Origin of the sequence: Priestia sp. YIM B13491 (genome assembly GCF_042787605.1) — a bacterium.
Taxonomy (GTDB): Bacteria; Bacillota; Bacilli; order Bacillales; family Bacillaceae_H; genus Priestia; species Priestia megaterium_E.
In genome coordinates this window covers 458,211-573,553 of sequence record NZ_JBHZOR010000004.1, presented here as the reverse complement: position 1 = coordinate 573,553, position 115,343 = coordinate 458,211, and the positions used below count along the sequence as shown (strand labels likewise).

Here is a 115,343-nt window from a genome sequence, read left to right as displayed (position 1 = left end):
CTGCTATACGTTCATCCGTAACAGAAAACGCACCATTTAGTTCACTCATTTTGAAACCGCTGCTAAATGATTTAATGAGATTAAGACTGCATTTAGATTCATTTAACCCTACTGAGCTTCTTCCCGTTAACTCAATTGATTCCAACTTGCCTTTATTTCCAAAGAAGTAGATCAGAGGTGAGCTTATTCTTTTAGCCCAATCCCCTTCTGTGTGAGAAGCGTCAGGGTCTTGATAATAAACTAATTCTTTTCCATATTCGTATCCCGCAGCTATTAATTTTTTCGCCACTTGCTTTACATGGTCTACCATGATTAGTAGACCTTCTTGTTCTCCAACGTCCATCCATACTTTATATATTTCTTTCTTATCTGTGTAAGACTCAACTAAAGGAAATACGCTTAAAGACTTTGGATCTACATAACAAAAATAAGGTGAAAGGATTCCTAACATTCCAAATACATCCGGCCTTCTAAATCCCATATGATAAGTAACGGCCCCTCCTCTTGAAGATCCCATTAGGGCAGTATGACGCGCTTCTTTTTTAGTTCGAAAAATAGAATCGATATATGGCTTTACTTCTTCAACCACAAATTGTTCATAAAATTCTCCTTTTGGTGTCTTTGTAGCTAATGGCTGAGGGATATTCAGTTCAGATATGTCTAATGTGTGATAGCTGTACTCTTCTGCTCTTTCTTCATGCATATTTGATATTCCAACGATAATAATTTCTTCGATATGCCCCTCCTTGATTAAGCGCTCTGCTTCAAGATGGATTTCCCATGACTGCCCGTTGATAGCAGCTTTGTGGAAAATATTTTGTCCATCATGCATATATAGCACAGGATAATACTTTTCTTTCTCTTTTTTGTAGCTCGGAGGCAAATAAATATATAAATTTCGCTTATTATTTAAATAAGTCGAATAAAAATCATTTACCGTAATGATGTTAGGTCCTGTCATTTATTCTCTACTCCTTTTTTTGATAACGAATAGTTTCATTAATTAATTTAATTAATTAATATAGACGTATATGGAGAATTAATTTCTCCACACGTTTCATTTCTTATTATAAAGGCCATACCATAACGCTAGCCCTCCTGCCCCAATCACTTCAATGTTTTCTCCTAACTTAGAAGATTCCACTTCTATCGCATCAGTTCGGGCTAGGAAAGAACACTGATTTACTTCCTTATTGATAATATTCTTTACTGGTAAAATGGGATTTGATAAGGTACCGCAAAGAACGACTTTTTTCAAATGAAGCATATTGATAAAAGAAGATAATACAACAGCGATTTGTTCAGATGCCTTTTCAATCACTTCCAGCGTAGCTTCATCACGATCAACAGCTTTCCGGAGAACCTCATCAGCTGTTGAAACTTGTAGTTCTTCTAAAATAGCCTGTTCTGAGGCGTATTGATTCAAGCAACCTTTATTTCCGCACCAGCACGGTTTCCCTTGATGTATATAGGTCATATGGCCAAATTCTCCGCCCCCTGTTAAACCGCTGCGATACAGTTCATTTTTCAGAACCATTCCAGCTCCTATTCGATGACCTAAATAAATACACATAAAATCTGATAGTTGTTTGCCATTACCAAACATTTTTTCTGCCAGTGTCATTGCGCTTACATTGTTATCTAAATAGATAGGTAAAGATATTTCTCTTTGTAAGTAGGATACTAGTTCAACATCAGGCCAGCCCAAACGCTGATTTCCTAAAAGTTTTCCATTTTCAATATCCACAACACCTAAAGCTCCTATGCCCACTCCTTCTATAACCATCTCTGAATGATCATGCAAATACGATTTAATTCGTTCTGCCGTAAATGCTAAGAACTCCTCTTCATTAAACTTAGAAGGAACAGGTATTGTTTGTAAGTCAGTAATTCTTCCTTTTAAGTTAACAAGCCCCATTTTCAAACGCTCCATACTTGTATGGATCCCAAGAACCCAATAAGAATCTCCGTTCAAATCTAGAGCTACCGACTTTCGTCCGGCTCTAGGACTCTTTGTTTGAAGATCTCCTTTTTCTACAATTAACCCGCGTTCAATTAACTCTGCTGTTAAATATGTAATCGTTGCAGGAGTTAAATGGGTAATTTCAGCAATTTGCTGCCTAGAAATTGGACCATTTTGCAACAGTAGTTTTAGAACTAAAGATTGATTTAATTTCTTCGTTCTTGTCGTATTTTGCCCTTTTAATACCATGTAAACTCTCCTATTGTCGTTCTATTTCCTTCATTATAACATTTAATTAAAAGGTACATATCAACGTTGCTTACCCTTTTGTTCCCCCAGCTGTAAGTCCGGTCACAAAATATTTTTGCAAAGCTAAAAATAAAAAGCTAATGGGGATAGCAATTAAAACTGAGCCTGCTGCAAATTCGGTAAATGAATTTCCGAATTGACCGCTGATCATGCGGTACAATCCTACAGCTAATGTGTACTTTTCCTCAGAACGTAATAAGATAGTAGCTAAAATAAAATCGGTAAATGGAGTAATAAAGCTAAAAAGCGCTACTACTGCCAATATAGGCTTTGCTAAAGGAAGCACTATTTGATAAAAAATACGAAAATTCCCTGCTCCATCCATTCTTGCAGATTCGTCTAATTCTTTTGGAATCGTATCAAAATACCCTTTTGCAAGCCACGTATTCATTGGTAAAAGTCCGCCGACATAAATCAAAATTAGCGCTAGATGTGTATCTAACAGCCCGCTTAAATAGGCTAATACATAGATAGCAATTAAGGCTGAAAATTGTGGAACCATTTGTAAGATTAAAAATAGCATTAAGCTGTTTTTTCTTCCCGCAAATTGAAAGCGTGAAAATGAATAAGCCATTAAACCCACCATGATAACCGACAATACCATCGTTACTGTACTAATTTTTAACGTATTCCAATACCAGCGCAGGTAATAGCTATCATTAAAACTGAACAGTTCTTTATAATGAGACAGAGTTGCGTTTTTCGGAAACATGGATGAATTAGATAAACTGTTACCCGGATTCAAGGATGAACCGATAATCCAAAGTACTGGAAAAATTACAATAGCACTGGCAAGGGCCAGTACGATATAAGAAAAAGTTAATCGAAGAAATCTCTGTGTCTTTATATTCATATCACATCATGTCCTCTTCTTTAAAAGATTTTGTACGCCTAAATTGCCATAACGCTATAGCTATAACAATCATGGAAAGTACCAACGTAATGGCTGCAGCTTTCCCGTATTGCGCTGAGGTCATGGTCAAATTATAAATCCATGAAATTAAAATATCTGTACTCCCCGCATTTTGACCGGATACAGCCGGACCTCCTCCATTAAATAGATAAATTACATTAAAATTATTAAAATTACTTGTAAATTGTGTAATCATAATAGGCGCTGTTGTGAAAAGGACGATTGGAAGTGTAATGTGCCGAAACTTATTCCAAAGCGTAGCTCCATCAATCGTTGCAGCTTCATAAAGTTCTTCTGGAATTGATTGCAAAACGCCAGTAATCATTGTAAAAACAAAGGGAAATCCAATCCACCATTGAATGAAAATTAAAGCTACTTTAGCCCAGAACGGATCGCTCATCCACGGAATTGATGCTATACCAAAGAATGCTAATATATCATTATTAATAGCTCCAAATGTTTCATTAAACATTCCGCTGAAAATGAGGATGGTGATAAAAGCTGGTACAGCCCAGGGCAAAATTAAGATCGTACGAAAAAGGCGTTTAAACTTAAGTTCTTTCTGATGAATTACGATGGCTAAAAACATTCCGATTGCAATTTGGCCAATTGTTGCTATGAAAGTCCAAACAACTGTCCACGAGAATACCGAAATAAAGGTTTCTCTCCAAATATCCAGCTTGAAAATATCAATAAAATTACTGATTCCGTTCCAATCAACCAAACGAGCCGGAGGAGAATGATAAAGATTATAGTTCGTAAAAGCTAATAGCACCATAAAAATAATTGGAAATACTACTACTAAAATAAGGAGTAAAAAACCAGGTGATAACATTAAATAAGGGAAGCCGTTTTGAATTAAATTTTGGTACTGTTCCTTCACTGAATGAACAGTTATCCCCTCGTCTCGTTTTTTACCGTTTTGATAGGCATCATATAAGTTATAAGCGTATATTCCTGCTCCAAAAGCTAGTACGATTATTGCTAAGATCCCTTCTACTAAAAGAAAAATAGAATGATCCCGAAAGGGTTTTGTTCCAAGAGTCACAAGCCCCCATAATCCGATATTTAATAAATCTTTAAAGGCTATAATAAACGAGGCTGCTAAAATAAATAGAAAAAGGCCTTTTAATAGCTGCTTATTGTAAATTTGACCTAAACCGGGAATACAGGATAAATACATAGCAATTCGACGATGCTTCTTTGGATGAATTTGACCTGAATAAGATGTAGAATATTCCACTTGTTTCTTTGTATCATTCATGCTGTCCTCTCCCTTCTATTAACTACCATGGTTTGCTTGAATTTGATCATGTATTGTTTCTGATGCTTCATTCAACGCTGTTTTTGGATTTTCCCTTCCGTTAGCAATTAACTGCAGCGCTGTTACCATCGGACCCCATACTTCATTCATCTCAGGAATATTTGGCATTACTTTTCCTGTACTTGCTTGTGTAACTATAGCTTTAGATTTTTCATTTTCTTGAATTAAAGGATCATTTAAAAGTGAGACAACAGGTGGAATCTCTTGTGTTTTTTGATAGCGAATCTTTGCATTTTCATAGTTCGTCAAATATTCGACTAGCTTAGTAGACCATTTACTGTATTTTGTAAAGCTATTGACTTCCCATCCTTTTACTCCAATAAAAGTTTGCATGGGTTTTCCATTTGGCAGTGTTGGTAACGTTGAGACACCTAGATCAATTCCTGCTTGTTTGTAACTGTCAAAAGCCCATGGCCCGCTCATCACAGAGGCAATCCTTCCTTCACTAAATAAGCCTTCTAACGTCGAACCACCGTTTTCGCCGATAATTCCTTTTGGAAACAACCCTTCCTGATACCACTTCTTTATGTATGAAGCTCCTTTTACCGCACCGCTGTTGTTTAATTCAACCTTAGAAGCATCTACGTGCCCATTTTTTGATTTAAATATTTCTCCTCCCATTCCTGCTATTACGGCATTTGCAAAATAGAAGTTATCCCAGGGTGCTAGGAAAGCATATTGTTTATGACCTTTAAACTGCTTTGAAATCTTATAGAGCTCTTCCATCGTCTTTGGAGGTTCTTTCATGAGCTTTTTATTATAAAGAAAAACAGGCGTTTCAATTGCTTTTGGAAGTCCATAAAGCTTTCCATCATAAGTCTGAGACTCAATCGCTTGTTTCGTAAATTGATTAATAGTTTTCTTGTCTACTTTAATTGGCTTAATTAGACCTTCTAATGCTAACTGTCCAATCTGATCGTGCGGTAAGCTCAGTACATCTGGGCCTGTTCCAGCAGGTCCATCTAACCTGATCTTTTCTTTAATTTCTGCGGATAACTCTAGCTCCTTATATTCTACTTGAATACCATATTTCTTTTCGAAATTTTTTATAGCAGGTACTAAAGCTTGTGCTTTTCCTTTCTCCTCCCAAACAATTAGTTTTTTTGGCTTTCTCTCTACTTCAGTTTTTTCTTTAGCATCTAATTTTTCTTCTATACCACATGCTGTTAATAAAGCAATTGTAGAAGCTAATAGAATGCTTTTTTTAAAAAACTTCATTTTTTTCTCCCCTTTCATTTATTCTTTGTCAATTAATTAAATTATTTAATCAATTAACTTATAATTCATCATTATAAATTCAAAAATGAAAATTGCAAGCACTTACAACACAATAAATATTTAAAAATAAGCATTGACAACAAAAAATAAAAAAACTAATATTATTTTATTAATTATTTTAATCAATTAAAAAAAGGGGATTTATTTGTGAACTACACTTCTATTTTACACCGTCCTAAAGACAATTTTGCATATGCATACGATGAAGACACCTTACATATTCGCTTGCGATCTAAAAAAGAAGATTTAAACGAGGTTACCCTTATTTATGGAGATCCTTATTTATGGAAAGACGATAGTTGGCTTTATAAGAGAGAACTTATGCTTTTGGCAGGATCTGACGATTTATTTGATTACTGGCACATTTCAATAAAACCAGATAATCACCGAATACGCTATGGATTTATATGTAAAGACAGCATTGAAGCAGTTGTTTATACTGAAAGAGGTTTTTTTGACGAAATACCAAATCATTGTCACTACTACTTTTGTTTTCCCTTCTTAAATAAAATTGATGTGTTCACTACTCCTTCTTGGGTAAAAGATACCGTCTGGTACCAAATATTCCCTGAGAGGTTTAGTAATGGAGATGCTTCTATTAACCCAGATAATGTAGAGAAATGGGGAGAAGCACCCACAGCTTCAAATTTTTTTGGAGGAGATTTACAGGGTGTAGTGAATCGTCTAGATTATTTAGTAGACCTAGGTATTACAGGTATTTATTTTACACCGCTATTTGAAGCAGCTACTAATCATAAATACGATACTACAGACTATTTAAAAATTGACTCTCACTTCGGTGACAAACGTGTATTCAAGAAACTGGTAGAAGAATGTCACAAAAAAGGGATTAAAGTTATGCTTGATGCAGTCTTTAATCATAGCGGTTATGGTTTTAAGCCATTTCAAGATGTTTTAGAAAAGGAAGAACATTCAACTTATAAAGATTGGTTTCATATAAAAAAATTCCCTTTGCAAGAAGAAAATAAAGTGAACTACCGTACTTTCGGTTTTGAACCAATTATGCCTAAATTAAATACAGAAAACAAAGAAGTGCAAAATTACCTTCTGCATGTCGCAAAATATTGGATTGAAGAATTTAATATTGACGGATGGCGTTTAGACGTTGCAAATGAAGTAGATCATCATTTCTGGAGAGAATTTAGAAAAACTGTTAAATCGATTAAACCAGACGTCTACATCTTGGGAGAAATTTGGCATGATTCTATGCCTTGGCTTCAAGGAGATCAATTTGATGCAGTCATGAACTATCGTTTTACCAATGCTGCCTTGGATTTCTTTGCAAAACAAATATCTACAGTTGAAAAATTTCAAAATGAATTAACTAAAGTTATGCAATCTTATCCTCAACATGTAAATGAAGTCGCATTCAACCTTCTTGGAAGCCATGATACACCGAGAGTTTTAACAATGTGCCAAGGTGAAACCCAAAGGCTCAAACTGCTGTATGTATTTCAATTTTCGTTTACAGGCACGCCGTGTATCTACTACGGAGATGAAATTGGTTTAACCGGAGGAGACGATCCTGGATGCCGTAAATGCATGGAATGGGATAGTACAAAGCAAGATCTTGATTTATTCTTTTTTGTAAAGAAGCTACTTTCACTGCGTAAAAAATATGCATCTTTTAGAAGCTATGGAGAGTTTGCTTTTAAGAATTTAGCTAAGGATGTATTATCTTACACAAAAACTGCGGAATCTGAAGAACTGATGTTCATTATTAACCGTTCAAATGTTAAAAAAGAAATTCAACTTCCAGATAACTTTAACCACGCTCTAGACATATGGACAAATCAATACGTATCTAAACATCTATCTCTCAAAGGTCATGACTTTGCTATTTTACTGAAGAACTTTAAATAGAAATTAAAAGAATTAGTGAGAAGCTTTCTGAGTTCTTAGCAAGCTAAAAAAGAACAGACGAGAGTCTGCTCTTTTTTGTTTGAACTTTATAGTGATGCTTTTAAAATAGCTAAAATATCATCTTTATTTAGTTTCTTAAAGTTACCGAAACCTCCGTGCTCCATTTCACGAGCAGCAATTCCAGCAATTTCGTCTAGTCGCTCTTCTCCGATATCGTAATCAGCTAAGCGAGAAGGTGCACCAAGACTCGACCAAAAAGCGCTCAGCTTATCGATTCCTTCTAATGCAATGTCTTTGTCGCTTTTACCTGCAGTATCAATATCAAACATGCTTGTCATTACACGCTTCATACGCGTTACATCTTGATCTACAACGTATCGCATCCAATTTGGGAATAAGATTGCTAAACCACCCGCATGAGGGATATCATATACCGCTGATACTGCGTGTTCAATTGTATGTGAAGCCCAATCGCCAAAGTAGCCCATTTGAAGTGTTCCATTTAATGCGATTGTTCCGGAATATAAAATCGTTTCGCGGTGCTCGTAGCTTTGCAGATCTTCTAGTAATTTCGGTGCTGTTTCAATTACTGTTTGTAATACAGAATAGCACATACGATCTTGTAAAGGCGTGTTTTTCACGTTATGGAAATATTGTTCGAACACATGGCTCATCATGTCTACCATGCCGTAGATAGTTTGATCTCTAGGAACAGACATCGTGTTTACAGGATCTAATATCGAAAATATAGGATGCGTAACGGCACTTCCCCAAACGTATTTTTCATTTGTTTCCCAATTCGTAATAACAGAATCAGGATTCATTTCAGAACCTGTTGCTGCCAATGTTAATACTGTTCCAAACGGCAGTGCTTTTGTAGCCGTTACTTTTTTGTTAATAATATCCCAAACGTCTCCTTCATACTCAGCTCCGGCAGCGATTGCTTTTGTGCAGTCAATCACGCTTCCACCGCCGACTGCTAACATGAAGTCAATGTTTTCATTTCGGCAAATTTCAATTCCTTTTCGTACCGTAGATAGTCGAGGATTTGGCTCTACGCCCGCTAACTCATGTATATTTACGTTTAACTCTTTTAACAGCGTAAGAACTTGATCGTATAAACCGTTTTTCTTAATGCTTCCTCCGCCGTAAACAAGCAAAATATTTTTTCCGTATTTCGGGAGCTCTTCTGATAATGCTTGAAGCTGATCTTTTCCGAAGATTAATTTTGTGGGATTATGATAAATGAAATTTTCCATACTATCTGTATACCTCCTAGTTGAATATAAAGTGAGTTGTCGCATTACGCGAACAAGAATGTAAGTATAAATGTAAAACAAAAATTTTTCAAGAGTTAAGTTCTCAAATCGCGTACTTTATTTTATTGAGTAATTAAAATGAAGAAAATGGCTTCTTAGATATAAAAAAGAGAGCAAGTAAATGCTCTCTTTAAAGTTCTTTATAAGCCATTTTTCTATACGTAACAAATCCTTCTTTTTCGTAAAAGCTCTCGGCAATCGTATTGTCACTCCAGTAATCTAACTCAATTGTAGTGATCTCTTTTTCACGAGCAATGCTATAAATTTCTTTCATCAAACTCGAACCAAACCCTTTGTTTTTGTAGGGTTCTGCGATGTTTATTTGATGAACATAAATTGACTTGTAAGTCTTTTTAAACACTGTCTCTGAATACTGCTTTATTTCCAGCCAAGCGAATCCCACATGCTGACCTTCGTTTTCTCCTAAAAGAAAGATAAATCTATCGTCTTTCATCAGGTTCTTAAAAAATTCATGTATCTTCTGAAAATCATATGTTTGAAAGCGCTCGGGGTATAATTCTACATGCAGTTGATGAACAGACTGATTAAGGTTGGCAATTATATCAGCATCGAAAGTACGGCTAATCTTCAATTTTTTCTCTCCTATATATCTCGTATTTAGTAATGGTCGTTATGAATTTATTTCGTTTAATATAGCCGGTGCGTTTGAGGTAAATAACAGATAGTTTTTATTGGTCGTTTTTATAAAGACACGGTCAGTTGTTCCGTACGGAGGGCCAATTCGAATGGCGCTTGCTTCTTTACCTCCGTACGTGTCATCTTCCGTTACTTCAAGAATGTCTTCTAACGGAATCGTAAAGTGTGAAAGCTGCCATTTTATAATGAGATTATCATTTATTTTTCGGACACTGATAGTTGGTGTAAACATTTTACACATCCCCTTCCCTTAACTTTCTCCCTGTGCAAAGTGTTCTTTTATCCTTAAAATTGCTTCTTTCGGACAGTCTTGAAAATACCCTCCATGGTAACAAATAACATGCTCAATGTCGTAGTGTAAGAATTTTTCCAGTGAGTGAACTGCTTGGTCCATATTTAAGGTCGTTTGTTTAACAGGTCCCATTAGTTGTTCATTTGCAAATACTAAAGCATCTCCAGCAACCAGTGTTTTTGATTTTCTTAAATAAAAACTAACATGCCCAGGCGTATGTCCGGGAGTGAAAATAACTTCAATACCTCCGCAGTATGGAAGCAGTTGCTCTTCTTTGAATACTGTATCTACCTCAACTTTTGGAGGATTTTTATATAAATATTTTATTTCGTCAGGTATAGCTGCTAGTTCTTCGTTACTCATTCTACTCGCATTCGTTTTAATAAACGGAAGTTTCCCTTCAATATACGGCTTATCAAATTCATGAGCATGTACGATGATATTTTCATTTGATTTTTTTCGTATATCAGTCGCACATCCTATATGATCTAGATCTTGGTGTGTTAGAAGAATTGCTTTTAGCTGTTCAATAGATATATTCAATTCACCCAAGGCCTCTTTCAGTTGATCGGTTTGCCCAGGCATTCCTGTATCAATTAGAACAGCTTCATCGTTATTCCAAACTAACGTAGGATTTAATATTATATCTTGGTCAAAAGCTCTGGCGGTCAACTGTAGCATTTCAACACCTGCAGAAATTCTCATTGCACTCCCCTTTTCTTATTAAAGTAAAAAGATTTTCAACCTCCACAATCGCTTAGCATGCAGTGGTATTCTTGAATTTTATCAATAAACAAAATAAAAACCATACTGGAAAAAAATCACTTTTTATGCTATAATATCTATAAAATAAAGCTTACTATGATAGATCTTTATAAATAAAAAGGTGAACCTTGTTGTCCGAGGTTCCCCTTTTTTTGCTTATTGTTAGCCGTATAGCTTTTTTATTTCTTATCTTCTCTTTGGATACACTCATGCAAAGGTACAACCTTGGTTTTCTTTGCTATTTTATATGCCCACCACGTCGCTAAAAAGAGAGGCAGGCCGATGTATGAGACCGTTAAGCCGTACCAATCAATTTTGTCAGAAAGTACCGCTTGATAGTTTTGTCCTAAAATAACGACGAGACACATTCCAAATGCAAGAACCGGGCCTAAAGGAAACCATTTTGCTTTATAAGCCAGTTCATTTATATCCCGTCCTGAAGCAACATATGCTTTTCGGAAACGATAGTGGCTGACGGCAATACCAATCCACGCAATAAATCCGCTCATGCCTGAAGCGTTTAAAAGCCACATATACATTTGATCGCCAAAAATTGATGTTAAAAAGGCAAGACCGCCAATGATAGTGGTTAAAACAAGCGCGTTTACTGGAATTCCTCGACGATTAATTTTTCGAAGCGCTTTAGGCGCTTGCCCTTCATTGGCCATGGACCATAACATTCGCGTAGAAGCATATAAGCCAGAAGTTCCGGCTGATAAAACCGACGTAAGAATAACAGCATTCATCACTGAAGCAGCTGCAGCAATTCCTGCTTTTTCAAAAACAAGCGTAAATGGACTAACAGCAATGTTATCCACATCTCCTCCTAGAAGAGATGGACTTGTGTAAGGAATGATAAGCCCAATTACAGCAATGGCTGCAATATAAAATAGAAGAATGCGCCAAAAGACTTGGCGAATGGCTTTTGGGATATTTTTTTGAGGGTTTTCACTTTCCCCCGCCGCAATGCCGACTAGCTCTGTACCTTGAAAAGAAAATCCCGCGATAAAGAAAATGCTTAGTACGGACAGAAATCCGCCGTTGACCGGCGCTTCTTCTAATGTAAAGTTTTTAAAACCGATATATTCACCGCCGAAAATGCCAAATATGGTCAGAAGGCCCACTCCGATAAACACAATGATGGTTACTACTTTTACGAGAGCAAACCAATATTCAGATTCTCCATAGCTTTTTACAGATAGGAAATTAAGTAAAAAAATTAAGCCTAAAAACAAAGCGCTCCAGATAATACTTGGCACATCAGGGAACCAAAACTTCATGATAATAGCAGAAGCAGCTATTTCTACAGCGAGCGTAACAGCCCAGTTAAACCAGTAGTTCCAGCCGAGCGCAAAGCCGAGAGCTGGGTCTACATAATGACTGGCGTACGTTGAAAAAGAACCTGATACCGGCATAAACGTGGCCATTTCTCCAAGACTAGTCATGAGAAAGTAAACCATAATTCCAATAGCCCCGTAAGCAATCAGCGCTCCTCCAGGTCCAGCAGTTTGGATGGATGATCCAGTAGCTAGAAATAAGCCCGTTCCGATTGACCCTCCAATGGCAATCATGGTCATATGACGCGCTTTTAAATGGCGTTTTATATGCTTATCGTCCTGCTTCTTTTCTTCTTCATTACGATTTATATCGACCGCTTCCATACTTATCCCACCTTTATAAATGAACTATGCGCACATGTTTAATGTAAAGCGTATAAGAATATCCATCTCCCACAAAAAGCAGGAGATGGACTCTTCATTGCTTACTTTGAAAAATCAAAGTAGTTTCGTTTTAATAGACGAGGCAGGCTCATAAGCTGTTCGTACGTTACACTTTTTTCTAAGGCAGAGGTGTTAATTAAAAACAGTTGATCTTCAATGTGCCCAACCGTTTCATCTGTTTGATACGTAATCCCGCATTCTGAACATGTAATGGAAGGCGTCTCTTTAATTTCTATAGCTTTTGTGCCGTCAGGAAGCTCCCAATAAACCGTTGCATCCGTCTCTTTCGCTTCATATGATTCGCACCATTGGCATTTCAACATTATTCCTCCTTCGCTCCCGCCGTTTCGTATTTTTTCATTTGCGTTTCAAATTTTTTCTCTTTTAATTGATCGCGCTTTTCACGCTTGTCTTTTAAAGAGCTATGCTCTGGATTTTGGTCATACGTTTTCCGGCGGTCAAGACGGTTTAGACCTTCCGGCGTTAAGTTGAACTTTGTATCATCAATAATCGAAAGAACACCGTTGCTTTCAAATTTTTCAAACACTTCAGGATATACTTTTTTATAAAATTCTTCTGCGCTGCCACTTTGGTAATTTTGCGGCTCCGGATAAGACGTAATAACACCTTCAAAGTTTCGAAGCACAACTTTATTGGAGCTTTGAGAAATAATGTAGTTTGGCTGCAGCGGAATTTTACCGCCTCCTCCAGGAGCATCCACGATAAACGTAGGAACTGCATAGCCGGACGTATGGCCGCGAAGTCCTTCCATAATTTCTAGTCCTTTACTGATTGGCGCACGGAAATGGCCGATTCCTTCTGATAAATCACATTGATAAATGTAGTAAGGTCTCACGCGAATTTTTACTAAATCATGCATAAGCTGCTTCATGATTGGCACGCTGTCGTTAATTCCGGCTAAAATAACCGCTTGGTTTCCAACTGGAACTCCTGCGTTGGAAAGCATTTCACAAGCACGCTTTGATTCTTCTGTAATTTCAATTGATGTGTTGAAGTGCGTATTCAGCCAAACCGGATGATATTTCTTTAAGATGTTGCAAAGATTTTCTGTAATGCGCTGCGGGAACACCACAGGTGCTCTTGTACCGATACGAATAATTTCTACGTGCGGAATATCGCGCAAATTTTTCAAAATATATTCTAAAATATTATCATTGATTAATAGGCCGTCTCCTCCGGAAATTAATACATCACGGATTTGAGGGTTGGCAGCAATGTAATTAATAGCTGTATCCAGCTGTTTTTTTGGAACGCCCATGCCAATTTGTCCTGAAAAACGTCTTCTTGTACAGTAGCGGCAGTACATAGAGCACTGATTTGTAACTAAAAACAGCACGCGGTCTGGATAGCGGTGAGTTAAGCCAGGAACCGGTGAATCTTCATCTTCATGAAGCGGATCTTCTAAATCATACCTTGTCTTATGCAGTTCTTCTGAAATAGGAACGGACTGCATTCTGATTGGACATTTCGGATCGTTCTCATCCATTAACCATGCGTAATAAGGAGTGATGTTTAACGGAATCGTTTTGGTTGCAATTTTAACGCCTTCTTCTTCTTGAGGTGTTAAATTGATCACTTTCTTCAAATCTTCCAATGTTTTAATCGTGTTTGTCAGCTGCCATACCCAGTCGTTCCACTGCTCGTCCGTTACATCTTTCCAAAGCTCAATTTCTTTCCAATGTCTGCTTGCTTTATATAATGTATTTTTCATTTTATATTCCCTCCAAAGTTCATTTTTTGAATAGATGTTCTATTAAGAAATTGACCGCACCATATAATAGCGATCTTCTCCTTCGCCAAACTCTCCTGCTCGCGTTTCTTTAATCGTAAAGCCCATTTTTTTATACAGCTTCACAGCACCTTCATTTTTTACATTCACAGTCAAACAAACGCTTTCAAAACTATCTTTTTGTAGAATCGAAAATATTTCTTCTAAGAACAGCTGTCCAATTCCGCTTCCTTGTTTATCAGAGCGGACGTAGAACCCAAAGATATAAGCTTTTGTGACATCTTTGTAATCTCGAAGCAGCTCGCAAATGGCAATTGGCCTTGCGTCATTTTCCTGGAAATATTGAATGAGCTTTCCGTAGCGCGCTAAAGGTACAAGCGTCTGTTCATCCACGGCTCCCATGCCCGGAAACGCATCTTTTTCAAGTTCGATCATCATCTTTTGCTGTTCAGGAGTTAACGATTCCGGCACTTCGATATGATACTGCTCTTTTAATGCATCCATTTTTCTTTCCTCCTTTTTTCACTTTCATACTTGACATCTTGCAGCGGCCATATTGGTTTTGGAATGTGCTGATACTTAAAGGTCGTTAAGCGATTTGACGCTACGCCTGGCGCATCCACATAGATGATAGATCCTACAAGCGGTTCAAAAGCGGCTCTGAAATGATTTTTAGCTTTTAAACCAATGATTTTTTTCGTCGCTGGCTCAATGCCAATATGGCGAAAAAGTTCAGGATCATTGGCTGATACCGGCCTTCCAATCAGCAAAATGTCTAATTCTCCTACTTGAATGTGAGCTGCACCTTTTACATTTACTTTTAAATGCTGATTAAACGGTCCCGAATTGTAAAACTCACCTTCCGACAAAGCAACGACCTTCGCCTCAACTTCAACGGGCTTTCCGAACTCAGGAGAAACTTTTCCTCCTAAGGAAAGAGAGACGTAGTTCCCAACTCCTGCTTGCACGCATTGTTTAATAGATTCAGGGTCATAAAGACCTCCAAACAGTGTCCCCGGCATATTTAGCTTCAGCATGTATTCCAAAAGCTCTGTTGTGTCGCCGCTTCCGCAGCTTAAAGGATTGTCCGCTATATCAGCAAGCACAATTGGCTGTTCGCTTGATAGTTTTAACGCTGTTTGCAGACCTTCTTCAACGGTAGGCAAATCCACGATAAACTCTTCTTTTATACTCCAAAACTGAGAAGCTAGTTTCTTTGCTGTTTTTTCTGCTGTTTCAGGATTCAAAGCTGTTACGAGCACGCTTGCTCCGGCAATTGGAATATCAGAATACGGAAAGCCTCCAAAAATGGAAACATTGTATACGTCTGCTTCTTGCTCAGCTTGCTTAGCAAGGTCAATCATTTTTTTCATAGGGCCTTCTGCTGTTCGCATATTAATTGAGGGCAAAAGCATAGGCAATTTCTTTAAAGACGCATAATAGACAGCGCTTTCTTTTACTTGTGTTAAAAGCGCTCGCGCAGCGTTCACTCCTTGTTCGTACATATCAACATGAGGATATGTTTTAAAACCAAAGTGAAGCGGCGTGTACGTAAGCATATCTTCACTGACATTTGCATGCATATCGAGCGTAGTAGCAATAGGAACGTTATTTCCTATACAGCTTCTTATTTGACCTAACAAATGAGCTTCAGGATCGAAAAGATGCTCTACTACCATTGCGCCGTGCAAAGCAATTAATAAGCCATCTAGCGGGCCGGCGTGAGTAAGCGCATGCAGCATTTGCTTTTCAATTGTGTAATAAGCCGCCGAAGATACAACCCCAGACGGAACTGCAGCTGCACAAACAAGGGGAACGATCTCTACTTGCTTCTCTTGCTTTAACACATCCAAAAATCCCCCTACTTCTGTTTTGGTTCCTGAGTATGCTTTATATATTTCCGTTCCAACAAAATATCCTTCTTGTACAAACTGTTCTATTTCTGTTTTTAATGGACTAAAGCTGTGAGATTCATGATAAAAAAAGGCAATGCCAATGCGATATGAAGACATGTGCTCCTCCTTTTCGCTAAGGTGCGAGATTAATAGTTGGTGTAGACAGACTTCCATTCTGTCATCACATCAAATGCATGATGAGAAACTTCTCTGTGGCCGTTGCCAGACATTTTCATTCCTCCGAATGCTACCCCCATTTCAGCATTAGATGTTCCGTTATTGATATAGACTAATCCGCTAACAGCGTCTTTTGCCGCTCGGCTGGCATAGTGCAAGCTGCTTGTATAAATAGAAGTGGAAAGTCCATACATCGTTCCATTATTGACGCTCATTGCTTCTTCATAGCCATTTACTTCAATAAAAGCAAGCACGGGGCCAAAAATCTCTTCTTGAGCAATTGTGTGATTCGAATGGACGTTATCGATGATTGTAGGCATGTAATAACAAGTCCCTAATTCTGATAAAGCACGACCTCCAAGCGCAATATTTCCGCCTTCTTCCACCGCTTTTTGTACGTAATTTTCTACTAAACGGCACTGCTGTTCATTAACAAGCGGGCCTATTACAACTCCTTCATCAAGACCATTTCCAATTTTCATTTCTTTTGTAACAGCTATTACTTTTTTCAAAAGCTCTTCTTTTACTGAACGCTCCACAATCACTCTGCTAGCTGCGGTACAGCGCTGCCCCGTTGTCGTAAATGCTGATTTAACAATTCCTTCTGCTGCTTTATCCAAATCGGCATCCTTTAATACAATAACAGCATTTTTTCCTCCTAGCTCTAAAGAAATACGCTTTAAGGTTTTGCTGCTCATTTCTGCTAACTGCTGACCAACTTCCGTAGAACCTGTAAATGAGATGATTTTCACTTCAGAGTGCGTAGCAAGCTTTTGTCCAACGATTCTGCCCGATCCTGTAAGCAAGTTAATTGTTCCTTTTGGAAGCCCCGCAGCGTGCAATACTTCCATAAAAATCTTCGCTGAGAGCGCCACTTCTGAAGCCGGCTTCCAGACAACGGTATTGCCAGCGATTAAAGCGGCAAACATTTTATAAGAAGCGAGAGAAACAGGAAAGTTCCAAGGTGTAATACATGCCACAACTCCAAGCGGTTCGCGAATCATTTTTATATCTCGGTCAGGAAAGCCAGCGGGCACTATTTCGCCAAACAAACGTCTTCCTTCTCCCGCCATATACTGAGCTGTTGCAATGACGACACCAACTTCGCCTATGGATTCTGATAGCGGTTTTCCCATCTCTTTTGTCATCACTTGAGCTAGCTCTTCTTTTCGGTCTTCAAAAATCTCAGCTGCTTTTGTTAAAAATGCTGCACGTTCAGGAATAGATGTATTTTTCCAATGGCTGTAGGCTGTACTAGCCGCTCTTACCGCATCATCGACTTGACTAGCCGTAGCGGCTGCGCACGTTCCGACGAGCTCTTGTGTTGCAGGGTTTATACTTTCAAAATAGGTTTGCTCCTCTTCACTTACCCACTCGCCGTTAATATATAAATTTCCTTGTAACAGTTCAGTTTTAGTCTGACTCATATTGTTACCCTCCTTTTCATTTAAAAAGCTAGTTAATTGAAACTGCTTCTGTAATGGCTTCTTCTAGTAAAGACAGCCCTTGATCCAGCACGTCTTTATCAATATTTAGCGGCAGCATTAAACGAATGGTTTGCCCTTTGACTCCACAGTTCATAATTAGCAGTCTTTTTTCCAGCGCTTTTGATTTAATAACAGGGACATAAGCAGCTGCTGTTTCAACATGAAATTCAATACCAATCATCATACCAATTCCTCTAACTTCTTTAATGGCAGGTAAATGTCCGATAGAATGCTGAAGACGTTTCACGATATCCGCGCCTACTTTTTCGCTGCGCTCTACAAGCTTTTCTTCTTCAATGATTGAAATATTAGCTAAAGCAGCTGCGCACGATACTGGATTTCCTCCAAAAGTAGAACCATGTCCAGCTGTTGGCCATTTCTCATGCAGTTCTCGGCTTGCTACAATGGCTCCTAAAGGCATGCCGCCGGAAAGAGCTTTTGCTAAAACTAAAATATCTGGTGTGACTCCAGCATGTTCTGCGGCAAACATTTTTCCAGTGCGCCCAAATCCCGTTTGCACTTCATCAAAAATAAGCAGAATGCCGTAATCATTCGCTATGTCTCTCAGTGCGCGTAAAAAGCTAGAAGGAGCAGGGTAATAGCCTCCTTCGCCCATAACTGGCTCAATTACAATCGCTGCTACGCGTGAAGGATCGACTCGTAGTTCAAACAGCTTTTGCAGTTGATTTAAGCAATATGCTTCTGCATCTTCCTCGTCAACGTTAGGAAGCTGACTTGGATACGGATAAGGAACGTGATACACTTCTCCTAAAATCGGCTCGTAGTAGCTGCGGTATTTTGAGCTTGAAGCCGTAATAGCTGTAGCTCCTAGTGTACGACCGTGAAAAGAACCTTCAAAAGCAATGATTGCTGGCCTGCCAGTTGCCGCTTTTGCTAATTTGAGCGCACCATCAATGGCTTCTGCGCCTGAGTTTGAGAAAAACACCGTGTCTAAGTTTCCAGGCGTAATTTGCGCAAGTTTTTCCGCCAAATTTACTGCTGTTTCGTAATAGCCGTAGTTTAAGCCTAGATGAAGCAGCTGATCTGCTTGTTTTTTTATCGCTTCTACCATCTTTTCATGCGTATGACCCACTGCATTGACAGCTACTCCTGATACAAAATCAATATATTCCTTGCCATCAGCTGTCCAAAATTTTGCACCGTGCGCTTTTTCAATAACAAGCTCTGTTACTCTTGTCATCACCGGTGATAAATGTTTTTTTCCTTTGGTTTGAAGCTCTTCTGTTTTACTTTGCACTTTCATATGACTCATCCTTTCTTATGTGCTGATGAAAAATAGAAAACGCATGATCTAGCAATCTCACTATTTCATCAACTTCTGATTTCGTTATATTTAAAGGAGGACTGATAATGATATGCTCTCCTTTATGTCCATCTATAGATCCGGATCCTGGATAAAAGACGCCTCCAAGCTCCATACAAATTTCATTGAGCTTTTCGCTGGCTGCTTCACGTGGCTCGAAAAATATCTGTTGATTGGCATCTTTCATTAGTTCTAATCCAATTAAAAGTCCGCGGCCGCGAATATCTGAAATATAAGGATACTTGCGCTGCAGAGCTACTAAACATTCCATTAAATACGCGCCTTGAGTTTCAACGTTTTGAAGGATATTCATTTCTTCGTACATATCCAAAGCAGCAAGGCCTGCCGCTATTGAAACAGGATGTCCACTGTACGTATAGCCATGAAGAAATTTTCCCCTGCTATTTTCTAACAGACCTTGAATCAGGCGGTCATGGACAATCATTCCTCCTAAAGGAGCGTACCCAGCTGAAACTCCTTTACCAAACGTTAGGATATCGGGTTCGATTCCGAATTGTTCCACTGCAAAATCAGTTCCCGTTCTCCCGAAGCCTGTCATCACTTCATCAACAATCAAAAGAATGTCATAGCGGCTGCAGAGCTCACGTACTTTTTTGAAATAGTCAAGCGGAGGTACAACAGCTCCTTGCTGACTTCCTACAATGGGCTCTGCGATAAAAGCTGAAATATTTTCTGGACCAAGCTCTAAAATAGTTCGTTCAATATCGGTGATGCAGCTCCAGTTTTGATTTGCCACGCAGTCTTCTTGATTGCGATTATACGGACAGCGATGACAATACGGAGAATAGACGTGCGCAAAATGTAAAAGGTTGGGTGTATAAGGATATCGTCTTTTTACATCTCCTCCAGCTGATAGTGCCCCTATCGTATTTCCGTGATAGGACTGCCACCTTCCGATTACGATGTGTTTTTGCATCTTTCCGGCATCTCTGTGATATTGCCTTGCTAATTTTAATGCACTTTCATTAGCTTCTGATCCTCCTGATGTAAAATAGACTTTGTTTAAATGAAGTGGCGCCATTTTACCAATTTTTTTCGAAAGTTTATGCAAAACATTCGTTTCAAAACGCAATGTATGAACAAACGCCGCTTTTTTTGCTTGCTCCGCCATCGCCTCGGCTATTTGCGCAATGCCGTGCCCTAAATTTGCCGCCACGGCCCCGGAGCAGCCGTCTAAATACTTTTTGCCTTGTTCATCTATTAAGTAGCTTCCTTCACCGTGTGTAATCATTGGGTACTTTTTTGTTAAATCTCTATGAAACACATAGTCTCTTTTTATTTCGTCCATCTTTCCACCACCATCGCCATTCCTAATCCTCCTGCAACGCAAATAGTAGCCAGACCGTATCGTCTTTTTTGCTTTTGGAGCTCATGACACAGAGTTGTTATAATTCTTGCCCCGGAGCACCCTAAAGGGTGTCCAAGCGCAATCGCTCCTCCGTTTACATTCACTTTTTCTGATGTGATGTCCCATTCTCTTAAGCAAGCAATACTTTGAGCGGCAAATGCTTCGTTTAATTCAATCAAGTCCATATCACCTAAGCTTAAACCGACTTTATTTAAAGCAACTTGCGAAGCAGAAACGGGGCCAATTCCCATTTCCTTTGGAGAGACGCCCGCTGCGGCAAACGACACAATCTTTGCCATAGGCGTTAATCCAAGGTGCTCAGCTTTTTCTTCCGACATCAGCAGCAGCATCGAAGCGCCATCGTTTCTGCCGGATGAATTGCCGGCTGTAACCGTTCCATTCTTTTGAAAAACAGGCTTAAGCGCACCAAGCTTTTCTTTGCTAGTAAGACGAGGAAATTCATCTGTTGCAAAATGCCTCATACCTTTTTTTCCTTCTTTTACAGCTACCGGGATAATTTCTTCTTCAAACAAATCAAGTTCTATAGCCCGCCTAGCTTTTTCCTGACTATAAAAAGCAAACTCATCTTGTTCCGTGCGGCTAATACTATATTTTTCAGCGAGCCACTCGGCCGTCTGTCCCATCGTAAACGTTCCGTATAACGTTTCAGGCTGTGATTTTGGCTGACTTTCTGTATTAGAGTCATAGAGTGTTAAATCACCAACGTGAAAACCAAAACGAGTGCCTACCGTATAGTGCGGTGCTTGAGACATGCTTTCTACTCCTCCGGCTAATACCACTTCGGCTTGACCTGATAAAATGGACATAGCTCCATTCATTACAGCCTGCATGCCTGAACCGCACTGGCGGTGCACGGTATAAGCTGGAATACGTTCAGAGAATTGAGCTTTCAGCCCGGCTACTCTCGCTATATTAGGAGCATGAGCGCTTTGTTTCGTCTGTCCGACAATGATTTCATCAACAATCTCTGACGTATATCCCGCTGAAGACAAATTGTTTTTCATCACAAGAGAGACTAGTTCTTCTGGAAGCGTATCTGCAAGCGAACCGCCAAACTTTCCAATAGGCGTTCGAAATGCATTTACAATCACTGCCATTATGCTGTCACCTCATTGTTTTTATTAAATAATTTAGAAACGCGAAAAGAAGCCTGCGTTTTTTGTTGCACTGTCTCTAAAGAAACACCCGGAGCTGTTTCAAGAAGTTCAAGACCATGGTCTGTTACCGAAAAGACAGCTAATTCTGTAATAATCATATCGACTCGTCGCTCTGAAGTAAGCGGATAAGTTAACTCCTCAACCAGCTTTGACTCTCCTTGGCTGTTCGTATGAAGAGTCGTAACAATCACTTTTTTTGAGCCTTCTAATAAATCCATTGCTCCTCCTACGCCAAGAACACTTTTCCCCGGAACAGCCCAGTTCGCAATTCGGCCTACTTCATCTACTTGAAGCACTCCAAGAATCGATACATTCACATGGCCTCCGCGTATCATGGCAAAAGAATCAGCGCTGTTAAAAAATGAGGCACCTTCTAAAACCGTGACGGGCAGCTTTCCAGCATTCACAAGTTCTGGATCTATATAATCTTCTTCAGGAGTAGGGCCAACGCCAAGAATCCCGTTTTCTGAATGCAAAAACACGTGAACATCGGGTGAAATATAATTAGCAACTAAAGTAGGAATGCCGATTCCTAAGTTCACTGTATCTCCGTGACAAAGCTCTTTTGCAGCACGCGCAGCAATATATTGTTTGACGTTCATCTTAATTTTCTCCTTTCACTACGATATAAGTAACGTATAAATGAGGAGTTACAATTTCTTCAGGAGAAATCTGTCCAACTTCAACAACTTCTTCTACTTCTGCAATCACGATATCAGCAGCCGTTGCCATCATTGGATTAAAGTTTCTTGCTGATTTGCTGTAAATAAGATTTCCGAGTCGATCTGCTTTTTTAGCTTTTATTAGAGCTACATCTGCGTGCAGCGATTCTTGCAAAACATATTTCTTTCCTTTTAATACTCGTTCTTCTTTTCCTTCCGCCAGCTGAGTCCCTACGCTCACAGGCGTGTAAAACCCTCCGATGCCCGCACCTCCTGCCCTAATAGCCTCGGACATTGTTCCTTGCGGGATGAGCTCCACTTGGAGTTCTTGTTGTTGATAAGCATGTACAACTTCAGGGTTGGAAGTAAAATAAGAACCTATGGCTTTTTTTACTTGTTTTTTTTGAACCAATACACCTAATCCTTTTCCAGGTTCACCGAGATTATTACTAATAATCTCTAAATCTTTAAGGTTTGATTTGGCAATCGCTTCAATCAGACTAAGCGGGCTTCCAACGAGACCAAATCCACCTACCATAATGCGTGCGCCATCCGTTATTTTTTCTATTGCTTCTTCGCGCGTGATGATTTTGTTCATTTTGTTTCCTCCTTTTCTTTTTATATTTCACAGCGCTCTACGCGAAAAAAACCAAGCAGGACACAATGACTCCCCAAAGAAACAGGGATGTCCCCACTCTTTGTAAAGTGTGTGTGTCTGCTTGGTTTTAATAAGACCATGAAAAGAGGTTGTCTTCTCACTTTATTCTAACCAAACGCTATGTAATTTTTTGATTCACATTATCCCAGTAACGTTGGATTGCAGCCTGAAGCGCTACGATAATCGCCTGTTGAGATGGAGCAAAATAATAATTTTGAATACGTTCAATAAGAGGTTCAATTCCATCTGCAAGGCAGTAACCAATAAGCAGCTTCCGGAAAAAATTTTGCGTTAGCTCCGTAATAAACGTAAACTCAGCATTTACAATTTTATGCTCTGTCAGATCCACTTCTAGTACAATTCCCGCATGCTTATACATTTCATACATGGAAGTTCCCTGTGGAGCTTTTGCATATCCTGTCACAATGACTGTATTCAGTATTTGCATGCCCCTTAATCTCCTTTTAAAAACTATTTAATTACTCCGCACTTTTACACTAATAATTCTGAAAGGTCAAATGAGATTAACTCATATGCTTTTAGTTATGTAAGTGCTTTCATTTTTAAAAAGATATGTTCTTACACAACTAATATTTCGCCTTTTCTAGACAAAATCCTTCTTTTCTTTTAAAAAAACTTTCTATTTTTTTATTTATTCGGCTTTATTGAAATTTATTCGAGTCTCCATCAAACTTTTCATCTGCTATACGGATGGACTCTGTTGGACAGCCTTCAAACGCATCTATTAAATCGTCTTCCAGCTCTTGGGGCACTTCAGCCGTGCCTTGATTATCATCAAGTATAACGAACGCAATTCCTTCATCATCATAATCATAAATATCAGGTGCCGCAGCTCCGCATGCACCGCACGCAATACACGTTTCTTTATCGACTATCGTATATTTCCCCATGATCATTCTCCTAACTAAGTTTAAAAGTTATTACTCATTACCAGCCGCGTTCTTGCATACGATTTTCTGGTAATAATGATGAAATTTCAATCCCTTTCATTGCACTTCCTAACCCTTTTGATAAGCTTGCAATCAGTTCATAGTCTTGATAATGAGTAGTTGCTTCCACGATTGCTCGCGCAAATTTTTCAGGGTTGTCTGATTTGAAGATTCCTGATCCAACGAACACACCGTCTGCTCCAAGCTGCATCATTAACGCTGCGTCTGCTGGTGTTGCTACGCCCCCTGCTGCAAAGTTTACAACCGGTAAGCGGCTTTCACGTTTAATTTGCAGTAATAACTCATAAGGCGCACCTAATAGTTTTGCTTCTGTCATTAACTCGTCTTCATCCATGCCTACAACTTTACGTACTTGAGCGTTGACTTGGCGCATATGACGCACTGCTTCGACGATGTTTCCTGTTCCTGGTTCGCCTTTTGTACGAAGCATCGAAGCACCTTCACCAATTCGTCTTGCTGCTTCCCCTAAATCACGGCATCCGCATACAAATGGAACCGTAAATGTACTTTTGTTAAGGTGATATTCCTCATCAGCTGGAGTGAGTACTTCACTTTCGTCAATATAGTCTACACCCATTGCTTCTAGCACGCGGGCTTCAACAATATGGCCAATACGAGCTTTCGCCATAACTGGAATGGATACAGCGTTCATCACTTCTTCAACAATTGTTGGGTCTGCCATACGAGACACGCCGCCTGCTGCACGAATATCAGCTGGAACACGCTCTAACGCCATAACAGCAACAGCGCCTGCTGCCTCTGCAATTTTTGCCTGTTCTGCATTGATCACATCCATGATAACGCCGCCTTTTTGCATTTCCGCCATTCCCCGCTTCACGCGGTCTGTTCCATTTCTCACCATATTCAATTCCTCCTTTATATGTTCAAATACTTATTATGCAACTTCCATGCCAGCGTTAAAATATAGAAGAAATTAGTAAAAAATATTGATTTTTGTGCCAAATTATTAATCATCTTCTAAATTTTTGGCATGCAAGAGCCAATTTTTTAAACCAAAACAGCTCCCATCCCTATTAGAGACGGAAGCTGTTTTGTTAAGGAACTAACACTAATTTTCCGGTCGTTTTTCTTCCTTGAAGCAGACGATGTACATCTGCCGCTTCATCAAGTGAAAATGTGCCGCCCAGCATTAATTTTAACTGACCGGAATTTACGTAGTTTAATAGCTCATGCAGGCTTTGCTGATAAAGTGTTGGTTTTGCCATCATTTGAGGTAAGAAAAAGCCTAGAACCGATTGATTTTTTTCCATCAGGCGGGCAGGGTTAAATTTTACAGGTTTTCCGCTAGCCATTCCGTAAAAAACGAGGCGCCCAAATGGTGCAAGACATTGAAGAGATTCATAGAATATATGCCCTCCTACCATTTCTAAAATAATATCGGCTCCTTTTCCTTCCGTCACTTCTAAAATTTGTTTTTCCCAGCCTGTTTCTGTATAGTTAATTGCTTCGTCAGCTCCCAGATTTTTTGCAAGCTCAAGCTTTTCTTTGGAGCTCGCTGTAGCAATAACTTTTCCAGCTCCAAAAATTTTGGCAAGCTGAACAGCTAAGGTTCCAACACCGCCTGCTGCCGCATGAACGATGACGGTTTCTCCTTTTTCAAGGCGACCCATTGTCTTTAAGATATGATAAGCCGTGAGTCCTTGAAGAGGCAAAGCAACCGCTTGTGTTAAATCCACATTATCCGGCAACGGAATAAGGCCTCTTGAATCTGCCAGCGTGTACTCAGCGTATCCTGTTGCTCGATTAGATCCCAGCAGCGTCACGACTTTTGTACCTACTTTTATCCCTTTTACATCCTCGCCTACCTCAACCACTTCGCCCGCTACTTCAGAGCCAGGGATAAAAGGCAGCGGTGTTTCGACTACGTATGCTCCTTCACGGCGCGCAGCGTCGGCGTAATTAACGCCGATTGCCGCAACTTTAATGAGCACATCTTTCTTTTTTGGTACAGGGCGTGCAATATCGATAACTTGAAGAACATCAGGTCCTCCGTACTGCGTAAATTGAATGGCTTTCATCTTATATCCCCCTCTTATTTCCCTTGAAATAGTGGCTTTCTTTTTTCTTTAAACGCAGATATTCCTTCTTGATGATCTCTTGTTTCTACCATAAGAACTTGCGTTAGCCTTTCTTGTTCAAGGACTTGTTCTAACGTTAAATGAAAAGAATCATTGACAATTTTTTTCATTTTTCCATACGCTTTCGTTGGTCCTTGTGATAAGCGACTTGCAAAGGATGTGACCTCATCTTTCAGCTGATTTAACGGAACTATACGGTTTAAAAAACCAGCTTTGTAAGCCGTATCGGCATTCATAGGCTCTCCTAAAAATAACAGTTCCTTAGCTTTGTGGGGACCAACGACCTTTGTAAGAAAGTAAAGGCCTCCTCCGTCTGAAATCAATCCAACTTGAGAAAAGCTTAATACGAACCGACTTTCTTCTGACGCAATGATAAAGTCAGAAGCGAGAGCTAAATTAAAAGCCGCTCCTGCTGCAAATCCATGAACTGCTGAAATAATTGGCTTCTCTAGATTTTGCATCGCTAAAATACATTCATTTAAACGGCCGATATGTTCATAAACATCAGATCCGGATGCTTGGCCCATCGTTTTTACATCGCCTCCGGCAGAAAATGAGCGCCCTGCGCCATTTAATATAACCACTTTAATAGACTCATCGCTTTGCGCCTGTTTTATTTCAGATGTTAACTTTCCAATCATTTCCTCACTGAATGCATTTAAACGATCCGGACGATTTAAAGTTAAAGATAAAATAGTCCCCTGCTTTTCTACCACTAAATCACTCATATTTCGGATTCCCTCCTTTTTATTTTGCATTAAACGATAAGCCACCCACCATCTACTAATAAATCACTTCCCGTCATATACGATGCCTCTTCAGACGCTGCAAAAGCAATAACGTTTGCAATTTCATCTGGTTTACCTACACGTTTTAAAGCCGTATTTTTTTCGATTGCCTTAGTGAAGCGCTCATTTTCAAGTCCAGGCTGTGTTAAAGGTGTTTCTACGAATCCAGGAGACACAGAGTTTACTCTGACTCCTTGAGGTGCTAATTCAAATGCCATTGCTTTTGTAAAGTTAATTAAAGCAGCTTTAGCAGCGCTGTAGTGAGGGATTTGTGCACCTGCTTTATGTCCTGAAAGAGAAGCGATGTTAACAATAGATCGATTTCCTCCTATTTCTTCAGTTAAAAAAGGAATCAAATGTTTTGTTACAAGAAACACGCTTGTTAAATTGACGTCCTGCACGTGTTTCCACTGTTCAAGAGTTGTTTCTTTGATGGTTGAATTAACTGATCCGCCTGCGTTATTAATTAATAAATGAATTTGTCCGTACTTTTCTTTTATAAACTCAGCCAGCTCTTTGACGTCTTCTTCTTTCGTTACATCAGCTGGGAAAATATCCGTGCATTTTCGTTCACACCGTGTGTCAATAGCGGATGCAGCCTGTACTAGTTTTTCTTTCGTTCGCCCGACAAGAATGACGCGAGCGCCTTCTTTCGCCATTCTCTGAGCGGTCGCTTCTCCAATGCCGCTTCCAGCTCCTGTAATAACAGCTATTTGCCCTTCAAAACGCATAATATCCCTCCTTATACAACATATCGCCCGCTGTCGATAAATTCACGGGCGATATCTCGATTGCGCGTGAACTCTCCTTCACTTTGCAAATCATTCATCCATTTCCCAAGAATTGTACGGTATTGTCGGTGTTTTTCACCCGTTAACATCCCGTTTATTAATTGTCGAGCCTGCTTTTCAATTTCAAATAGCGTTTCACTGACAACGGTTGCTGTCAGCTTGCTTTTTAATGTTTCTTGTTCTTCTCCATTTTTGTTCACGGCTTTTTCCGCGCGCAGCACAGATGACTCTATCGCAAATAGTCCAACAGCAATTTCTGCGAGCTTCATCAGCGTTTCTTGTTCTTGTGCTAAGTTGGCGTTAAACGTTTGGAATGCTGTTCCTAACAAAGCAAGAAATAAATGTCTTGTGGTAATAACCGCCTGCTTTTCTCTTGCTAGAAGTTCATTTGAAGATATTTCCCACTGACCGCTCATCAATTCACTAACAGCATGTTCTACTTGTTTGCTCAGCTCTATTTCTCCTTTGGCTGCTTTTTTTAGAAGCTGAGTTGGAAGCAAAAGGCGGTTGATTTCATTTGTGCCTTCAAAAATACGATTGATGCGTGAGTCACGATATACTTGTTCTATTTTATATTCCTGAATAAACCCTGCGCCTCCATGAAGCTGCAGCGATTCATCGGCAATTAAATCAAGGGTTTCCGATCCATACACTTTACAAACTGAACATTCCATTGCAAATTCAGCCAGCTGTTTAGCTACTAACTTATGATTTTCACTTTCATATAAGCCGCCAAGCGCCTCTTCTAGTAAACCAGCTGTACGGTACTGAATAGATTCAGATGCAAAAATACGAGCTGCCATTTTTGCTATTTTTTCTTTTGAAGCATTAAATTCTGCAATAGCTGTTTTAAACTGCTTGCGTTCTTTTGTATAAGCTAAAGCAAGTTCAAACGCATATTTCGCTGCGCCCATACATGCAGAACCTAAGTTAAAACGTCCAAGGTTTAAGACGTTCAACGCAATCAAGTGACCTTTTCCTACTTGTCCAAGTACGTTTTCTACGGGTACTAAACAATCTTCATAAATAACTGGACGAGTAGACGAACCTTTGATTCCCATTTTCTTTTCTTCTGGCCCGAGAGACAGTCCTTCAAAACCTTTTTCTACAATAAAAGCGGTAAAATGTTCACCGTCTACTTTTGCATACGTGATGAACGTATCTGAAAAGGCAGCATTGGTAATGTACTGCTTCGTTCCATTTAATACATAATGCGTTTTTTCAGGATTTAATACGGCTTTTGTTTGGGCTGCAAGAGCATCAGAACCTGCTTCTGGCTCTGTCAAACAGTAGGCCCCAATATATTCGCCGCTTGCCAATTTAGGCAAGTATTTTTCTTTTTGCTCCTTGGTGCCAAAATACGTAATAGGAAGTGTCGCAATGCATGTATGATTAGAATGAGCGACTCCATATCCGCTTGTGCGGCCAATGATTTCACCGACAAGTCCTTTGCTTACTTTATCAAGACCTAGTCCTCCATATGCTTCTGGAATACTGTGAGCAAGAAGTCCAAGCTCGCCTGCTTTATGCATTAATTCTACTACTTTATTAAAATCCTGCTGCTCAATGTCATTATGGTAAGGGTCTACTTCTTTTTCAATAAACTGCTTTGCCGTCTGAGCAATCATATGATGCTCAGACGTTAAGTCTTCGGGTGTATAAACGTGATGCGCAGATGTTTTTTTTAGTAAAAATGATCCGCCTTTTGCTTCAGTTTTCATTTCAGACATATCGTGTCCTCCCCGTTTACTAGCTTTTTTTTCACTGCCTTAGGAACTACGGAATAGACGTTTTTTTGGCTGACAAAGCCAATTTCGTTTAGAAAGCCATACTGAGTGAGCATTTCTCCTACGGCTGAGCGCTTCAATATTTCAACAGGTGAATGCTCATAAGCCTCATACAAAAGCAGTGCGGCTTTTGCAGCATCCGTTAAATGAAATGTTTTTAGTTGCAGCAGACAGCTTATAAAGTACCCCGCTCCATACAAATATTCTAGACAGAAGCGATCGGATGAACCTGAACAAACTAATAAAACAGTTTCATCTTGACCTTGCTGACAAACAGCACTGGCAACCGCTTCTCCGTTTAAAAGCGAAGCTGTATATACATGGTTTGCTTTTTCAGCGTTATGAATGGCTACGGTTCCATTAGTCGTGGACAAAATAACCGTTTTATTTTGAACATGCTTCTTTAACGTGCTGGGATTCGGATCAAAAAAGCCTTCAATCGTTTTCCCTCTATATTCGCCTACAAGCGCAATATCATCAGGCTTGTACGTTTTTGCTTTTTCACGCGCTTCTTCTTCGTTTTTTACCGGAATAACTTCTCTTGCTCCTTGCTGTAAAGCAGCCGCAATTGTTGATGTAGCTAATAAGACGTCAAATATAACAACCGTTTTTCCTTCTAGCTTTTTGGCAAGAAGCTCTTCCTTTTTAAGTATTACGTGAACTTTTCCTTTCATATATGTCCTCGTTCTGTGTGCAGAGCATGAATAATTAGTGTTTTTACATAATCTCCAAATTGTGAAAACCGTTTATCATTTGTTTGGCCTTTTTTATAACGGTAATAAATTTGCTGACAAATGACAGCAAGCTTGAAGTACGCAAATTTCAGGTAAAAGTCAATGTGTGAAACATCCCGTCCGCTTTTTTTAGCGTATGCTTCTACAAAATCTCGCCGGGAATAAAAGCTTTTTTGCACAGTAACAGGTGGATTTCCGAGTCCTCTTTTCAAAAGTTCAGGATCGCTGTCTTCCATCCAGTAGCTCAGCGCCACTCCCAAATCAGCAAGCGGGTCTCCAACGGTTGTCATTTCCCAGTCAAATAATCCTACAATTTTATTTCCATCCGGCGAAAATAACGTATTGTTAAGCTTATAATCATAGTGAATAATGGTCGAATGCTGTGTAGTGGGGATGTGTGTGGTCAACCATTTTTTTAGGGCTTCTACTTCCGGTATGTCACTTGTTTTTGATTTTTCATAACGATGAATCCAGCCGTGTACCTGACGTTCTAAAAATCCTTCGGGCTTGCTGATTTTTTCAAGAAGCGTGCCTTTATAAGGAACATCATGAAGCTGAGCAAGGACATCCACCATTTGTTCTGAAATACAACGGCAAAGTGCGCTAGTTCCTTTCACTTCCTCTGGAAACGCTGTGTCGATGAGAACACCGTGCTTTCTCTCCATTAAAAAAAAGGATTTCCCGACCACCGTCTCATCTTCACAAAACACATACGGCCGAGGAGCGAGAGGGAAAGACTTCGATAAAACAGATAAAATCTTGTATTCTCTTTGCATGTCATGCGCTTTTGGCGCAACTGGGCCAAAGGGAGGGCGTCTCAACACCGCCTCCCACTCTCCGACTGAAAGAGCGTAGGTTAAATTGGACGCACCTGATCCAAATTGCTTGATTAAAAGAGGCTCTTTAGGTAAATCTGGAATCGAAACACGGAGAAACTGATGCAGTTTTTCCGTGTTTAATTCCTCTCCTTTTCGTACAGGAATGATTTGTGACATTCTTTTACCACCTGCTTTTTTATAGTTAAACAGCTACTTTATAATTCATCAAAAACTGCTTAATGTCCGCTGGAATAGACACGCTTTTTTGTGCATCAAAATCAAAGTACACAATGACAGCTTCTCCTTTAGCAATCAGCGATCCCGTCTTGCTGTCGGTAATTTCATGACCAATTGTAAAGCTTTTATTGCCGACATTAGATACAAAGGTTTTAATCATTAGCACTTGATTAAAATAACCTTGCGCAACAAAATCACATTTAGTAGACGCTAAAATATACTCCCACTTTTTTGTATGCATGGATGCTCCCATTTCTTCAAAAAAAGCAATACGGGCCTCTTCTAAATAAATGAAATAGCTCGTATTGTTAATGTGACCGAGTGCGTCTGTTTCGCAAAAGCGCACTTTGACCTGTGTTTCATACATGATCTTCTCCTCCTTTACTTATGTGAAAAAACAGCGGGACGCTTTTCAATAAATGCTGATACTCCTTCTTTAATATCTTCTGTTTGAAAGACTTCTTCAAACAGCTCTGCCTCAAGTTCAAGACCTTCAGATAATGTACGATTTATTCCTTCGTTTACCGCTGTCTTAATTCGAGAAAGTGACGGAAGAGAGTGACGGTTAAATTTCTTAGCCAGCTCTTTTGCTTTTTCGAGCCCTTTTCCTTTAGGCGTTATATGATTGGCAAAGCCTGCATGAAGTGCTTCTTCTGCAGAAACAGGACTGCCGGCAAACATCCACTCTTTAGCTTTAGAAACGCCGATTACGCGTGGAAGACGCTGAGTTCCGCCACCTCCAGGAAACAATCCGAGCTTCACTTCCGGAAGACCGATTTGAGCATGTTCTTCGGCAATGCGTATATCAGCGGTTAGTGAAAGTTCGCATCCTCCTCCAAACGTTAAACCGTTTAACACGACAATTGTTGGTTTTTCAATGTTTTCAAGTTTTTGCAAAACACGATGGGTTTTCATAAACTCTTCTTTAATGCCGCTTTGCCCCATTAACTGAGGAAACTCTTTAATATCAGCTCCAGCCATAAAAGCCCGGTCGCCCGCTCCTGTTAAAATGATTGTAATGACATCAGGGTCTTTACTAAGCTCTTCATACGTTTCTTCAAGCTGCTGCACAACAGCCTGGCTCATTACATTTAAAGGCGGGTTATCAATGGTTACAATTGCCGTTTTCTCCTCTTTTTCAACACGTACAAATTTTTTCATCATTACTTCACTCCTTGTGTGTGGTATGTGTAAAAACCTCTTCCTGTTTTACGTCCAAGCTCGCCTTTTTGAACTTTTTCTTCAATGCACGCAGCTGGCTTGTCCTCTGGATCCCCCGTTTCGCTATAGCGCTGCTGCATCACAAAATATCCGACGTCAATTCCCGAGAGATCCATCAATTCAAAAGGACCGATCGGGTGATTGAGCGCTTTTTTGCAAATCGTATCAATGTCTTCAAAATCTGCGTATCCATTTTCATAAAGGAAAACGGCTTCTTTTTGCAACGCTCCTAAAATTCGATTAGCAATAAAACCTGAGATTTCTTTTTTCAGAAGGACTGCTGTGCGATTAATTTGCTTGCAAACGTCCATTGTCGTTTGAGCTGTTTTTTCACTTGTCTTTTCACTCATCACAACTTCTACGCAGTCCATTACAAGGGGAGGGAAAAAGAAATGCATGTTAACGATTTGCTCTGGACGGTTTGTTGCACTTGCAATAAGCGAGTTAACAATTGTTGAACTATTCGACGCTAAAATGGCGTGACTTGGTGCGTACTCATCTATTTCTTTAAAGACACTTTGTTTTACATCTAACTTTTCTACCACAGCTTCAATTATAAAATCAGCATTTGAAACCGCTTCCTTTAATGTGTTTGTAAAAGACAATCTTCGGAATGCGGCTTCCTTAGCCTCAGAAGAGATTTTTCCTTTCTGAACCCACTTGCCTATAATTGCTTCCAGCTTGTCTTTTGCATTAATGAGTGATTGTTCATTCATATCTTGAATAATTGTTTCATATCCTCCGAGTGCACAAAGCATACCGATTTGATGTCCCATTTGTCCTGCTCCAATAACAGCAATACGCTGTATATCTTTACTATTCATGTTATAGCCTCCTTTTAATATAAAAGGAGAGAAAGGGCTTGTACTTTCCCGCCTTTTACGAGCACTGTCTAGCCTAGCAGCTACTATGACTCAATACCTTTCATCAGCATCTTATAAAAAATAGCCGCAACTTCTCGATCTGTCTTTTCACCATCTGGCTGAAACCAAAAATAGCTCCAATTCGTCATTCCTAATATGCCTAGCGTCACGATATCTGAAGGCAAATCTGAACGGAACTGCCCTGCTTCCATGCCTTTTTCAATAATTTCCTGTACGTTTTCTTTAAAACGATCGCGTTTTGGAATGATTTGTTCTAAGTGTTCTTCACTCAAATGACGCATCTCTCGAAAAAACACTTTAGCTCGAAGACCTTCTTTCTCAATATCATGAACAAGTTTAAAAATAATGCTGTGAAGTTTTTCTGGATAAGATGTTGTCTTATCTGCAAGAATCGTTTCTTGGTTTTCTATTAATCTTTCAATATATTGAAGGTGAATATCCATTAAAAGCTCTTGTTTGCTTTTAAAATAATAATAAAACGTTCCCTTTGTGACGTTTAATTCATTTACAATATCTTGAATAGACGTTTCTTTGAAACCTTTTTGAGCAAAAAGCTGAATGCTTCGTTCCATCATCAAATCTTTCATCGTCAAACCCTCTCTGTCTTTTCTCATTTTCACAAATTATACCATGGCTTAGAGGGAGCTTTTGAAAAAGTTTGTTTATGTTCAGCTTATTTACATCGTTTCTTTCACCACTTCTTCTCGTAGTGCCCGTCGTAAAATTTTTCCTACATTAGTCTTAGGAAGCTCAGCGCGAAACTCAAAGATTCGCGGAATTTTGTAAGCGGCAAGGTGCTGTCGACAATAAGAAGTAAGCTCTTCTTCGGAAAGAGATTTCCCATCTTTCACTACCAAAATCGCTTTAATGGTTTCTCCTCTGTAAGGGTGCGGCACACCAATTACAACGGCTTCTTTAATGTGGCTGTGTTCATATAAAACTTCTTCAATATCTCGAGGGTACACATTAAAACCACTCGCAATAATCATATCTTTTTTACGATCAACAATGGATAAATACCCGTCTTCATCTATCTGTCCAATATCTCCTGTGTACAGCCAGCCGTTTCTAAGCGCGTGAGCCGTCTCTTCAGGTTGATTCCAATAGCCCTTCATAACTTGAGGGCCTTTAATTACTATTTCTCCAAGCTTTCCTCTTGGCAGTTCTTTTGTTCCTGTAGCCACATCAACAATTTTATAAGCAGTTTGCGGAACGCCAAGTCCGACTGTACCTGGCTTTCTCTCACAAAACGGCAGGTTGCAATGCGTCACAGGAGATGCTTCTGATAGCCCGTACCCTTCTAACACTTTAGCGCCCGTTTTTCGTTCGAACTCTTTCATCAGCTCAACAGGCATCGGCGCACTGCCGCTGTTGCAGATACGAATACTTTCGATGTTGTATTCTTCTGCCTGAGGATGATTGGTAATAGCAACATACATAGTTGGAACACCGGGAAAAATACTAGGCTGCTCTTTTTTTATTGTATTTAGTACTTCTTCCAAATCAAAACGCGGCAATAGCAATATTTCATTTCCACAAAGAATTGATAAATGCATACAGGAAGTCATGCCAAATACGTGAAACAATGGAATAACGGTTAAGCATTTTTCTTTTCCTAATTCAATATCATGCTTAAATATTTCGTATGATTGAACTGCGTTTGTGTAAATGTTTGTATGTGTAAGCATCGCACCTTTAGATGGTCCGGTCGTTCCTCCCGTATACTGAAGAACAGCAATATCGTGTGATGGATGGATGACCGGCTGATTAAATTCATGTTTTATGGTTAAAAAATCTAGGAAGGAAAGGTCTGGTGATGTAGGAACAAAAGGTTTTTGCAAGCTGACAGTTATCGCTTCTTCTATATGAACGCGATTTCTTATTTCTTGAAGTCTCGTATAAAAATCATCGAGTAGAATTATTTTTTTTGCCCCGGAATCGTTTAAAATATGCTCTAGCTCTTGTTCGACAAGCATAGGATTGACCTGAGTAACAATGCCGCCCGCTGCTACAATGCCGAAATAGCTTATTATATATTGCGGACAGTTTGGCAGCATAACTGCTACACGATCTCCTTTTTTAATCCCTTTTTTCTGGAGTGCTCCTGCAAATACGCGAACTGAGTGATACAGCTCCTGGTACGTTAACGTATGCTGATACATGCGCGTTGCCGTGTGAGCAGGATAACGTTCGGCTGTTTCTTTCAGCATATCAAATAGTGAAATATCTTCGATGTGAATGTCATGAGTGTAGGCTTCTGGATAAGGTGTAAACCATTTTTTAACGTCTTCCATCAAGTTACTCCTTTCTTATTCACATAGCATGAACTCCACCGTCTACTGTCAGAATATCTCCCGTAATATAATTAGACGCCGCAGAAGCAAGAAAAACAGCGGCTCCTTTTAAATCAGCGTCGGAGCCAAAGCGTTTTAAAGGGGTTTGACTTAGAAAATAATCTTTGCCTTGTTCCATAATCGTACCTGACATTTTAGTAGGGAAAAATCCCGGCGCAATCGCATTAACTTGAATATTATGCTGTCCCCATTTGACAGCTAAATCTTTCGTAAACGTAATGACCGCTCCTTTACTCGTATTGTACCCGATTGTATCCATGTACTGAGGATCCGTTCCTCCAAGACCGGCAATCGAAGCAATGTTAATAATCTTCCCAGCTTTTTGTTTAATCATTTCTTTTCCAGCTTCTTGGGACATTAAAAACGTTCCTGTAACATTAATATTCATCACTTTTTTCCATGCTTCAAGAGGCATTTCTTCAACCGGAGCACCCCACGTAGCTCCGCTGTTATTAATTAAAATATCAATACGTCCAAATGTTTCAATTGTCTGATGCACGACATTTTTAATATCTTCAGGTTGACTGATGTCGCAAGTTAAGGCGAGCGTTTTTACATCGAGGCGGGCCAATCGGTCGGCTACTTGCTGACATGCTTCCTTTTTTCTCGAACATAGAACAATGTTTGCTCCTGCTTCTGCAAGCCCTTCTGCCATTTGTTCTCCTAACCCTCTGCCTCCGCCGGTAATAATAGCTGTTTTGCCAGTTAAATCAAACAAGTCCTTTATGTGCATAGGTTGCCTCCTTTTCTTGATAGGGTTTTAGCTCAAGCCTTGCAAGCTGTGCTTTGTGCACTTCATCTGGACCATCAGCAAGGCGTAGAGTGCGGGCATTTGCCCAAAGTGCCGCAAGCGGCGTGTCTTCTGAAACACCTGCTGCTCCAAATGCTTGAATAGCGCGATCAATGACTTTTAAAGCCATAGCAGGAGCCATTACTTTAATCATAGCAATTTCTTTCCGCGCTTTTTTATTTCCAACTGTGTCCATCATATAAGCAGCTTTTAATGTTAATAAGCGAGCTTGCTCAATTTCAATACGCGACTCTGCCACCCATTCTTGAATAACCCCTTGCTGAGAAAGCAACTTATTAAACGTAGAACGACTTTGAATACGCTTACATAATTCTTCAAGCGCTCTTTCAGCTGCTCCTATTAGCCGCATGCAGTGATGAATACGTCCAGGCCCTAATCTGCCTTGAGCAATAGCAAACCCTTTTCCTTCGCCTAAAAGCATATTAGACGCTGGCACACGCACATTGTCATAATGAATTTCAGCATGTCCATGAGGAGCGTGATCGTATCCAAAGACTGGAAGCATTCGTTCAATTTTAACTCCTGGAGTATTTAATGGAACTAGAATCATAGACTGCTGTTCATATTTAGATGCGGTAAAATCGCTTTTTCCCATGACAATAGCAATTTTGCAGCGAGGATCTCCCGCACCTGAAGACCACCATTTTCTTCCGTTGATCACATATTCATCGCCTTCTCTTACAATACTGCACTGAATGTTTGTCGCATCAGAAGAACCTACATCCGGCTCTGTCATAGAAAAGCAGGAGCGAATGTCTCCATTTAACAGCGGCTTTAGCCATTTTTCTTTTTGTTCAGGCGTTCCGTATCGAACCAGTACTTCCATATTGCCGGTGTCAGGAGCTCCGCAGTTAAAAGCTTCTGGTCCAATAATAGAACGGCCCATAATTTCGCAAAGAGGGGCATATTCGACATTTGTTAGACCCGCTCCGTATTCGCTTTCTGGCAAAAATAAGTTCCATAATCCAGCTTGCTTTGCTTTTTCTTTTAACTCTTCCATGATCGGAGGAACAGCTGACCATCTAGACGGCTGTTCATTCAGCTGTTGTTCGTATAGCCGTTCATTTGGGTAAATATGCTCTTCTATAAAAGAGGTCAATTCTTTTTGCAGCTTCACTACTTTGTCAGAGTAAGAAAAATACACGGTAGTCCCTCGCTTTCATTTACTTACTAACCGGTTGGTATGTTACATATTCATCATAAATGAAGGGAAATAATTCAGCAAGATATTTTTAGAAAAATTCTAAATATTATATCATTTAAAATAAAAAAAGAGAGGTTTTAACCTCTCTTTTTACGCGGATGTCATTTCCTCAAATACGGCTGATACCTTTTCAAACTCCTCGTCATCTTCAATTGAAGACCATTCACCATCATCTTCAATTTTCAAAAAGAAAACATCAATTTCTTCTTCTGTTTCAATTAAAACTTCTTCCACAAACGCAACGGCAATATAATCGTGCCCTTCAATCGTCATTTTTCCAAGCACTTCAATATCTTGCTCTTGATCATTTTCATCTAAAATTGTAAAAATCTCTCCCGTTTCAATGCGTTCCATCTTATTCCCTCCTAATTTTAACCTCATTATTCGTTCACTAACATGTATTCCCCTTTAGAAAAGGTTTCATGCTTATAAAAGTAGAATCTACTTTTTAAAAGGCAAAAGAATGTCTACGGTAGTTCCTTTTCCAAGTTCACTTACAAAGTTAATTTCTCCTCTATGTTCTCGAATGATCTTATAGCACACCATCAGTCCAAGCCCCGTTCCTTTCTCTTTGGTACTATAAAAAGGTTTTCCTAAATGCTGCATTCTTTCCTGCGTGATGCCTGGCCCCTCGTCGCTAAACCGGATAACAAGGTTCTCCTGATTAAATCTTTTTAGTTGAATCGTTACGGTTCCTCCACTTGGCATAGATTCGACTGCATTTTTAAATATATTGCTAAACACCTGTTTCAACTGATTTTCTTCGCATAATACGAGAGGAAGATGAAGATCAATTTCTTTTTTTACGTGAATTTTCTCTGTAATCCCCTGCACCTCAGCTAGCTTTAAAGTATTCTCTAAAATATCTTGGACATGTTTGTCTTTGTAGGTTTTCGCCTGAGGCTTTGCAAGACTCAAGAACTCATCGGTAATCAATTCAATTCTATCTAACTCATGATTTATCATTTCTACATAGTAAGGCTGACCGCTCGTTTCTTTTAATAACTGTATAAATCCTTTTACCGCCGTCAGAGGGTTTCGAATTTCGTGAGCAATACCAGCGGCTAACTGTCCGACTAAGGAAAGCTGAGCGGATTCACGCAGCAATTTTTCAGTTTTTTTACGTTCTGTAATATCACGAAACAAAACTTGAATGGCCTGCTTTCCCATATAGGGAATAGGAAAGGCAATGGTTTCGGCATCAATCGTATGACCGTCTTTATGAATAAACTTTTCTTCCTGTAGGTCTACAGATTTATTTTCTGTTTTCATTCGATAAATTCGCTGTTTTACAACATCATAGTAATCAGGGTGAACAAACTGATAAACACAAGCTCCTAATACGTCTTGAGGACTTTTGTATCCTAGCGCTTTAGCTCCTGCAGGGTTGATGTAATCAATTTTCCCTTCACTATGAACGATAATCGCTTCCGGCGATAACTCAATCAAGCTTCGGTAGCGTTCTTCACTTTCTTTTAAAGCCGTTTCGTCCTGCTTGCGTGATGTTATATCTCGATAGACAAAAGCAATGCATAGCGGCCAATCATTCATATTTTCAACGCGGAATAGTGTGACGCTTACATTAATTAAATGACCGTCTTTATGCTGTCTGACCGTCTCAAATTCCGTTTTCGATTCACCTGATTGAATGGTCTTATGAAGTTCCCACACTGGCTCCTTTAAAAACGAAGGTATAATCGGAAGAGGCTTTTGATAAATTTCTTCAAACGTCCAGCCAAATGTATTCTCAAACGCAGGGTTCACTTGAAGCGTTTTACCTTTTAAGTCAACGACAGCAACAGCATCTGCGTTATGATAAATAAAAGGCTGAATCTGTTCTTTTTTCTCCTGATAACTAGTTATATTCACGCAATGTCCCATGATTTCAGGCTTTTCTGTGTAAGATAAAGGGGTTAAGTTTACTACATAGCGTTTATCATTTATTTGAAGCTCGTACATAAGCTTTTTCTTTTTATTTAGTGCTTCGAAAAAATGCTCATACGAGACCCATTCTTCCAGAGGGGTTTTTTGCTCATGAACGCTTTCACCTTGATACATACTGTAAACAAGATGGTCATCTTTTTGTTTGTAAGCAAATATGATTCCTAGCGCCTCAGCTGAATGATTTTCTGCATGTAATCGGACTATTTTCTTATTTTCGTTCATCGTTCATATTTACCTACCCCTCACTAGCATCTTTCCTACTCGTTCTCATTCTCTTAATTTTACATGAGGATTTTAGAATTTACTAGATAAAGAAGCGGATATTTTCCATTCATTCACATAAAAAAGCGCCTGTAAAGGCGCTTTTTTATGTGAATATGAATTACTTTGAATGATGCATTTTATGACAGTGTCGCTTCGGAACAAAACCATTTTTCTCCATATGCTGATAACGATTTTCCATATGTGAAGAAATGTTTTGACTCTCCGCTTTGCTTAACACGCCGTACTCCACATATTTTGAAAGTATTTCTTTCTTTTTTGCTAGCATTTCTTTGTACAGCACGGACAATTCCTGCTTTTGCTGAGACGTCAGCTGCACGTCTTTTGTTTCTGGCTGAGGATGGTTTTCCGCTAATACAGGCGTCGCGCTCATAAATAAAAAAGCTGCTGCTGCACTTATCATAATCTTTCGCAAACAATCTACTTCCTTTCATCATATAGTAGTTGTAGTTTGCGAACTTCTATTTGTTTTCATTCATTCTGTTTGCTTAAGACTCGATAGCTCCTCTTACATCATAGTCGCTAAGATCAATTTCCATTTCTATTTCAAGTGCTAATTTAGCAAGCTCTGAACCAAGATAAGGACCCGACGTTAAGCCTGAAGCTCCGAGACCATTGGCTACTAGTATTCCTTCGTAAGCCGGAAGAGCTCCAATGACTGGCAAGAAGCCTGGAGTAAATGGTCGAAACCCTACCCTTGTTTCTAAAACTGTGCTTTCTGTTAAGCCGGGAGCAATTGATAAGGCCTTTGAAAAAATTTCATGAAGCCCACCAGCAGTTACTCGCAAGTCATAATCCGTGTCGTTTTCATGTGTTGCTCCAATAACAATTTGACCTTGTTCAAACGAAAGAATATATTGGTCGCTTGGAGGCATCACAACGGGCCAGTCTTTTGTATCTAAATCAGGGAGATGTAAGTGAACAATTTGCGCTTTTTGAAAGCTTGCTAAAAATTTTACTCCAAGAGGCTCTAGCAATTGATTTGCCCACGCTCCTGCTGTCACGATTGTTGTACTTGCTAGAAGGGTTTGTCCATTTACGGCAACGCCCGTTACTCGATTATTTTCATAAAGAAGTTCTGCGTTTCCTTCTATTATTTTTGCACCGTTTTTCTTCGCTGCATTCACAAGTGCGTTTCGAAGAGCTCTTCCGTTAACGCGAGCGGCTCCACTAATATGAACTGAACTGTATTCTTCCGAAAGAACCGGAAACAAAGCCTGTGTTTCTTTAGCAGATAAACGTGTAATCTCGCCTATTTCGGGAGCTTCTTCCCGACGCTTATATGCTCTTTCTTCCATTTTTTTAAGCTTTAGTTCATCCGTATGTAAGCTAATTGCTCCTACTCGCTTATATCCCGTATCCGTTTCTCCATCTTCTTCTAATTGCTGAATTAATGTTTGATAGTACTTAGCGCCGCCTTTTGCTAAGCGGTACCATGCTTTATTTCGACGCTGTGAAAGCCATGGACAAACAATTCCTGCTGCTGCATCAGTAGCTTGACCAGCATCCTTGCGATCTACCAATGTCACATCTGCTCCTGCTTTTGCTAAATGATATGCTGTAGAAGCTCCAAGTATCCCAGCTCCAACTACGATGTATGTTTTCATACCAAAACACCCTTTTCTTTCTTCTAGTATTCTCATGCTATATGTACGCAATTTTAGCATAGCAAAAAAAGAAGTCACATACTAGGCGAAGCTATTTTGAGCTTACTTTTATGTCTTGCTGACTTTGACATATAGCTCCCTTCATCTCGTAAACAAAAGCGGTAGCAGTTCTTTTACGGAGATTATAGCAGGGTGAAGACAGTCATAAATAGTGGTAGTACGTCTTTAACGCTGCTTACGGCTTTTCCATTATAGTTTCTGAATAAAAGCAAAGAGAATAAAATTTCTATAATATGTAAATAAAAAGAAATAACCATTATTTTAAGGAGAGCGTATGCAATCTTCATTTGTATTATTTTTTATCATTCTTGGTTTACTATTTGGCAAGTGGCGCAGGTATCAAGAATACTATCCTACTTTGCTGTTTTGGGTCACGGGGAATTTGCTTTATGAAGTACTGCTGTTTCATCACCGCGTATGGGTATTTCACCCTGTTGGTATTGATCACCTTTTTCTACCCGATCACCTAATGGTTTCCCTTGGAATAACCTTAATTATTTATCCGTTTGTTATACCGGTTTTTTTAGGAAGGCTACCGCTGCATGTAAGCGGCCGGCTGTGGTGGATTCTTTTGTGGGCGCTTTTATTTACTGTGATTGAGTTCATTGCTTATGTTAATCACAGTATCACTCATCATTATGGATGGTCGCTGCTGTGTTCTTTTCTCTTCAACATTGTCACGTTCTCACTTTTAGTCATTCATCAGAAGACAGCGCTGGGTGCTTGGGTTCTATCTGGAAGCTTCATAGCCTTCTTATTTATTTTTTTTGATATTCCTATGCCTTAACTTTTCATTGACTAGACGGAGGAAAAGGAAATATAATAGAAATTACATTTAAATATAATTTTCCTCTCTGAGAATAGAGGTGCATGAAATCAAGAGTCACTTATTGGAGACTAATGGAGTCTGTGAAGATAAGTAAAAGGGATTTCGTGCCGAAGTATATAAACATCCATTGTGTTCATATACTGGTTCAGTATTGAATAAATGCTGAGCTGTCACAAACCATTTGGTTTGTGGAGAGCTATTGAAGAGATGTTGATGCCTAGAATGTAATAATACTTTATTATTATGAAACCAAGACGCGTGAACATCACTTCACGGGTCTTTTTTGTGTTTTTCTACTAACCATCAAAGTTCAAAGTTATAGTTGAATGATTTAAATGGAGGGATACGGATTATGTACTTACATGGAACGAGTAAAATTAACAGCAGCAATCATTTAGAAATTGGGCAGTGCGATACGGTCGAACTGAAAAAACAATACGGCACTCCCCTATACATCTACGATCAAGAATTAATTGAGACGAAATGCAAGGCCTTCCATTCAGCCTTTCGAAGAAGCGGATTTTCATATCAAATCGCCTATGCAGGGAAAGCCTTTCTTTGTATGGAAATGGCTAGCCTTTTAACGAAGCTTGATATGTCACTAGATGTGGTCTCAGGAGGCGAATTATTTACAGCGCTTGAAGCTGGATATCCAGCTGAACGCATTCATTTTCACGGCAATAATAAAACGATTGAAGAAATGGAAATGGCTCTTGATGCGAATATTGGCTGTTTTGTTGTTGATAACTTTACCGAACTTGAAGTTTTGCATGCCTTAGCAGCTGAGCGCAAACAGAAAGCATCTATTCTTCTGCGTGTTACTCCAGGGATTGAAGCCCATACACATGAATATATTATGACCGGACAGGAAGACTCCAAGTTTGGATTTGGTCTTTCCAATGACCAAGCCATGAAAGCGGTAAGTTCTGCGTTAGAAAAGCCTTACTACGATCTTTTAGGCATTCATTGTCATATTGGTTCGCAAATTTTTGAAGTAGATGGTTTTTCTCGCGCCATTGATATTTTAACTGATTTCTTATTCAGCATTCGTGATAAAATGGAATTTGAAGTAAAAGTTTTAAACGTAGGTGGTGGTTTTGGTATTCGTTATACCGAAAGCGACTCTCCTCTTCCAGTTGAGTATTATGTAGATGCACTGACAGAAAAGCTAAGCCGCACGTTAACTGAACAGAATTATACCCTTCCAGAAGTCTGGATTGAGCCTGGAAGAAGCATCGTAGGAGAAGCAGGTACAACGCTTTATACAATTGGATCAACAAAGGAGATTCCAGGTGTACGAAAATACGTAGGAATTGACGGCGGTATGACCGATAATATCCGTCCTGCTCTTTACGATGCAAAACATGAAGCTGTCTTGGCTAATAGAGTGACGGATAAAAAAGATGAAACAGTATCAATTGCGGGTAAATGCTGTGAATCAGGAGATATGCTTATTTGGGATATTGATTTACCGCGCGTTAATCAAGGAGATTTATTAGCAGTGTCCTCTACAGGTGCCTACAACTATTCAATGGCTAGCAATTACAACCGTATTCCGCGCCCTGCTGTTGTATTTGTAAAAAATGGAGAAGCTCGTCTTGCTGTAGAGCGAGAAACATACGAAGATTTGGTGCGTAAAGATGTAAAGCCAGTCGTTACTACGTATGCAATGAGCAAATAATAGCTGTTCTTGCGTAGTAAAGAAGCTATTGTTGTTTGGAGGAAATCTAACTATGGTTTTAAGTGTATTTAAAACGTACAGATCATCGCTTATTCTGCTTCTCGCTATTTTAATTGGCGGGATAGCAGGATATGCTATCGGGCCCGATGTGGCAGTCGTAAAGCCCTTTGGTGATTTGTTTCTTAATTTAATGTTCATGATTATCGTTCCCCTTGTCTTTTTTAGTGTGGCTTCGGCGATCGCAAACATGAATGAAATGAAGCGTCTTGGTAAAATTATGCTAGGTATCGCCGTTGTGTTTATCGCCACTGCTGCTGTTTCAGCCGTTTTAGGCTTTTTAGGCGCATCACTTTACAATCCGCTACATAATGTAGATACTTCTGCCATTAAAGAATTGATGGGTGACAGTGAAAATACAGCTGAAAAAATGACGCTTTTAACTCAGCTTGTTAGTACATTTACTGTACCTGATTTTGTTCAGTTATTTTCGAAAGAGCACATTTTACAATTAATTGTCTTTGCCGTTATTTTCGGTATTGCTACAACGATGGCTGGCGAAAAAGGACAGCCTATGGCGAAATTTCTGACTTCCGGTCAAGAAGTATCGATGAAGGTTGTTAAAATTGTGATGTACTATGCTCCAATTGGTTTAGGGTGCTATTTTGCTACTGTAGTAGGAGAACTTGGACCAAAGATCTTACAAGGGTACGCTAGAGCATTTATTCTTTATTTATTAATTGCAATCGTTTACTATTTCGGTTTCTTTACGCTATATGCATGGATTGCTGGCGGTAAAGCAGGAATTAAGCTGTTTTGGAAAAATGCAGCTGCTCCTTCTATCACCGCTATTGCTACCTGTTCTTCTGCTGCATCTATTCCAGTCAATTTAGATGCAACAAAGAAAATGGGTGTGCCGCTGGATATTGCTGAAACGGTGATTCCATTAGGAGCAAACACCCATAAAGATGGTTCTGTTATCGGTGGTATTCTAAAAATTGTTTTCTTATTCAGTTTGTTTGGCAAAGATATGACGTCTGCTACGAGTATTTTGAGCATATTAGGCGTAGCCTTTTTAGTTGGAGCCGTAATGGGAGCAATCCCTGGAGGCGGTATGATTGGCGAAATGTTAATCATTACAATTTACGGATTTTCGCCAGAAGTTCTGCCCATTATTGCGGTCATTTCCACAATTATTGACGCCCCTGCTACGCTTTTAAACAGTACGGGAAATACAGTAACAGCGATGCTTGTTACAAGGTTTACAGAGGGAAAAGACTGGATTAACAAAATTATCACCACCGATAAAGTCGCCTAGCAAAAAAGCAAAGGGAACAGTTTAGTGACTCTCCCTTTGCTTTTTTCGTGTGCAGTAATATCGATAGCGGTGTATAAAGTCTGTAAATACGCACATTCTATAGGTATGTTTCATAACCGAACTGGAGGTGTCGTCTAATGAGTAACGCTGCAGGAGGTTCAAAGAAAAATCAACCGAATGATGCGAATCATGTAAGCGCAGAAACAAAAGCTCATCAAAAACGTCTCACTGAGCAAAACAAACAAGAACATCAAGCTGAAGAGCGAAAATAAAATGACGTTAAAGAGCGCAGCACCTGCGTTCTTTAACGTCATTTTATTTTTAGAGAGAACTTCATAACTCCGCTCATTATAGGTCTATCGTACAACCTCCTTTCAAACTTTTACATATTCTATTAATAGGTTTGTAAAAGGAGGAATGATATGATGTTTTCTTGGCTAGAGATTACAGCCGCAGCCTTTGGACTTTCAGTTATTTTGATAAGTTTTGCATTTTTGCCCGAACGTACATGCAAAAATCTTTATATTCCTCATCAGCTAGCAGCAAAATCTATGTTTCTCTATAAAAAGATTATGCGTTTTATTAATCAATTTCGACAGAAATTTTAGTTCATTTCCTTTCCCTGGTTTTATTCATTGGATATATCCTCCCCCTTTTTAATTAGCGCATTTACAGTAAATAATTTAATGGTTAAAATAAAGAGTAAAGAAAAAGGATAAGCAGTTTGCAGAAATGGAGTTTCACATGGAAATCAGAGACTTAGAATACTTTATAGAGGTAGCGAATCATAAGAATTTTACAAAGGCAGCGCTGCAAGTTCATTTGTCTCAAACAGCTTTAAGTAAAGCCGTCAAAAAAGTAGAAAATGAACTAGGATTTGAGCTTCTTGATCGTTCAACAAGAGAATTAAAGCTAACCGATGCAGGAGAAGTTGTGTATCACCAAGCAACTAAAGCTCTGTCGGTGTTAAAAGACATGCCTCACTTGTTGGGAGATTTAATGAACTTGCAAACAGGGCAAATCAAGATGGGAGTCCCTCCGCTCATCGGGACCTTGTTTTTCCCGAAGATTGCAAAAGCATTTAATGAACAATACCCTAAAGTATCTCTAGAGCTTATTGAATTTGGAGCAAAAAAAATTGAAGCACTTGTGGAAGAGGCTGGTGTAGATATGGGGATTGTTATGCTTCCTCTTACAAGCGGTCATGATGAACATTTTCACGTATACCCGTTCGTTAAGGAGAGATTTCTTTTATACGCGCATAAAAACCATCCTCTAGCGAAACGTTCTTCCGTCTGGATGAAAGAATTGGAGCATGAAAAATTCATTATGTTTAGTGAAGAATTTACGCTGCACGACCGGTTAATTCAAGATGCTTTAAAATCAGGCTTTGTGCCTTCTATAGCGTATAAAAGTTCTCAATGGGATTTAATTATTGAATTAACAACGGCAGAACTAGGTATTGCTATTTTACCCGAATCGCTTTATGCCAAAGTGAAAGATCCCAATATTACTACCGTACCTATTGCAGATCCTGAAATGATGTGGGAACTTGGAATTATTCTGTTAAAAGAACGCTACAGTTCATTCGCTGTACGAGAATTGATTAATTTTTTAACCGAAAAACAAATGACAGATAAATTGGGGCCCATTTAAAAAGAGTCTGGAACAAAAGTATGTTAGTTCAAGGACAATCCGAACGAGTTTGGTTGAGAATCCAACTCGTTCGGATTTTTTCGTAGGGAAGCTGAACGTAGGTTTCATGTATGTATTTGCTTCTAGCTGTTGATTGGATGGGTTTCGTTATGTCTCCGTCTCTTTTTATGTGTAATACAAATTTTATCATTCAATAATCCCTACAATGAATCCATCATAGCCTTTGCTTCCAACGGTTTGTATAGCCGTGGCGCTGATTCGTTTTTCTTGAGCCAGAACATTCATAAATTGACGAATTCCCTTTACATTTTCATCTTCACTTTCTGAGTTCACCACATGCCCTTGACGAACAACATTATCACAAATAATCGTACTTCCTCTTTTCGATAATTCTAGAGCCCACTTTAAGTAATTTGGGTTATTCGGCTTGTCAGCATCAATAAAGATAAGATCAAACGGCTCTGTTCCCTTATCCTTTAATACAGCTAATGTATCAAGCCCGGGGCCGACAAGGACTTCTACTAAGTGGCTTACTCCCGCTCTTTTTAAATTAGCTCTTGCTACTTCTGCATGCTGAGCGCTCAATTCGAGCGTAATCAGCTGTCCGTCTTTAGGAAGAGCTCTGGCTAGCCAAATCGTGCTGTATCCTCCAAGAGTACCAATTTCCAAAATGCGTTGAGCTCCTTTTAATGAAGCTAACAAATGCAGAAACTTTCCTTGACTAGGCGATACGTCGATGGCAGGTAATCCAGCCTCTTGATTTGCCTTCAATACCTCATCAAGAATAGGGTCAGGTTGTATAAGCTTATCATTCATATAAAGATCCACTTCATTCCAAATTTCATATATAGACATTTCCATACTCCTCCACATAAGTGATAAAAGCTTTATTATTTCTATGAATGTGTTCTAGCTCTCTAATAAACTATCCTGCTCGCTCTTAAAAAGAATTGTTATATGTCCATAAAAAAAGACCTTCAGAGAGGTCTTTTTTATCTTTAAATAATCGTAACTTTACTCAGATCTATCTTGGCACTTTTTAAAAAGTTATATGTCAATTTATCCATTTTTGCACCTTCAAAATCGGATTTTTTTAAATCTGATCCTCGAAACTGTACATTTAGCAAAGTGGCGTTGCGAAATGAGGCTTTTTTTAATGATGTTCCTTCAAAAATTGTTCCCTTAAATGTTTCCTCGTCAAATACAATGTCTGTTAAATTACATTGCTTAAAGTACGTGTTGTCATAGATACAGTCTTTAAAACTGGCCTGTTTAAAATTTGCCCATTTAAATTGTACGCCTGTTAAATTAACGTGATGAAATATCGCTTTCGTTAAATTGCTGCTTTTAAACATGCTGTCCGTAAGATCTGCGTAGCTAAAATCAGATTCATTCAAATTACTGGCATTAAATTTCCCTTTATACACCGATACAGAACGAAAATCAGATTTTGTAAGCTCGGTCTTTGAAAAATCCATAGGGACGGTTTGCTTTAATTCCTTGGTTTCTACATTCATTGATTGAATCAGTTCTGTGATATCACCGATAGAATTGATTGTCATATAATAAGCCTGTTCTTCATTATGCCCATCTTTTTTATAATCTGTAAATTTTTCCTGTAAGTTCTGTGATAGTTCTTCCTCTAAATCTTGAACATTTTCTACATCCTGATAAGGAGCCAAAATGTTATGCACATGATTTTTTATTTTTTCGTTCATTTATAACATCATCCTTTCTCACAACAATAAATCAATAATTTTTTTCGCTTGCTCCCAATTTTCTTTGTTTTGTTTATATACGTTTTTTCCTTGTTCTGTAATTTTATAATATTTTCTGCGGCCGCCTTGTACAGCATCTCCCCAGTAAGAAAGAATATGGCCGTCTTTTTCAAGACGCTTCAAGCTTGAATACATTGTGGCTTCTTTTAATTCATACTGCTCTTTAGAGTAGGTATAAATAAGCTTACTAATTTCATACCCATACTTATCGCCGCTGAGAAGTAATTTCAAAATCATTGTATCTGTATGTCCCCGAAGTAAATCTGAAGACATTTTTGTATATACCAAAGTATCACCTCTTTATGTATAATTTAAATCATATTACTATGACAGTCAAGGTATTATATTTAATAAAATACACTAATATATAATTGCACATATGTAAACAGCTTAACAGTAGAAAATAGCCGGGAGAAACGTACCGGCTATTTTCTAGGAGACACCTTATTCTTCGTTATAACTGAGCTTAAATACTATCGGCGTACTTTCTGCTGATATTTTCCAAACCATGTGATGATACCCCTTGCTCCAGTAATCTTTTACTAAATAATCAGGGATTCCAAATATGTTTTTCCATACTTCTTGAGCATTTTTGTATCCGCTGTCCAAACAAATTTTTTTAATTTCTCTGCTTTGAAGCGTAAGCAGCATAGTATGTAAAAGCAGTGTGCCTACACCTTTTCTTTGGTACTTTGGATGAACAAAAACTGTGCCGATTTCAATCCATCCTTGCAGGTCTCCTTTTGTACACGATGTAATTAATTCACTAACAGGACCATATTCAATACAGCCAATAATCTTATTGGTGCACGTATCTATTCCGAGCCAAAAGAATCGATGTTTTCCACCGCTATCAAGGTCACTTTTTAAATATTGTGCTTTACTTTCAATTTCTATTTGTATATCGTTCACCATGTCTGATAGACCCTCTTTATGAAAGGTATCTGTGATTACTTCATTAAAAAGCTCGTGGAGTTCTGCGCGGTCTTCTATTTTTGGTCTTCTTATTTCAATATGATGCAATGTTCATTCCTCCTTGTTATTTCACGGCAGAATATGAAGCTTTACCATTATTATTTATCAATCTATGTTGATACTCCTTTTCTCTTTCTACTGTTTTTCCAATAAAAAAGCACGAGAAACTTTGAGTTCTCGTACTTTTTTATAATATGGATTCTGCTTTTCTATTGGGAACTGTTAATACTGATTCACAAAGCTCTGGATTTTACATACGAATTCAGAAAGGTTCTCCTTTATCTCTTTGTCCTCTGTTTTCTCTACTTGCTCCTGTATGGCATCAATCATTAAACGTGCTCTTTTAGGATCTATAGAGGCCGGTTGGCTGCTGTTGTTTGATAGACTTTTCAAAATTTGATTAGTCATTTTGTTTTTATCGTGAATATAAAATAATATTTGAGGAACTTGATTAATTAACAAATTTACGTATCTGCGAAACTCCTCTATCTCATATAATTCTCTTGAATTACCTTTAAAGCCATCAACGGAAAGCATAAGACTCTGGTAGCCTTTATCACTGCGTTGATTAAGTGCTTTAATCACTTTCAAAAACCGATCGAACTTTAGATAGCGTATTTCGTCTTTCCTTAATTCTAAAAATTCAATTTCTCCTTTTTCCAAAAAGGGATCTTTGATAAGACTATTATCATTCATATACATTCTCTCCCTACTAATTTATTAGTTGCAGAGCTTGTTTTGAATTCATTTGTCTATCGTTTTAGTAATTGTTTACCTCTTTTAGGCCCGTTTTAAAACCTTTATTTGTAAAACGCTTACATAAATGTTCTCAATTGCCTGACGTGTTGACGGAATTCTGCTTATTATCTGATAAATGACCAATGAAAAAGAGCTCCTTTACAGAAGCTCTTTTTTAAAAATTATAGAGATGCTGATAACTTTATATCTTATTTGCTTCTTTTAATACCGCTAATAAGTATTCCCATGTCTTAATAGTAGACGGAATGCTCAGGTGTTCATCAGGTGTATGAACGTCGTACATATCGGGGCCGAGCGAAATGGCGTCTAATCCAGAGATTTTTTCCAGGAAAATACCGCATTCAATTCCAGCATGGATGGCGATGACCTCCGCCTCTTCCCCATACTTTTCTTTGTAAACCTTTTTACATAATTCACGAATTTTTGAATCTGCATTGTACGCCCATTCAGGGTAATTACCTTTTGTTTCAACTCTTCCTCCGACTACTTGAGCAAGTATGTGCACTTGACTTACTATTTTTTCTTTTAAGCTTTTTACTGAGCTGCGGATTTCATTTTGAAAAACAATCTCAGACTCTGTCGTCGTAATCACACCTAAGTTGGTAGAAGATTCTACTAATCCTTCGATATTCATACTCATGCTTTGAACGCCGTTTGGTGTTAGCATAATAGCTTGTACAATTCGTTCTGTCGTTTCTTTTGTGAAACATTTCCCATCGGAAGAAAATTTGTTTATTTTTACATATACGCTCGGATCAGCCGCTTGTAATTCATTTTTTACTATTTCGTTCCACTCACGAATCTTATTTTCTAGCTTCCCTACCTCAGAAGGCTCAACTGATAGAATTGCTTCTGATTCACGGGGAATCGCATTTGATTTTAATCCTCCACTAATGCTGCTTAAAGAATAGGGAAGTTCATGTTGTAAATCATATAAAACTCTCCCCAGCAGTTTATTAGCATTTCCTCTTTCTTTATCAATTTCCATTCCAGAATGTCCGCCGCGCAGTCCACCGATGCTTAAGCTATATGTTTCTGAGTTATCGGAAGACGATTCCCAGTCTACGGGAATACGAAGCACGCTTTTTACCCCGCCTGCGCTGCTGACAAGCAGCTTTCCGTCCTCTTCTGTATCAAGGTTAATAAAGATTTTTCCTTCAAAATGAGCTGGACTTACAGCAATGGCTCCGCCCATAGTTGTTTCTTCCTCAGTAGTAATGACTACTTCAAGAGAGGGGTGAGCTATATCATGAGCATCTAGTAAAGCCAGTGCATATGCAACGGCAATCCCGTTGTCAGCTCCTAGCGTAGTACCATTTGCATAAAGCATATCTTCCACAATTCGCAGTTGAAGCGGATCTTTTTCAAAATCATGCACAGTCCCTTGATTTAACTCGCATACCATGTCCATATGTCCTTGCAAAATGATGGCTGGAGCATGTTCATATCCTTTAGCGGCCGGCTTTTTAATAATTACATTTAAAGCCTCGTCTTGGATAACTTCAAGGCTTCTTTCTTTTGCAAAAGAAACTAAATAGTCACTAATTTTCTTTTCATTTCCAGATTCTCTAGGAATAGCTGAAATTTCGTTAAAAAAATAAAAAACCGGATGTTTAATTAATTCATTTACTGTTTGCACCATATGTATCATCCTTTCTAAACTGTAGGCTTTTTTATCATACTATTTATCTTTACAGGAGAAATAGTATGAGGCTTTTTTTATGTATAGCCTAATTATATTTTAACGTTGATTAACTCAATAGAATAGATATAACCTAAAAAAGCATAAAGGAGCCCGTTGGACTCCTGTATGCTTTTGATGATTTATTCTTTTTATTGAGCCGTATATCCGCCGTCCATTACTACCGCTTGACCAGTTACACCTTTTGCTTTATCACTCGCCAAGAAGATAGCATAGTCAGCAATTTCGCTCACGTCTAATAATCTTTTTTGAGGGACTAAAGGATAAATAACTTCTTCAAGCACGCTCTCTAATGGTACGTTTCTTGTTTTAGCTAAACCATCTAACTGACCTCTTACTAGTGGTGTATCCACATAACCAGGACAAAGTGCATTCACCGTAATACCATGTGCTGCGCCTTCGAGAGCAGCTACTTTTGTTAGCCCTATTACACCGTGTTTAGCACTGTTATAAGCTGCTTTGCCCGCAAAACCGATTAAACCGTTGATAGAAGAAACGTTAATAATACGTCCGAACCCTTGCTTTTTCATAATCGGAAACGCGTGCTTAATCGCCATAAATGGAGCTGTTAGCATAATTTTAATCATTAACTCATATTTTTCAGTTGGGAACTCTTCGATTGGAGAAACATGCTGCAAGCCAGCGTTATTAATGAACGTATGAACCGCTCCAAAATGTGCGTTTGCCGTTTCAATTAAATGTTTGATTTCTTCTTCTTTTGTTACATCGGCTTTGACACCAAGCGCTTCAAATCCAGCTTCACGAAGATTTTGTGCTGCAGCTTCTACAGCAGCTTGATCAATGTCGGATAACACAATTTTTCCGCCGTTTTCTGCGAATCGTTTACCTATTTCAAACCCAATTCCTCTTGCTGCTCCTGTGATTACAATTACTTGATTTTCAACCATGTGTATTCTCCTCCTGTTTTTAAATAATACCGGCTGCCGCTAATGCGACTCCTGCAAATAAAGCGATTGTCGGGATGATAAATGCAACAACAAATACGTCTTTATACGTTTCTTTATGCCGAAGACCAGTTACGGCTAATAGTGTTAACAACGCACCGTTATGCGGTAAAATAGATGCACCTGACGCAACACTTGCAATACGGTGAAGAGCATCGGCACTTAAATTCGTTGTTTGAGACAAGTGATACCACGTATCTCCTAATGCTTGAAGCGCAATACCCATACCGCCGGATGCTGAGCCCGTGATCATCGCTAGCACTTGAACGCTTAATGCTTCTGAAACGAGCGGATTACTCGAAATGTTTAGCAACACATGCGTGACATCTTTAAACTCTGGAACTGCTGTAATAACCGAGCCAAAACCTACTGCTGCACTCGTATTAATAACAGCCATCACGGATCCTTTTGCTCCTTCATTTATAGAAGAAATAAACGTCTTGTAGTGTTTAAAATTAATAAGTAAAATAGAAAAAATACCAATTAATAACGAAACGATAGGCTCCCATTTTAAAACGTTTAATGTCACGACAACGACAATCAGCGGTAAAATAGCTAATATTACATTCATCGAGTCCTGTTCTTCACTCGCTGCGACTGATGATTCATTAGGCTCAGTAAACCCTTGATTTTTAGCTTTTAATTTTTTATCGCGATAAGCTAACCATAAATACCCTCCCACCGCCATAATAAGACCTGAGACAATTCCAATAATCGAACCAGACATTGCATTGGTTTTAAATGTAGCAGTCGGAATCAGATTTTGAATTTGAGGCGTACCTGGAATCGCTGTCATTGTAAACGTAAATGCTCCGAGTGCAATGGTTGCTGGCAGTAAATTTCGCGATACGTTGGCTTCTCGAAATAACGCGATTGCTAAAGGATAAATCGCAAAGACCACAACGAATAGACTCACTCCGCCATATGTCAAAATGGCGGAAGCAATCAGCACCCCTAAAATGGCTCTTTTACTTCCAAATAATTTAGCAATACGCTGCGCCAACGACTTAGCTGCGCCTGTATCTTCCATTAGCTTTCCGAAGACGGCTCCTAATAAAAAGATGGGGAACCATTTTGCAGCGAAATCTACAAACCCTCCCATATACACATCTGTATAAGTAGGCAGTACTTTTAAACCACTAAAGTAAGCAACGAATGTAGCTACAACAGGTGCCACCCAGATAATAGACCATCCTAGATAAGCAAAAAACATCAACAATAACAATCCTACAATAATAACCACACGGTAACCTCCTTTCCTTTTAATACATATACATAATGGATTATTTCACAACACAACAAGTTTACACCCGCTAGTTTTATAAGTAAAATGAATAAAAGGAATCAAAACTATGAATAAAAGTCGTAGTTTATTTAAAAATTCACACTCGATTATTTTTCCCATATAATTTCACTCTGAGTAGAAGCTATAAAATACACTTCCTTCCTTTTTCTTTGTACAAGCTAAGTTTTTTTCTGTCACATCCCACTTTCTTCCTTTATTTTCTTTTCTTTTATAAGTTTTTCCGAACATATAGATGGGTACTTGAATGTTATGACACAGAAAAAGAGGCGATCTTATGCTACATTTCATAACAGACTTACTGAAACAATTTGGAATTTGGGGACTTTTAAGCGGACTGGCCATTGAGGCTTCCTCCCTGCCGTTTCCCGGTTCTCTTCTCACCCTTACCTACGGATACTTATTAAACATGCACATAGTGCAATTATTATTAATTGCTCTTGCAGGAAGCGCCGTTTATACAGCTTTTAGCTTTATACCGTATGGGATAGGCTATAAATTAGAGGATAAGGTAAAGAAAAAATTATCAAAAAAGAAAAAAGCATTTGAGAAATCACAAAAATGGTTTAAAAAATGCGGATTATGGAGTATTGCGATTGCTCGTCCTTTAGGGCTCGGCAACTACATTTCCTATCTTTCGGGGCTATCTAAAGTGAAACCTATTCCGTTTGCTCTGCTCACATTTCTTGGTATCTTTCCTTTGAATATTGCCATGCTTTGGTTAGGGCAAATCGGAAACTTTAAGTCCATTCAATCTTTTATCTCAGATGCACAAACCTATATTTTAATTGCAGCGGTAGTGGCTGTATGCGGATTTTTAATTTATAAGTTCTATTTTAAAAAAAGCAGCTGCAGCGAACAGTCTAGTTCAACGTAAGAGTATAAAAAAAAGACCCTTTGGGGTCTTTTTTTATATCAAATAGAAATAACACCTAAAATTAACGCAGCTATTGTCATCACTGCCGTAGTTCCTAGCGCCCACTTAATTAAAAAGCGTTGTAAATCACTAAATTCAATTCCTACCATTCCAATTAATAAGTGAGCTGCTGCTACCAAGGGACTTATCACGTGAACGGGTTGTCCTAAGATAGCAGCTCTTCCAATTTCAGCTGCGCTAATGCCATAACTTTCGGCAGCTTGAGCAATAATCGGCAATACGCCAAAATAAAATGCATTATTGGACATAAAAAATGTAAAAGGAGCACTTAAAAATGCTACTACAACTGGCAAAAAAGGGCCCATTGCATCTGGGATTATTCCTACAAGTGTATTTGCCATAGCATCAATCATCTTTGTTCCAGACATAATTCCTGTAAAAATACCTGCTGCAATAACAATTGAAACGACGGCTACCGCATTATTTGCATGAGATGAAATTCGCTGCTGTTGATCTTTGATGTTTGGATAATTTATTAATAATGCAATAGCAAACGCTACCATGAACAAAAGCATCAGCGACATAAAGTCCATAATTAAGCACACCATAAGACTAACGGTAAGGAGAAAATTAAACCATACTAACTTAGGACGTCGATAGTCTAAATGTTGCGCTGTTCCCTCTAATTCATCTGCATGTGCGATTTCATTTGCAGAATGTTTAATATTGATAACTCCTAACCTTTTTCTTTCCCTTCTTCCAAGGACAACAGAAACAAATAGCACCCATAGAAGCCCAAAACCCATTACAGGTATTAAAGGCAAAAACAACTGAGACGAATCTAAATTTAATGAACTCATAGCCATAGCAGAAGCACCTCCCCACGGAGTCATATTCATAACTCCCATAGATAGCATCGCAACTCCTGCTAGGATAAGCGGGTTCATTTCTAGGCGTTTATATAATGGAAGCAAAGAAGAGACCGTTATCATATAGGTAGTAGTTCCATCACCATCTAAAGCAACCATCATTGAAAGCACAGCAGTTCCGACCACGATTTTTAGAGGATCTCCTTTTACAACCTTTAAAATGAAGGAAACGAGAGGGTCAAACAATCCTGAATCAATCATTAATCCAAAATATAAAATAGCAAATAAAATCATAATAGCTGTAGGAGCAATATCTTTTACACCCTCTAGCATCATAGGTCCCATTCCGCTAGCAAACCCACCTATTAAACCAAATATAATTGGAATAATGATAAGAGCAACCATTGGGGTAAGTCGCTTCGACATAATTAAATACATGAATACTGCAACCATTAAAAATCCTAATAAAGAAAGCACGGATATTTTTCCTCCTTTTTGATAACGTTTTCATTTTTTTCTTGCTACACGTTACTAAAAAGGTATCACTTGTTAAAGCAGGTTCATAGATAATCACCATAAGTTTAATATCTTTTATAAAAGTAATTCTTTTCATTTTTTTCATGCGTCATTTCTACATAAAAACGAGATAGCGGACAAAGAACCGCTATCTCGTTTTTATGTAGAATTAGTTACTCGGTATTTCCGCTCAGGCCTCCCTACACTTCCATACACTATTTCCACCTGCATTTCTTTACAAGATACTAAATACTCTAAGTACCTTCTCATTGTTGAATAACTGATACCTACTAGTTGAGCAAACTCATCTACATTCAAGCTCTGCTGAACTTCGCGAACTTTATCTCTTACTAAACGAAGAGTATGTTTATCAATCCCTTTAGGAAGTTCTGTTACTGCAGCTGCTGATTGAGTGCGGCGGTTATGATGTGTTCTAAATAAATGGTCTATTTTATCTTGGTTTATCATTTTATTTTCGGTTAATTCTATTCTTGTAGACTGATAATGTTTTAAAGTAGATAAAAATTTATCAATAATTACAGGTTTCACCAAATAACCAAATGCTCCTCCTCTTATTGCTTCCTCAACTGTTTCAACATCATTGGCTGCCGTTATTAAAATAATATCGATTCCTCGATACTTCTTTCTGATTTCCCATAACAGTTCCACTCCGTTGATATCTGGTAAAAAAACGTCTAATAAAATTAATTGCGGTGTAAATATTGTTAGTAATTCTAAAGCCTGTTCTCCAGATCCTGCGGTTGCAACAACAGTGAAATGCTCTAGTTTCTTAGTAAACTGTTCATAAATTTGTGCAGCTGTAGAATCATCTTCTATAATCATGACATTAATTTGATTTTCAGTCATATCGATTCTTCCTTTTCATTATTTAATAGCTTTGGGATTACTAATGTGAATCTTGCTCCTTGTAACATACTTTTGCTTATGTATAGTTCACCTTTGAGCAGCTCTACAGATCTTTTAACAATAGTCAATCCAATTCCGTGATTTTCACCTTTTTTCGTTGTGTAACCATCTATAAAAATCATATTTTCTACTTCTTTTGATATCCCATGTCCATTGTCTTCAACTTCAAAAATCAGGTCATTTCCTACATCTGTAAAAGATACCAGCACGTTCCCTTTATGTTCTCGCACAGCCTCGAGCGCATTATCAATTAAATTCCCCAAGATGGAAACAACGTTTTTTGCGTCTTCGATATCTAAAGTACTTGTTAAATTACTATCTTGGTCAATTTCTAAAGTAACATCTAATTCTTTCGAACGATTGATCTTTCCAAGTAAGCATGCCGCAATCAAAGGATCCTTTACAGAAGACATTAAAAAAGAAATAATATCTTGGCGTTCCTTTACCTCTGATGAAATCATTTGCATGACATGCTCATACTTCTTTAACTTTAACAATCCATAAATCACGTTCAGCTTATTTAAAAATTCATGATTTTGAGCACGTAAATTATCAGAAAACATTTTAATTTTAGAAATCTCTTCTGTCAATTCTTCAATTTGAGATAAAGTTCTTATAGTAAGGACGATGCCCTGCACTTCTTTTTTTCTTACAATAGGAGATAAATCCAAAATATACTGCTGACCATCTAGTACAAGAGACTGGTTAGAATACACCCGCTGCTTTTCTATCGCTTGATCAATTAGCTGTCCTAGACGGGCGTTCTTTATCTCTCCTCCTATTTGAAGATGACCAAATAGTTCTCTAGCCCTTCTGTTCATTGACGTTACATATTTTTCAACATTTACAGTAACAGTAGCATCTCGAATAGATTCAAGGGTAGCCTCCTTTTCTTTAAAAAGAAAGGAAATCTCCTCCGGTTCCAGTCCAAATATTAGTCTTTTTACCCGCCTTGCAATGAAAAAAGCTCCAAATGCTCCAATAAGAAAAGGAATACAGGACAATTTAATAATTTTTATTCTATAATCATTAATCTGTTTTTCTATATTGCTTACAAGAAACCCTACTGACGAAACGCCTATTACGTTTCCTCGGCTATCCCATATGGGGGTCTTGGCTTTAATTGCAAATCCTGAAATTCCTTTTCCTTTATAAATAATGGATTGATGCTCCTTTAAAGAAGCTTCGTTGCTTGTTTTAGTATGTTTTCCAATATAGCTACTATTGGGATGAGAATAGCGGATTCCTTTATCATTGGCGATGGTGACATAATCTGCCCCAGTGGTTTTTCTTATTTTTTCTGCAACAGGTTGGATGTGCTCAGAAGGATTTTTATTCTTAAAAGCTTTTACAATCATTTTGTCTTCAGAAGCTAATTTTGCTACTGTCATAGCTTGCTTACCTACATATTTTTCAACAATTTCATCTATCATTGCAGAAAATAAAATGCATACAAGGACGGTACTCACAAGAATAACTACCGTAATAAGTAATGTAATTTGGGCAAGTAAGCTAGGTCTTCTACTCACGTTGAGAAAACGCATACATTCCTCCTTTTAATGAAATGAAATTTCGGCTGTTGTTTCAAGTGTAGCATAAAAGCAAAAAAGTTTAGCACTCAACTTCAAATGTTTATAAATAGACTTCTAAAGGGAAAAATAAATCGAATAAACGCTTGACTTAAAGTATACTTTAACAATTATAATCAATTCGAAAACATCGAAAATGGAGGAATCAACATGAAATATACAGTAATCACTGGCGCAAGTTCAGGAATTGGATATGAAACAGCTTTAGCTTTCGCAGCACGCGGAAAAAATCTTATATTGGCTGCACGTAGAGAGGACAAGCTAGAAGAGTTAAAAGAAAAGATTGAAGAACTGAATCAAGATGTAAATGTTATTGTCCAGTCGGTTGATTTATCCGTGGCAGAAAATGCTCATACGTTTTATGAGTCACTCAAAAAGTATGAATTAGAAACTTGGATTAACAATGCGGGATTCGGAAACTTTGCTTCTGTCGGTGAACAAAAATTAACTAAAATTGAAACAATGCTTCATTTAAATATTGAAGCCTTAACCATTCTTTCTTCTCTATTTGTAAGAGATTATGAAAACGTTGAAGGTACACAGCTTATTAATGTCTCTTCTGGAGGCGGCTACACCATTGTGGCTGATGCGGTAACTTATTGCGCAACAAAATTCTACGTAAGTGCATTTACAGAAGGTCTTTCTCAAGAATTAAAAGGAAGAGGAGCAAAAATGCAGGCTAAAGTTCTAGCTCCGGCAGCTACTGAAACAGAATTTGCACAGCGTTCGATGGATATGAGTGATTTTGAATACGAAGGACGAGTACCTAAGTTTCATACATCAAAAGAAATGGCTGCTTTTATGCTGGACCTTTATGATAGCAATAAAACGGTAGGGCTTGTAGATGGAGTGACTTACGAATTTCAATTAAAAGATCCTATCTATCCATACGCAGACAGAGCGACAAGCTCAGATTCTTAAACAAAAAACACCCTTCCAAGGGTGTTTTTTTATGTCCGTTTAAATGAGTAACTATTTTGTTTATGTAATGAAGATGCTTAAAGATAATCTTTTCCTATTTATCTTTCCACGCTTGACTTCCTAATTTTTGTTTTGCTTTTTGTACATACTAACCGAACGGAGGTGACGAAAATGGGTACAAAAAAATCTGCTAACCGTGGTCAAGTGGCTCCTGGAGTTAACCCTCAAGGACACGGAAAAGATGTCGAATTTTCAACAGAACCAAAAAGTGAACTTGAAAACAAAGCGAAAAAATCAAATACAAAAATTTAATTAAAAAGGAGAAGATCACTCTTCTCCTCTCTTCCTTCTCTTAATTACTTTTTCGAAAACGAAACTCCACAGATTGTTTACTCCTTTCTGCTTCTTATAAAACTGCATTAATAGTATAAAAAAGTATACTATACAACAAAAATGTGCGTACTTGTTAGGATGATTTATATGATTTATGATAAATTTGCAAACGGGTTTTATGACAAATTGTATGTTAACTAACTGTTAGTTGTAAGCTATACAGGGTATAGGATACTCTAAACAGTTCATCACTAAATATTTTTACAGAAAGGTTGTTTACACATGAACAATACAGATAAAAAACAAGAAATTTTAGACGCATTTAACTTTCGTCATGCTACAAAAGAGTTTGATCCAACAAAGAAAATTTCCGATGACGATTTCCAATTCATTTTAGAAACTGGGCGCTTATCTCCAAGCTCAGTAGGTTATGAGCCGTGGAAGTTTTTAGTCGTTGAAAATAAAGATTTAAAAGAAAAATTAAAAGCTGTTTCTTGGGGAGCACAAGGTCAAATTCCTACAGCAAGTCATTTTGTTATTATTCTTTCTCGTACAGACGCAAGATATGACTCTGAATATGTGTTGAATCTTCAAAAAAACGTAAAAGAAATGCCGGATGATGTATTAGAGACATTAATGCCTCGTTATAAAGATTTCCAAGGAAATGATTTTCATTTGTTTGAAAGCAAGCGAGCACTATTTGATTGGGCTAGTAAACAATCTTATATTGCACTAGGTAATATGATGACATCAGCTGCTCAAATTGGTATTGATTCTTGTCCGATTGAAGGGTTTAACTATGACCAAGTACATGAAATTCTAAAAGAAGAAGGATTACTAGAAGACGGTAAGTTTGATATTTCCGTTATGGTTGCGTTCGGCTACCGAATTCATGAGCCTAAGCGTGGAAAAACAAGAAGAAGTATGGATCAAGTTGTACAGTGGATAAAATAATAACAAAAAAAGAAGGGCTGACAGCAATGTCACCCCTTCTTTTTTATATCTTTATATGCTGCTATAAAATCAGCAGGATCAGTTTGTATGGTATAAGCGAACATTCCTTGATTTGTATGTAAATATAAAAAGCCGCTGTCTTTTGAAACACATTTGTAGGAGATGTCAAATACGGCATTAATGGGAAAGCAATCGTTTTGTGTTTCAATACTATCAGCATATAAATACATATCTTTTGAATGCTGAATCGTCACCTTTTGTGTTCGTTTTATTTTTCTTTCAACGTATGTATAAGGAATCATAGAAATAATGCTCATAGCACCGCTCAAACCCCTTCCTCATGAATGTTTTTCTTTTAAAAGCCAAAACACCTTGTTAACAAAACTCTATCACTTACCAAAAAACAATTCCAGAAAGAGTATTTCTGGAATTGTTTTCAAGATTGCTGCTCTTTATTTTCTTCACCTTTGCAAAAGTCGATATTACTGTTTGTCATAGAGGCAATAGCAGGAGAGCCGTTTCCAAACGAAAAACAAGCTCCTACCGATTTTGTATTTGCCGTGTGACTATTTTGTACAACACAGCCTACGCTTACGTTCGAGTTATCTTTTAACCCGTTAGTCACGATATTTTCAATGTTAATAATACAGCCCATTTTAACACCTCTTTCGTTTCTATTAACGTATGTCATCTCTGCATATATGTATAGGATGTTCGCCTATTATTGATAAGTTGTTTGCTGCAAAATAGAAAAAAAGAATCTTCGTATACTCTTTAAGCAGAGAAGACACTAAAGTGATGTCTTCTCCTTCAGTGAATTTAACTTTTTACAGCTTTTTCCCAGTCTGATGCAAATTTTTCAATTCCTTGCTCTGTTAACGGGTGTTTTACTAATTGTTCAATTACGGCATACGGAATTGTAGCAATATGAGCCCCAGCAAGAGCTACTCGTGTGACGTGATCTGGGTGTCTGACTGACGCTGCTATAATTTGTGAGTCAATGTGTTGAATTCGAAATAGCTCTGCAATTCGAGATACCAGATAAACACCGTCTTCTGAAATATCGTCTAAGCGCCCTAAAAATGGCGATACGTATGTGGCACCGGCACGAGCTGCTAGAAGCGCTTGATTCACTGTAAAAATTAACGTTACGTTTGTTTTTACGCCTTTTTTAGCTAGATAACGGGTTGCTTCCAATCCAGCAATGGTCATAGGAAGTTTAATCGTTATATTTTTGTCTCCTCCATTAATTTTTATCAGCTTTTCTGCTTGAGCAATCATGTCATCTGCTGTTACTGTGTCGGGCGTGACTTCTGCTGAAACGGATTCTACTTCCGGGACGGTTTTTAAAATTTCTTCGATGCGATCTTCAAACTTTACGCCTTCTTTCGCTACTAGCGAAGGGTTTGTGGTAACACCTGATAATACCCCAATTTTATATGCTTTTTTAATATCTTCCAGGTTAGCTGTATCAATAAAAAATTTCATCATGTATTCCTCCACTCGTTATGGTAAAAACAGCTTTTCAGGGGCGTTTTTGCATGACTTTATGTTCAAATAGAATTGCCCTCTTCATATTGTCTTCATAAAATAAAATTTATTTCCTTTCAAATGCTGTATGTTTTTCTCCAAGTTTTCCCTTCCTTAAATTCATCGGAATAACTTTTATTTGCATGTATCATACTAATGGTGTTGAAAAACCCCTCATATACTCCAATAAAAAACCTTCAGTATTTATACTGAAGGTTGAAATACATTCTATTCTTAATTTTTCAGTCCTCTATAGCGAGCTGTTTTTAATTCTTGAACGTAGGGTTCAAAGTCCGGCATCTCTACAGCTCTCGCCAATTCGATAGCCTTTTCAATATCGTATGGAATACGTACAAATTGAATAGAAAATGCTGAAGGACTTTCGTCTTGATCCTTTCCTTCTAAGATAAGATAAGAAGCTTGTGGTAAATCAAGCGGGTTTCCTACACTTCCTACATTGCATAGCGTTTTCCCTTTAATATGTTGAATAAATGCATTATGTACATCTCCGTAACAGATAACATCCGGCTCTCTTGATCCTTTTATATTTTCCGTATATTCCGTATTAGCAAATAGACTAAGGCGCTTTTCAAGTGAATCCCAGGGTTGAATTCGATCATAAAGACTTCTAGGTGAAGCGTGAAACATTCTAATTAATTTTCCGCTCATCATAAACTCAACGGAAAAAGGAAGTTCCTTTAAGTATGCCTCTTGGACTGAACTTAACTTCTTCTGATGCCATTTCAACGCTTCGAATTCCGCAGGCTTTGTAATGAAGTCATCCCAGTTTCCCATTACTGTTACTTCGCACTTTTCTTTTATGATATCAATCGCTTTACTTGAATCCGGTCCTTTTCCTACTAAATCACCTAGACAAATGATGCGATGGATATCTCGCTGTCGTATGTCAGCTAAAACTGCTTCTAAAGCTGGAAGATTTCCGTGGATATCTGAAATAACAGCAATTTTGTCCATTGATTCCTCCACTCCTTTTTCATATGTATGTATTCAATTCTTTTCTTTATTATAACATTTTATAATAAGACCGTTTACTAAAACGTGTTCTCTTCATTTAACAAGCAACAGTATAATTCGAATGGACATAAAAGGGAGGAATAAGAAGTGGATTTTTATAGATCAAGAAGAAATCTGTTTTCCTTATTTATTAACATAAAATAAAGGAGTACTGTAATATATTTATACGAGTACTCCTTTATTGGTAGTAAGGTAGTATAGAGAGTCGTAAGATACCTCATTTATCTTGCGACTTTTGGTTTATAACTTATTGAACACCAACTGCGTCAAATGACTTGCCTACTGAAATTACTTCTTGAGAGCCTGAACCGTATAGATCAGCAGCAGCTTGTACTAAACCTGCACGCGCTTGGCTAAACGTTGTAGACTGAGTGAAGTATAGTGTATTAGCACGGTAATAAATTTTCCCTAGCTTATCGCCGCCGATGCCTGTTACAGTAACCCCGTAATGCGTTCCTCCGTTAGCTAGCAAGTAGGCAGCTTTGTTGATAATACCGCTGTTTGTATGAACTCCGCCGTTGTCACTAGAACCTGTATAGCGCTTTGAATAATGATCCGGATCTCCATATTTTGCTGGGTTGCTCATTGAACGAAGGGCATCACCGCTTGTTCCAGGCGTGTAAATATCTTCTCCAATTTCCCAATCTGGATTTCGGTTGTCATAGTATTCTACCAATGTTCCGAAAATATCGGAAATCGCTTCGTTTAATGCACCTGATTCATATTGATAGATTAAATTAGAACTTCTTTCTGTGACCGCATGCGTCAATTCATGTCCGATAACATCTAACCCTCCTGATAGCGGAACAAAAGTAGTTCCATCTCCATCTCCATATACCATTTGAGAGCCATTCCAAAATGCATTGTTGTAGCCGCTGCTATAATGAACAGTTGATTTTAGCGCAGCTCCTGCATTGTCATAGGAGTTGCGGTTAAATTTGTTTTTATAATAATCATACGTCACACCTGCATAATAGTGAGCATCTACTGCAGCTGCATCGCGGGTTGCATTGTACGTATTATCCGTGTCTGCCCATAGCGTACCTGGAAGAGATGTACGATTTTTTGCATCGTACGTATAGATTGTCGCCCCTCTTGTATTATCTTGTAAGTAGTAAGTAGAACTAGATAACGTTGTCTTTAACGATTTAGTATCTCCAAGCACTCCTTTACCTGAGCCAATAGCATTTGTGCCTGTTACAGGTTTCGCTGCCGGCTTTGCCGCTTGCTTCACATCGGCTTTTGGACCAGCTACGGAATCAATTGTATTGTACTTATCTAGCACTTTACCGCTAATAGCATCAACAAAGTAATAATAGTTGCCTGGTTCAGGATTTAAGAAATTTAAATTTACTACATAAGCATACGTTGTGTCTGAACCATTTTGATAAACATACAGTTCAGATGAAGGGGATTTTTCATACGTCGGTTTAAAGCCTAAGTCTTTTTCAGCTGCTTGAATCGCCTTTTTGCTGTCAACTTGCTTCTGGCCTTTTAGCTTTTCCTTTTTATCTAAATCAGGAGCTACTGTACCTGATACAACTTTTAAGGTTCCATCTTTCGCTACGTGTGCTAATTGAGTAGATCCCCAAACAGGAATATTATTATATACCTGCTGCAAGCGTACAACGGTTGCTTGTTCAACGGGATCTTTCACTACTTCTGTCACTTTAAATGAGTTTTGAGCATTTTCGTTTCCTAATTTATATTTGTCTTTATTTGTATTCATATAATGAAAGACGACGTCTTGAGCTTTCTGTGATGATGGGGCTGAAAGCTTTCCAGAAATAAACTCAGGAGATTTAATTTCTTTGTTATACTTTTCGGTTGAAAGTACATTATTTGGCGCGGCACTGCTCGTATGTGCAAAAGCAAATGATGAAGAAAGGATACCAACTGATAATAATACCTTTAAAGCCTGTTTTTTCTTTTTCATAGTTTTTTCTCCCTATCCCTAGTAAATTTAATCACCACAATTTTTCTGTTAATTGTGATAATTAGCAACATTATAGCAACTAAAAATTACTACGTCTATATATTATTTTAATATTCCTATTATTATGAAAATTAAGAATAAAACTTTTGCAATAAGTCTTTTTTACCTATTTAAACTATATGAAAATCATTTATGTTGATTTTCAGACAAGTAAAATAATTCTTTTAGTCAGCGGATAAAAACTAGCGTTCTATGGAGTGTTATTCGGTCTTATTATCAGTGCTGCGAAGCATTTTACAAAAATTACTTATAAGGAAAATTATAAATTTCAGACCTTTTTTGTGGCTTAAATTTACTCTTCCTCTTCAATTTTTTATTTTTTTAATCTATTAATTAAATTTTTTGTATATTTTTTATGTACATGCACAACATTATTTTATTATAGTACTGCCCTTCTTATGAACATAAAAAAGCACGAATCTACTAAAACCTTTGTAAATCCGTGCTTTTTCTGTTTATTTCAAGCATGTACAACCAACGATAACTAATAAAACAAATAGTACAACGATTAATGCAAAACCGCCACCGTAACTACCGTAGCCGCCGTAGCCATAACCACCGCCGTAACCCCAGTTGTAAAATCCCATTTCACTTCACCTCCGTAGCCTGTTTACTCTATAGCATATGTACAGGCCAGAAAAAATGCTCGCCCATTTATCGCCCTTTTATGACGATAAAAAAGAGATTGAGACATAACAAAATCACTCCAATCAACCGCTAGAAGCAACCGACTAGATTAAATCCATGTTCACCATAACAATAAAAAAATCCGAACGATGAATCGTTCGGATCTTCCTTCAACTAAAATACTTTTGTCACAGCCTCTTTTAAGATAACAAATATTAACTTATTTACTTTTAGAAGCTTGTTCTTTAAAGCGAAGTATGTAATACGGAACAATACAAATAACCGCCAAAACAAGAGCCGTTAAACTAACTATGCGGGGATTATTAAGCCCAAAAGAATAGTCTCCAAAAGATGCTCCAATCGCAATAATAGCAAAAATAATATACAGAATACGAAATATGTTAATCCACTTTTTCTGTTTAATCGTAACCACTCCTTTGCTTATTTTCCTTCAACATAGAATATTATAACTTTACTAAACAACTTGTTGCAAAATTTCTTCTTCCTTTAACTGATTACCTTTTATTCTAACGGTAAACAAATTTCCACACTTGTCCCTTTGTTTACTTCACTTTCAATACTAAGAGTTCCTTTATGCTGTTGGATAATATTAAAGCAGATCATTAACCCTAACCCGATTCCGTCTTCTTTAATACTGTAAAATGGTTCACCTAAATGTTTGATGCGTTCTTTTGAAATTCCTACACCTTCATCAATAATTTGAATATGAATATGATTGTGGTCCTTTTTTCTCAGCTCTACTTTAATTTCTCCTCCTGAAGGCATTGCTTCAATCGCATTCTTAAGAATATTTATAAATACCTGTTTCATTTGATTGCTTTCACAATATACAAAAGGTATTTCTCCATATGAGTTAAGTTCAATAAAGATGTTTTTCATGGTTGCCTGAGGCTGCAGCAATAAAATCACTTGTTGAATTAACAGCTGCAAATCAATCGACTGAAATGTTACGGCCTGTGGTTTTGCCACAGACATGAATTCATCTGTAATCATTTCAATACGCTCAATTTCAGAGGATATAATGTTCATATAGGTTAACTCTTCTTTACTCGCTTTTTCAGTTAATAGCTGCATAAACCCTTTGATGGCCGTTAAAGGATTTCTAATTTCATGAGCAATAGCTGTAGCAAGCTGCCCGACTGCTGCTAATTTTTCAGATTTCTGCAGCAGCTCTTCTGTTTTTAAGTACTCTGTTCTGTCTCTTGAAACAATAAGAAGTACTTTTTTGTTTTCTATATTGAACAACTTTCCACTATATTCTAGGTTTTTTATTTCGCCAGACTTAAATGTAAACTGTGATTGCAGCGTAAAAGAAAGATTTCCGTTGCGAATTTCTTCGACTGTTTTTTGAACAATGTCAGAATCTCTAGGTATAATATCGTGGCAAGGCATGGATAAAAGCTCTTCTCTCGTATATCCAAAGCGCTTACATCCAGCTTCATTTACTTCAACAAAACGAGAAGGAAAATGATCCGGCCCTATTTCAAGTAAATAAATTGCGTCATTTGCGTACTCAAATAACGTGCGATATTTCAACTCACTTTCTTTAAGCCTACGATGCAGCAAGTCAAGCTCTTCCTTTGCTTTTTTAGCTTCAGATATATCCACACATACTCCAGACAAACCTACCAACTCATCTTTCCCATTAAAAATTGGAGAAATGGTGATGCGAAGGTCTACTAAACTTCCATCTTTACGAGCTCTTACAACTTCTACTCGATTGATTGCCTCTTTTTCAGCAACAGTCTTTTTTATATTCTCATGTACATCCTCACTAAAAGCTCCTGCTATATCGTAATATTTTTTCCCAATGACTTCATGGGATTTCCAGCCATATACTTTTTCATAAGCTTCATTAACTCGCAAGATTCGCCCTTCTAAATCAGTTATAATAACCGCATCCATGTGATGATTAATAAAAGATTCCAGCTGTTCTTTCGTATATTCTAGTTCTTTTTTCATTATCCTGACAAAAAAAGAATCTTCTTCATCCTTACATGAATCTGATCCAGCATAAGCAGCTTCTTCTGCTACAGCGTAAAATTTACGATAAAACTCTATCGTCGCCACGGCTACTCCCAGTCCGAGAATTCCGAACACTAAATATTCTATTTCGCTATAAAACGGCGACTGAATAGGTGTATTCCAGAAGTAATTTGTCAGTAAGACATGAACGATAAAATGAATAAAGAAACAAAGAAGAGATTGTTTTAATAAAGAAAACTGCTTTCTATATCGAATAAGAGGAAGGGAAAACAAAAAGGTAAAGATTAAAATTAAGATAGTCAGTAACCAATGACTTTCTAAATAGATACTGCACACAGCCATAGTGATACCTGCAACTGCACCGGCTCTGTAACCAAAGTATAGAACGGTCAAAATAAGAGGAAGAAAACGTAAATCATATGTAATCTGTTGATACGTAACGCTATATACCATAAGAATAGCAGAAACAATACTTGCATAAATACCACTCATCCATTTGTATTTATGGGCTAGACGCTGTAACAAAAATATTCGTATCGCAATCATAATACTGACAAAAAACGAAAAAATACATAAGTTAACAAATAATCCGCTACTAATCACTCCTTCTATTCCTCCTTTACTTGTAAATATGCGTAAAATAATTCCCTTATATAGAGAGTGTAACATGAATAAGCGCTGCTATTTATAAAATTAATAAAAAAACTAGTCCCGCCCGAGGCAAGACTAGTTTTTTTATTATCTATGCTGATCTTGATACATAGGTCCTTCTGAAATCATATTGCTTTCAGAAACGTACGTAGGATCTGAATGCGCATCTTTATTTAGGCTAGCATTTACCTGCTGTTTTTTAGATAAACTTGAAAGTTTTACTTTGGCACTTCGAACAAGTCCTTTTACTTTTCGTCGTTTCGCAGCATCGCTTAATATATAAGACGTAATGCCGACTCCTACCGTTGATAGCGTAATACCTGATATCAATGCTTTTTGTTTTCGTTTTCTCATAATAACTCCTTCCTTGTACCTTTTTGAATCTTACAGTAACTTTTCCCTATCTGGTAATCTCTCAAACCAGATTATTCAGATTATTCACTTCTTTAACAAGACGGGCCAGTGTGTCCGCTCCTGCTATCCCATCTGAAAAAAGGCCATACCGATTCTGGAATTTTTTCACTGCAGCGATTAATTCATCTCCATAGAAACCGTCTGCTCCAAACTTTGGAAGAGAAAAACCTAGCGCAAGTAAGTTTTGCTGAATTTGTTTGACTCCTAACCCTCTATCACCTTTGGAATAGACAAAGGGTCCTTTTGTATTATTCGTCATAGAGAGATTTGTTGTGACTTCTTTAAAAAATGAGCAGTCCATTTCATTTATATCCACATTTGTAGAAATTCCTTTTACTCTGCCAGAATCCGTATATTGAAACATGGCCCATCGCTGCCACTGACTTAGCTCACCAGGGTGCTGCATACCGCCTTGTCTGTTGGCTGCACTATATCTTGCTACCCACAAAGGATACTTACTTATTTCGTTTGTAAAAAAAGTTTTAGCGAAATGATAATTCGTATATACGATAGGTTTAATCCCTGTTGTTTTGTGAACATGCTCAAGCCAGCTTACGGCAAAGCGAGAAACAAATTCTTTGGATTTTTTCTTATCTTCTTCTAGATCTAAACACGGTGGAAGGTCTAGTTTCATTTGTCCAAGCTGAGCAATAAAAAAAGCAGCTTCTTTCTCCGGGCTATTTGTACAGTGAGCATAATGATAAAACCCTACTCTCAAGCCCGCATTTTTAGCACCTATATAATTTTCATAGGATCTAGGGTCTACAAAAGTTCCGCCTTCTGTTAACTTTATATACACCCCTTTTACTGCGGTGTTTTTTATTTCTTTCCAATTAATGATTCCTTGATGATGAGAAACGTCGAGAATAATAGGATTATTTGAATGTCGCCTTTGCATAGTTTTCACCTCTTTTGCTAGCTTCTTTATGTATACGACGAATACTTTAAAACCCCTGTTTTTCTGGATCCTGATACTCTTTTATAACAATGTGTAAAACGTTGCTCATTTGAATCGCTAAATAAGCTTCGTGTTTTTTGTCATAATAACGATACCATCCTTGCGTATGAATAATAGATTCCTCAAGCTTTTTTACATTTTCTGATTCAACCAATGTACTGATTGATTTTTCATTTCCAAAATAAAACTTCACTTCGTACGTCACTTGAATTCCCTCCTTTATAAAAATGTAAATACCCTAATCGTATGTACTTGAATCTAGTATAAGGCAGTGTAAAATCTGTTTAGTCCGCAATTTCTTTTTATGTGTTTATTTAGAACAATGTTTATTTTATTAAAACAAGAAGCCAAGCATTCTGAGCTGCTTGGCTTCTTGTTTTATTTTGATGGATGAATCATATTAGCAGGATTTACCCATTGCTCAAATTGTTCTTCTGTCAGAAGGCCTGTTTTCACCGCTGCTTCTTTTAACGTCGCTCCTTCCTGATGAGCCAGCTTGGCAATTTTAGCCGCATTTTCATACCCTATGTGCGGATTTAACGCTGTTACAAGCATAAGAGAATTTTCTAGATTGTGCTGAATCTTTTCTTTGTTGGGTTCAATTCCTACTGCGCATTTATCGTTAAAAGCCTGCATGGAATCTGTCAGCAATCTGACTGATTGTAAAAAATTATAAATAATAACCGGCTTAAATACATTCAATTCAAAGTTTCCTTGACTAGCCGCAATGCCAATCGTCACGTCATTCCCAAGCACTTGTGCAGAAACCATTGTTAGAGCTTCACTTTGAGTTGGATTTACTTTTCCAGGCATAATAGAACTTCCTGGTTCGTTAGCAGGAATTGTAATTTCGCCTAGTCCGCTACGAGGACCGCTTGCCAGCCAGCGTACGTCATTGGCGATTTTCATTAAGTCAGCTGCTAAGGCTTTGAGTGCACCGTGGGCATAAACCACTTGATCGTGACTTGTTAATGCATGAAATTTATTAGGTGCTGAGATAAATGTTTTTCCAAGCGTGCTGCTGATTTCTTTCGCTACTTCATCGCCGAAGTCAGGATGTGCATTTATCCCCGTCCCAACAGCTGTACCGCCAATAGCTAGCTCCTTCATATACTCTACGCTTTGTTTAATCATTTCTTCATTCTTTTCGAGCATATGATGCCATCCGCTAATTTCTTGTCCTAGTGTTAGCGGTGTAGCATCTTGTAAATGGGTTCTTCCTATTTTAATAATATCTTTAAACTGCTCTTGCTTCGCAGCGAACGTTTCTTTTAATGTTTTTAGAGCAGGCAATAATTGATCTTCGACTTCTAGTACAGCTGCAATATGAAGAGCTGTAGGAAAAGTATCGTTAGAGCTTTGTGACATATTGACATCATCATTTGGATGGAGCGTTTCGTCGCCATTTATTAGCTGGTTTCCCCGGTGAGAAATCACTTCATTTACATTCATGTTTGATTGCGTTCCGCTTCCTGTCTGCCATACCACTAAAGGAAAATGTTCATTCCATTTCCCTTCAATAATTTCGTTAGCAGCTTGTACGATGGCTTCCGATTTCCCTGCTGATAGTTTGCCTAGTTTATGATTACTAATAGCCGCACTTTTCTTCAAAACCGCAAAAGCGCGTATTACTTCAATCGGCATTTTTTCAATCCCTATTGGAAAATTTTCTTTACTTCTTTGCGTTTGCGCTCCCCATAGTTTATCTTCTGCCACTTTGATTTCTCCAATTGAATCTCTTTCGATACGATAGCTCATAGTTAGAACTCCTTTTCAATATTTTCTTTACCTATTAGTATTGATTATATGGATGAATTTCATGACATAATAACAATTATTCACTGTTGAAAATTCCCTTTATTTTATTTTTTAAACGGTATTAAGCACTTTGATTATTTAGCTCATAGTTTATTTTGATTTCCTAACATAAAAAAAGATCCGAAGAATACGCTCTTCAGATCTTTTTTGAATACGTCTAATTTCACTTATGAATCCATACAGCACCAGCTGAATTGTCTTTTGCTTCACCAATTACGTCTAATTTTAATCCGTTTTGAGGAAGCAAGCGGCCTGCATCTTTAATTCTTTCATCTAAATACGATTTTTTGTCGTTGAAGCTTGTAACTCCATTTGATCCTTTAGATGAAATAGTTCCCCATGTTTTATGGGAATATGACCAAGCAGGTGATTTATCAAATGAGAACGCCGCGTCTGCAATTTGATATCGGCTTGAATTTGCTGTCGTGCTAATCCCATTCACATTAAAGTAAAGAACTTTATGAGCATGGGAATCAACTACGCCAAGGAATCCTTCACCTGGGTGCTGTCCCACCCAGTTATCAAGGTAGCTTTCATCTGCGTACCAAAGCAGCATGCCTGTATTATATTTTGCACCTCGCGCGAATTGAAGTGCTTTATCGCTGCCTGCATAGTTTCTCCACTCAAGGTAATAATAGTTGTCTTTATAGCTGATGCCGTTTGTCTTTTCAAATCCATCTAACGTTACTTTTGGCGCTCCTTCAGCATCGTCCGTAAATACCGTTTTTCCATCTACTACTAAACTGGCATTATCAAGTGCAAATCCTTGAAGAGCAAGCCCTCCGTCCGTTACGTATTCAAATTGAAGCTTGATTTTTTTACCTTTAAATTGCGTTAAGTCATAGCTTTTATCTTCCCATTTTCCGCCGGAAGTTTCAGCAGAACCGTCTGCATTGTTCGCTTTATCACCAATTGTATCTAACAGAACTTTTGAGCCGTCAGGAAGAATTGCATTTACATATAAGTAATCGTATTCTGCTTCTACTTCATAGAACGCTTTGTAATTGAATTTAGCTGTTTGAGCTGCTGTTAAATCAAACTCTGGCGTCGTCATTGTCGTATGCAGATCGTCTCCGCGTTTACTGTAGTAGTAGTTGCTTCCAAACTCAGGCTTAATCCCTTGAACAGCTTTTTTAGGTAAATTAATCTTTACAATACCCGGGCGTTTAGATTTTGTCACGCTTTGATCAACCACGCTCACAGAGCCCGATTTTGTAATGTTTTTGCTGTCGATTTGTTGAATATTTGCCCAGTTTCCACCCATATTTGCTTGGAAAAACTCTTTATTTTGCGGGGAGAAACTTGTCGGTTCTGTTCCAGCTACTTCACCAGCCCAGCTCCCTCCGCTCATAATTGACCAAACGCCTACCGGCTCACCTTGCCCCGTATACTGTGTGTCATACTCATCCGGCAAACCTAAATCATGGCCAAATTCATGAGCAAAAACGCCAACTGCTCCGTCTTCTGGTTCAATTGTATAATCATAAGCAGCCATGTTTGTTCCAGGAACTTTATACACTTGTCCCAAAGTAGAGCGATGAGACCAGATAGCATCGTTTCCTAGTTTACCTCCACCTGCTTCTTGCCCAGTTCCAGCATGAATGACCATTAAGTGGTCCACTATGCCGTCAGGCTCATTGCGGTTGCCGTCTCCATCGATATCATATTGATCGAACTGATCATAATCTGAAAGGTTAATGCCGCTTTTTGCTGCTGCAGCAAGCGCTTCTTTTACAAGATTACGAGGCCCTTTAGATCCAGGCGCATTATCGTTTCCTCCCGCTGGATTGTCTGCTCCGTATTCTTTTGCGTTTCCAGGTACAGTTAACCAGTCAGAAACCGTTCCATCTACTGTGTAACTACCTCCAGACTGTTCTTCATAATATTGTTTAAATGTTTTAATTTTCTTACCGTTAAATAACGTAAAGTCTTTCTTTCCAAACATTAATTGCTGATAGTGATTTCGATTAAAATCTTTTGCATACATGTAACCAGGTTCTTGAACGACATTGTTATGCTTAAAGTCTGCGTATTCGACTAAAAGAACAAGAACTTTATCTTTTCTCACTTGTCCGTTATATTTGGCCTGAGCTGCAGGTTTAACGTTTACCCCGTTCCCCGAATTGTTTCCTTGAGACTTAATATTAGCAAATTCGCCTCGTTGAAACTTTTCTTTTTGTTTTGTTTGCATTTCTTTCGCTTTCAAATCAATTTTGCTAGCTTTATGTCCCTTCATGCTCTCTTTATGTGCATCTTTTTTGTTTATGTAAGAAGTAACGGCTTTCTTCACTTCTTGCGGTGTTGCACTTTGAGAAATAACTCCTTGGTTTTTCAGTGCGTTAGCCAATCTTTCTTCCGGTACTGTATTCATATCAATTGGTGAACTCGGAAGTTCCTCCGATTGTGCGGTTTTAGCTGAAGCAGCACTTCCATTCATAAGTACTGGCCCGACTCCGCTTAATGTAACAGTTGTGGCAAGAAAAGATGTCCCCAAAATCTTTTTCCAGCTTTTCAAGTAAACCCCTCCATTTTAGAATTTTCAAACTATTAGCAAGATTTATTTTATATTCTAAAACTAGGAAGGTCAACTACATTTTACTATATTATTAAAATTTTTTGATTCTAGTAGATAATGTAAAATAGTTTTATAGTATGTAACTAGTTTTCTTTGCCTGACAATTAAAATATCTGATAAACCCTTCTTACATATGCAAATTCCATGCCAAATCGATAACCAAAACTAAAAATATATGAAGTGTATTTTTTTAGGAAATTAGAACCATCTTTTTCGTATTACTATTATATAAAAACAAAAAATTCCCTATTATGGATAAAGTAAAGATAAAAAAATCACTCCTCAGTAGACGAGAAGTGATAATCTCCGTATGCAAGTAAATTTAAGAATGTTCTTTTTGACGCTGCAGCAAGATATAATAGAGCGACATGCTCCAAAGAGACATATTACGCGCTGCGATTTCATAAGGCTTTTCATCAATTTTAAACAAGAAATCCCCTTCATAACTCACGGATTTCCCTTGCTTTTCTAGCTCTTGTTTAACAGCTTCAATCCATTCTACTGCATTCGTATAATGTTTGTTCAAACGAACTTTAATAGTTTGATTCCTGTAATGAATAAAAGATGTAATTCCCCAAAAAATTAAGATAAGAAAAAGTACCATATACAGCAATTGCATGATAACGATCCCCTTCTTCCTTCATTTCATTATTTTCAATGAAGACTTAATTTAGATGAGTAAATATTACTATTCTCCTTTGCTATCGTCATCTCCTTTAAAAAAGTAAATTCCTTTTCCGCGTGGGCATATAAAATAAATCTATGTACGTGCTCCCTCATCTTTTTTACTAACGTTTTCTGTTAAAAAATGATAAGCTAATAGAATGATAAATAGAAAGGGAGGGCGATGAGTTGTCAACTGAACAAGTGAAATTAGCAGCCGTTTTAGATGTTGAAACAACGGGATTAAGTGCGCAAACATGCGATATTATCGAACTAGCAATTGCTGTCGTTTCTTATGATTCTTCTACCGGAGAAATAATCGACATTGTAGAAGAATATGAAGAATTCAATATGCCTTCAACTCCCATTTTCCCGTATATTACAAACTTAACGGGAATTACAAATGAGATGGTCAAAAATAAAACATTAGACGATAAAAAAGTGGAATCGCTGTTAACTAGCGTTTCGGCTATCATCGCTCATAATGCTTCTTTCGATCGCAGTTTTCTTTTAAAACGGTATCCATCTTTATTTAACCAAAAATGGCACTGCTCTATGCGTGCTGTCAAATGGAAAGAATACGGCTTTCCTAATAAAAAACTAACAACGCTTCTTGATCATCATAATATCGAGAGAGAGCACGCTCACAGAGCTATGGATGACGTGAAAGGAACCATTGACTTGCTAAGACAGCAAAATCCTAGCGGAGATCCCTATTTTTCTGAAGTATTAAAAAAAGCAATGAGCAAACCTAAAAAAACAGCGGCTTCCACTCGTTTTTAACTCAACAAAAAAAGCGCAGAAGCTGCGCTTTTTTTGTTTTTATTCGCATATTTCTTAAGTGTTGAGTTATATGTTTGAGGAGTATGATTGGAAACAGCGAGGCTGTAAACGCACCGGAAGAAAAAGAAAAGTGCCTGCTTTCAAGCAAAAAGCCGCGGAGGAACAAACTGAACAGCAGGTGTTTACACATATATACGAAATCAGCTGAATTTCTAATAATCTGGGAGATTTTAATTATATTTCTCTTACCTTTTGGTTTTGAAGATCGTGATGCGTTTGTTCTAGTTCACTTAAATTCAATTCGTACAAATGTCTCCCGTCTTCTGCTTTAAAGTAACCCGATTCAATAATTTGATTCATTAAAAGATCTTTCTTTTGTTCAAATGCTTTTTCAGATGTCATGTTATCATCTCCTTTTTTAGGTGAATATCTTTCATAGAAAAGACGTACACCGCTTGTGGCATACGTCTTGTTGCTTTTCACACTCGTTACCTATGTTTAAAAACAACGCAATCGTTACATTTTATCGAGAAGGCTGCTTATGTCTTGCAGCCATATTGAACATTTTGGTGATGCACTACTTTTATACCCTTCATGATGTTCTTAAAACGCAATTGGAAAAAGATTTTCACAAAATTTGTTTTCCATCTACTGCCCCGCTTTCAAAATGCGGCTGTGCGGCGATTTTTTTCGTTGCTAAACTGACCACCATTAATACAACTAAATTAATAAATAAAGAAATAACGCCGACATTTGTATCTTTAATGATTTGTGGAAACGCAGGAAACAACGTGCCAAGCGTTGTTTCAGTAATCGTTATATACATCACAGACGCAATGCCGGCAACAATACCTGCACATGCCCCGTATTTAGTCACGATATTGTTTTTCATTAAACTAAAAATAAAAGCAGGAAACAGCTGCGTCACAATGCTGTAGCCCATTAGTAAAAGCGTTACAATCGTATTCCCTCCATGAAGTGTAAAATAGACTGAAACAAGCGCAATGACCGGTACGAAGCATTTAGCCAGTATCGAAATTTGTTTTCCCGTCGCTGAAGGAACAAGAACGCCATAAACGTTTTTAGACAGTGACGTAGAAGCTGCCATCAAAAGCATCGATCCAGGCACAAGTGCTGTTAATAAACCAGCTGCGCCAATAAAGCCGACAATCCACGGATCAAATGTTTGAATGGAAAGACGAAGCAGTGACAAGTCTGCTTCTGCGCCTTGTAGTCCAGGTACCTGCATAAGAGCAGTAAACCCTACAAAAAAGACAAAAAGCAGCATTAACGTATAAATAGGACTTATAATAGAATTCTTTCGAAATACATTCTCGTTTTCAGCTGAATACGTTGCATTAAACGTATGCGGCCACATGTAAAACCCTAATACGGTCAGCATGACTGTAGAAATAAACCACGAAATACTTAGCCCTGTTTTGGGAAGAGTAAGAAACGTTGGGTTTGCTTGATGCACAGCCTCAAACATTGGCTGTAAGCCTCCGTAGTAATGAAACGGCATATATATTCCTAAAAATAAGACGACAATAAAAATCATAATATCTTTAACAATAGCCGTCCACGCAGAACCATGTATGCCTGATATCATTAAGTAAACCGTTAATGATATGGCTCCAATCCAAATGGCTGCGGTGGAAGAGATAGAACCATAAGAAGCTTCAGATACAATAATACCTAAGCCTTTGAACTGTAAAATAATATAAGGAACAATTGCCAGCACCCCTGCGCATGAAACAACAATGCCAAGAAACGGGCTTCTGTATTTTGAAACAAAAAAATCCGGCTGAGACATAAGCTTATGTTTCTTGGCATATCGCCATATTTGCGGGCCAATCCAATACCCTAACACGTACGCTAAAGAAATATAGGCTAAAATATAAAACGCTGGTCCTCCTTTTCCATATGCCCAAGCGCTTCCACCTAGAAACGTAAAAGTAGTATAGATTTCGCCCGCCATCAAAAAGAAGACAAAAACAGTTCCAAAACCTCTGCCGCCTACGCTCCACTGTTCTAAATCCATTTTTTTGCCCCGCGTAGCTCGAATTCCAAGATAAATAGCTAAAAGTAAAAAACCAAAAATAATAATTAGAGCGGTATTCATTATTTATCTCCTCCTTTAACAGCAGGATCGAGCTTGTACACAATGCCCATAATAAACGACGTAAGGATTACCCACATAACAATCCAAAAGAGAAAAAAAGGCATTCCTAAAATAAATGGCGTTACTTTGTTAACAAAAGGCAATAAACCTAATATTCCTACAAACGGAAGCAGGCAAAGAAGATAAATTATTTTCATAGAACTCCTCCTTAATCACACGGCTTATCAGTACTTATCTAAGACTTTAACTATCTCATTATGTACTTCTCTTATTCTTCTCTTTACACCTCCATTCTTGAGCTAAACGAGACGTTTGGCATAGAAAACCGCCGTTTATTTGTTCCTTAGTATCTTCCATTTGTCCCCATGTGAAAAGGAGTTTGTAAGGCATGCTTACAAGATTTTGAATGCAGAAGAATGTAGACAAACAAAAAGAAACGGAACTGAGAGCAAAAGTTTCAGTTCCGTTTCTTTTTAGCATTTCTATACTTTATTCTTCTTTTTTCTTTACACCAAGCGAAGAAAGAGCTTGTTTTAAATGTCCAAACGTTTCAATTTTATTAAAACTAATTCCTACATTAACAGCCGTCTGAGCCATGTCAGGACTCACTCCTGACATAATCGCATGGATGCCTAGCAGCTGCAAAATGTTAATTAAATCAAAAAATTTGTGCGCAACATACGTATCTACATAATTTACACCCGATAAGTCAATGACTAGATGTCTTATATGTTTTTCTGCACATCTTTTTGGAACAACCTCGATAATTGAATCACCTTTGATTTCATCAATAAGCCCTACTAAAGGCAAGACCGCGATGTGATCTACAATTGGAATGACAGGAAAACTCGTTTCGTCGATTAGCTCTTGCTGAAGACTTATTTTTTGCCTTGTGATTTTATAGTACTGTTCGGAGAATTCATTAAGGAGTTTATCAAATGTTGTATGATAAACTTCGCTCCAAGAGAGTATATCTTCTTTTGTGATAGATGAATGTATCAGACTATATTTTTTGACATACGTCCAAATAATTTTTCTTGTTTTGCTTAGCGCTTCTACTACCTCGTAAATCGGCGTATCAAATTTAATTCTGCTGTTTACTACTTCCGTCGTCCATTTCACCATACGTTGTTTGAAAATCTCTTGATCGTCAAGAAAGCCGCTCGCAATTGTTTCGATCGTATAAAGATGCTGCTCACGCAGCTTTTTCTCAACTGAAGCATCTGCGTCCTTTGAGTAAATCGATCCTTTAATATTACTTCTTTGGCGCAGCCATTCTTCACTGATAGAGGCTGAATTTTCTAAAATATATTCAAAAAGTCGTTGATTTTGTTCACTCACTACTGTTTAACCTCCGTTCACTTTCTCCTTCTGTCCACTTACTTACAAAACGCACCTTATGATAAATTCATGCTTCATATTTTTTCCTCGTCCATCTCTATCATACACGATAACCGCTCTGCATACTTATAGAGAATTAGATATAAACAAGCAGGTGTTTGATTATCTACATAGATAAACTGCCGTGTATGATGCAGCTATCATTTATTTTCACATGAAAGGATGTTAATTGTATTGAAAAAATCAATTATTTTGTTGGGGATTCTCGCTACAAGTATTGGATTATCCGCTTGTTCAAACAATACAACAACTTCTTCTGCCACAAACTCTTCTGCACATTCAGGTCATGAACATCACAAAGCTGCAGTTGCTGATATTCGCGAAGAAACTCCGGGAGCAGACGTTTTACCACAGTTTTTAAAGAACCAGCCTAAAGATATGAAACTAGTTTATCTATCCGTTGCTAAAAATCGTGAACTACTTGAAAAAATCCCTTGCTACTGCGGATGTGGCATGGAAGCAAATCACAAAAACAGCTATGACTGCTTTATTTTTAAAAACAAAAGAAATGGAGCAGTTGTCTGGGATGATCATGGAACAAAATGCGGATTGTGTATAGAAATTGCAGCTAAAGCTATGCTCGACTATAACCGAGGCAAATCAATAAAAGATATCCGCAAAGACATCGACGAAAAATATAAAGAAGGCTATGCACAACCCACTCCTACTCCTTCCTTGTAGGACATTGGCAGTTTTTAAGCAAACATTCGCGATAGGTATATATAAAAGGAAAAGATATCAAAAACACATTCTTTTTTAGCGTTTTGAAAGCTGATTCATCTTTGAAACAGCAAAAAACACTCAAATAGCTATTTGAGTGTTTTTGTGTATTATTCTTTCATAAACTCTTTTGTACTTCTTACTGTATCAATCGGACGCACGAGCTTCTCAATTTCTGCACGTTTTGGCTCTAAAAAAGGAGGCAGTGATAATTTTTCTCCGAGCGTTTCGTAAGGTTCATCTCCCATAAATCCTGGTCCATCTGTCGCAAATTCAAATAAAATTTGCGGAGCCACTCTTGCATACAACGATTCAAAGAAGTGACGATTCACATAACCAGACGTATGGAAACCGAAGCTTGACATTCGATTAATCCACTCTTCAAGAGCCTGTCGATTTTCTACGCGAAAAGCAACGTGATGAACAGTTCCAAAACCTTGCTGAGCCTGCGGAAGTTTTTCATTGTGTTCTACTACTACTTGCGCACCGTTTCCTCCTTCTCCTACTTCGAATAGGTGAAGGTCTCCTTCTTGAGCAATCTCTTTAAATAAAAGGACTTTTTCCATCATTTCTTTAAAGTAATTAAACTCGGCAATACGAATAAAGATAGGACCAAGTCCTGTAATAGCGTATTGAAGAGGGACAGGGCCTTTTTGCCAAGGAGTGCCTGATTCAACTCCTTGATTCCCTTCATCGGAAATTAACTGATACTGCTGATCATCAAAATCAACAAACGAAAGCGTCTTTTTCCCAAATAGCTCTTGAATCCCCGTATGATTTACTTCTAAGCGATCAAAGCGCTTTACCCAATAGTCTAAAGCCGCATCATTTGGAACGCGGAAAGATGTTTTTGAAATTTCATTTGTTCCGTGAAAACCTTTTGGAATACCTGGAAAATCAAAAAAAGTCATGTCCGTTCCGGCGCTGCCTTTATCATCTGCAAAAAACAAATGATACGTTTGAATATCATCTTGATTGACCGTTTTTTTAACTAAGCGCATGCCTAACACATATGTGAAAAATTCATAATTCTTTTCTGCACTGCTTGTAATAGCCGTTACGTGGTGTATTCCTTTTAAGTGGTTCATTCTACATTCCTCCGGACAAATCGTCTAGTTTATCATTTATTATTTATCTTTAATTTGAATATCTTTAATTAAAGATAATATACCATGATTAATTTTCCTTTGTCAATAAAGTATGGATGATCTCGGAAGGAAATATGTATATTTTTACATTTAACCAAAACATTATAAATGAGGACGAGCCAAATCGGCAATAAAACATCGTATAAACAAAGAGCTTTTACAATTCAAAAGCTCTTTGTTTATTCTTTAATTTTCAATATGCTTGATTATAATTGCAGGATTGCCTCCGACTACCACGTTATCAGGAACATTTTTTGTCACAACGGCACCCGAAGCAATTACCGCATTGTTGCCTATTTTCACTCCAGGATTAATAACGGCTCTCCCCCCAATCCAGACGTTATTTCCTATTTCTACGCGTTTTCCAAACTCAGCTCCTGAAATTCTTTCAAGAGCATGCAAAGGATGAGTTGCTGTATAGATATGTACACCTGGTGCAAGAAAACAATTATCTCCTATTCTTATTTCACATACATCTAAAAGTACGCAATCAAAGTTAGCATAAAAATTTTCTCCAACATGAATGTTAGAACCGTAGTCACAGCGGAAAGCAGGCTCTATGCAAAGAGAATTTCCCGTAGATCCAAACAGTTCTTTTAATAAGTTTGTACGTCTTTCTTCTTCCCTTTCTGTTGTTTGGTTATAAAGCCTTGTTAATCTTCGAGCGTTTTCACGTTCTTTTATTAATTGCGGATCAGCGGAAAGATATAATTCTCCATCCAGCATTTTTTGTTTTTCTGTTTTCATTTTGCATCCCCTTTTTTGCAGTTCCTTCTCTAACCTATACTGATTTATTTCTCTTACACGATATCATGTTTTTAAACCTTTGTCCGGTATTCGCTGAGATTATCACCCACCAGGCAAACATTAGTTAAGTTAATAACTCTCGGAAGCTAATTTTTTAATCTTTTTGTATAAAAGGAATAGTAAGAGAAAACTTCATCACATATACTATATAAATTTATATAAAAGGCAGGGATATCATGAAAGCACAGCGCTTGGTAGATGACCAAAAAGGAACATACAGCAAGGAAGTTCAGAAGCACTTTAACCTAAAAATAAATGGAAAAATTTATACACAACCCTTGCCGCAACCACCTTCTTCACCCCCTATGCAGAAGAAAAATCTTAAATACAAACCTCAAAATAAAGTTCTACGCACGTACGATAAAAAAGATAAAACATTAAATGACACACAAGAAAAGCTCATAAAATCTGCAAAAACTAGATTAACTAAATATGAAAAGCTTCTATTAAGCAATCAGCTTTCAGAATCTGCGGCTCTTTACTCACCTTCTGGGTTAGAAGAGCTGGTACGAATGGCTAGTAGAGAGGAGTGAACGATTTGTGTTGGATGAAAAAGTAATCATTGATACAAACATTTGGGCTTCACATGCGCTTAATTATCCAGAAGTTGTGGAATATATTAATGAACTTATTTCAAATAATGCGGAATTTTTAATGCCTACCGTTGTAGAAATGGAACTTCTGTCGCATTGGGAAGTAGAAACAAATCCTCAAGTCAAAGCAGTAAAAAATCATTATATTTACGATATGACAGATAAGATTGTAGACGTTACAAGTGAAATTGCACAGCTCGCAGCTCAAATTCGCCGAAAAGCTAAAATAGAATCCAATAAAAAAATTAAAGGCCCAGATGCGATGATTGCCGCATCTGCTTTTATACATAATGCAAAACTGATTTCCAATAATAATAAAGATTTTGCTTGGATTACATTTAATTTCAGCTACCGAGGTCAACCATTATCTTATGTAAACCCTATTAAAGATACGATTGCTTACGCTTCTTTTATTAAAAGCTTCGAACTGCCCACTTTGACTCATACAGCAGATGCCTTACACAAAAATAAAAAGGAAACCTAATTTCTTTTTATTATTAAAATATGCCTCATCTCCCGTCGAATTTTTAAAGTGAAAATTTGATGAGTACATACTCCAATTCTTTCTATAATGAATACAGTAAAAAGCATAAAAACTTAGGCGGTGAAAAGAGTGAATTATCAATATTACCCGGAACAACCTTTAGAAGAGTATCAATATGGCTATGATTATTATTCGAACCCTCATGAAACTGAAGAAAGATTCCCATATGGTTATTATCCATATCCTCGCCCACGTCCATTTTATCCTTCCTCTTATCCTCGTCCTATTTATTACCACCCCCCTTACTTTTACCCTCGTCCTCGTCCATTTTACCCGCACCCAGTGTATTGGAGATAAAAAAAGAAGAGCGATCAGCTCTTCTTTTTTGTTTCTTGATATTTAGACATCTCTTCTTGAATAATGGTCACAAACGCTTCATTTTGTTCAATTTCAAAAACGGTAATAGCTTTTTCTAGGTAGGCTATTCCTTCTTTAAGCTCATCAAGCTGACAGAGTGCTTCTCCAATTTGATAGTGCAGTTCTCCTAATAAATAAAGCGTCTCATGCTGAATACACAGCTCTAGTCCTGCTTGTGCATATTTAACCGACTTTTCATAACGTTCCATTTGCAAAAGCGCACGCGATAATCCATATAAAATTCGAATTTTGACAAGAGGATCTTTTAATTTAGGAAGCAAAGCAATATGCTGCAATCCTTCCATAAACGTACTGAACGCTTTTTTTAAATGACCTTCTTCTTCATAAATAATGGCAATACTATTTAAAATAGCAATCTCTTTTTCTGAATAAAACTGTTCGCTCGTACGCGTGAACGCAATAGCTTTTTCCAATTTACGAAGCGCTTGTTCAAATTTATTTCCAATATAATAATCACATATGGCTTCGTGCCATAGGAAAAATTGTGCATGAAAAGGATCTTGAAACATAGGATTATCTTTTTCTTTGTTCACCATATGTAACACGGTTTCATAATCGCGTTTTCGTATATAATGCCTAATGGTCGATTTAATTTCTTTTGAATAATCGTTGGGCGTTAGCTCTCCTGCTTCAAAGAAATAATTCATCGGAACCCCTAAGCGTTTCGATAAATGATAGAGAACTTCACTGCTTGCATGAATTTCACCTTGTTCAAATCGATGTAGCTCTTCTTCAGTACAAATTCCTTCTGATAACTCGACAGTTGTCATTTCCGCAATCTTTCGCAGATCTTGAATCAGCTGACCTACTTGTTTTTTATCATTCAAAAAATCACCTTACTTAATGTCAATAAAGCCCGTCAAAACAACGTTCCATTATGTTTTTATAAGTCTATTGTACCATTTAGGTAGTTTTTTTATCAATAGAAAAAAGAAAAATATTCCAAGAAAAATTCTTCTAGTTATAACTAGTTACTTCAATCCCCTTTAAGTAGCTGAGGTTTATTTCCTTAATAACAATTTTGCTCTTTACGGTTACGCCTATGTTATTTTCGGGCATAAGTTTTACTAATCTATACCTGTTAATTAAAATTCCCCTCTTATTCCCTAAATGAGATATAATTCTATTACCTTTTAAAAGCAGCGCCCATTATAATTTAAATAAGTTACTTGGAAATTTTTTCTTTGTAAAATTAAACTCAGAGGAGTAATAGTTATGAATAAAATTCCTAGGCATATATCTTACAATTTAGCTGGAACACTCACTCAACTAAACCAATTTGAACATTATAACAAACTCATTGAAAAAATGATCGCTTCAAGTAATCCTAATGAGTTTAATAAAGAAGGAATTGACCCCTTACTTAGAACGAACGAATATCGACATGAAATAGTTTTTCCTATACTTCATCGAAAGTCCATGTTTATATCTGTATTCTCTTTTATAGAACGCGAACTATTAATGATTGCTTCTTTGTATGAAAAAAGCTTCTCTGAATTTACTCCTTTGGTAAAGACTAAAAATTTAGGAATTGATAAAGCTAAAACTTTTTTTAATAATAATATCAGTATAAGCATTAACAAATTAGATGATTGGAATAAATTAAAAGACTATCAAAGCGTTAGAAATTTCTTCGTCCACAATCCTTATGAAGCAATTCGCGCCAATCATAAATCATTTGTTGCATTCCAAAGACTGAATTCTATTAACCTCACAAAATATGATTTAGATGATAATACTTCCTCATACAGTATCGAGGTTAATTCACAACTCTGCCTTGATTTATTAGATTTAGCTCATTCTTTCTTTAATGATTTTTATGAGTTGCTTGAGAAAGCAAAATAAAGCCTTTTTAAATGAAGGCTTTATTTTTCATCTCAGTCAATAACTCCATTTAAGATTAATGAATTTAAAAGAATGATCACACATTTTTTTCTGATAGCCTCTTGTCATTCTCTTCTTCATCAGGTTTTCTTTTTATGTAATCCATCATCATAATTTCCATAATCTCAAGAATTTCTTTTCTTTTCTCTTCATTTGGTTCTAATACAGTTATCTTTCCCATTTTCAATTTATTAGTTTTTCCCATGATGTACTTCCTCCTGTTTTTAAACTCAAGAATCAAGAATAAATCTCACCTAATCATTTGTCAAATGATGGATTTTTTAACATTTATAATTAATTTATTTTTATTTAACGTTATAATAGGCTTTTAAAGCATTTATAGGCTCTTTTTGGTAACTTAATATTCCGATAATGGTTGAAATTACATGAAAATAGAGTGTTTTTTGTGAAAAATGGCTATATAAATGTAGTTTTATAATTAATTTACTTTTAAATGAAAAAGAACAGCCCAATTTGAGCTGCACTAGAAGTAACTTTTTATAAAATCTTGTATGTCCTTTGCCTGATATACACCTAAATTACCTGTATCAATGTTGTATCGTGTCTCAGAAAGAATTAGAATAAAAGGGAATTGTTCAGTAAACCTTTTCCACTCCTTACTGTCATAATAAGCCTGATAACGGTCTATCTTTGCTTGCATTACTTTTAAGGTGTATCTGTTTCTTTGTAATTCAATGAACATAGGCGCCCCATTCCATACAACATAGATGTCTGGTTCTATTGTTCCTTTAGCACCTAATTTCATTTCCACTTCAAATATCGATGGTTTAGTGAATTGAGATAAATCAAGATAAGTTTGTGTGATAGCTTTGAAATGAGGAATTTTAGTACTGTTAAGCTTCATGTTAGTTTCATTATGGAAATAATTATAAGGGCGAGTAGTACGTTCTACTTTGACTAATCCTTTAGAGGTTAATCTATTCATAATACGATTACATGTTGTAATAGGTTGTTTTTGTTCTTGAAAATGTAATTGAATTAATTGATCTCTATCTAGTACATAGAACTTCTTAAGATTCTCTAATATCTCCTGATCTCGTTTATTCATTTACGTCTTCCTCTAATAGTCGGCAATTGAGCAATATCAGATGCTATTAAATTCTCTAAAGGTTCTACTGCTACCTCAATATCATTGTTTTCGTCTGGTATTAGTTCTATCTTATAAGGCTCAAGTAACTTCTTGGCTTCTTTCTTATCGAGGAAAGGAACTTGAATGATTCTTTCTTCTCCATTTATAGACAAAGCCATTCTTCCTGCAACAGTAATATCCTTACTACTTCTAAGCCCAGCTATTTTAGCATTTACTTCATTTGATTGTTTACCTGAAATGCGACCATTCATATTATTTAGCAACTGACCACCTAACTCTTTAGCTGCTGAACGCTGCATAGCAAGAATTAAATGAATTGAAGCACTACGACCTAGACAAGATATGTTGGTTAATATCTTCATAATTTTATCATTGTCTGTTAACAAAAATACCTCATCGATGACTATCATTATAATTGGCAACTTCTCCTCTAACTCTGACACATGGTCTACATCATATTGATCAAGAAGTTTACTTCTGCGTTTCATTTCTGTTTCTATAGCACGTAATTCAGCTAACAAAGGCTTCTGTTCCATATGAATACACTTTACATGAGGAATGTTTCTAAATATCCCAAACTCACTATTTTTTAAATCAGACATTATAAATTGGATTTCTTCAGGTGTTTTGTTAAAAATTAATGAACAAATCATTGAGCGAAAAAGGCTGCTTTTACCCGCGCCAGTACTACCTGTGAGCATGATATGATGCAATTCTTTTAAGTCTAACACGTTTAAGACATTCTGATTATCATACCCTGTAACAATTGGAACTAAAGCTTTCTCCATACAAGGCTCAATCTTTTTGAAATCATAATTAACCGTAGTTGGCATTCCTTTTGAATACACAGATAAGATAAATTTCTTGTATTTACCTGACACCTCTATGTTCTCTCCAAATGCCTGTTTAAACAGCCATATATTATTAAAAACTAACTCTGGATTCATGCCGTTTTTCAGCGTGAAAACAAATCTATAGTTTTTCTTCTTTAAGTCTATATCGATATTATGAATAGTTGGATAATATTCATTTCGATGAGAACCATGTTTGACAGTTTTAACTATGCCTCCATCTTTGAAACATTTCATGAGTTTACCTCTCCACTTCATTTTATGCCATTTAGTTTGTAGCCACTCCATTACATCCACCCCACTAATGGTAAATGAGTTAAAACGTAAATAAGACTACCTATCGTTAAAAGAGGAAACAGAATATGAACGACACTTTGAATTACCATAGCAATGTCAATATTACCTTGACGAATTAAGAACTTTTCAATTAGAGCTAGACCTAGAATGCTCGCACTAATTACACAAACTGTAGGATCAAAGAGTACGATTGGGTTAATGTACAAGGAGTAAACTCTCGTAGGCTTCTTTTTTTGTACAACCTTCTGATAACTTCTGTCCATGAAATCGGAAAAGCTGATAGTGTGTACATATTTCATAAACTCATACCTCCATCAAAACTTTTTAAATTATTTTTGATTCTCATGTATAAATTTTTTAGATATGGGCACTGGTCTCCTTCATTCGCTTCGCTCCCTCACTCTTAACAAATCCTGTAAACCTTGATAAATCAACATAAAAATAAACGACTGATATATTAGTACTGATATAGTAGATGATATGGTAGGTGGTATAGTAAACCTTTTAATATAATGTATTAGATAGACTCGTCTGACTTAACTTGTCTTTCAAAATATTATTGAATTTTTTTTCAAAAATGATGGCAAAGGTATTTTGCTAAATTTGAAGAATAGTTGTACTAGGTGATGAAAATGCGGAGTAGAATTGGTGAAATTATAGACAAGCAAGGGTACAAAAAGAAATATGTAGCTGAGAAAATGGACATTACTCAAAGTCAATTAAGTAACTGGATCAGTGGAAGAGCCTACCCTCCAATGGATAAAGCATTTAAATTGGCTAAAGTGTTAAATGTTAAAGTGGATGATTTGTATGAGGAAATTGAGAAGTAAAAATAATTAACAAACCTACTCTAAGATACGAAAAATGTAAAGCTAAAAAGGATGGTTTTATCCATCCTCTTTAGCTATGCACCTTATTGATTTTGTTTAAAAAGAACCTTTCATATTCCCTCCTTCAAATTCATTTAATATTAAATTTTTTTTATATTCAAAATTAATATTACCCAAAAATAACCTTTAACATGGTATAATTTTCATAGTTCATCTAGAGGAGGAGAGAAATATGGCTAGGAAATTTTGCATGATTATAGGTGATGGTTTCACAAAAGACTTTGTAGGTAGCTCCATAAACACATCTAAACCATTCACACAGTTTGAAAATGAATCAATTGGGAAATATTATAAATTTTTCAGTAATTCTATCAAAGACATTCATGATGAAATAATGAATTTAATGTCCCACCACAAATTGGACAACCAATTTGAAGCAATTGAAATTTTTTCTGAAATTAATAGAGGTGACACAGCTAAAGAATGTCAACTTAGACGTTATTTAGCTCTTACATACTCCTCACTTCAAAGAGAATTGGATAAACGCCCTAAAGATAACTGGAGATGGCTTAAATGGTTTCATTCTCATAAAGAAGAACTGTCATTCTTTATTAGCTTTAACTATGATTTGTTATTAGAGTCTACACTGACAGAATTAAATATCAAATTTAATAGAACAGGAAGTAATGAGGTTTCATCAGATATCTCTATACTGAAGCCCCATGGTTCAATTGATTTTGATATCCAACAGCCTCAATATTCAAATGTATTAGATCAAGCGAATATCTCCCACATGATTTGGAACAGCTATTTTTCTCTTAATCAAGTAAACGGAACAGTTCAATCAATACCTAGTACGCATTGGCTACTTCCAAGGTTAGAAGCAGATATCATTCCACCCTCTCAAATTAACTATCAAAAAGAGTTGGAGTGGGTAAAAAGAGGGTTTGAACATTACAGCAATACAGCTGATAAATTTACAGACTTAATAATTATGGGTCATTCATATGCAGTGTGTGATAGGGAAGAAATTGATTATTTTCTAGAAAGACTCAGTAAAAACACTTTAGTGCATATTATAAATCCTCAGATCCCTAATGATTTAATTGAAAAAATCGAATCCCTTCAATTGAAATACAAGATCATTAGCGATTTTGAGACTATGCCCACATAATAAAAAAGAATAAGCTTCGTTTTATTAGAGGCTTATTCTTCAATTACTTCATAAAGTAAAGGACTTATTCCATAATTGCTTCCCTTAACAAAAACCATTCCTGGTGGAGTGCAATTTTCAAGCATCACTCTTTTTACAACCCATTCACTTCCTATTGGATGCGGATTCTTCCATAACCCTGATTGTTGCCAACCTTTATCATCCACTATTTTTATTTTTTCTCCAACTTTCGCAATTCTTTTAATCGTTCTCATTCTTTCACCACTCTAAGTTTTTTTCATTCATATCCTATTTATTCTTTCTTAATTTTATATAACCTTCTTAGCCAAATTCTACTATGGTAAAGTTTACTATAACATAGCCTCTATTATTTACCTTTGAATTGTACGTATCCTTCATATGCAGTAATGTATGTACCACTTACTAATTTGTACATATAGACTGTGTTTACTTTTACTTTATCAACTACTGTGAACACATCACCTTTTTTAGCTTTACCTACTTTTGCATTCCAATCCGCTTTGTTGTAATAATATAGATCATTTACTTTAACTTTAACTGTACCGATTGCTTTATCGTCTGATTTAGCAGGAGCTTTAATTGGCTTTTGTGCTTGTTCCTTTTTAGGCTCAGAGTTCTTATTATTAGATTGCTTTGGAAGACATAAGAAGTCTGCGATACCTTGTGCATATGCTTCTGCCATATCCTTCAAGAAAGCTTCGTTCTTTAGTAACTCAGAATCCTTAGAATCGATGTAACAAATTTCTGTTAAACATGCTGGCATATTTGTGTTGCGTAATACTGATAGATTACCTGACTTATATGGTTGATTACCATGAGCACCTAGACCATGCTTCTTAGCGGCAGACATTGCATGATTATTGATACATTTTTGTAATTCTTTAGTTTTAGATGAGGTGGTTTTGTTGTAGATAAATGATTCAAAACCAGTACCTCCACCTGCATTAACATGGATAGATACGAACACATCAGCACCCCAATTATTAGCTTTGGCTGCTCGTGCTCCTAGTGAAGCGAATGTTCTGTCCGAACGTGTACGATTAATTTCAAACCCTGTGTAGTTTGCTTTTAAGTGATCAATTACATAATTGGATAACTGTAAGTTTAACTTAGCTTCCATTAACCCTTCTTTAGCATTAACTGCTCCTGAATCTTTGCTTTCCCCATGTCCTTCATCAAGATAAATTTTCTTTACCATTTAAAGCATCTCCATTTCATTATTTTTATTTTTCAATTCGCTCTCGAATATCTTTGATTTCTTCCTGCATACCCGATACGCTCTGTTCAATTTGCTTCAAAGTATCAGTGGTACGCTCTACGTGATTCATAAGCCTTTCTTCACGATCTTTTGAATCTTTCATAGTTTTAAAAAATAGCCAAATAAAGAGCGCAGCATAGCCCCCTTGTTTGATTAACATATCTAGGATTGTCTGATCCATTACTGTCACCTCCTCTCACTTTAGACATAAAAAATAACGCTCAAGGCGTTTAAAGTAATTTAAGATATAAGTTGCTCCAATTTTGCAAGTCTCGCCTCTAAATCTGCATTCTTAGAACGTAATTCCCGATTCTCTTTACTTAATTCTTGAATGGCTGACCAAGAGTAAGTGCCCATAGCATAAGCATCAATACCTTCCCCACGAATGTCGATAACATCGACTGGGCTTTCGTCAAGAATCAAACCTACATGTTTTCTTTCATTCTCTAACTCTTCAACAAATCGATATGTACGAATAGGTGTGTCGTTAATTTGCTGTAATGCTGTTTTAATCGTTCCATCAGGATATTCAGTACCAGCAAAAGGTTCAATATCTTTTTTACGCTCACGAACAGAGTTATAAGTGATATTTGAAGCGTAGATAGGAATGTAGGCACTATCATTAGCATTTTTAAAGTCAACCCTTGCTGTACCGTTATCTACTTTCACACGACATACATCAGTCTTGAAGATAATTTCATCTTTATCAGAAGCAATAACCATGTTACTTCCTGTTGCCGACTCTGTACCAATGAATCCTTTACGGACACCACCATATGAAACCTCAATATACGCATGAGTAGAACCATTAAGTTTTAACAAGCCACCATTGCTAGTGATACTTACGTCACCTTTGAATCCACCACCGCCCCATACATCAAGACTTGATGTTGCCGTGATATCTGAAGCAGCCAATTTAGCATAAGTTGAATTAGCTTGATTTCGAATATGTACAGCCTCACCACTAGCTAATCCAGCAATGTTAGCTGAACCTAAACTTAGTAATCTATGACCGTTGTTATCCTTCCATAATTTGGGGTTGAATTGTCCATCGTCCATAACGAAGTTGAAGTTATTATTATCATCAATTGCTATGTAAATGCTATCGTTAACACCGAAACGAGCACGGTTAATTGTTCCTGCTGTTGTTACATCAATCTTTGCACCTTTATCACCAAAGTAAATAGTGTTACCACGTAGTCCAGCAAATTTTGCAGCAGTTAAAGTAGTACCTTCTCCAATAGTTACAGAGTTTGCGCCAACAACAAGTGCTCCATTATTTACATTAAGTCCATTCAATGATTTAATATGGTCTGCAACAATTGATTGAGTTGTAATATTTCCACCATTAATAATAGTTACTGAAGTAGGCTTAAATGGACTTGCTTTGATTGCATTAGGGTCTACTCGTTCAAATTGGAAACAATCAAAATAAGCTGGAATATTTGGAGTATCATTATAGATAACTAGGTTACAAGATGAAATACCTGTAGGAATATTTGCTTTAAGTTCGTATCTATACCATCCGTCACTTCCACCGACTAATTTAGCTCCACCAGAAATAAACGAACCACTTGATAATTTAACAGAAGCACGAATTCTAGCTGTATTTATTGCATCGGGATTGTACACATAGAATGAGAAGAAATATGAAGCTCCCATTTGAACAGGCACGTTGTAGACACTTGAACCTGATGAAAGATACAACCATCCATCAGAAGTTGCTGAACTTTGAAGTACAAGTGAACGAGTACCATCATATGAGTAAAGGTTTGTGATATTTTTCTGTGTTAATGATGGTGTACCTAAGAACATGGAACTTGGTACAACACCAATATCCAACTGTTCAAATGAATCTATTCTTGCAGGCATCATATTGGGATTACCTGTAGGAAAGAATGTAGCAATTGCATTAATATCTAATTTAGATACATCAATTTTAACTGTTTCGGATGTTTGATTGATTTCAGAAACAACATTATTCTTCTCAACCTTAGAACTAATTTGTCCTGCTTGTTGTGAAATAGTTGATGTATTACTATCTACATTTTTCTTTAACTCATCAAATGTAGTTGATTCAACTTTAGATGTAATTGAGCTACTAAGTTGTTCAAGTGTGCTTTCTGATGTTGTAACACGCTTATCTATTACTTCTAATGCGTCCGAGTTATCAGTGATAACAGTTAATAATGCAGGGTCTAAATCTCCAACAGATAACGCTTGCTTTTCCCATGTTGTACCATTATAGGTGTACCAAATTGGAGGTGATACCGTTGAATCAATGTACATAGTACCCTTTATTGGATTCTCTGGACGTTCACCATTTATAATTGCGTCATTTAAATCAATAATTGTAATCTGATCAATTGCAACTATTTTTCCATCTACAGTTACTTCACATTGAAATGTAGTTCTGCTTTCGACTTCATCAGATGTAATTGTCACAAGTCTACCTATTCCTGTACCAATCCAAGTTGTGTCTTGTGTTCCATCACCATTAAACTTTTTCCAATTGAACACTGTTTCTTGAAGAGTTGTAGTGATATCGTCTGTGCCTTTATAAACTACTGCTACAAGTTGAGTATTAATTATTCCATTTTTAAACGTACTTCCTTTAGTTGAAAAGACATCACATTTATAGACAATATTATCTTTTACTTCGTCTAGTTCTTTTGCTGTACCATGTGCTAAATCGTAGGCTTCACTCCACTCCTTTTCTTTGAGTTGAAGTTTTTTCTGTGCTTTCTCTACTGCTTCAATAGCTGTGACTTGACGCACAACAAATTCACCAAGTACAATTCCACCCTTAGTGTTATCAGTTTGACTTATCTCTTTTTCAAGAATACGAGCTTCTAAGAATTGCTTTTCCTTTCCCGATGTATCTTTTACATTAACAGTATCGCCAACTTCAACATACATGTGATTGTAACCTTCGAATTGTTCAAGCATAATTACAGAAGCTTCATATGTAACTTTTGGTTTGTTTACTTTTTGTAGATAAGCTAATGCGTTATTATAAAGTTCAACAGGGTTAGTTGACGTTTGATCGATAAAACTGTCTTCAATATGTTTAATACCATTACCGTATTTCTCTAACGCATCATTATCAACCAATCTATTTCCGATGATTTCAAAACCGTCTGGCGGTGTAACCTTTGCATCTTTCAATAAGATTGCATTACCATTTGCATTTTTATTTGAACATTTTACAACTAATGCTGTAACAATTGGATTACCTTCAGTTGTTTTAGTAAGTCCTTCAAGATTCTGTTCATATTGAATTGTTACGCCTGTTTTTTGTCCAATTTTATCTTTGATGTTAATAAACTTATTCTCTGGACGTACATTATCCCACTCAATTTTAAATTCTACCTCTGCATCAAAATCAGAAATGGCATCAAGAATTGCTGCGTTTGCTCTTGGTAAATCTTCGAATGATTTAGTTATGCTTCCACTGTAATAACATTCACCTAGTTTCCATGTCGTATCAGTTGCAAGAAAATCAATGATCGTTTCTAAACTAGTTGCGGTAAAATCCTTATCTTCAATTACTTTGCTGAATAAGTCACCAACTGCTGCTAATTCACATTTAATTGTAGCAGTCATACTTTCTCCGTTTTCTTCAATTCCTGTTGTAATTCTGAATAGTTCACGATTCTTTTTAGCATCTACATAAACAATAAAGTTCCCAATAGTTAAAAGGGAACTTTTTTCATGGTCAGATGGAACATCAAACTCTAGATATTTAGCTCCATCGGCTAATGTCGATTTCATAACATCTCTAAGAATCGGACATCCTTCAGGAAAGTCATTATCTAGAATACCAATCGTATTATAGTTTTTATCTAAAATATACCACATTAATTATTACAACCACCTCTCTGTAAATCGCACTTTACCACTACTAAAAATAGATGGGTCTGATACAGTCAACCCACTTACACCTTTAGGTATGATTAAAGGTTCTGAACCTATGTAAAGCTTATTTGAAGCGTCCATTCCATTTCGTAATATCTCACCTGTTTCACAATTGATATGAAGTCTGTCGTTCTTTTTAAACAAATAATCAACCTTGTTATCAGCTTTAGGAAGATACTCTTCAACAAAAACATTACCAATCCACATTGAATCAACTGCTGGATCATTGCTATATGCACCAAAATGAATTTGAATCTTAGCTATTTTTGTACCAAATTTATTCCATGTGTCTGTCATTGATTTATAGTCCCTAGCTACGTATCGGTTTAAATCATCAATTTTTGCAATAAAGCTATGCCATTGTCTTCCTCTACGTCCCAATTTGATATGTCCATGAAAATTACTGAATACGCCTTTCTTTGCACCATAAGTGTACTCACTACCTTTAGTAAATCCATCAGGTGCTCTTAATCGTGTTTCAAAAATTGGGTTATCTCGTTTATCATCAATATCTTTCATAGCAAGCTTACCAAGTTTGCGGTTTGATGAATCTAAAAAATAAATTTCTATTCTACCCTTCTGTTTCTTATCAGTTGCTTTGAATCCTATCTCTACTTCAATCTCAAAATCTTGTACTTCATGGTCTAATGAATAAACCATTGATGAACCATGCCACAATCCACTTGCTGTACCATAATCTCTTTTACCATCTGTTGCTCCTTGCTCAAATGTGTAACCATTAGATTGAATTGCTGCACCACGAATAACTCCACCGTCTACAGTCCAATCCGTTACATTTAACCAATCCTGTGTAGTACTGCAATTGTCATTCATAATTGTTGGTGATAAATCAACTACTTGTTTTTCTGTTGGATCAAATGGTTCACCAAAATAATAGTACTTATCAGATGTTGCAATGAAGAAATCTGTAACATTCTTAGCCATTGTTACATCGATAATAGGTGAGGTTTCCATGTTACCTAAGTTAATAAGAGGTGTTGATTCTTTAGTTAAATCTAAAGCTATTTCTTGCGTTGTTCCATATCCATGAGGTTTATGACAAACAAAGTTAACTGTACCTCTTCCTAGTTCTCTAAATTGTTCTAAGTCTGTACCACCTTCAAGAATTGCGTAGTATGTAACATTTGGTCTTTCTGAGAAGATGATTGGTTGTGGTGTTTTTGAATAAAGCCATTCAGCTAATTTTGCACATGTTTCTTGATATTCGTCTTTGCTTGGTGCGATTAAAGCTAAATCAACTGGAATTGTACGAGAATCAAACTTTTGATTGGCAAATAATTTACCACTTTTCATAGGAATTTCTTTAGTTGCTATAATCGATGGTGCTAATGGTGGTAAATCAACTTTCTCGACAATTAAAAAAGAGGGAGTCGGAACTCCCCCAAAACTTATAATCTTACTTTCCATTAAATTAGACCTCCTGTTAGTTTAATACCTTTAGGACGGTTAGCTTTCTCCATATCCTCTTTCATTAGTTTCTTCAGATTCTCATATGCCAACTTCATGCTTTTCATATCAGGACTACCTGTGTATGTAAAGTTGATAGTAGGACTATAATTGATCGATGGTTGTTGCTGTGCAGAAGATGCGTTATTAGTCGTGTTGTTATTAATAATATTATTAGAAACATTTGAAGTCTTAGGCACTTTAGGAATAGGACTGTATGCACCTAGTCTTTCTGACACTTCTGCAAGTAAGGCTAAGTTTTTATTTCTGTAACGTGGCTCAGTAGTTAATACATACTCGTCATATCCATTTTCACCTAATTGAGCTACTTGGTGGTCAGTAATTTTACCACCTGTTGCATATCCACCAAGACCTTGTTTCTTGAATCTGTTATAGTTGGCTTGAACAATACGTACATAGTTTCGTGTTTCTTTGAATGGTGGAATACCATGATATTTCAATACGTTTCCGTATCCAGCATTATATGAAGCTAATGCTAATGGTAAATTTCCGTGATTCAATCTCAACATTTCTTTGATGTAGCGTGTACCACCCATAATATTCTGATAAGGGTCACGAGGATTTCTTACACCCATAGAACGAGCTGTAGCAGGCATTAACTGCATTAAACCAGTTGCACCAACACCACTTCGAGCATTAGGGTTAAATTTAGACTCCTGTTGAATAATACCAGCGATTAAAGCAGGACTAACACCATATTTCTTACCTGCTGCGTTGATGATAGAAGAGAATTGTCCTTTGTAGCTTCCACCAGAATATCCACCTTCTCCACCAGCTTTACCTTGTAGATATGCCAATGGATCAATGTACTTACCGTTACGCTTAATCTTCAAATCAAGGTGATTACCTGTCGAGAATCCTGTGCTTCCCACGTAACCAATTACTTGACCTTCTTTTACTGCATCCCCTACTTTAACTAATGGTGCTGATTTCATATGAGCATAAGATAACAAATCTGAACCTGAACGAATACGAGCTAAGTTACCACCAGTAGCATTGTTAACCAAAACTTCGGCTACCGTGCCTGACGTTAAGCTTTTAATCGGGGTTCCAGCGCTTGCGGCTAAATCAAGTCCACGGTGAACTCCGCCTTTATGAACTTTATCATTTTTGTTTCCGTTTGGTGTAAATCGTGTTGTGATACGGAATGGAGCACCTAGATAGTATCCACCGATACCAGTAAATGAACCATCTCCACCACCGAATGCACCAAGAAAATCATCAATCAATCCTTGAACGCTATCTACTGCAATGTCTCTCATAAGTCCTAATGGGCTACCTGAGATTTTGTTGAACCAATCAGGAATTAGTTTATCAGTAGCACCAATCTTTTCCATACCACTATCCCATAAGTGCTCTGCACCTTTCATAGCCATATCAAAGACGCTATCCTTTGTACCATTTTTATAAGCAGGCATTTTTCCACCAAATCCATAACGTTTAAGTAGATTCTTAGTGTGATGGTGAGGTAATACAGATGTACCTTTTGGTAAATCTAAGACTTGCTCTCCACCTACACCCACTAGTCCTACTCCACGCCCAGGAACATAGGCAAGCTCTTCACCGACTTCACCGACTCTAGCTAAACCGCCTGGATGTGAACCGTTTGGTGTACCAATTGCATATTGCTTCTCAGTTGCTCCACCTTTAGTTACTGTACCGCCTGAACGTTTACCAGTATCCTTTTTGAATTTAGTTGAGCCTGTTGATTTCTTTTTCTTAGGGTCTTTTCCGAAGAATTCTAAGATGTTATTGTAGACTGCATGAACCTTGTCATACATATCGTCCCACCCAGTTCTTACCTCTCCAGTTTCCCAATTTACAGCATCAATATGTCCTTGTGCTTGCTTTTGTGCTTCTTCTACAACACTCTCGTGCATTTGTTCAGCTTTACGAACAGTTTGATCACGTTGTTCTTTAGCATTTGCAATAGAACGTCTTGCTTGTTCTGCTGTAATAGTACCAGTTACATCACGTAGATATTCGTACTTTTTCTTTTGTTTCTGATACTGTTCGTCTGCTTGTTTAACAGTCTTATCACGTTGAGTTGCAGATGATTTAACAATATTCGCTGCTTGCTCTGCTGATAATTTAGAAGCGTCATTTTTCAAACGTCCTAGAATCATCTTTTGTTCAGCTTCAGATTTACTTAAAGTTTTCACAGCTTCAACACGCATATTTTCACGAATACCATTTACAGTACGTTTTTCAGACTCAGTTAAGTCACGTTTCTCTTTTGCTGCTCTGTTTTCAATTTCAGAAACCTTTCTCACATACTCTTCAAGACGTAATTTCTTATTTGCATGGTCATCATCCATTTTCTTTAAAGCTAGTTCTTTTTCTTCGTCAGATAATGCACCATTTGTTGCAAATAAAGCTTTAGTCTTTTCAATACGTTTTGCATGGTCAGTGTCCATTGAAGTTTGAATTTTAGCAGCCATTGCTTCATATTGAGAGATTTGTTTCTTAGCAAACTCATCTGTAACTATTCCACCTCTTGCAGATAGATTAACCATTGAAGCATACGCTTTGTTGTCCATATCCATGTAGGCTTGAACAGCTTTCTTAGTTCCTTCTGAAATCTTGTCTGAATTTAATCCAGTGTCGATTGCTGATTTGTTCATTTGGTCACGGAACTCACGAATGCTACCTACAAGTTCAATGAATTGTCCCTGAACAGGAGTTAGTTTAATAGCTAATCCTAAAAATGGATGGTCTTTCATTAGGTCTTTTAAGGCGTACCAATTCCTATAAACTAGTGCTCCTTCTACTCCAACAGCAGCAATTGCTAATGCTGTTAAACCAATTGGATTAGATAATAAAGCAAATGCACTACCAATTCCACCAATACCGCCAATCATACCAGCGATACCAACACCAGCACCTACAAATCCTGAAACAGCAATCGTAGCATCTTGTGCAGAAGGTGACATTTTATCAAATGCAGTTGTAACATTTTTAATACCTGTTTCGATTTTAGGCATCCAACGATCAGCGATATCTAATAATCTAGTACCTAATGGAGCGATTGCAGACATAAATTCACGGAAAGCAGCCTTAGCACGTTGCCCTACTGATTCAGTTACAGCAGAAGCTCTTTGCATACTTCCATCTACACCTTTAATCTTTCCATCGATGTTTCCAAGAGCGAACATGGAATCTTTTTCTAAATCTTCCCATTTCGTTCCGTATACTCCTACCCCAATCATGTTGGCTTGAACTTGGTCATCCATACCTTGTAACTCTTTAAGAACAGTATTATGTACGTCTTTTACTGTTGCTTTACCATTTTGGTAAGCTTTCCACACTTTATTAGTCTCTTTAGACATAAGAGAAAAAGCATCAGATGTACTCTTTGAACCATCAGAAATACGGATTTGGAACTCTTTCATTGCATCGTTTATGTAGTCAAGATTATAAACGCCTGATTGAGCACCTTGAGCTAATAATTGGAAATACTCATCAGCACTAAAGCCCATGCGTTTATAAAGTGGAGCATATTCTGAGAGATTATCGAACATTTCATTAGAGAAATTTAAGCCTTTTTGTGCTCCCCATGCCATAAGGTCAAATGAATGTTTAGCGTCTATACCGAAACCTTTCATTACATTTCCACCAGCACGAGTTACTTCATTTACATCTGATTCAAAAACATCTGCTAATACTAAAGCATCTTGTGTTACTTGTTTCAATTCATCGTTGTTCAAGTCTTTAATATTCTGTCTAGTTTGAACGAGTCCATTACGAACTTCGTCCATATTTTCACCGTAACCTTTTTTCCATAAATCTGTAGTAATTTTATTTAATTCTTTCGTGGCTTTAGATGTAAGACCTAATTGTGATTGGATACGCTTTTGTGAACTGTTAATATCAACAGCAGCCTTAACAGATGCAGCTCCACCAGCAGCCAATCCAGCAACCATACCAGCTTTCATTGATGAATGAATATCTCCTGCACGTTCTTTGAACTCATCCAACTTTCCACCAGCAATATGAACTTCACGTCCAAATAATCTAAATGTCCCTTTCGAGTCATCTATTTTATGATTTAGACTGTTCAAGGTTCTTTCTGTTTTGTTCATCTTTGCGACATATTCATTTAATTGAATGTACGCTTCTTTTGTTTCCTTTGCATCTTCACCTTTTTCTCTTGCCGATGCTTCATATTTACTTCTTAATGCTTGAACTGCTTTCTCTTCAAGTCTTAATTGCTTTTCCAGGTGTTCAGATTGTTGAAATAAATCTTCTGATTTAGAACCCATTTTAGACATACTAGCAGACGTTTTTCCATACTCACTAGCTAAGACTCTTAAATCTTGTTCAATACCATCTAGTGACTCCTTAGCTTCCTTAGACGCTTTAGTAAATTCGCTACCTTGTTCTTGTATCTTAACCTTTACACCATCTAATGCTGTTTCGGTTTTCTTCATTGTTTGGATAGACTGGTTATAAGCTATTAAAGCGTCTTTCGTTGCTCTATTATCTTCACCCTTCTCAGTTTTTAAAGCTTCATATTTTCTCTTTAGTTGCTCAGAAACTTTACCTTGCAATTCTAAAGTTTTATTTAATTTCTCTGATTCTTGTTTTAAATCATTGATCCCATCAGTTGTTTTATCATACTGACTATTTAAAACTTTTAAATCTTGTTCGATATCTTTAATTGCTTTGTCTGCTTCTTTTGAAACTTCAACATAAGTACTACCTTGTTCCTTAATCTTGCCATTTAGGTTTTGTAAACCCATTTCAGTCTTTTTCATTTGAGCTACTTGACGATTATATCTAGTTAATAATTTCTGTGTCTCCGCATCATCTTCACCTTTTGTGCGAACTAAATCAGCATACTCTTCTTCCATTTGTTTAAGAGTAAGTTTTTGTACTTCTAATTTCTTAGTTGTTGCATCAGCAACTTCTTTCATTGCATCTAAATTTTGTTCAAACTTTTTAATACCTGCTTTAGCTTTAGCGATTTCACTATCATAAATTTTTGTAACACGACTTAATTTTGCAAAGTCTGTTGTTGCTGAACCAAGTCCTTCTAAATCAAGTTTGAACTTCATTGAAGCCATATTGCCCATATCCATATGCTGTGTTCACCTCCCTCTTTTTTTATGCCCACCCAGGTATTTCATCTAAGAAACCTTGTCGTGGTTTAGGTTCTTGTTTGCTGTTTCCTTTTGAGTTGTTTTTATCATTTTCTTTGTTTTGTTTAATTTGTTTACGCACTAATTTGAATAAGTGATGAATGTCCATCTGATCAATTTCATGTGGCTTTAAACCTTGATTAATCAACATGTAGTTGTAGAAATCGTCAAGCTTCTCCGCCTCCGTCTGAGGGTGTGGCATCATCGTCCGTTTCCTTAGTCATTTCTGCTAATTCTTCGTCAGACAACTCCATTTGTGAAGGGAATCCTTTTACAATCGCTAAGAACTCTGCAATTTTTACACGTAAATCATAAGAACTTAGACCGCAATAAAACTCATCTACTGTAAACTGTTTATCAAAAGCTTCTACAATAAGAACAATCAACTCATCTAATGCTTGGAATGGTACTTCTTCATGTAAGAAATCGTACTTTTCGCTCAAAGGTAAAAAGTTTCTGTAAGTCATTCCTGAAATAAAAGGCTCGTGCATTTGCTTGTACTTTCTGTTAATTCGTAATTTTAAATCCATCATTTTTTAAGTTCCTCCAATATTTTTTGGTTAATTTAATAGAAAAAAAGGGAGTACCCATTATAGATACTCCCATAGGGTATATTTTGATTAAACAGTTGGTGGTACAGTTGTTTCAACTGGCTTATAAACTTCATCGAACCAGTCAAGAATAACTTCTTGGTTGATACCTTCATCGTTACTATGTACAGATACTTTCTTTTCACCATCAGATAAACGGTTAACGAATTGACCTGTTACTGATTGGTTCTTGATCTCTACAGATTCACCTTTAGTTTGGAATTCTTGAGATGGTACAGTAAGTTTTCCTTTGTACATCCAGTTCATTAATTTACCGCCATCGATAGACTCAGACTCGAATCCTAAAGCGATATATGGAGATTTATTCTTAGTTGCTTCAAGTAATACGCCATTAGCATCGATACGATAGCCAAATAATTCTGCTGCTGCTTCCTTAGAAATGCTGTCCACTTGAAGTTCCATCTCTAAAACTCCAGTGCTTGTTACAGTTGCAACAGGTACATCATCTACGTGTACAGTTTGTGAACTGGCATTTGGATTTAATGTTGCTTGCATTGCTCCTGCGAAATATTTAGGTGCTCCATAAGTTGTTTCACCTTTACGTACATCTTCTTGCATTACTGCGAAATGAATATTTTTAAAACCGACTGTCATTTTATCTGCTGACATTAATAATTCCTTCTTTCCTTAGTTTAGTTTTTTTGTGTATAGGAAAAGCGCATCCCGTGACGGAACAACTCAGTGTCCTCTTCATAGTCGTGGAATACGCTTCTTCTAATAAATCCATTTTTTATTAATTTGTTTTGTACTTCTTTTCCAAGTGAGAATGCATCAATCTTTGACCATACATCCACTTGAATGTAATATGTTGTTATTGATTCTTCATCGTTTATGAACCATGTAGCACCTTCATCATATTGAAAATAGGTTATGTACGTATCAGGTGGGTCAATTACTCTAATAACACCTGTCGTTACTTCTAATGGCTCTAACAATTCTTCAATTAAATCGTAAATCATATTTTTTTCAACTCTCTTACATAAACGTTGTACATAGCTTGTTGAATTTCTTTTTGCTTTGCATTAAACGCTGGTTCAAAGAATGGTCTGGCTTTCATTTTGCTTGTTCCCCATTCATGATATTTCATGAACCAATCATCAGGAATGAAACCAATAGCAATTTTACCTTCAATTACTGCTGAAATAACCACACGATCAGCAGCATGTTTACCACCGCCTTTAGAACGTGGTGCTCTACGCTTAACTTCATCACGTAAGATTTCTGCACCAGCTTCTAAAGCCATTTCACTAATTCTAGTACTCTTCATTACTGCTTCAATTTTTTTAATCTTATCTGCCATTTCTTTTAATCCAGTTACTTCTAATGGCATTACAATTTACCACTATGAGCTTGACATTTTAATTCAATCGTATCGCCTTTTTCATACGTGCGTATGATTCTGTACGTTTTAGAATTAAACTCAACATATTCTTGGGCATTATAATCTAAGGTGTGCATTTCCAACATTAATTCAAGTGTGAAACCAGTTTGAGAAGCAAGATAAAACTCTTGAGTACCAACGCTTTTCTTATTTACGAAAACCATTTGCTTACTAGTGATTACTTTGTTTTGAACACCATTCGTCTTCTTGATTTCAGTTGTTAATAGATGAGCGATATCACGATGAAGCATTATAATCACCTGCTAAAGATAGATGATTACGTAATGATTCAAATGAAGCTCTAAACCTGTATGCATCAGGATTGTCAAAGCCAAATTCAGCTTTACAATATACTGTTACAGCACGAATAATCAATGGATCACTCTCATCTAATTTTTTAATACCTGACAACTGTAATTCCATTAATGCTGCGTCAATTAAGTCTTGAATATCATCGTCTAATGCAGTGTGAGAAATTCTTAAACTCTTTCTCACCTTTTCAATCATCTAATCACCTACTCTCAATGGCTTCTAATGCTTTTTGTTTACCTTTAACTCTTTCACCATTAGCTAGTTCGTACCAGCCACCACCAACATGTTTAAATGGTGGTTTATCTGCTGTTTCTTTTTGCTTAACTTCAACAGGTTCAGGTTTAATTTCTTTTACTTCCTTACTGACAAAACCTAAATCACCTAAATAGGCGACTCTCTCAGCATCTTCAGAACTGAAAAAGCCACCAATTCCATAGTGACGACCTGTATCTTTGTCTTTAAAAGCTTTCAATACAGTCGATTTATAAATCATTAATTACCAGTCCTTTATAATTTATTAACTATTAAGCTGTTGGAGCTTTCTTCACACGTAAGAAACCGTTGTGAGCTACTACGTTACCGCCAACAAATACAGAACCACGGTGAGCAATCATACCTTGTTTGAATTTGAAGTCATTAGAACGTTGAATATCAGTTCCAGAGAATGTTACAAGCTCATAGTTTTGTAGAACACCGTAAGCCATAGCATAAGCACCAGCAGGAGTACTAGCAACAGAAACAGGAGCACATACAGAGTTGATGATGTAAGGAACGCCATCGATTGTACCAGTGTTACCTTGAGATTTAACTTCATAGACTTTCTTATCTTGACCATCACGTAACATAGCGAATGCTTTTAAGTCTGCTTTAGAAAGAATCAATGTTGCAACAGCTTCAACATCCTCTTTGTTACCATAAGAGAAGATAATTTCATCTAAAGTCTCAGCAGTAATTGCAGAGATTGCTAGGTCAGTAGCAGGGTCAATAGCTTTAGCTTGGTTAGAGAAGATACCTGTTAAATGTCCAACAGCACCATTACCAACTAGAATTTCTTTTGTAATTGTTTGACGTAATGCTTTACCTACACCATTAATAACTAATCCTTCATAGTTTGCAGCAGGTAATTTTTGTACTTCTTCTGTTACTTCACTGTAAGCAGTAATTTTAGTTTTACCGATTGTTGCATAATCAGTTTCTACTTCAACTTCTACATAGTTCCCTTGCTCATCAGTGTATCCACCTTCACCATGAGAAACTTCATATGGTTGTTGGAATGATTCTCCACCAGTCATCGGTGTAAGTTTTACACGATCAAGTAAAGTTGAGATTTGATTGAATGTACCATTGATAGAAGATGAAGTGTGTTTAGGTAATACTAAATCTCCACTTGCAACTGTAATAGCACGGTCTTCTTTAAGGTCTTTTGCACGTTTTTCTACATCTGCTTGCTCACGAGTTTCTTGATGTTCTTGTGTGTTAAATGATTCAATTGTACGAACTTCTTCTTTCACGTTTAATTCACCAGCTTCCTTTAATAGTCGAGCACGTTTTTCATGCTTCGCTTTGTCTTGTGCTAATTCACGCATTTCAGTTTCTAATGCGTCTACATCAACGTCTGTTTCACCTTCTAATAATGCTTGAATTTCTGCTGAACGAACTTCGATTTCTTTTAATGTTTTCATAATTTTAGTTAACTCCCTTTAATTGAAATATTTTAGTTTTAGTAATAACTTTTTCCGTTTTAATTCGTCTTGCTTATTTTTTAATTCTTTTGCTTTGAATTCATCGTAACTTCTACATGCAACTTGACTAGATTCATATGCAGGTTTATTTGTTAATGTAACTTCGACTAACTCAATCTCTTTGAGATATCGTAAATCTGTTCCATCTGATAACCTAACAATTTCATCTTGAATGCAATAGAAACCGAATGAACAGTTTTCTAATAGTCCATCTTTTACAAGGTGGTAAACGTCTTTAGCATATGAGATTTCAGGATTAATTTTTAAACTAAACCGTAATCCCACGTCATCGGCAAACAATTGAAGTGATCCTGAGTGTGTAGAGCCTAATCTAAGCTCATCATCATGATTTTTTAATGCATAAATGTTATGTCCATCTGCTAATGTTCGGTCAAATGCACCTTTCTGTACTTCCTCATAAAAAGCACCAAGATAATATGAACGATTATTAAATTTGTTTATGTAACCTTCTAAAATGTAATCATCATTACCAGTTGCACGAACTTCAAGGCTTGTTACATCAATCTGTCTGTTCTCCAACTGCTTTTCCTTCTGTTGATTGTTCATCTGTTTGTTTTGTCTCATCTCCTTTGTCAACATTTTCACCACCTTTCGATGATTCATTTGATGTAGTGTTTCCATCGTCAACTAAAGCAGTATCTAATCTACGTAGTGGTAAGTCTCCACCTTCAATTGGTGCAAGGTTGAGTATTCTACGCCATTCATTAGGAACAAGTGCCTGTCTGTCAACCATTTGAACAAGAGCAAGTTTAGTTTGCATAGAAGCATACTGTAATGAAGAAGCTTCAAAGATAATTTTGTTTCCATATCCCCTTTCAGTTCTAGAGAATATTTTACGTGTAAACTCTTCACTTAATTGTCTTGCGATAGGTTCAATTTCAGACTCATAAAAAGCATTCCATTCATCTTCGTTGTACTTAGATTGAATAATCTTTTCATTAATGTTGAAGAATGAATAAATCCGTTGAATAGTTCTGTCCATTTGCTCTGCATTTGGTACAAAGTTATCTGCTTTAACTTGAATAGCATCAAATTTACTATCTACACCAGCAGCACCACCAGTATTTTCGATATTAAGATAACTATTAGTAAAATCATCTACTTGTTTCTTCATATCTTCTGGTCTAATGTTTGCTGTGAACTTTAGAATCCATTTGATTACTGCACTATTCTTAATTGCTTGAACAATACCTTGATCTGTTGTGTTTACAATTTCCATTAACGGTGCTAATGCGTTTACAGGTGATTCACCAAACAAATCACTAGAATGAAAGTCCTTTCTTAGATGGATAACGTCTGCATATGGAATTGTTTTAGATTTACCATTAGCAAAATAAAACTTTAAGAATAAGTCACCTTCACGACCTTCTAAAGCTTCAACAGAAACACAATTTAAATGGTAAATTTCATATGGCACATTGGTATATGGGTCACGCTTCATGTACGCAAATGCATTATGATTAAGTTCTAGTTGCGTTGCCATTTTTTCTTGAAGCATTTGACCTGTCATTAGTGGATTTGGTTCTTCTAATAGAAAACGAATAGCTACATTTGGATTTTCTTTAAAGTCAGTTGCACTATCTCGAATATGTTTAGCAATCAACTTCCCTATTGCTCTTGCTTTAGGACGAATACAAGAACGAACAATATCTGAAGCGTACAAGTCACCTCCCCATGCAAAGAACCCATTACTTTGATCACTAATCATTTCAAATCGTTGTAATGTTTTTGTGTCAGGTTGTTTATTGCCAAACATCCAGCCGAATAATCCCAAATTCTCACCTCCTTTTTCTAAATCATGTTCATGTATTCATTTTTCTTTTCTTGTAACACTACATAAGCATTCAATAATGCTGCTGTTCCATCGATACGTCTACGTTGATTCTTTGTTTTATTAGGTTGAATCGATAAGTTCTTATCAATGTCAATTGCAGTATTACTTAAACACCATCTAGTTATAGGATTGTTTTGATATATGATGTTTTTAGATTCTAATTCTGCTCCAAGTGATTTCATAGGTTGTGATAATGTTTGTTTACCTTGAGCAATAGGTAACATTGCAGGTTCACCAAAGTTATCTTTCATTTCCTCAACCCAATATTTAGCAGACCATCTATCATAGCCAACCCAAGTTAGATAAATGTCATATTCCTCTTGTATTTCCAAGAACCATTGCGTTACAAATTTAGGGTGAACTTCTCGCCCAGGAGTGGTACGTAATAATTCCATGTTACGCCAAGAGTCATAAGGAATTTTATCTTCTTTGGCACGTTGTTCTAGTAATTCCTCTGGAAGCCAGTACATTTGCTCAACATAAACTTTATTATCATCAGGAAGCATAAAAATAACCGATGCTGATGTTAGATCGGTTGTCTCTGATAAATCTGTACCTCCAATTCCATAACGAGGTTTCATTTCACCAATATCAAATTTCTTATCATTGTAAAGTTGTTCATATGTTAACCATGCTTCAGTAGATGTTTCACGAATATTAAAGTCTTTAGTTAACAAGTTCTTTACCAATATAGGATTCTTCTTTGCTTTCTTAACTTTAGATATTAATTGGTCAGTCTTTTTGATTGTTCCAAGCCCAGGATTTGCTTTCTTGAATACTGAGTAATCGTCACTTAACCATTCATCACGCTTATCTAATTCATAAACAATAGGAAGCACACGAGAACGCTCTGCATCTACATCATCGTAATCATTGAGAATTAATTCGATTTCTTCATACTTAATATCAAAGATATTTTCACGAACTGTTCCCATTGTGGATGTGATAATTGATAAAGGTTGTTCACGAGCTGACATACCATCCACAATTACGTCATAAAGGTTCTTATCTTCAATGGCATGTAATTCATCAATAAGAGAACAATGAATATTAAGTCCATCGAGTGTATTTGAATCACTTGATAAAGGTTTAAATGTTGAATCCGTAGCATCTGAAATTAATTCACTTACTAATGTTCTAATACGCTTCTTTAATGCTGGTGATTTACTAACCATACGCTTAGATTCTTGCCAAACAATTTTAGCTTGATCTTTTTTAGTTGCAGCACTAACAACTTCTGCTCCTGCTTCTCCATCTGCAATTAACATATAGAGTCCTACAGCACTAGCCCAAGCTGATTTACCATTTTTACGAGCAACAAGTAAAATAAATTCTTGCCACCAACGAACATCATCAATTTTATGTATGCATCCGAATACAGCAGCAGTCATTGCCTTTTGCCATAATTCTAAGATGAATGGTTTACCGCCTAGTTTACCTTTTGAGTGTTTACAGAAGTTTTCAATAAACTCAATTGCATGATTTGCTTTAGAGCTTCTATATTCCCACTCACACATATCATCGTTCATACTTTCAACAAGCATTTTGTAAACACGTCTTACTTTATGTGATACAATTTCCTCACCACTGTCTATTTTGTTCCAATACTCAATGATTGGATTATAAGCTAATGGATACTTCTTCATTTGTTCTGCACAAAGTTATCAAAACCATCGTCTTCCTTCTTGATTTCTTGTTTAGGAAGCATAGCAAACAATTCTTTCATAACAGTGGTGTATCGTTGAATGGTTGAGTTATAAGATTTCAATGCAGGTGATTCACGTAAGATTGAGTACTCGCCTTGTTGCATATTATCAAGTACACCATTTTCATTAATGTCTTGTTTTAAGTCGTGAAGGGTTGCTCTCATAAATGCTGCTTCTTGAATCAATCCATCTACACTTGATTTCCTATTCTTATCAAGCTCTTTGAAGATTTTGTTCAATCTTGCTACTTCCTTCTTAATCATTGCTTCTTTTGGTGATAATTCATTACTCGCCATTATTGTGCGCTCCTTTCTTCAAAAATTAGGGGGGTGGGGTTATATGGAAATTACCTGCGTATTACGTTAAGGCTCACCATCGGTCTCTAGCCTATTCGTTATTTTACTTTTCATTAGGGGGGCATAGTCATTCCCACCACGGTTTCACTTCTTTAACTTTAATCAACTCACCATTCTCATCAAACGCTAATCCATCATGAACTACACCACGTTGTTCATGATGTTCTCTGTTGTGACATTCTTGGCACAAATATTCTAATAAATCGTGATTCAATGATATCTCTGGATTGTTAATATTCTCAGATGTCAAATACTCTCTATGATGTAGTATCTTTCCTATATCACCACACCTCTCGCACAAATTAAAAACTGATACAATATAAGACTTTCTGCATTTCTTCCAAGCACTTGAATTGTAAAAAGATTTAGCCCATTCCTTTGCCATCAGATTCTACTCCATTAACTGTATCTAATATATCTTGAATGTATCCATCAGCTTCTTCTTGACCAATCATACCCATCGTAACCCATGACTGTATTCTATCTACTGTTGCTTGAACTGTTGGATCTAAGCTATTGTACTCTTCTTGTGTCATGACTTATCTACTCCTTTTTCGTTTTATAAATTATTTAGCACATATTTCATTTGGAACATTGTAGATATAATAAAAAGCCAACCATAAGGCTGACTCTTACATTGTTATTAGAACATTATCTAGAGTTTTTAGTTACTTTATTTTTCGAATAATTTGAGAAATAAAGTAACTATTGATAGCAGAATAGAAAGGATAGAAATTATAAATGGCACATACTTGGATAGTAGTGTAAATGCTCTTTGTTCTAAACACGCACGACCCCTTCCTGTTATCCCAAATTTAGTTATAGAGCTATCTAACTTCTGAGGGCTTGGGAATTCAAAAGGTTTTTCTAGGTTTGTGCAAATCAGTTTTTGATCTATCAGACTTAACAATTCAAACGTCACTTTTGAATATGCGCATCCAGGAAATAACTCTTTTATTTCCATATATGGAAGAATTGCAATATATCCATATTTATTATCAGAAATTTCAACCCTATCATTATCACTTTTTTCTTTTAAGTGTTTAAGTATCTTTAATCCCATTTTACTTACTTCCATGTCAAACATCTCCTAATACTGATATAAGCTTCGCGTTTTTGTAAAATATCACTTTTGTAATTCTACCATTTATCTACTAAATTTTACATATCAGGAAGGATATCCTCTATATTTGTTGAATATTGTAATTTATTAGATATAAAGGAGGTGAAACAATGGCATTAACTCCAGTAAGTTCTTCTAACTTAGTTGCAGTAGGTTATGATTCTAGTACCAAAATCCTGACAATCCAGTTTAAAAACGAAATATATGAATACTATAATGTACCTTCACATGTGCATTTCGAGCTAATGAATGCACCTTCTCATGGTGAGTACCACGCTGCACATATTAAAGATTTCTATAGTTATAGAAAGGTAAGGTAAACTAAATCCAAGATTAATTGTTTAACTTAACTTTAATCTTGGACCTTTTAAATCACATATGTAGTAAATTAAATTCCATATACTCTTTCACGCAGATATTTTATTTCTTCTTTTAATTCACGATTCCTTTGATAACTAAATTCAAGTAGTTCCAGTAACATATCATTCTTTTCTTCTACTGTTGCCTTTTCATATACTGCTTCAAATAATTTATTAACACGTTCTGTTATCTCATCAGTGACTTCAGTAGCTTCATTAAATTTACTCATAATTAAACAATACTCCATTTCATTAATTTCATATAATATATCCTTTGGCTATCTCATATGAAAAACCATAAATCCCTACTAACCATAGTCTCATCTCGTGTTTCTGTTCGTCTGTCATTTCCATATCTCTGCCTTCTGCTATGTCTTCATATTCGATTTCACCATCTAATAATTGCCGAAATAAAATTTGATTCACTACCCATTACTCACCCTTTCTGAATTTAAATATAATAAAAAAGCATTCGAATTAACGAATGCTTTTTATTGCTTTATTAATTAAAGTAAGGTATTTTTTGGTAATTGTAAAACGGGTACTTAAAATTTTCGCCTTTTACAGTATAAGTACAACTTTGTGGTAAATCTCTAGTAAGTATCTCACAAGCTTCCCTTGCTTCATCCTCTGTTTGACAGAAACAATAAGCTTGAATATCAACACCTGTAAAAATACCCTCTTCATCTACTATAGCATTGTATAACTCAACCAAATAGGCTGAGCGAGTTTTATTAATCATTTTTCAGTAGCTCCTCTAAGCGATCCATATCCGAAACATGAACAAAAGGTAAGTTCAAATTATCATCATTAATACCTGGCGTTAAGATTCTTTCTTTATAAAGCAAATCATAAAACACCTCATTTATTTTAAGAGCTGTTTCATCAGGTGTTCTAATATTCCTTGTAAGAATACCTCCTCCAATATGTTCTCTTTTTTCGCCAATTATACCTCTAGCTTTTAGAATAGACTCGATATTACGCTTGATTTCAGCAAATTGAGTATGTGGGTTTTGCTTAATAAATTTAAGTGTCTCAATAAAAATTTCCTTCTTATCCAAACTAATCACCTCCTCTCCAACAACATTCTACATTTTAGGAAGGATTTCCTTTTTAAATTGTAGAATATTGTAATTTAATAGTTATAAAGGTGGTGAAAGTTATGGCAGGAAATTCAGGTGGACATCGTGACGGTGCTGTTAAAGGACGTTCTCAGTTTCAAACAAAGAGCGGAAATTGGGCAAAGCGTAATGCCGACACTGGACGAATTATGGATGTAAAAAGTGATAATAAACCTTTTAAAGGTGTAAGGAAAGAAAAATAAGTATGAATTATAGAACAGGGAAGCAATATTGCAACTCTGTTCTAACTTTAAATCAATATGTATGTATGTATGTATTATGTATTTTATAATTTACTCAGAATGAGCGGTAGCAACATTCATCTATGTACTTATGTATTAATTTAAACTATCTCTCCAAGGTTTTTATAACTTCTACCTTCTAACAAATCAATAATAGATTGATAACCTACACCAAACCTCTCAACCATTTCCCAAACAAATACGCTACGCTTCTCTCCCTCATAATCAATCCATGCTTGTAAAATATAACGTGCATTTTCGACGTTTAAGCGTCTACTTGTTCCCATTTTAGCTCTAATATATGGGTCGTGTTTGTCTTGAAATTGTTGTTTGTGGGTGATTAATTCTAAGTTGGAGATTGCGTTGATGTGTTTGCTGTTCTCTTGAATGTGGTTTATTTCTAATCCCATAGCTCTCCAATCAGATTGCTTCATACCTGAATAAGATGAGTACACTAGCACATGGAGTCCATATGACCTGCCTTTTCCACCTACTTTACACGATATATAACAGTATCCTTTGTGGTTCGGATTGCTCACAAGGAAACGTCCACTATGTACTGACCAGATTCTACCGCCCTCTGTATCACAGAAATAATTCTTGTAAACTTCCTGGCTACAATTCAACAGTTCAGGGATTGGAGTTAAGATAATTTCTTTACCATTTTCAATAATTTTCATTTTTAAGTACCTACCTTTTTAAAATTTAGTTTTTTATTAAATTACTTTTTGTGAAGCTTTTAATTCACTTAATGCTTGTGCTACTTCATCTCTGAAAAACAATACAAAAGGCATATTTGTCTTATGATGTTTAGCTTTTGTAATGTAAGAGATTTTCTTTTCATCATGTAGATAATCAAACATGTCCATAGAGTAGCAATACCAGAACATATTGTTTTTATGATGTTTCTTGTTTTTTTCCATTGTCATTTGCTCCTTTGAAATTTAATGTAAGCTTAGTTTTAAATTACAAGCTTCATTCATTATTAATTTATTTATTAGTAATCAATAAAAATTGTAAGAAAAGTTATTCTAAGAGTACCTAGCTGACGCGATAAGTATCCCTAGACTTTTAATAAAGGAAATTGAAAAAAATTTAAAAACAGTTGACTTCCTATAAGCAATGTCTTATACTGAGTATAGAAATTAAAAATCAGGGGTTTTATGAACTTTTTTTAACAAAAATAAAAATGGAGGTCTGTAGGTGTCTACTTTCCCACAAAACACTAAATTGTTTCTGCTATGATTTCAACGGTCTAAACGCATGCATGCAAGACACTGTCCTACTCTCTCCTTTAGACAATCATCCACTAACACAAAAAACCTATAAACGCAAGGTTTATAGGCGATATTTTTTCATTCCTGTGTAAGTTTCTTTCCATTTTTGACTATTTTTTAAATGCTTCTAAGAATACCTCAGTATGAGTTTCATATAACACTTTCAATAATCGTAATGGACTTACATATTTGTTATTAGGATCAAGTGCATATTCAATCGTAGATACCATTGTTTCGATTTTAATATCCTTCTTTTCAATCTTGTACTTAGAGTTGCCCATTACATTTAACTGATATTCATCTTTTTCACTATCATTAAGATTACTTTCATCTGAATTGATTGACATAATGTACTTAGACATTTCCTCAACCTCTTCTAAGATAGCTGCTCTTTGGTGTCTGTCTCCGTCCGACTTTTTCACTTTAGCAAGCAAATCATTAAACCTAATTTTATCCTTTGAATCAGCATATTTAAGACCTTCAAGAGCTTCAAACAGATAATCCATAGTAGTATCATACTTAACAAACTTATTAGGTTTCTTCTTACCATCATTCTTATCGTTCGTTTTCTCTTTCTTATCTGCTTTCTTCTTTTTCTTGTCTTTGCTTCCATTGACTTTCCAGAATAAAGGTTTCTTACGTTTGTCATCTTTTGGGTCAAGTTTTAATTCTAACTTCTTATCCATTACATCAATTTCAGTTGGCAGGTCTAAGTCGTACATGCGCTTGGACATATCTATAGCGATCCCCGACAGTACTGTAAGGATGTTCACACCTTTCAACAATTCCTCTAACGTTTCTTCAGAAGCATCATTATTCTTTTTGTCCCAGTATAAACTCATGTACAATTGTCCCTTGTTCACAATTTGCCCAATCACTTTCTGACTGACAGATAATGTGTTATCTACCTTTGCCATTGAAGCATTAGCTTTATCTAATTTGTAGAAGGTTAGGTCTGAATCAATTTTATTTACACATACTGGATAATCTTTATTTAGTCGTTTAGCAATCTCTAAAATTTCATCATCAAAGTCAACTAGGACTAGAGT

At 36.9% G+C, this 115,343-nt stretch carries 124 protein-coding genes, 1 pseudogene and 1 riboswitch (2 of these 126 cut by a window edge); of the genes and pseudogenes, 21 read left to right on the top strand and 104 right to left on the bottom strand.

The genetic code is table 11. The features are described 5' to 3' along the window. The 5 genes from ACFX4E_RS17895 to ACFX4E_RS17875 form a co-directional block, all read right to left on the bottom strand. Nucleotides 1-961: the 5' portion of an alpha/beta hydrolase gene (locus ACFX4E_RS17895; protein ID WP_377237939.1), read on the bottom strand. 377 nt of this gene lie to the left of the window's left edge; the window shows 961 of its 1,338 coding nt (coding positions 1-961); the start codon lies at nucleotides 959-961; its stop codon lies off the left edge, out of view. A 96-nt stretch (nucleotides 962-1,057) separates the two neighbouring features. After that, nucleotides 1,058-2,212: an ROK family transcriptional regulator gene (locus ACFX4E_RS17890; RefSeq protein ID WP_060745623.1), complete on the bottom strand. Its 1,155-nt coding sequence runs from the start codon at nucleotides 2,210-2,212 to the stop codon at nucleotides 1,058-1,060. Between the two features lie 70 nt (nucleotides 2,213-2,282). Beyond that, the gene (locus tag ACFX4E_RS17885) at nucleotides 2,283-3,125 is read right to left on the bottom strand and encodes a sugar ABC transporter permease (RefSeq protein WP_060745624.1); all 843 of its coding nucleotides are present in this window, start codon (nucleotides 3,123-3,125) and stop codon (nucleotides 2,283-2,285) included. 1 nt (nucleotide 3,126) lies between these two features. Beyond that, nucleotides 3,127-4,449 carry a carbohydrate ABC transporter permease gene (locus tag ACFX4E_RS17880; RefSeq protein ID WP_153012200.1) on the bottom strand — a complete coding sequence of 441 codons (1,323 nt, stop codon included), beginning with the start codon at nucleotides 4,447-4,449 and terminating at the stop codon, nucleotides 3,127-3,129. 18 nt (nucleotides 4,450-4,467) lie between these two features. Then, nucleotides 4,468-5,727: an extracellular solute-binding protein gene (locus ACFX4E_RS17875; RefSeq protein ID WP_081085232.1), complete on the bottom strand. Its 1,260-nt coding sequence runs from the start codon at nucleotides 5,725-5,727 to the stop codon at nucleotides 4,468-4,470. Nucleotides 5,728-5,934: 207 nt separating this feature from the next. On the opposite strand from ACFX4E_RS17875, the gene ACFX4E_RS17870 reads away from it, so the two are divergent. Then, nucleotides 5,935-7,671, top strand: coding sequence for a glycoside hydrolase family 13 protein (locus ACFX4E_RS17870; RefSeq protein ID WP_377237940.1), 1,737 nt, complete (start codon nucleotides 5,935-5,937; stop codon nucleotides 7,669-7,671). Nucleotides 7,672-7,757: 86 nt separating this feature from the next. Here ACFX4E_RS17870 and ACFX4E_RS17865 read toward each other — a convergent pair whose 3' ends face one another. The 35 genes from ACFX4E_RS17865 to ACFX4E_RS17695 form a co-directional block, all read right to left on the bottom strand. Continuing rightward, on the bottom strand, nucleotides 7,758-8,930 hold the full coding sequence (locus ACFX4E_RS17865) for an iron-containing alcohol dehydrogenase (RefSeq protein WP_335707899.1): 1,173 nt from the start codon (nucleotides 8,928-8,930) through the stop codon (nucleotides 7,758-7,760). Between the two features lie 190 nt (nucleotides 8,931-9,120). Beyond that, nucleotides 9,121-9,582 (bottom strand): GNAT family N-acetyltransferase, encoded by a 462-nt coding sequence (locus tag ACFX4E_RS17860; RefSeq protein ID WP_377237941.1) that lies wholly within the window; start codon nucleotides 9,580-9,582, stop codon nucleotides 9,121-9,123. A 39-nt stretch (nucleotides 9,583-9,621) separates the two neighbouring features. Continuing rightward, entirely contained in the window at nucleotides 9,622-9,879 is a 258-nt protein-coding gene (locus ACFX4E_RS17855) for a SunI/YnzG family protein (protein ID WP_098578776.1), read from the bottom strand. An 18-nt stretch (nucleotides 9,880-9,897) separates the two neighbouring features. Then, nucleotides 9,898-10,644, bottom strand: a complete 747-nt coding sequence (locus ACFX4E_RS17850; protein ID WP_377237942.1) for an MBL fold metallo-hydrolase — start codon at nucleotides 10,642-10,644, stop codon at nucleotides 9,898-9,900. Nucleotides 10,645-10,883: 239 nt separating this feature from the next. Beyond that, entirely contained in the window at nucleotides 10,884-12,365 is a 1,482-nt protein-coding gene (locus ACFX4E_RS17845) for an amino acid permease (protein ID WP_098658392.1), read from the bottom strand. Nucleotides 12,366-12,466: 101 nt separating this feature from the next. Then, nucleotides 12,467-12,745 (bottom strand): YokU family protein, encoded by a 279-nt coding sequence (locus ACFX4E_RS17840; RefSeq protein ID WP_013057076.1) that lies wholly within the window; start codon nucleotides 12,743-12,745, stop codon nucleotides 12,467-12,469. A 2-nt stretch (nucleotides 12,746-12,747) separates the two neighbouring features. Next, nucleotides 12,748-14,157 (bottom strand): lysine 2,3-aminomutase, encoded by a 1,410-nt coding sequence (gene kamA, locus ACFX4E_RS17835; protein WP_028408513.1) that lies wholly within the window; start codon nucleotides 14,155-14,157, stop codon nucleotides 12,748-12,750. 42 nt (nucleotides 14,158-14,199) lie between these two features. After that, nucleotides 14,200-14,679, bottom strand: coding sequence for a GNAT family N-acetyltransferase (locus ACFX4E_RS17830; protein ID WP_028408514.1), 480 nt, complete (start codon nucleotides 14,677-14,679; stop codon nucleotides 14,200-14,202). Then, a complete protein-coding gene (locus ACFX4E_RS17825; protein ID WP_098432831.1) occupies nucleotides 14,667-16,187 on the bottom strand; it encodes a M81 family metallopeptidase in 1,521 nt (506 codons plus the stop codon). The genes ACFX4E_RS17830 and ACFX4E_RS17825 overlap by 13 nt, the downstream gene beginning before the upstream one ends. 29 nt (nucleotides 16,188-16,216) lie before the next feature. Further along, a complete protein-coding gene (locus ACFX4E_RS17820; RefSeq protein WP_060745632.1) occupies nucleotides 16,217-17,674 on the bottom strand; it encodes an aldehyde dehydrogenase family protein in 1,458 nt (485 codons plus the stop codon). 28 nt (nucleotides 17,675-17,702) lie between these two features. Next, nucleotides 17,703-18,998, bottom strand: coding sequence for an aminotransferase class III-fold pyridoxal phosphate-dependent enzyme (locus ACFX4E_RS17815; RefSeq protein ID WP_028408517.1), 1,296 nt, complete (start codon nucleotides 18,996-18,998; stop codon nucleotides 17,703-17,705). Continuing rightward, a complete protein-coding gene (locus tag ACFX4E_RS17810; RefSeq protein ID WP_377237943.1) occupies nucleotides 18,982-20,367 on the bottom strand; it encodes an aminotransferase family protein in 1,386 nt (461 codons plus the stop codon). Before ACFX4E_RS17810 ends, ACFX4E_RS17815 begins: the two co-directional genes overlap by 17 nt. Continuing rightward, nucleotides 20,355-21,545 (bottom strand): thiolase family protein, encoded by a 1,191-nt coding sequence (locus tag ACFX4E_RS17805; RefSeq protein ID WP_028408519.1) that lies wholly within the window; start codon nucleotides 21,543-21,545, stop codon nucleotides 20,355-20,357. Before ACFX4E_RS17805 ends, ACFX4E_RS17810 begins: the two co-directional genes overlap by 13 nt. Continuing rightward, nucleotides 21,545-22,207 carry a 3-oxoacid CoA-transferase subunit B gene (locus ACFX4E_RS17800; protein WP_028408520.1) on the bottom strand — a complete coding sequence of 221 codons (663 nt, stop codon included), beginning with the start codon at nucleotides 22,205-22,207 and terminating at the stop codon, nucleotides 21,545-21,547. Before ACFX4E_RS17800 ends, ACFX4E_RS17805 begins: the two co-directional genes overlap by 1 nt. A gap of 1 nt (nucleotide 22,208) precedes the next feature. Continuing rightward, nucleotides 22,209-22,865, bottom strand: coding sequence for a CoA transferase subunit A (locus ACFX4E_RS17795; RefSeq protein WP_013057067.1), 657 nt, complete (start codon nucleotides 22,863-22,865; stop codon nucleotides 22,209-22,211). A 178-nt stretch (nucleotides 22,866-23,043) separates the two neighbouring features. Continuing rightward, entirely contained in the window at nucleotides 23,044-23,373 is a 330-nt protein-coding gene (locus ACFX4E_RS17790) for a DUF3870 domain-containing protein (protein ID WP_013057066.1), read from the bottom strand. Nucleotides 23,374-23,587: 214 nt separating this feature from the next. Beyond that, nucleotides 23,588-23,836, bottom strand: a complete 249-nt coding sequence (locus ACFX4E_RS17785) for a ferredoxin (protein WP_013083172.1) — start codon at nucleotides 23,834-23,836, stop codon at nucleotides 23,588-23,590. Nucleotides 23,837-23,873: 37 nt separating this feature from the next. Continuing rightward, the gene (gene pdxS / locus ACFX4E_RS17780) at nucleotides 23,874-24,758 is read right to left on the bottom strand and encodes a pyridoxal 5'-phosphate synthase lyase subunit PdxS (RefSeq protein WP_377237944.1); all 885 of its coding nucleotides are present in this window, start codon (nucleotides 24,756-24,758) and stop codon (nucleotides 23,874-23,876) included. 193 nt (nucleotides 24,759-24,951) lie between these two features. Next, on the bottom strand, nucleotides 24,952-25,935 hold the full coding sequence (locus ACFX4E_RS17775; RefSeq protein WP_098331704.1) for a quinone oxidoreductase family protein: 984 nt from the start codon (nucleotides 25,933-25,935) through the stop codon (nucleotides 24,952-24,954). A 14-nt stretch (nucleotides 25,936-25,949) separates the two neighbouring features. Next, nucleotides 25,950-26,723: an enoyl-CoA hydratase/isomerase family protein gene (locus ACFX4E_RS17770; protein WP_028408523.1), complete on the bottom strand. Its 774-nt coding sequence runs from the start codon at nucleotides 26,721-26,723 to the stop codon at nucleotides 25,950-25,952. Between the two features lie 29 nt (nucleotides 26,724-26,752). Next, nucleotides 26,753-27,514, bottom strand: a complete 762-nt coding sequence (locus tag ACFX4E_RS17765) for an SDR family NAD(P)-dependent oxidoreductase (RefSeq protein ID WP_060745639.1) — start codon at nucleotides 27,512-27,514, stop codon at nucleotides 26,753-26,755. An 11-nt stretch (nucleotides 27,515-27,525) separates the two neighbouring features. After that, a complete protein-coding gene (locus ACFX4E_RS17760; protein ID WP_377237945.1) occupies nucleotides 27,526-29,304 on the bottom strand; it encodes an acyl-CoA dehydrogenase family protein in 1,779 nt (592 codons plus the stop codon). Further along, nucleotides 29,292-30,035 carry a 2-phosphosulfolactate phosphatase gene (locus ACFX4E_RS17755; RefSeq protein WP_377258461.1) on the bottom strand — a complete coding sequence of 248 codons (744 nt, stop codon included), beginning with the start codon at nucleotides 30,033-30,035 and terminating at the stop codon, nucleotides 29,292-29,294. Before ACFX4E_RS17755 ends, ACFX4E_RS17760 begins: the two co-directional genes overlap by 13 nt. Then, the gene (locus tag ACFX4E_RS17750; RefSeq protein ID WP_028408527.1) at nucleotides 30,032-31,090 is read right to left on the bottom strand and encodes a phosphotransferase family protein; all 1,059 of its coding nucleotides are present in this window, start codon (nucleotides 31,088-31,090) and stop codon (nucleotides 30,032-30,034) included. The genes ACFX4E_RS17755 and ACFX4E_RS17750 overlap by 4 nt, the downstream gene beginning before the upstream one ends. A gap of 25 nt (nucleotides 31,091-31,115) precedes the next feature. Then, complete coding sequence (locus ACFX4E_RS17745; RefSeq protein ID WP_013083164.1) at nucleotides 31,116-31,517, bottom strand: acyl-CoA thioesterase; 402 nt, start codon at nucleotides 31,515-31,517, stop codon at nucleotides 31,116-31,118. A gap of 14 nt (nucleotides 31,518-31,531) precedes the next feature. Beyond that, nucleotides 31,532-32,314, bottom strand: coding sequence for an enoyl-CoA hydratase (locus ACFX4E_RS17740; RefSeq protein WP_028408528.1), 783 nt, complete (start codon nucleotides 32,312-32,314; stop codon nucleotides 31,532-31,534). After that, nucleotides 32,314-33,195: a 3-hydroxyacyl-CoA dehydrogenase family protein gene (locus ACFX4E_RS17735; protein ID WP_377237947.1), complete on the bottom strand. Its 882-nt coding sequence runs from the start codon at nucleotides 33,193-33,195 to the stop codon at nucleotides 32,314-32,316. The genes ACFX4E_RS17740 and ACFX4E_RS17735 overlap by 1 nt, the downstream gene beginning before the upstream one ends. An 83-nt stretch (nucleotides 33,196-33,278) precedes the next feature. Next, a complete protein-coding gene (locus ACFX4E_RS17730) occupies nucleotides 33,279-33,842 on the bottom strand; it encodes a TetR/AcrR family transcriptional regulator (RefSeq protein ID WP_025751919.1) in 564 nt (187 codons plus the stop codon). 90 nt (nucleotides 33,843-33,932) lie between these two features. Next, entirely contained in the window at nucleotides 33,933-35,549 is a 1,617-nt protein-coding gene (locus ACFX4E_RS17725; RefSeq protein ID WP_279620569.1) for a long-chain-fatty-acid--CoA ligase, read from the bottom strand. 19 nt (nucleotides 35,550-35,568) lie between these two features. Next, complete coding sequence (locus ACFX4E_RS17720; RefSeq protein ID WP_377237948.1) at nucleotides 35,569-36,342, bottom strand: SDR family oxidoreductase; 774 nt, start codon at nucleotides 36,340-36,342, stop codon at nucleotides 35,569-35,571. Next, entirely contained in the window at nucleotides 36,320-37,564 is a 1,245-nt protein-coding gene (locus ACFX4E_RS17715) for an acyl-CoA dehydrogenase (RefSeq protein WP_377258464.1), read from the bottom strand. Before ACFX4E_RS17715 ends, ACFX4E_RS17720 begins: the two co-directional genes overlap by 23 nt. A gap of 150 nt (nucleotides 37,565-37,714) precedes the next feature. After that, nucleotides 37,715-37,978 (bottom strand): DUF1292 domain-containing protein, encoded by a 264-nt coding sequence (locus tag ACFX4E_RS17710; RefSeq protein WP_028408533.1) that lies wholly within the window; start codon nucleotides 37,976-37,978, stop codon nucleotides 37,715-37,717. Between the two features lie 87 nt (nucleotides 37,979-38,065). Then, entirely contained in the window at nucleotides 38,066-39,790 is a 1,725-nt protein-coding gene (locus ACFX4E_RS17705) for a PAS domain-containing sensor histidine kinase (protein ID WP_098333186.1), read from the bottom strand. Nucleotides 39,791-39,950: 160 nt separating this feature from the next. After that, nucleotides 39,951-40,265 (bottom strand): YckD family protein, encoded by a 315-nt coding sequence (locus ACFX4E_RS17700; RefSeq protein WP_098333187.1) that lies wholly within the window; start codon nucleotides 40,263-40,265, stop codon nucleotides 39,951-39,953. Nucleotides 40,266-40,338: 73 nt separating this feature from the next. Continuing rightward, nucleotides 40,339-41,457 carry an NAD(P)/FAD-dependent oxidoreductase gene (locus ACFX4E_RS17695; protein WP_377237950.1) on the bottom strand — a complete coding sequence of 373 codons (1,119 nt, stop codon included), beginning with the start codon at nucleotides 41,455-41,457 and terminating at the stop codon, nucleotides 40,339-40,341. Nucleotides 41,458-41,791: 334 nt separating this feature from the next. Between ACFX4E_RS17695 and ACFX4E_RS17690 the strand changes: the two genes are divergently transcribed. The 6 genes from ACFX4E_RS17690 to ACFX4E_RS17665 all read left to right on the top strand — a co-directional run bounded on the left by ACFX4E_RS17690 (nucleotide 41,792) and on the right by ACFX4E_RS17665 (nucleotide 46,998). Next, nucleotides 41,792-42,304 carry a CBO0543 family protein gene (locus ACFX4E_RS17690; protein WP_098333189.1) on the top strand — a complete coding sequence of 171 codons (513 nt, stop codon included), beginning with the start codon at nucleotides 41,792-41,794 and terminating at the stop codon, nucleotides 42,302-42,304. A gap of 66 nt (nucleotides 42,305-42,370) precedes the next feature. Continuing rightward, a riboswitch (Lysine riboswitch) is annotated at nucleotides 42,371-42,553 on the top strand. A gap of 145 nt (nucleotides 42,554-42,698) precedes the next feature. Next, nucleotides 42,699-44,027 carry a diaminopimelate decarboxylase gene (gene lysA, locus ACFX4E_RS17685; RefSeq protein WP_025751927.1) on the top strand — a complete coding sequence of 443 codons (1,329 nt, stop codon included), beginning with the start codon at nucleotides 42,699-42,701 and terminating at the stop codon, nucleotides 44,025-44,027. A 52-nt stretch (nucleotides 44,028-44,079) separates the two neighbouring features. Next, on the top strand, nucleotides 44,080-45,342 hold the full coding sequence (locus tag ACFX4E_RS17680) for a dicarboxylate/amino acid:cation symporter (RefSeq protein ID WP_013057044.1): 1,263 nt from the start codon (nucleotides 44,080-44,082) through the stop codon (nucleotides 45,340-45,342). Nucleotides 45,343-45,479: 137 nt separating this feature from the next. After that, complete coding sequence (locus tag ACFX4E_RS17675; RefSeq protein ID WP_013057043.1) at nucleotides 45,480-45,614, top strand: hypothetical protein; 135 nt, start codon at nucleotides 45,480-45,482, stop codon at nucleotides 45,612-45,614. A gap of 150 nt (nucleotides 45,615-45,764) precedes the next feature. Beyond that, entirely contained in the window at nucleotides 45,765-45,950 is a 186-nt protein-coding gene (locus tag ACFX4E_RS17670; protein WP_060745651.1) for a hypothetical protein, read from the top strand. Nucleotides 45,951-46,086: 136 nt separating this feature from the next. Beyond that, nucleotides 46,087-46,998: a LysR family transcriptional regulator gene (locus ACFX4E_RS17665; protein ID WP_060745652.1), complete on the top strand. Its 912-nt coding sequence runs from the start codon at nucleotides 46,087-46,089 to the stop codon at nucleotides 46,996-46,998. A 186-nt stretch (nucleotides 46,999-47,184) separates the two neighbouring features. Here ACFX4E_RS17665 and ACFX4E_RS17660 read toward each other — a convergent pair whose 3' ends face one another. From ACFX4E_RS17660 to ACFX4E_RS17625, 8 genes are all read right to left on the bottom strand, one after another. Then, nucleotides 47,185-47,871 (bottom strand): O-methyltransferase, encoded by a 687-nt coding sequence (locus ACFX4E_RS17660; RefSeq protein WP_060745653.1) that lies wholly within the window; start codon nucleotides 47,869-47,871, stop codon nucleotides 47,185-47,187. 125 nt (nucleotides 47,872-47,996) lie between these two features. Continuing rightward, on the bottom strand, nucleotides 47,997-48,716 hold the full coding sequence (locus tag ACFX4E_RS17655) for a pentapeptide repeat-containing protein (RefSeq protein WP_060745654.1): 720 nt from the start codon (nucleotides 48,714-48,716) through the stop codon (nucleotides 47,997-47,999). Between the two features lie 18 nt (nucleotides 48,717-48,734). Continuing rightward, entirely contained in the window at nucleotides 48,735-49,064 is a 330-nt protein-coding gene (locus ACFX4E_RS17650) for a PadR family transcriptional regulator (protein ID WP_028408542.1), read from the bottom strand. A gap of 156 nt (nucleotides 49,065-49,220) precedes the next feature. Next, nucleotides 49,221-49,799, bottom strand: a complete 579-nt coding sequence (locus ACFX4E_RS17645) for a GNAT family N-acetyltransferase (RefSeq protein ID WP_060745655.1) — start codon at nucleotides 49,797-49,799, stop codon at nucleotides 49,221-49,223. A 174-nt stretch (nucleotides 49,800-49,973) separates the two neighbouring features. Continuing rightward, nucleotides 49,974-50,447 (bottom strand): hypothetical protein, encoded by a 474-nt coding sequence (locus tag ACFX4E_RS17640; RefSeq protein ID WP_013083145.1) that lies wholly within the window; start codon nucleotides 50,445-50,447, stop codon nucleotides 49,974-49,976. Nucleotides 50,448-50,691: 244 nt separating this feature from the next. Beyond that, nucleotides 50,692-52,152, bottom strand: coding sequence for an aminoacyl-histidine dipeptidase (locus ACFX4E_RS17635; protein ID WP_377258467.1), 1,461 nt, complete (start codon nucleotides 52,150-52,152; stop codon nucleotides 50,692-50,694). Between the two features lie 191 nt (nucleotides 52,153-52,343). Then, the gene (locus ACFX4E_RS17630) at nucleotides 52,344-53,120 is read right to left on the bottom strand and encodes a 3-hydroxybutyrate dehydrogenase (protein WP_013057034.1); all 777 of its coding nucleotides are present in this window, start codon (nucleotides 53,118-53,120) and stop codon (nucleotides 52,344-52,346) included. A gap of 19 nt (nucleotides 53,121-53,139) precedes the next feature. Further along, nucleotides 53,140-54,420 (bottom strand): GntP family permease, encoded by a 1,281-nt coding sequence (locus tag ACFX4E_RS17625; protein ID WP_025751936.1) that lies wholly within the window; start codon nucleotides 54,418-54,420, stop codon nucleotides 53,140-53,142. A 337-nt stretch (nucleotides 54,421-54,757) separates the two neighbouring features. Here ACFX4E_RS17625 and ACFX4E_RS17620 point away from each other — a divergent pair, with 337 nt between their 5' ends. Then, nucleotides 54,758-55,357, top strand: a complete 600-nt coding sequence (locus ACFX4E_RS17620; RefSeq protein WP_028408546.1) for a DedA family protein — start codon at nucleotides 54,758-54,760, stop codon at nucleotides 55,355-55,357. Nucleotides 55,358-55,395: 38 nt separating this feature from the next. On the opposite strand, the gene ACFX4E_RS17615 is transcribed toward ACFX4E_RS17620, so the two are convergent. The 3 genes from ACFX4E_RS17615 to ACFX4E_RS17605 form a co-directional block, all read right to left on the bottom strand. Next, nucleotides 55,396-56,703: a CitMHS family transporter gene (locus tag ACFX4E_RS17615; RefSeq protein WP_028408547.1), complete on the bottom strand. Its 1,308-nt coding sequence runs from the start codon at nucleotides 56,701-56,703 to the stop codon at nucleotides 55,396-55,398. Between the two features lie 198 nt (nucleotides 56,704-56,901). Further along, nucleotides 56,902-57,609 carry a response regulator gene (locus tag ACFX4E_RS17610; RefSeq protein WP_060745659.1) on the bottom strand — a complete coding sequence of 236 codons (708 nt, stop codon included), beginning with the start codon at nucleotides 57,607-57,609 and terminating at the stop codon, nucleotides 56,902-56,904. After that, complete coding sequence (locus ACFX4E_RS17605; protein WP_028408549.1) at nucleotides 57,606-59,213, bottom strand: ATP-binding protein; 1,608 nt, start codon at nucleotides 59,211-59,213, stop codon at nucleotides 57,606-57,608. The genes ACFX4E_RS17610 and ACFX4E_RS17605 overlap by 4 nt, the downstream gene beginning before the upstream one ends. Before the next feature lie 195 nt (nucleotides 59,214-59,408). Here ACFX4E_RS17605 and ACFX4E_RS17600 point away from each other — a divergent pair, with 195 nt between their 5' ends. The 3 genes from ACFX4E_RS17600 (at nucleotide 59,409) to ACFX4E_RS17590 (ending at nucleotide 61,466) form a co-directional block, all read left to right on the top strand. Further along, the gene (locus tag ACFX4E_RS17600) at nucleotides 59,409-60,179 is read left to right on the top strand and encodes an SDR family NAD(P)-dependent oxidoreductase (RefSeq protein ID WP_098333192.1); all 771 of its coding nucleotides are present in this window, start codon (nucleotides 59,409-59,411) and stop codon (nucleotides 60,177-60,179) included. Nucleotides 60,180-60,350: 171 nt separating this feature from the next. After that, nucleotides 60,351-60,491, top strand: a complete 141-nt coding sequence (sspL, locus tag ACFX4E_RS17595; RefSeq protein ID WP_013057030.1) for a small, acid-soluble spore protein L — start codon at nucleotides 60,351-60,353, stop codon at nucleotides 60,489-60,491. 303 nt (nucleotides 60,492-60,794) lie between these two features. Continuing rightward, nucleotides 60,795-61,466, top strand: coding sequence for an NAD(P)H-dependent oxidoreductase (locus tag ACFX4E_RS17590; RefSeq protein ID WP_377237951.1), 672 nt, complete (start codon nucleotides 60,795-60,797; stop codon nucleotides 61,464-61,466). Nucleotides 61,467-61,495: 29 nt separating this feature from the next. On the opposite strand, the gene ACFX4E_RS17585 is transcribed toward ACFX4E_RS17590, so the two are convergent. The 14 genes and pseudogenes from ACFX4E_RS17585 to ACFX4E_RS17520 all read right to left on the bottom strand — a co-directional run bounded on the left by ACFX4E_RS17585 (nucleotide 61,496) and on the right by ACFX4E_RS17520 (nucleotide 75,696). After that, nucleotides 61,496-61,783, bottom strand: a complete 288-nt coding sequence (locus tag ACFX4E_RS17585; protein WP_028408552.1) for a hypothetical protein — start codon at nucleotides 61,781-61,783, stop codon at nucleotides 61,496-61,498. A gap of 119 nt (nucleotides 61,784-61,902) precedes the next feature. After that, nucleotides 61,903-62,121, bottom strand: coding sequence for a spore germination protein (locus tag ACFX4E_RS17580; RefSeq protein WP_025752385.1), 219 nt, complete (start codon nucleotides 62,119-62,121; stop codon nucleotides 61,903-61,905). A 164-nt stretch (nucleotides 62,122-62,285) separates the two neighbouring features. Continuing rightward, a complete protein-coding gene (gene fsa, locus ACFX4E_RS17575) occupies nucleotides 62,286-62,954 on the bottom strand; it encodes a fructose-6-phosphate aldolase (protein ID WP_098249740.1) in 669 nt (222 codons plus the stop codon). A gap of 276 nt (nucleotides 62,955-63,230) precedes the next feature. Continuing rightward, the gene (locus tag ACFX4E_RS17570; protein ID WP_377237952.1) at nucleotides 63,231-63,971 is read right to left on the bottom strand and encodes a metallophosphoesterase family protein; all 741 of its coding nucleotides are present in this window, start codon (nucleotides 63,969-63,971) and stop codon (nucleotides 63,231-63,233) included. A 307-nt stretch (nucleotides 63,972-64,278) separates the two neighbouring features. After that, nucleotides 64,279-65,877: pseudogene (locus tag ACFX4E_RS17565) on the bottom strand (M4 family metallopeptidase); the annotation flags it as partial. Nucleotides 65,878-66,482: 605 nt separating this feature from the next. Then, complete coding sequence (locus tag ACFX4E_RS17560; RefSeq protein WP_016764087.1) at nucleotides 66,483-66,614, bottom strand: YjcZ family sporulation protein; 132 nt, start codon at nucleotides 66,612-66,614, stop codon at nucleotides 66,483-66,485. A 260-nt stretch (nucleotides 66,615-66,874) separates the two neighbouring features. Then, complete coding sequence (locus ACFX4E_RS17555; protein WP_013083131.1) at nucleotides 66,875-67,087, bottom strand: hypothetical protein; 213 nt, start codon at nucleotides 67,085-67,087, stop codon at nucleotides 66,875-66,877. An 89-nt stretch (nucleotides 67,088-67,176) separates the two neighbouring features. Then, the gene (locus tag ACFX4E_RS17550; RefSeq protein WP_136789341.1) at nucleotides 67,177-69,264 is read right to left on the bottom strand and encodes a PAS domain S-box protein; all 2,088 of its coding nucleotides are present in this window, start codon (nucleotides 69,262-69,264) and stop codon (nucleotides 67,177-67,179) included. 135 nt (nucleotides 69,265-69,399) lie between these two features. Then, nucleotides 69,400-69,666 (bottom strand): hypothetical protein, encoded by a 267-nt coding sequence (locus ACFX4E_RS17545; protein WP_014460133.1) that lies wholly within the window; start codon nucleotides 69,664-69,666, stop codon nucleotides 69,400-69,402. A gap of 61 nt (nucleotides 69,667-69,727) precedes the next feature. Beyond that, nucleotides 69,728-70,624, bottom strand: coding sequence for a GH25 family lysozyme (locus ACFX4E_RS17540; RefSeq protein WP_028408558.1), 897 nt, complete (start codon nucleotides 70,622-70,624; stop codon nucleotides 69,728-69,730). Between the two features lie 46 nt (nucleotides 70,625-70,670). Further along, complete coding sequence (locus ACFX4E_RS17535) at nucleotides 70,671-70,889, bottom strand: hypothetical protein (RefSeq protein WP_102194846.1); 219 nt, start codon at nucleotides 70,887-70,889, stop codon at nucleotides 70,671-70,673. Between the two features lie 173 nt (nucleotides 70,890-71,062). After that, nucleotides 71,063-72,442, bottom strand: coding sequence for a class II fumarate hydratase (gene fumC / locus ACFX4E_RS17530; protein ID WP_377237953.1), 1,380 nt, complete (start codon nucleotides 72,440-72,442; stop codon nucleotides 71,063-71,065). 223 nt (nucleotides 72,443-72,665) lie between these two features. Then, entirely contained in the window at nucleotides 72,666-75,017 is a 2,352-nt protein-coding gene (locus ACFX4E_RS17525) for an immune inhibitor A domain-containing protein (RefSeq protein WP_098249747.1), read from the bottom strand. 382 nt (nucleotides 75,018-75,399) lie between these two features. Then, a complete protein-coding gene (locus tag ACFX4E_RS17520; protein WP_377237954.1) occupies nucleotides 75,400-75,696 on the bottom strand; it encodes a hypothetical protein in 297 nt (98 codons plus the stop codon). Between the two features lie 233 nt (nucleotides 75,697-75,929). On the opposite strand from ACFX4E_RS17520, the gene ACFX4E_RS17515 reads away from it, so the two are divergent. Continuing rightward, nucleotides 75,930-76,523, top strand: coding sequence for an exonuclease domain-containing protein (locus tag ACFX4E_RS17515; RefSeq protein WP_028408562.1), 594 nt, complete (start codon nucleotides 75,930-75,932; stop codon nucleotides 76,521-76,523). A gap of 234 nt (nucleotides 76,524-76,757) precedes the next feature. Here the strand turns inward: ACFX4E_RS17515 and ACFX4E_RS17510 are convergent, their stop codons facing one another. From ACFX4E_RS17510 to ACFX4E_RS17495, 4 genes are all read right to left on the bottom strand, one after another. Continuing rightward, nucleotides 76,758-76,925, bottom strand: a complete 168-nt coding sequence (locus ACFX4E_RS17510) for a Fur-regulated basic protein FbpA (protein ID WP_081085234.1) — start codon at nucleotides 76,923-76,925, stop codon at nucleotides 76,758-76,760. A gap of 226 nt (nucleotides 76,926-77,151) precedes the next feature. Continuing rightward, nucleotides 77,152-78,645, bottom strand: a complete 1,494-nt coding sequence (locus ACFX4E_RS17505) for a sodium:solute symporter family protein (protein ID WP_377237955.1) — start codon at nucleotides 78,643-78,645, stop codon at nucleotides 77,152-77,154. Then, the gene (locus tag ACFX4E_RS17500) at nucleotides 78,645-78,842 is read right to left on the bottom strand and encodes a DUF3311 domain-containing protein (RefSeq protein WP_013083119.1); all 198 of its coding nucleotides are present in this window, start codon (nucleotides 78,840-78,842) and stop codon (nucleotides 78,645-78,647) included. The genes ACFX4E_RS17505 and ACFX4E_RS17500 overlap by 1 nt, the downstream gene beginning before the upstream one ends. A 292-nt stretch (nucleotides 78,843-79,134) precedes the next feature. After that, nucleotides 79,135-79,986: an STAS domain-containing protein gene (locus ACFX4E_RS17495; protein WP_098333196.1), complete on the bottom strand. Its 852-nt coding sequence runs from the start codon at nucleotides 79,984-79,986 to the stop codon at nucleotides 79,135-79,137. A gap of 234 nt (nucleotides 79,987-80,220) precedes the next feature. On the opposite strand from ACFX4E_RS17495, the gene ACFX4E_RS17490 reads away from it, so the two are divergent. Next, nucleotides 80,221-80,727 (top strand): PCYCGC motif-containing (lipo)protein, encoded by a 507-nt coding sequence (locus tag ACFX4E_RS17490; protein ID WP_013083117.1) that lies wholly within the window; start codon nucleotides 80,221-80,223, stop codon nucleotides 80,725-80,727. Nucleotides 80,728-80,876: 149 nt separating this feature from the next. On the opposite strand, the gene ACFX4E_RS17485 is transcribed toward ACFX4E_RS17490, so the two are convergent. Both ACFX4E_RS17485 and ACFX4E_RS17480 read right to left on the bottom strand, forming a co-directional pair. Then, nucleotides 80,877-81,854, bottom strand: coding sequence for a ring-cleaving dioxygenase (locus ACFX4E_RS17485; protein ID WP_028408565.1), 978 nt, complete (start codon nucleotides 81,852-81,854; stop codon nucleotides 80,877-80,879). A 246-nt stretch (nucleotides 81,855-82,100) separates the two neighbouring features. Continuing rightward, entirely contained in the window at nucleotides 82,101-82,661 is a 561-nt protein-coding gene (locus ACFX4E_RS17480) for a maltose acetyltransferase domain-containing protein (protein WP_028408566.1), read from the bottom strand. A gap of 236 nt (nucleotides 82,662-82,897) precedes the next feature. On the opposite strand from ACFX4E_RS17480, the gene ACFX4E_RS17475 reads away from it, so the two are divergent. The 3 genes from ACFX4E_RS17475 (at nucleotide 82,898) to ACFX4E_RS17465 (ending at nucleotide 84,155) form a co-directional block, all read left to right on the top strand. Continuing rightward, on the top strand, nucleotides 82,898-83,254 hold the full coding sequence (locus ACFX4E_RS17475; RefSeq protein WP_028408567.1) for a hypothetical protein: 357 nt from the start codon (nucleotides 82,898-82,900) through the stop codon (nucleotides 83,252-83,254). Between the two features lie 7 nt (nucleotides 83,255-83,261). After that, nucleotides 83,262-83,798: a PIN domain-containing protein gene (locus ACFX4E_RS17470; protein ID WP_028408568.1), complete on the top strand. Its 537-nt coding sequence runs from the start codon at nucleotides 83,262-83,264 to the stop codon at nucleotides 83,796-83,798. A 129-nt stretch (nucleotides 83,799-83,927) separates the two neighbouring features. Continuing rightward, on the top strand, nucleotides 83,928-84,155 hold the full coding sequence (locus tag ACFX4E_RS17465; protein WP_377258470.1) for a spore coat protein: 228 nt from the start codon (nucleotides 83,928-83,930) through the stop codon (nucleotides 84,153-84,155). Between the two features lie 14 nt (nucleotides 84,156-84,169). Here the strand turns inward: ACFX4E_RS17465 and ACFX4E_RS17460 are convergent, their stop codons facing one another. Next, nucleotides 84,170-85,063, bottom strand: coding sequence for a helix-turn-helix domain-containing protein (locus ACFX4E_RS17460; protein ID WP_025752359.1), 894 nt, complete (start codon nucleotides 85,061-85,063; stop codon nucleotides 84,170-84,172). 388 nt (nucleotides 85,064-85,451) lie between these two features. Between ACFX4E_RS17460 and ACFX4E_RS17455 the strand changes: the two genes are divergently transcribed. Then, complete coding sequence (locus ACFX4E_RS17455; RefSeq protein WP_377258473.1) at nucleotides 85,452-86,081, top strand: hypothetical protein; 630 nt, start codon at nucleotides 85,452-85,454, stop codon at nucleotides 86,079-86,081. A 76-nt stretch (nucleotides 86,082-86,157) separates the two neighbouring features. Here ACFX4E_RS17455 and ACFX4E_RS17450 read toward each other — a convergent pair whose 3' ends face one another. From ACFX4E_RS17450 to ACFX4E_RS17440, 3 genes are all read right to left on the bottom strand, one after another. After that, nucleotides 86,158-86,325 carry a hypothetical protein gene (locus ACFX4E_RS17450; protein ID WP_377258476.1) on the bottom strand — a complete coding sequence of 56 codons (168 nt, stop codon included), beginning with the start codon at nucleotides 86,323-86,325 and terminating at the stop codon, nucleotides 86,158-86,160. Between the two features lie 279 nt (nucleotides 86,326-86,604). Then, nucleotides 86,605-87,189: a replication-relaxation family protein gene (locus tag ACFX4E_RS17445; protein ID WP_377258479.1), complete on the bottom strand. Its 585-nt coding sequence runs from the start codon at nucleotides 87,187-87,189 to the stop codon at nucleotides 86,605-86,607. Further along, nucleotides 87,186-88,370, bottom strand: a complete 1,185-nt coding sequence (locus ACFX4E_RS17440) for an FtsK/SpoIIIE domain-containing protein (protein ID WP_377258482.1) — start codon at nucleotides 88,368-88,370, stop codon at nucleotides 87,186-87,188. The genes ACFX4E_RS17445 and ACFX4E_RS17440 overlap by 4 nt, the downstream gene beginning before the upstream one ends. A 641-nt stretch (nucleotides 88,371-89,011) precedes the next feature. On the opposite strand from ACFX4E_RS17440, the gene ACFX4E_RS17435 reads away from it, so the two are divergent. After that, entirely contained in the window at nucleotides 89,012-89,209 is a 198-nt protein-coding gene (locus ACFX4E_RS17435; protein ID WP_377258485.1) for a helix-turn-helix domain-containing protein, read from the top strand. Between the two features lie 232 nt (nucleotides 89,210-89,441). Beyond that, complete coding sequence (locus ACFX4E_RS17430; RefSeq protein WP_377258488.1) at nucleotides 89,442-90,383, top strand: hypothetical protein; 942 nt, start codon at nucleotides 89,442-89,444, stop codon at nucleotides 90,381-90,383. 32 nt (nucleotides 90,384-90,415) lie between these two features. Here the strand turns inward: ACFX4E_RS17430 and ACFX4E_RS17425 are convergent, their stop codons facing one another. The 22 genes from ACFX4E_RS17425 to ACFX4E_RS17320 all read right to left on the bottom strand — a co-directional run bounded on the left by ACFX4E_RS17425 (nucleotide 90,416) and on the right by ACFX4E_RS17320 (nucleotide 111,250). After that, the gene (locus ACFX4E_RS17425; RefSeq protein ID WP_377258491.1) at nucleotides 90,416-90,637 is read right to left on the bottom strand and encodes a hypothetical protein; all 222 of its coding nucleotides are present in this window, start codon (nucleotides 90,635-90,637) and stop codon (nucleotides 90,416-90,418) included. Between the two features lie 113 nt (nucleotides 90,638-90,750). Beyond that, nucleotides 90,751-91,602, bottom strand: a complete 852-nt coding sequence (locus ACFX4E_RS17420; RefSeq protein ID WP_377258494.1) for an N-acetylmuramoyl-L-alanine amidase — start codon at nucleotides 91,600-91,602, stop codon at nucleotides 90,751-90,753. A gap of 25 nt (nucleotides 91,603-91,627) precedes the next feature. After that, the gene (locus tag ACFX4E_RS17415; RefSeq protein ID WP_377258497.1) at nucleotides 91,628-91,843 is read right to left on the bottom strand and encodes a BhlA/UviB family holin-like peptide; all 216 of its coding nucleotides are present in this window, start codon (nucleotides 91,841-91,843) and stop codon (nucleotides 91,628-91,630) included. A 59-nt stretch (nucleotides 91,844-91,902) separates the two neighbouring features. After that, complete coding sequence (locus tag ACFX4E_RS17410; RefSeq protein ID WP_377258500.1) at nucleotides 91,903-95,523, bottom strand: phage tail spike protein; 3,621 nt, start codon at nucleotides 95,521-95,523, stop codon at nucleotides 91,903-91,905. Nucleotides 95,524-95,529: 6 nt separating this feature from the next. Continuing rightward, the gene (locus ACFX4E_RS17405) at nucleotides 95,530-97,008 is read right to left on the bottom strand and encodes a distal tail protein Dit (RefSeq protein WP_377258503.1); all 1,479 of its coding nucleotides are present in this window, start codon (nucleotides 97,006-97,008) and stop codon (nucleotides 95,530-95,532) included. Beyond that, nucleotides 97,008-102,149 carry a transglycosylase SLT domain-containing protein gene (locus tag ACFX4E_RS17400; RefSeq protein ID WP_377258505.1) on the bottom strand — a complete coding sequence of 1,714 codons (5,142 nt, stop codon included), beginning with the start codon at nucleotides 102,147-102,149 and terminating at the stop codon, nucleotides 97,008-97,010. The genes ACFX4E_RS17405 and ACFX4E_RS17400 overlap by 1 nt, the downstream gene beginning before the upstream one ends. 25 nt (nucleotides 102,150-102,174) lie before the next feature. Further along, nucleotides 102,175-102,414 carry a hypothetical protein gene (locus tag ACFX4E_RS17395; protein WP_377258508.1) on the bottom strand — a complete coding sequence of 80 codons (240 nt, stop codon included), beginning with the start codon at nucleotides 102,412-102,414 and terminating at the stop codon, nucleotides 102,175-102,177. Continuing rightward, nucleotides 102,377-102,742 (bottom strand): phage tail assembly chaperone G, encoded by a 366-nt coding sequence (gene gpG / locus ACFX4E_RS17390; protein WP_377258511.1) that lies wholly within the window; start codon nucleotides 102,740-102,742, stop codon nucleotides 102,377-102,379. The genes ACFX4E_RS17395 and gpG overlap by 38 nt, the downstream gene beginning before the upstream one ends. 87 nt (nucleotides 102,743-102,829) lie before the next feature. Beyond that, the gene (locus ACFX4E_RS17385) at nucleotides 102,830-103,429 is read right to left on the bottom strand and encodes a major tail protein (protein WP_377258514.1); all 600 of its coding nucleotides are present in this window, start codon (nucleotides 103,427-103,429) and stop codon (nucleotides 102,830-102,832) included. A 23-nt stretch (nucleotides 103,430-103,452) separates the two neighbouring features. Continuing rightward, a complete protein-coding gene (locus tag ACFX4E_RS17380) occupies nucleotides 103,453-103,779 on the bottom strand; it encodes a hypothetical protein (protein ID WP_377258516.1) in 327 nt (108 codons plus the stop codon). Beyond that, nucleotides 103,776-104,150: an HK97-gp10 family putative phage morphogenesis protein gene (locus ACFX4E_RS17375; RefSeq protein ID WP_377258519.1), complete on the bottom strand. Its 375-nt coding sequence runs from the start codon at nucleotides 104,148-104,150 to the stop codon at nucleotides 103,776-103,778. The genes ACFX4E_RS17380 and ACFX4E_RS17375 overlap by 4 nt, the downstream gene beginning before the upstream one ends. Further along, nucleotides 104,150-104,452 (bottom strand): phage head closure protein, encoded by a 303-nt coding sequence (locus ACFX4E_RS17370; protein ID WP_377258522.1) that lies wholly within the window; start codon nucleotides 104,450-104,452, stop codon nucleotides 104,150-104,152. The genes ACFX4E_RS17375 and ACFX4E_RS17370 overlap by 1 nt, the downstream gene beginning before the upstream one ends. Further along, nucleotides 104,439-104,708, bottom strand: coding sequence for a head-tail connector protein (locus ACFX4E_RS17365; RefSeq protein WP_377258525.1), 270 nt, complete (start codon nucleotides 104,706-104,708; stop codon nucleotides 104,439-104,441). The genes ACFX4E_RS17370 and ACFX4E_RS17365 overlap by 14 nt, the downstream gene beginning before the upstream one ends. Nucleotides 104,709-104,712: 4 nt before the next feature. Next, nucleotides 104,713-105,006: a hypothetical protein gene (locus tag ACFX4E_RS17360; RefSeq protein ID WP_377258528.1), complete on the bottom strand. Its 294-nt coding sequence runs from the start codon at nucleotides 105,004-105,006 to the stop codon at nucleotides 104,713-104,715. A 31-nt stretch (nucleotides 105,007-105,037) separates the two neighbouring features. Next, complete coding sequence (locus tag ACFX4E_RS17355) at nucleotides 105,038-106,195, bottom strand: phage major capsid protein (protein WP_377258531.1); 1,158 nt, start codon at nucleotides 106,193-106,195, stop codon at nucleotides 105,038-105,040. 18 nt (nucleotides 106,196-106,213) lie between these two features. Then, nucleotides 106,214-106,795, bottom strand: a complete 582-nt coding sequence (locus ACFX4E_RS17350) for an HK97 family phage prohead protease (RefSeq protein WP_377258534.1) — start codon at nucleotides 106,793-106,795, stop codon at nucleotides 106,214-106,216. After that, nucleotides 106,776-108,050: a phage portal protein gene (locus ACFX4E_RS17345; protein ID WP_377258537.1), complete on the bottom strand. Its 1,275-nt coding sequence runs from the start codon at nucleotides 108,048-108,050 to the stop codon at nucleotides 106,776-106,778. Before ACFX4E_RS17345 ends, ACFX4E_RS17350 begins: the two co-directional genes overlap by 20 nt. A gap of 17 nt (nucleotides 108,051-108,067) precedes the next feature. Next, nucleotides 108,068-109,756 carry a terminase large subunit gene (locus ACFX4E_RS17340; protein ID WP_377258540.1) on the bottom strand — a complete coding sequence of 563 codons (1,689 nt, stop codon included), beginning with the start codon at nucleotides 109,754-109,756 and terminating at the stop codon, nucleotides 108,068-108,070. Further along, entirely contained in the window at nucleotides 109,753-110,112 is a 360-nt protein-coding gene (locus ACFX4E_RS17335; protein WP_377258543.1) for a hypothetical protein, read from the bottom strand. Before ACFX4E_RS17335 ends, ACFX4E_RS17340 begins: the two co-directional genes overlap by 4 nt. A gap of 127 nt (nucleotides 110,113-110,239) precedes the next feature. After that, nucleotides 110,240-110,557: an HNH endonuclease gene (locus tag ACFX4E_RS17330; protein WP_377258546.1), complete on the bottom strand. Its 318-nt coding sequence runs from the start codon at nucleotides 110,555-110,557 to the stop codon at nucleotides 110,240-110,242. Further along, complete coding sequence (locus tag ACFX4E_RS17325) at nucleotides 110,538-110,708, bottom strand: hypothetical protein (protein WP_377258550.1); 171 nt, start codon at nucleotides 110,706-110,708, stop codon at nucleotides 110,538-110,540. Before ACFX4E_RS17325 ends, ACFX4E_RS17330 begins: the two co-directional genes overlap by 20 nt. A gap of 137 nt (nucleotides 110,709-110,845) precedes the next feature. Next, complete coding sequence (locus ACFX4E_RS17320; RefSeq protein WP_377258553.1) at nucleotides 110,846-111,250, bottom strand: hypothetical protein; 405 nt, start codon at nucleotides 111,248-111,250, stop codon at nucleotides 110,846-110,848. 155 nt (nucleotides 111,251-111,405) lie between these two features. Between ACFX4E_RS17320 and ACFX4E_RS17315 the strand changes: the two genes are divergently transcribed. Continuing rightward, on the top strand, nucleotides 111,406-111,615 hold the full coding sequence (locus ACFX4E_RS17315; RefSeq protein WP_377258556.1) for a KTSC domain-containing protein: 210 nt from the start codon (nucleotides 111,406-111,408) through the stop codon (nucleotides 111,613-111,615). 68 nt (nucleotides 111,616-111,683) lie between these two features. Here the strand turns inward: ACFX4E_RS17315 and ACFX4E_RS17310 are convergent, their stop codons facing one another. From ACFX4E_RS17310 to ACFX4E_RS17295, 4 genes are all read right to left on the bottom strand, one after another. After that, the gene (locus ACFX4E_RS17310) at nucleotides 111,684-111,884 is read right to left on the bottom strand and encodes a hypothetical protein (RefSeq protein ID WP_377258559.1); all 201 of its coding nucleotides are present in this window, start codon (nucleotides 111,882-111,884) and stop codon (nucleotides 111,684-111,686) included. 28 nt (nucleotides 111,885-111,912) lie between these two features. Continuing rightward, nucleotides 111,913-112,080, bottom strand: coding sequence for a hypothetical protein (locus ACFX4E_RS17305; RefSeq protein WP_377258562.1), 168 nt, complete (start codon nucleotides 112,078-112,080; stop codon nucleotides 111,913-111,915). A 76-nt stretch (nucleotides 112,081-112,156) separates the two neighbouring features. Then, nucleotides 112,157-112,396, bottom strand: a complete 240-nt coding sequence (locus ACFX4E_RS17300; protein ID WP_377258565.1) for a hypothetical protein — start codon at nucleotides 112,394-112,396, stop codon at nucleotides 112,157-112,159. Further along, nucleotides 112,389-112,715, bottom strand: coding sequence for a hypothetical protein (locus tag ACFX4E_RS17295; RefSeq protein ID WP_377258568.1), 327 nt, complete (start codon nucleotides 112,713-112,715; stop codon nucleotides 112,389-112,391). Before ACFX4E_RS17295 ends, ACFX4E_RS17300 begins: the two co-directional genes overlap by 8 nt. Before the next feature lie 101 nt (nucleotides 112,716-112,816). Between ACFX4E_RS17295 and ACFX4E_RS17290 the strand changes: the two genes are divergently transcribed. Beyond that, on the top strand, nucleotides 112,817-112,978 hold the full coding sequence (locus ACFX4E_RS17290) for a hypothetical protein (protein WP_377258571.1): 162 nt from the start codon (nucleotides 112,817-112,819) through the stop codon (nucleotides 112,976-112,978). A 140-nt stretch (nucleotides 112,979-113,118) separates the two neighbouring features. Here the strand turns inward: ACFX4E_RS17290 and ACFX4E_RS17285 are convergent, their stop codons facing one another. From ACFX4E_RS17285 to ACFX4E_RS17275, 3 genes are all read right to left on the bottom strand, one after another. After that, the gene (locus ACFX4E_RS17285; protein ID WP_377258574.1) at nucleotides 113,119-113,697 is read right to left on the bottom strand and encodes a hypothetical protein; all 579 of its coding nucleotides are present in this window, start codon (nucleotides 113,695-113,697) and stop codon (nucleotides 113,119-113,121) included. 36 nt (nucleotides 113,698-113,733) lie between these two features. After that, nucleotides 113,734-113,940 (bottom strand): hypothetical protein, encoded by a 207-nt coding sequence (locus ACFX4E_RS17280; RefSeq protein ID WP_377258577.1) that lies wholly within the window; start codon nucleotides 113,938-113,940, stop codon nucleotides 113,734-113,736. A gap of 464 nt (nucleotides 113,941-114,404) precedes the next feature. Then, nucleotides 114,405-115,343 carry the final stretch of a hypothetical protein gene (locus ACFX4E_RS17275; RefSeq protein ID WP_377258580.1) on the bottom strand. It continues 1,851 nt past the right edge of the window, so the window shows 939 of its 2,790 coding nt (coding positions 1,852-2,790); the start codon falls outside the window, past its right edge — the gene reads right to left on this strand; it ends in the stop codon at nucleotides 114,405-114,407.

Coding starts and splice junctions, on each gene's coding strand:
- ACFX4E_RS17705 (WP_098333186.1), bottom strand. CDS start 39,790: ATGAACGAAAATAAGAAAATAGTCCGATTACATGCAGAAAATCATTCA.
- ACFX4E_RS17785 (WP_013083172.1), bottom strand. CDS start 23,836: ATGGGGAAATATACGATAGTCGATAAAGAAACGTGTATTGCGTGCGGT.
- ACFX4E_RS17415 (WP_377258497.1), bottom strand. CDS start 91,843: ATGGATCAGACAATCCTAGATATGTTAATCAAACAAGGGGGCTATGCT.
- ACFX4E_RS17340 (WP_377258540.1), bottom strand. CDS start 109,756: ATGAAGAAGTATCCATTAGCTTATAATCCAATCATTGAGTATTGGAAC.
- ACFX4E_RS17800 (WP_028408520.1), bottom strand. CDS start 22,207: ATGAACGTCAAACAATATATTGCTGCGCGTGCTGCAAAAGAGCTTTGT.
- ACFX4E_RS17430 (WP_377258488.1), top strand. CDS start 89,442: ATGGCTAGGAAATTTTGCATGATTATAGGTGATGGTTTCACAAAAGAC.
- ACFX4E_RS17845 (WP_098658392.1), bottom strand. CDS start 12,365: ATGGAAGCGGTCGATATAAATCGTAATGAAGAAGAAAAGAAGCAGGAC.
- ACFX4E_RS17850 (WP_377237942.1), bottom strand. CDS start 10,644: ATGAGAATTTCTGCAGGTGTTGAAATGCTACAGTTGACCGCCAGAGCT.
- ACFX4E_RS17655 (WP_060745654.1), bottom strand. CDS start 48,716: ATGAACGAAAAAATAAAAAATCATGTGCATAACATTTTGGCTCCTTAT.
- ACFX4E_RS17410 (WP_377258500.1), bottom strand. CDS start 95,523: ATGTGGTATATTTTAGATAAAAACTATAATACGATTGGTATTCTAGAT.
- ACFX4E_RS17285 (WP_377258574.1), bottom strand. CDS start 113,697: ATGAAAATTATTGAAAATGGTAAAGAAATTATCTTAACTCCAATCCCT.
- ACFX4E_RS17890 (WP_060745623.1), bottom strand. CDS start 2,212: ATGGTATTAAAAGGGCAAAATACGACAAGAACGAAGAAATTAAATCAA.
- ACFX4E_RS17330 (WP_377258546.1), bottom strand. CDS start 110,557: ATGGCAAAGGAATGGGCTAAATCTTTTTACAATTCAAGTGCTTGGAAG.
- ACFX4E_RS17710 (WP_028408533.1), bottom strand. CDS start 37,978: ATGGAACGCATTGAAACGGGAGAGATTTTTACAATTTTAGATGAAAAT.
- ACFX4E_RS17670 (WP_060745651.1), top strand. CDS start 45,765: ATGATGTTTTCTTGGCTAGAGATTACAGCCGCAGCCTTTGGACTTTCA.
- ACFX4E_RS17885 (WP_060745624.1), bottom strand. CDS start 3,125: ATGAATATAAAGACACAGAGATTTCTTCGATTAACTTTTTCTTATATC.
- ACFX4E_RS17675 (WP_013057043.1), top strand. CDS start 45,480: ATGAGTAACGCTGCAGGAGGTTCAAAGAAAAATCAACCGAATGATGCG.
- ACFX4E_RS17830 (WP_028408514.1), bottom strand. CDS start 14,679: ATGGATGCATTAAAAGAGCAGTATCATATCGAAGTGCCGGAATCGTTA.
- ACFX4E_RS17630 (WP_013057034.1), bottom strand. CDS start 53,120: ATGGTTGAAAATCAAGTAATTGTAATCACAGGAGCAGCAAGAGGAATT.
- ACFX4E_RS17520 (WP_377237954.1), bottom strand. CDS start 75,696: ATGCAATTGCTGTATATGGTACTTTTTCTTATCTTAATTTTTTGGGGA.
- ACFX4E_RS17450 (WP_377258476.1), bottom strand. CDS start 86,325: ATGGGAAAAACTAATAAATTGAAAATGGGAAAGATAACTGTATTAGAA.
- ACFX4E_RS17355 (WP_377258531.1), bottom strand. CDS start 106,195: ATGAAAACATTAAAAGAAATCGAAGTTCGTTCAGCAGAAATTCAAGCA.
- ACFX4E_RS17740 (WP_028408528.1), bottom strand. CDS start 32,314: ATGATGAAAAAATTTGTACGTGTTGAAAAAGAGGAGAAAACGGCAATT.
- ACFX4E_RS17635 (WP_377258467.1), bottom strand. CDS start 52,152: ATGGTGCAAACAGTAAATGAATTAATTAAACATCCGGTTTTTTATTTT.
- ACFX4E_RS17720 (WP_377237948.1), bottom strand. CDS start 36,342: ATGCACATAAAGGACTTGTTTGATTTAACTGGCAAAACAGCTATTATT.
- ACFX4E_RS17610 (WP_060745659.1), bottom strand. CDS start 57,609: ATGACTGAAAATCAAATTAATGTCATGATTATAGAAGATGATTCTACA.
- ACFX4E_RS17640 (WP_013083145.1), bottom strand. CDS start 50,447: ATGAATGATAATAGTCTTATCAAAGATCCCTTTTTGGAAAAAGGAGAA.
- ACFX4E_RS17695 (WP_377237950.1), bottom strand. CDS start 41,457: ATGAAAACATACATCGTAGTTGGAGCTGGGATACTTGGAGCTTCTACA.
- ACFX4E_RS17365 (WP_377258525.1), bottom strand. CDS start 104,708: ATGATTGAAAAGGTGAGAAAGAGTTTAAGAATTTCTCACACTGCATTA.
- ACFX4E_RS17435 (WP_377258485.1), top strand. CDS start 89,012: ATGCGGAGTAGAATTGGTGAAATTATAGACAAGCAAGGGTACAAAAAG.
- ACFX4E_RS17725 (WP_279620569.1), bottom strand. CDS start 35,549: ATGGAAGACGTTAAAAAATGGTTTACACCTTATCCAGAAGCCTACACT.
- ACFX4E_RS17485 (WP_028408565.1), bottom strand. CDS start 81,854: ATGAACCACTTAAAAGGAATACACCACGTAACGGCTATTACAAGCAGT.
- ACFX4E_RS17880 (WP_153012200.1), bottom strand. CDS start 4,449: ATGAATGATACAAAGAAACAAGTGGAATATTCTACATCTTATTCAGGT.
- ACFX4E_RS17360 (WP_377258528.1), bottom strand. CDS start 105,006: ATGATTTATAAATCGACTGTATTGAAAGCTTTTAAAGACAAAGATACA.
- ACFX4E_RS17855 (WP_098578776.1), bottom strand. CDS start 9,879: ATGTTTACACCAACTATCAGTGTCCGAAAAATAAATGATAATCTCATT.
- ACFX4E_RS17505 (WP_377237955.1), bottom strand. CDS start 78,645: ATGAATACCGCTCTAATTATTATTTTTGGTTTTTTACTTTTAGCTATT.
- fumC (WP_377237953.1), bottom strand. CDS start 72,442: ATGAGCTATCGTATCGAAAGAGATTCAATTGGAGAAATCAAAGTGGCA.
- ACFX4E_RS17405 (WP_377258503.1), bottom strand. CDS start 97,008: ATGGAAAGTAAGATTATAAGTTTTGGGGGAGTTCCGACTCCCTCTTTT.
- ACFX4E_RS17585 (WP_028408552.1), bottom strand. CDS start 61,783: ATGAGCATTATTTCTATGATTCCTTATACATACGTTGAAAGAAAAATA.
- ACFX4E_RS17385 (WP_377258514.1), bottom strand. CDS start 103,429: ATGTCAGCAGATAAAATGACAGTCGGTTTTAAAAATATTCATTTCGCA.
- ACFX4E_RS17735 (WP_377237947.1), bottom strand. CDS start 33,195: ATGAATAGTAAAGATATACAGCGTATTGCTGTTATTGGAGCAGGACAA.
- ACFX4E_RS17380 (WP_377258516.1), bottom strand. CDS start 103,779: ATGATTTACGATTTAATTGAAGAATTGTTAGAGCCATTAGAAGTAACG.
- ACFX4E_RS17755 (WP_377258461.1), bottom strand. CDS start 30,035: ATGAAAGGAAAAGTTCACGTAATACTTAAAAAGGAAGAGCTTCTTGCC.
- ACFX4E_RS17750 (WP_028408527.1), bottom strand. CDS start 31,090: ATGTCACAAATCATTCCTGTACGAAAAGGAGAGGAATTAAACACGGAA.
- ACFX4E_RS17770 (WP_028408523.1), bottom strand. CDS start 26,723: ATGAGTGATTTAGTGGTAGAAAAGCAGGGGACTATTTTATCTTTAACT.
- ACFX4E_RS17560 (WP_016764087.1), bottom strand. CDS start 66,614: ATGGGATTTTACAACTGGGGTTACGGCGGTGGTTATGGCTACGGCGGC.
- ACFX4E_RS17620 (WP_028408546.1), top strand. CDS start 54,758: ATGCTACATTTCATAACAGACTTACTGAAACAATTTGGAATTTGGGGA.
- ACFX4E_RS17375 (WP_377258519.1), bottom strand. CDS start 104,150: ATGCCATTAGAAGTAACTGGATTAAAAGAAATGGCAGATAAGATTAAA.
- ACFX4E_RS17475 (WP_028408567.1), top strand. CDS start 82,898: ATGAAAGCACAGCGCTTGGTAGATGACCAAAAAGGAACATACAGCAAG.
- ACFX4E_RS17280 (WP_377258577.1), bottom strand. CDS start 113,940: ATGGAAAAAAACAAGAAACATCATAAAAACAATATGTTCTGGTATTGC.
- ACFX4E_RS17335 (WP_377258543.1), bottom strand. CDS start 110,112: ATGGCGAGTAATGAATTATCACCAAAAGAAGCAATGATTAAGAAGGAA.
- ACFX4E_RS17300 (WP_377258565.1), bottom strand. CDS start 112,396: ATGATTAATAAAACTCGCTCAGCCTATTTGGTTGAGTTATACAATGCT.
- ACFX4E_RS17815 (WP_028408517.1), bottom strand. CDS start 18,998: ATGAAAGTGCAAAGTAAAACAGAAGAGCTTCAAACCAAAGGAAAAAAA.
- kamA (WP_028408513.1), bottom strand. CDS start 14,157: ATGAAAAATACATTATATAAAGCAAGCAGACATTGGAAAGAAATTGAG.
- ACFX4E_RS17605 (WP_028408549.1), bottom strand. CDS start 59,213: ATGCGTTTTCTCAACGTGAGTAGAAGACCTAGCTTACTTGCCCAAATT.
- ACFX4E_RS17540 (WP_028408558.1), bottom strand. CDS start 70,624: ATGCAAAGGCGACATTCAAATAATCCTATTATTCTCGACGTTTCTCAT.
- ACFX4E_RS17445 (WP_377258479.1), bottom strand. CDS start 87,189: ATGAATAAACGAGATCAGGAGATATTAGAGAATCTTAAGAAGTTCTAT.
- ACFX4E_RS17400 (WP_377258505.1), bottom strand. CDS start 102,149: ATGGATATGGGCAATATGGCTTCAATGAAGTTCAAACTTGATTTAGAA.
- ACFX4E_RS17440 (WP_377258482.1), bottom strand. CDS start 88,370: ATGGAGTGGCTACAAACTAAATGGCATAAAATGAAGTGGAGAGGTAAA.
- ACFX4E_RS17420 (WP_377258494.1), bottom strand. CDS start 91,602: ATGGTAAAGAAAATTTATCTTGATGAAGGACATGGGGAAAGCAAAGAT.
- ACFX4E_RS17660 (WP_060745653.1), bottom strand. CDS start 47,871: ATGTGGAGGAGTATGGAAATGTCTATATATGAAATTTGGAATGAAGTG.
- ACFX4E_RS17315 (WP_377258556.1), top strand. CDS start 111,406: ATGGCATTAACTCCAGTAAGTTCTTCTAACTTAGTTGCAGTAGGTTAT.
- ACFX4E_RS17290 (WP_377258571.1), top strand. CDS start 112,817: ATGGCAGGAAATTCAGGTGGACATCGTGACGGTGCTGTTAAAGGACGT.
- ACFX4E_RS17455 (WP_377258473.1), top strand. CDS start 85,452: ATGAATAAAATTCCTAGGCATATATCTTACAATTTAGCTGGAACACTC.
- ACFX4E_RS17325 (WP_377258550.1), bottom strand. CDS start 110,708: ATGACACAAGAAGAGTACAATAGCTTAGATCCAACAGTTCAAGCAACA.
- ACFX4E_RS17590 (WP_377237951.1), top strand. CDS start 60,795: ATGAACAATACAGATAAAAAACAAGAAATTTTAGACGCATTTAACTTT.
- ACFX4E_RS17310 (WP_377258559.1), bottom strand. CDS start 111,884: ATGAGTAAATTTAATGAAGCTACTGAAGTCACTGATGAGATAACAGAA.
- ACFX4E_RS17760 (WP_377237945.1), bottom strand. CDS start 29,304: ATGTCTGAAATGAAAACTGAAGCAAAAGGCGGATCATTTTTACTAAAA.
- ACFX4E_RS17370 (WP_377258522.1), bottom strand. CDS start 104,452: ATGCTTCATCGTGATATCGCTCATCTATTAACAACTGAAATCAAGAAG.
- ACFX4E_RS17825 (WP_098432831.1), bottom strand. CDS start 16,187: ATGTCTTCATATCGCATTGGCATTGCCTTTTTTTATCATGAATCTCAC.
- ACFX4E_RS17545 (WP_014460133.1), bottom strand. CDS start 69,666: ATGAGAAAACGAAAACAAAAAGCATTGATATCAGGTATTACGCTATCA.
- ACFX4E_RS17820 (WP_060745632.1), bottom strand. CDS start 17,674: ATGAGTCAGACTAAAACTGAACTGTTACAAGGAAATTTATATATTAAC.
- ACFX4E_RS17730 (WP_025751919.1), bottom strand. CDS start 33,842: ATGAAAGATTTGATGATGGAACGAAGCATTCAGCTTTTTGCTCAAAAA.
- ACFX4E_RS17765 (WP_060745639.1), bottom strand. CDS start 27,514: ATGCGTTTTGAAGGGCAAATAGCTGTTATTACAGGAGCTGGAAGCGGC.
- ACFX4E_RS17805 (WP_028408519.1), bottom strand. CDS start 21,545: ATGGCAGTGATTGTAAATGCATTTCGAACGCCTATTGGAAAGTTTGGC.
- ACFX4E_RS17775 (WP_098331704.1), bottom strand. CDS start 25,935: ATGAAAGCCATTCAATTTACGCAGTACGGAGGACCTGATGTTCTTCAA.
- ACFX4E_RS17690 (WP_098333189.1), top strand. CDS start 41,792: ATGCAATCTTCATTTGTATTATTTTTTATCATTCTTGGTTTACTATTT.
- ACFX4E_RS17875 (WP_081085232.1), bottom strand. CDS start 5,727: ATGAAGTTTTTTAAAAAAAGCATTCTATTAGCTTCTACAATTGCTTTA.
- ACFX4E_RS17665 (WP_060745652.1), top strand. CDS start 46,087: ATGGAAATCAGAGACTTAGAATACTTTATAGAGGTAGCGAATCATAAG.
- fsa (WP_098249740.1), bottom strand. CDS start 62,954: ATGAAATTTTTTATTGATACAGCTAACCTGGAAGATATTAAAAAAGCA.
- ACFX4E_RS17680 (WP_013057044.1), top strand. CDS start 44,080: ATGGTTTTAAGTGTATTTAAAACGTACAGATCATCGCTTATTCTGCTT.
- ACFX4E_RS17600 (WP_098333192.1), top strand. CDS start 59,409: ATGAAATATACAGTAATCACTGGCGCAAGTTCAGGAATTGGATATGAA.
- ACFX4E_RS17500 (WP_013083119.1), bottom strand. CDS start 78,842: ATGAAAATAATTTATCTTCTTTGCCTGCTTCCGTTTGTAGGAATATTA.
- ACFX4E_RS17745 (WP_013083164.1), bottom strand. CDS start 31,517: ATGTATGAAACACAGGTCAAAGTGCGCTTTTGCGAAACAGACGCACTC.
- pdxS (WP_377237944.1), bottom strand. CDS start 24,758: ATGGTGAGAAATGGAACAGACCGCGTGAAGCGGGGAATGGCGGAAATG.
- sspL (WP_013057030.1), top strand. CDS start 60,351: ATGGGTACAAAAAAATCTGCTAACCGTGGTCAAGTGGCTCCTGGAGTT.
- ACFX4E_RS17570 (WP_377237952.1), bottom strand. CDS start 63,971: ATGGACAAAATTGCTGTTATTTCAGATATCCACGGAAATCTTCCAGCT.
- ACFX4E_RS17580 (WP_025752385.1), bottom strand. CDS start 62,121: ATGGGCTGTATTATTAACATTGAAAATATCGTGACTAACGGGTTAAAA.
- ACFX4E_RS17810 (WP_377237943.1), bottom strand. CDS start 20,367: ATGGACGAAATAAAAAGAGACTATGTGTTTCATAGAGATTTAACAAAA.
- ACFX4E_RS17320 (WP_377258553.1), bottom strand. CDS start 111,250: ATGGAAGTAAGTAAAATGGGATTAAAGATACTTAAACACTTAAAAGAA.
- ACFX4E_RS17480 (WP_028408566.1), bottom strand. CDS start 82,661: ATGAAAACAGAAAAACAAAAAATGCTGGATGGAGAATTATATCTTTCC.
- ACFX4E_RS17425 (WP_377258491.1), bottom strand. CDS start 90,637: ATGAGAACGATTAAAAGAATTGCGAAAGTTGGAGAAAAAATAAAAATA.
- ACFX4E_RS17510 (WP_081085234.1), bottom strand. CDS start 76,925: ATGACATCTGAAAAAGCATTTGAACAAAAGAAAGATCTTTTAATGAAT.
- ACFX4E_RS17795 (WP_013057067.1), bottom strand. CDS start 22,865: ATGAACAAAATCATCACGCGCGAAGAAGCAATAGAAAAAATAACGGAT.
- ACFX4E_RS17395 (WP_377258508.1), bottom strand. CDS start 102,414: ATGATGCCACACCCTCAGACGGAGGCGGAGAAGCTTGACGATTTCTAC.
- ACFX4E_RS17790 (WP_013057066.1), bottom strand. CDS start 23,373: ATGCAAATACTGAATACAGTCATTGTGACAGGATATGCAAAAGCTCCA.
- gpG (WP_377258511.1), bottom strand. CDS start 102,742: ATGATGGATTTAAAATTACGAATTAACAGAAAGTACAAGCAAATGCAC.
- lysA (WP_025751927.1), top strand. CDS start 42,699: ATGTACTTACATGGAACGAGTAAAATTAACAGCAGCAATCATTTAGAA.
- ACFX4E_RS17865 (WP_335707899.1), bottom strand. CDS start 8,930: ATGGAAAATTTCATTTATCATAATCCCACAAAATTAATCTTCGGAAAA.